This window comes from Proteus sp. TSJ240517 (assembly GCF_047921575.1).
Classification (GTDB): domain Bacteria; phylum Pseudomonadota; class Gammaproteobacteria; order Enterobacterales; family Enterobacteriaceae; genus Proteus.
Genome location: NZ_JBLRMH010000001.1, coordinates 115344 through 230686, shown reverse-complemented (window position 1 = coordinate 230686; position 115343 = coordinate 115344). Strand labels below are relative to the sequence as shown.

The 115343-nt window shown below is 37.2% G+C and carries 110 protein-coding genes, 2 tRNA genes and 2 pseudogenes; 62 read left to right on the top strand and 52 right to left on the bottom strand.

The annotated features are described in order from the left end of the window. Positions 1-107: 107 nt before the first annotated feature. From ACNARN_RS01130 to tus, 3 genes are all read left to right on the top strand, one after another. Entirely contained in the window at positions 108-1391 is a 1284-nt protein-coding gene (locus ACNARN_RS01130; protein WP_198625601.1) for an MFS transporter, read from the top strand. Between the two features lie 109 nt (positions 1392-1500). Then, complete coding sequence (locus ACNARN_RS01125) at positions 1501-1671, top strand: hypothetical protein (protein WP_198625600.1); 171 nt, start codon at positions 1501-1503, stop codon at positions 1669-1671. Positions 1672-1847: 176 nt separating this feature from the next. Further along, a complete protein-coding gene (gene tus, locus ACNARN_RS01120) occupies positions 1848-2777 on the top strand; it encodes a DNA replication terminus site-binding protein (protein ID WP_109374005.1) in 930 nt (309 codons plus the stop codon). An 8-nt stretch (positions 2778-2785) separates the two neighbouring features. Here the strand turns inward: tus and ACNARN_RS01115 are convergent, their stop codons facing one another. Both ACNARN_RS01115 and fumC read right to left on the bottom strand, forming a co-directional pair. After that, positions 2786-3145, bottom strand: coding sequence for a hypothetical protein (locus tag ACNARN_RS01115; RefSeq protein ID WP_198625598.1), 360 nt, complete (start codon positions 3143-3145; stop codon positions 2786-2788). Between the two features lie 75 nt (positions 3146-3220). Further along, positions 3221-4618, bottom strand: a complete 1398-nt coding sequence (gene fumC, locus ACNARN_RS01110) for a class II fumarate hydratase (RefSeq protein ID WP_198619545.1) — start codon at positions 4616-4618, stop codon at positions 3221-3223. 580 nt (positions 4619-5198) lie between these two features. Here fumC and ACNARN_RS01105 point away from each other — a divergent pair. Beyond that, the gene (locus tag ACNARN_RS01105; protein ID WP_198619546.1) at positions 5199-6884 is read left to right on the top strand and encodes a YdgA family protein; all 1686 of its coding nucleotides are present in this window, start codon (positions 5199-5201) and stop codon (positions 6882-6884) included. 127 nt (positions 6885-7011) lie between these two features. Here ACNARN_RS01105 and ACNARN_RS01100 read toward each other — a convergent pair whose 3' ends face one another. Beyond that, the gene (locus ACNARN_RS01100) at positions 7012-7980 is read right to left on the bottom strand and encodes a VWA domain-containing protein (protein WP_198629890.1); all 969 of its coding nucleotides are present in this window, start codon (positions 7978-7980) and stop codon (positions 7012-7014) included. Between the two features lie 664 nt (positions 7981-8644). Here ACNARN_RS01100 and add point away from each other — a divergent pair. Then, positions 8645-9646 carry an adenosine deaminase gene (gene add, locus ACNARN_RS01095; RefSeq protein WP_416304023.1) on the top strand — a complete coding sequence of 334 codons (1002 nt, stop codon included), beginning with the start codon at positions 8645-8647 and terminating at the stop codon, positions 9644-9646. Positions 9647-9780: 134 nt separating this feature from the next. Then, a complete protein-coding gene (locus tag ACNARN_RS01090; protein ID WP_198619549.1) occupies positions 9781-10212 on the top strand; it encodes a hypothetical protein in 432 nt (143 codons plus the stop codon). 101 nt (positions 10213-10313) lie between these two features. On the opposite strand, the gene ACNARN_RS01085 is transcribed toward ACNARN_RS01090, so the two are convergent. Further along, complete coding sequence (locus ACNARN_RS01085; RefSeq protein ID WP_198619550.1) at positions 10314-11303, bottom strand: bile acid:sodium symporter family protein; 990 nt, start codon at positions 11301-11303, stop codon at positions 10314-10316. 22 nt (positions 11304-11325) lie between these two features. Next, positions 11326-12369 (bottom strand): oxidoreductase, encoded by a 1044-nt coding sequence (locus ACNARN_RS01080; protein WP_198629889.1) that lies wholly within the window; start codon positions 12367-12369, stop codon positions 11326-11328. 129 nt (positions 12370-12498) lie between these two features. On the opposite strand from ACNARN_RS01080, the gene ACNARN_RS01075 reads away from it, so the two are divergent. The 9 genes from ACNARN_RS01075 (at position 12499) to ACNARN_RS01035 (ending at position 21562) form a co-directional block, all read left to right on the top strand. Beyond that, complete coding sequence (locus ACNARN_RS01075; RefSeq protein WP_196533218.1) at positions 12499-12966, top strand: DUF2569 domain-containing protein; 468 nt, start codon at positions 12499-12501, stop codon at positions 12964-12966. 94 nt (positions 12967-13060) lie between these two features. Next, a complete protein-coding gene (gene rsxA / locus ACNARN_RS01070) occupies positions 13061-13642 on the top strand; it encodes an electron transport complex subunit RsxA (protein WP_006536930.1) in 582 nt (193 codons plus the stop codon). Continuing rightward, positions 13642-14268 carry an electron transport complex subunit RsxB gene (gene rsxB / locus ACNARN_RS01065; RefSeq protein ID WP_198619553.1) on the top strand — a complete coding sequence of 209 codons (627 nt, stop codon included), beginning with the start codon at positions 13642-13644 and terminating at the stop codon, positions 14266-14268. The genes rsxA and rsxB overlap by 1 nt, the downstream gene beginning before the upstream one ends. Beyond that, a complete protein-coding gene (gene rsxC, locus ACNARN_RS01060) occupies positions 14261-16420 on the top strand; it encodes an electron transport complex subunit RsxC (protein ID WP_416304022.1) in 2160 nt (719 codons plus the stop codon). Before rsxB ends, rsxC begins: the two co-directional genes overlap by 8 nt. 6 nt (positions 16421-16426) lie before the next feature. Then, entirely contained in the window at positions 16427-17503 is a 1077-nt protein-coding gene (gene rsxD, locus ACNARN_RS01055) for an electron transport complex subunit RsxD (RefSeq protein WP_416304021.1), read from the top strand. A gap of 15 nt (positions 17504-17518) precedes the next feature. Next, positions 17519-18145, top strand: a complete 627-nt coding sequence (rsxG, locus tag ACNARN_RS01050) for an electron transport complex subunit RsxG (RefSeq protein WP_109372350.1) — start codon at positions 17519-17521, stop codon at positions 18143-18145. Between the two features lies 1 nt (position 18146). Next, on the top strand, positions 18147-18851 hold the full coding sequence (locus tag ACNARN_RS01045; RefSeq protein ID WP_198619555.1) for an electron transport complex subunit E: 705 nt from the start codon (positions 18147-18149) through the stop codon (positions 18849-18851). Between the two features lie 12 nt (positions 18852-18863). Beyond that, positions 18864-19502 carry an endonuclease III gene (gene nth / locus ACNARN_RS01040; protein ID WP_109372352.1) on the top strand — a complete coding sequence of 213 codons (639 nt, stop codon included), beginning with the start codon at positions 18864-18866 and terminating at the stop codon, positions 19500-19502. 113 nt (positions 19503-19615) lie between these two features. Continuing rightward, positions 19616-21562, top strand: a complete 1947-nt coding sequence (locus ACNARN_RS01035; protein WP_198619556.1) for an exoribonuclease II — start codon at positions 19616-19618, stop codon at positions 21560-21562. A 156-nt stretch (positions 21563-21718) separates the two neighbouring features. Here the strand turns inward: ACNARN_RS01035 and ACNARN_RS01030 are convergent, their stop codons facing one another. From ACNARN_RS01030 to pgpB, 6 genes are all read right to left on the bottom strand, one after another. Then, entirely contained in the window at positions 21719-22129 is a 411-nt protein-coding gene (locus ACNARN_RS01030) for a hypothetical protein (RefSeq protein ID WP_198632631.1), read from the bottom strand. A gap of 106 nt (positions 22130-22235) precedes the next feature. Beyond that, complete coding sequence (gene yciH / locus ACNARN_RS01025; RefSeq protein WP_006536941.1) at positions 22236-22559, bottom strand: stress response translation initiation inhibitor YciH; 324 nt, start codon at positions 22557-22559, stop codon at positions 22236-22238. After that, positions 22560-23294 carry an orotidine-5'-phosphate decarboxylase gene (gene pyrF / locus ACNARN_RS01020; RefSeq protein ID WP_416304020.1) on the bottom strand — a complete coding sequence of 245 codons (735 nt, stop codon included), beginning with the start codon at positions 23292-23294 and terminating at the stop codon, positions 22560-22562. It abuts the gene before it with no gap. Between the two features lie 45 nt (positions 23295-23339). Then, a complete protein-coding gene (lapB, locus tag ACNARN_RS01015) occupies positions 23340-24512 on the bottom strand; it encodes a lipopolysaccharide assembly protein LapB (RefSeq protein ID WP_109372357.1) in 1173 nt (390 codons plus the stop codon). Positions 24513-24524: 12 nt separating this feature from the next. Continuing rightward, the gene (locus ACNARN_RS01010) at positions 24525-24782 is read right to left on the bottom strand and encodes a LapA family protein (RefSeq protein WP_232797478.1); all 258 of its coding nucleotides are present in this window, start codon (positions 24780-24782) and stop codon (positions 24525-24527) included. Positions 24783-24997: 215 nt separating this feature from the next. Beyond that, the gene (pgpB, locus tag ACNARN_RS01005; protein ID WP_416304019.1) at positions 24998-25717 is read right to left on the bottom strand and encodes a phosphatidylglycerophosphatase B; all 720 of its coding nucleotides are present in this window, start codon (positions 25715-25717) and stop codon (positions 24998-25000) included. A gap of 265 nt (positions 25718-25982) precedes the next feature. Here pgpB and ribA point away from each other — a divergent pair, with 265 nt between their 5' ends. Both ribA and ACNARN_RS00995 read left to right on the top strand, forming a co-directional pair. Then, positions 25983-26582 (top strand): GTP cyclohydrolase II, encoded by a 600-nt coding sequence (gene ribA, locus ACNARN_RS01000; RefSeq protein WP_109372360.1) that lies wholly within the window; start codon positions 25983-25985, stop codon positions 26580-26582. 247 nt (positions 26583-26829) lie between these two features. After that, positions 26830-27645 (top strand): MetQ/NlpA family lipoprotein, encoded by an 816-nt coding sequence (locus ACNARN_RS00995; RefSeq protein WP_198619561.1) that lies wholly within the window; start codon positions 26830-26832, stop codon positions 27643-27645. An 83-nt stretch (positions 27646-27728) separates the two neighbouring features. On the opposite strand, the gene acnA is transcribed toward ACNARN_RS00995, so the two are convergent. Next, positions 27729-30401 (bottom strand): aconitate hydratase AcnA, encoded by a 2673-nt coding sequence (gene acnA, locus ACNARN_RS00990; RefSeq protein ID WP_416304018.1) that lies wholly within the window; start codon positions 30399-30401, stop codon positions 27729-27731. A 219-nt stretch (positions 30402-30620) separates the two neighbouring features. Between acnA and ACNARN_RS00985 the strand changes: the two genes are divergently transcribed. Continuing rightward, positions 30621-31451 carry a hypothetical protein gene (locus tag ACNARN_RS00985; RefSeq protein ID WP_198619563.1) on the top strand — a complete coding sequence of 277 codons (831 nt, stop codon included), beginning with the start codon at positions 30621-30623 and terminating at the stop codon, positions 31449-31451. A 61-nt stretch (positions 31452-31512) separates the two neighbouring features. Here the strand turns inward: ACNARN_RS00985 and cysB are convergent, their stop codons facing one another. Both cysB and topA read right to left on the bottom strand, forming a co-directional pair. After that, positions 31513-32487 (bottom strand): HTH-type transcriptional regulator CysB, encoded by a 975-nt coding sequence (gene cysB / locus ACNARN_RS00980; protein ID WP_416304017.1) that lies wholly within the window; start codon positions 32485-32487, stop codon positions 31513-31515. Between the two features lie 364 nt (positions 32488-32851). Beyond that, on the bottom strand, positions 32852-35449 hold the full coding sequence (gene topA / locus ACNARN_RS00975; RefSeq protein ID WP_198619564.1) for a type I DNA topoisomerase: 2598 nt from the start codon (positions 35447-35449) through the stop codon (positions 32852-32854). Between the two features lie 307 nt (positions 35450-35756). On the opposite strand from topA, the gene ACNARN_RS00970 reads away from it, so the two are divergent. Further along, positions 35757-36005, top strand: coding sequence for a YciN family protein (locus ACNARN_RS00970; RefSeq protein ID WP_069369238.1), 249 nt, complete (start codon positions 35757-35759; stop codon positions 36003-36005). Between the two features lie 489 nt (positions 36006-36494). Here the strand turns inward: ACNARN_RS00970 and sohB are convergent, their stop codons facing one another. Then, positions 36495-37541 (bottom strand): protease SohB, encoded by a 1047-nt coding sequence (gene sohB, locus ACNARN_RS00965; protein WP_100158176.1) that lies wholly within the window; start codon positions 37539-37541, stop codon positions 36495-36497. A 213-nt stretch (positions 37542-37754) separates the two neighbouring features. On the opposite strand from sohB, the gene ACNARN_RS00960 reads away from it, so the two are divergent. Together ACNARN_RS00960 and cobO are read left to right on the top strand one after the other, a co-directional pair. Beyond that, complete coding sequence (locus tag ACNARN_RS00960; protein WP_416304160.1) at positions 37755-38516, top strand: YciK family oxidoreductase; 762 nt, start codon at positions 37755-37757, stop codon at positions 38514-38516. A 19-nt stretch (positions 38517-38535) separates the two neighbouring features. Next, positions 38536-39126: a cob(I)yrinic acid a,c-diamide adenosyltransferase gene (gene cobO / locus ACNARN_RS00955; RefSeq protein ID WP_109372368.1), complete on the top strand. Its 591-nt coding sequence runs from the start codon at positions 38536-38538 to the stop codon at positions 39124-39126. Between the two features lie 33 nt (positions 39127-39159). Here cobO and ACNARN_RS00950 read toward each other — a convergent pair whose 3' ends face one another. The 4 genes from ACNARN_RS00950 to rnm form a co-directional block, all read right to left on the bottom strand. Continuing rightward, a complete protein-coding gene (locus ACNARN_RS00950) occupies positions 39160-40071 on the bottom strand; it encodes a hypothetical protein (protein ID WP_232799477.1) in 912 nt (303 codons plus the stop codon). Between the two features lie 219 nt (positions 40072-40290). After that, a complete protein-coding gene (gene rluB / locus ACNARN_RS00945) occupies positions 40291-41214 on the bottom strand; it encodes a 23S rRNA pseudouridine(2605) synthase RluB (RefSeq protein ID WP_088495702.1) in 924 nt (307 codons plus the stop codon). A gap of 434 nt (positions 41215-41648) precedes the next feature. After that, positions 41649-42269: an L-threonylcarbamoyladenylate synthase gene (locus ACNARN_RS00940; protein WP_023582284.1), complete on the bottom strand. Its 621-nt coding sequence runs from the start codon at positions 42267-42269 to the stop codon at positions 41649-41651. 24 nt (positions 42270-42293) lie between these two features. After that, a complete protein-coding gene (gene rnm / locus ACNARN_RS00935; RefSeq protein WP_198619566.1) occupies positions 42294-43154 on the bottom strand; it encodes an RNase RNM in 861 nt (286 codons plus the stop codon). Positions 43155-43460: 306 nt separating this feature from the next. On the opposite strand from rnm, the gene ACNARN_RS00930 reads away from it, so the two are divergent. The 6 genes and pseudogenes from ACNARN_RS00930 to ACNARN_RS00905 all read left to right on the top strand — a co-directional run bounded on the left by ACNARN_RS00930 (position 43461) and on the right by ACNARN_RS00905 (position 50616). Continuing rightward, positions 43461-45038, top strand: coding sequence for an anthranilate synthase component 1 (locus ACNARN_RS00930; RefSeq protein WP_198625589.1), 1578 nt, complete (start codon positions 43461-43463; stop codon positions 45036-45038). Beyond that, positions 45038-46631: pseudogene (gene trpD / locus ACNARN_RS00925) on the top strand (bifunctional anthranilate synthase glutamate amidotransferase component TrpG/anthranilate phosphoribosyltransferase TrpD). Before ACNARN_RS00930 ends, trpD begins: the two are co-directional and overlap by 1 nt. Positions 46632-46635: 4 nt before the next feature. Then, complete coding sequence (gene trpCF, locus ACNARN_RS00920; protein ID WP_198619570.1) at positions 46636-47991, top strand: bifunctional indole-3-glycerol-phosphate synthase TrpC/phosphoribosylanthranilate isomerase TrpF; 1356 nt, start codon at positions 46636-46638, stop codon at positions 47989-47991. Positions 47992-48030: 39 nt separating this feature from the next. Continuing rightward, entirely contained in the window at positions 48031-49221 is a 1191-nt protein-coding gene (trpB, locus tag ACNARN_RS00915; RefSeq protein WP_036937130.1) for a tryptophan synthase subunit beta, read from the top strand. Next, positions 49221-50027 carry a tryptophan synthase subunit alpha gene (trpA, locus tag ACNARN_RS00910; RefSeq protein WP_198619571.1) on the top strand — a complete coding sequence of 269 codons (807 nt, stop codon included), beginning with the start codon at positions 49221-49223 and terminating at the stop codon, positions 50025-50027. Before trpB ends, trpA begins: the two co-directional genes overlap by 1 nt. 274 nt (positions 50028-50301) lie before the next feature. Beyond that, entirely contained in the window at positions 50302-50616 is a 315-nt protein-coding gene (locus tag ACNARN_RS00905) for a BON domain-containing protein (protein WP_109372376.1), read from the top strand. A gap of 672 nt (positions 50617-51288) precedes the next feature. Here ACNARN_RS00905 and ompW read toward each other — a convergent pair. Beyond that, a complete protein-coding gene (gene ompW, locus ACNARN_RS00900; protein ID WP_196571173.1) occupies positions 51289-51936 on the bottom strand; it encodes an outer membrane protein OmpW in 648 nt (215 codons plus the stop codon). 433 nt (positions 51937-52369) lie between these two features. Between ompW and ACNARN_RS00895 the strand changes: the two genes are divergently transcribed. Next, positions 52370-53140: a YciC family protein gene (locus tag ACNARN_RS00895; RefSeq protein ID WP_198619572.1), complete on the top strand. Its 771-nt coding sequence runs from the start codon at positions 52370-52372 to the stop codon at positions 53138-53140. 115 nt (positions 53141-53255) lie between these two features. On the opposite strand, the gene ACNARN_RS00890 is transcribed toward ACNARN_RS00895, so the two are convergent. After that, on the bottom strand, positions 53256-55061 hold the full coding sequence (locus ACNARN_RS00890; RefSeq protein WP_198619573.1) for a SulP family inorganic anion transporter: 1806 nt from the start codon (positions 55059-55061) through the stop codon (positions 53256-53258). 309 nt (positions 55062-55370) lie between these two features. Between ACNARN_RS00890 and ACNARN_RS00885 the strand changes: the two are divergent. Together ACNARN_RS00885 and yciA are read left to right on the top strand one after the other, a co-directional pair. Then, positions 55371-55919: pseudogene (locus ACNARN_RS00885) on the top strand (septation protein A); the annotation flags it as partial. A gap of 490 nt (positions 55920-56409) precedes the next feature. Beyond that, the gene (yciA, locus tag ACNARN_RS00880) at positions 56410-56841 is read left to right on the top strand and encodes an acyl-CoA thioester hydrolase YciA (RefSeq protein ID WP_006536988.1); all 432 of its coding nucleotides are present in this window, start codon (positions 56410-56412) and stop codon (positions 56839-56841) included. A 146-nt stretch (positions 56842-56987) separates the two neighbouring features. Here yciA and tonB read toward each other — a convergent pair whose 3' ends face one another. Further along, a complete protein-coding gene (gene tonB / locus ACNARN_RS00875; protein WP_160230327.1) occupies positions 56988-57701 on the bottom strand; it encodes a TonB system transport protein TonB in 714 nt (237 codons plus the stop codon). 112 nt (positions 57702-57813) lie between these two features. Further along, complete coding sequence (locus tag ACNARN_RS00870) at positions 57814-57996, bottom strand: YciY family protein (RefSeq protein ID WP_036913581.1); 183 nt, start codon at positions 57994-57996, stop codon at positions 57814-57816. A 305-nt stretch (positions 57997-58301) separates the two neighbouring features. On the opposite strand from ACNARN_RS00870, the gene cls reads away from it, so the two are divergent. The 3 genes from cls (at position 58302) to ACNARN_RS00855 (ending at position 60446) form a co-directional block, all read left to right on the top strand. Next, entirely contained in the window at positions 58302-59762 is a 1461-nt protein-coding gene (gene cls / locus ACNARN_RS00865; RefSeq protein ID WP_109372382.1) for a cardiolipin synthase, read from the top strand. Positions 59763-59857: 95 nt separating this feature from the next. After that, entirely contained in the window at positions 59858-60187 is a 330-nt protein-coding gene (locus ACNARN_RS00860) for an HI1450 family dsDNA-mimic protein (RefSeq protein WP_375165166.1), read from the top strand. 61 nt (positions 60188-60248) lie between these two features. Next, complete coding sequence (locus tag ACNARN_RS00855; protein WP_198625586.1) at positions 60249-60446, top strand: hypothetical protein; 198 nt, start codon at positions 60249-60251, stop codon at positions 60444-60446. Between the two features lie 88 nt (positions 60447-60534). Here the strand turns inward: ACNARN_RS00855 and ACNARN_RS00850 are convergent, their stop codons facing one another. From ACNARN_RS00850 to ACNARN_RS00825, 6 genes are all read right to left on the bottom strand, one after another. Then, positions 60535-60966, bottom strand: coding sequence for a carboxymuconolactone decarboxylase family protein (locus tag ACNARN_RS00850; protein ID WP_198629879.1), 432 nt, complete (start codon positions 60964-60966; stop codon positions 60535-60537). Positions 60967-61152: 186 nt separating this feature from the next. Further along, on the bottom strand, positions 61153-61434 hold the full coding sequence (locus ACNARN_RS00845) for a hypothetical protein (RefSeq protein WP_198619577.1): 282 nt from the start codon (positions 61432-61434) through the stop codon (positions 61153-61155). A gap of 171 nt (positions 61435-61605) precedes the next feature. Beyond that, positions 61606-62061, bottom strand: coding sequence for a GNAT family N-acetyltransferase (locus ACNARN_RS00840; RefSeq protein ID WP_198629878.1), 456 nt, complete (start codon positions 62059-62061; stop codon positions 61606-61608). A gap of 198 nt (positions 62062-62259) precedes the next feature. Continuing rightward, positions 62260-62796, bottom strand: a complete 537-nt coding sequence (locus tag ACNARN_RS00835; protein ID WP_198619579.1) for an Ail/Lom family outer membrane beta-barrel protein — start codon at positions 62794-62796, stop codon at positions 62260-62262. Between the two features lie 483 nt (positions 62797-63279). Next, the gene (locus ACNARN_RS00830) at positions 63280-63597 is read right to left on the bottom strand and encodes a hypothetical protein (protein WP_109372388.1); all 318 of its coding nucleotides are present in this window, start codon (positions 63595-63597) and stop codon (positions 63280-63282) included. A gap of 68 nt (positions 63598-63665) precedes the next feature. Further along, a complete protein-coding gene (locus ACNARN_RS00825) occupies positions 63666-63962 on the bottom strand; it encodes a putative quinol monooxygenase (RefSeq protein ID WP_416304016.1) in 297 nt (98 codons plus the stop codon). A gap of 297 nt (positions 63963-64259) precedes the next feature. Here ACNARN_RS00825 and leuE point away from each other — a divergent pair, with 297 nt between their 5' ends. From leuE to ttcA, 3 genes are all read left to right on the top strand, one after another. Then, the gene (gene leuE, locus ACNARN_RS00820; RefSeq protein ID WP_198625583.1) at positions 64260-64901 is read left to right on the top strand and encodes a leucine efflux protein LeuE; all 642 of its coding nucleotides are present in this window, start codon (positions 64260-64262) and stop codon (positions 64899-64901) included. 271 nt (positions 64902-65172) lie between these two features. Next, the gene (locus tag ACNARN_RS00815) at positions 65173-65721 is read left to right on the top strand and encodes a 4Fe-4S dicluster domain-containing protein (RefSeq protein ID WP_109372391.1); all 549 of its coding nucleotides are present in this window, start codon (positions 65173-65175) and stop codon (positions 65719-65721) included. A gap of 324 nt (positions 65722-66045) precedes the next feature. Next, positions 66046-66969: a tRNA 2-thiocytidine(32) synthetase TtcA gene (gene ttcA, locus ACNARN_RS00810; RefSeq protein WP_196533251.1), complete on the top strand. Its 924-nt coding sequence runs from the start codon at positions 66046-66048 to the stop codon at positions 66967-66969. 307 nt (positions 66970-67276) lie between these two features. Here the strand turns inward: ttcA and zntB are convergent, their stop codons facing one another. Continuing rightward, positions 67277-68260, bottom strand: a complete 984-nt coding sequence (gene zntB / locus ACNARN_RS00805; protein ID WP_109372393.1) for a zinc transporter ZntB — start codon at positions 68258-68260, stop codon at positions 67277-67279. A 378-nt stretch (positions 68261-68638) separates the two neighbouring features. Here zntB and ACNARN_RS00800 point away from each other — a divergent pair, with 378 nt between their 5' ends. Together ACNARN_RS00800 and ACNARN_RS00795 are read left to right on the top strand one after the other, a co-directional pair. Further along, positions 68639-68980 (top strand): DUF4377 domain-containing protein, encoded by a 342-nt coding sequence (locus ACNARN_RS00800; RefSeq protein ID WP_109372394.1) that lies wholly within the window; start codon positions 68639-68641, stop codon positions 68978-68980. Positions 68981-69284: 304 nt separating this feature from the next. Beyond that, entirely contained in the window at positions 69285-69845 is a 561-nt protein-coding gene (locus ACNARN_RS00795; RefSeq protein WP_198619584.1) for an Ail/Lom family outer membrane beta-barrel protein, read from the top strand. A 479-nt stretch (positions 69846-70324) separates the two neighbouring features. Here the strand turns inward: ACNARN_RS00795 and ACNARN_RS00790 are convergent, their stop codons facing one another. Continuing rightward, positions 70325-71944, bottom strand: a complete 1620-nt coding sequence (locus ACNARN_RS00790; protein WP_196533253.1) for a peptide ABC transporter substrate-binding protein — start codon at positions 71942-71944, stop codon at positions 70325-70327. A 223-nt stretch (positions 71945-72167) separates the two neighbouring features. Between ACNARN_RS00790 and tpx the strand changes: the two genes are divergently transcribed. After that, the gene (gene tpx, locus ACNARN_RS00785) at positions 72168-72671 is read left to right on the top strand and encodes a thiol peroxidase (RefSeq protein ID WP_416304015.1); all 504 of its coding nucleotides are present in this window, start codon (positions 72168-72170) and stop codon (positions 72669-72671) included. 71 nt (positions 72672-72742) lie between these two features. Here tpx and tyrR read toward each other — a convergent pair whose 3' ends face one another. The 8 genes from tyrR to pspA all read right to left on the bottom strand — a co-directional run bounded on the left by tyrR (position 72743) and on the right by pspA (position 79501). Next, positions 72743-74308, bottom strand: a complete 1566-nt coding sequence (gene tyrR, locus ACNARN_RS00780; RefSeq protein WP_416304014.1) for a transcriptional regulator TyrR — start codon at positions 74306-74308, stop codon at positions 72743-72745. A 153-nt stretch (positions 74309-74461) separates the two neighbouring features. After that, on the bottom strand, positions 74462-74881 hold the full coding sequence (locus ACNARN_RS00775; protein WP_232797443.1) for a hypothetical protein: 420 nt from the start codon (positions 74879-74881) through the stop codon (positions 74462-74464). 539 nt (positions 74882-75420) lie between these two features. Further along, positions 75421-76464: a YcjF family protein gene (locus ACNARN_RS00770; protein WP_416304013.1), complete on the bottom strand. Its 1044-nt coding sequence runs from the start codon at positions 76462-76464 to the stop codon at positions 75421-75423. Then, positions 76461-77855: a YcjX family protein gene (locus ACNARN_RS00765; protein WP_416304012.1), complete on the bottom strand. Its 1395-nt coding sequence runs from the start codon at positions 77853-77855 to the stop codon at positions 76461-76463. Before ACNARN_RS00765 ends, ACNARN_RS00770 begins: the two co-directional genes overlap by 4 nt. Beyond that, on the bottom strand, positions 77836-78090 hold the full coding sequence (locus tag ACNARN_RS00760) for a phage shock protein PspD (RefSeq protein WP_265576286.1): 255 nt from the start codon (positions 78088-78090) through the stop codon (positions 77836-77838). The genes ACNARN_RS00765 and ACNARN_RS00760 overlap by 20 nt, the downstream gene beginning before the upstream one ends. A gap of 119 nt (positions 78091-78209) precedes the next feature. Beyond that, the gene (gene pspC, locus ACNARN_RS00755; protein WP_416304011.1) at positions 78210-78566 is read right to left on the bottom strand and encodes an envelope stress response membrane protein PspC; all 357 of its coding nucleotides are present in this window, start codon (positions 78564-78566) and stop codon (positions 78210-78212) included. Then, entirely contained in the window at positions 78563-78796 is a 234-nt protein-coding gene (pspB, locus tag ACNARN_RS00750; RefSeq protein WP_023582319.1) for an envelope stress response membrane protein PspB, read from the bottom strand. Before pspB ends, pspC begins: the two co-directional genes overlap by 4 nt. 36 nt (positions 78797-78832) lie before the next feature. Continuing rightward, complete coding sequence (pspA, locus tag ACNARN_RS00745; RefSeq protein WP_072062534.1) at positions 78833-79501, bottom strand: phage shock protein PspA; 669 nt, start codon at positions 79499-79501, stop codon at positions 78833-78835. 214 nt (positions 79502-79715) lie between these two features. On the opposite strand from pspA, the gene pspF reads away from it, so the two are divergent. The 9 genes from pspF to gstA all read left to right on the top strand — a co-directional run bounded on the left by pspF (position 79716) and on the right by gstA (position 89044). Next, positions 79716-80711, top strand: coding sequence for a phage shock protein operon transcriptional activator (pspF, locus tag ACNARN_RS00740; RefSeq protein ID WP_198625580.1), 996 nt, complete (start codon positions 79716-79718; stop codon positions 80709-80711). A 292-nt stretch (positions 80712-81003) separates the two neighbouring features. Further along, the gene (gene sapA, locus ACNARN_RS00735; RefSeq protein WP_198632641.1) at positions 81004-82689 is read left to right on the top strand and encodes an ABC transporter substrate-binding protein SapA; all 1686 of its coding nucleotides are present in this window, start codon (positions 81004-81006) and stop codon (positions 82687-82689) included. 3 nt (positions 82690-82692) lie between these two features. Continuing rightward, positions 82693-83658 carry a putrescine export ABC transporter permease SapB gene (sapB, locus tag ACNARN_RS00730; RefSeq protein WP_088496042.1) on the top strand — a complete coding sequence of 322 codons (966 nt, stop codon included), beginning with the start codon at positions 82693-82695 and terminating at the stop codon, positions 83656-83658. After that, complete coding sequence (gene sapC / locus ACNARN_RS00725; RefSeq protein ID WP_023582324.1) at positions 83645-84538, top strand: putrescine export ABC transporter permease SapC; 894 nt, start codon at positions 83645-83647, stop codon at positions 84536-84538. Before sapB ends, sapC begins: the two co-directional genes overlap by 14 nt. Next, positions 84538-85539 carry a putrescine export ABC transporter ATP-binding protein SapD gene (gene sapD, locus ACNARN_RS00720; protein ID WP_198632642.1) on the top strand — a complete coding sequence of 334 codons (1002 nt, stop codon included), beginning with the start codon at positions 84538-84540 and terminating at the stop codon, positions 85537-85539. The genes sapC and sapD overlap by 1 nt, the downstream gene beginning before the upstream one ends. Then, positions 85529-86338 carry a putrescine export ABC transporter ATP-binding protein SapF gene (gene sapF, locus ACNARN_RS00715; protein WP_023582326.1) on the top strand — a complete coding sequence of 270 codons (810 nt, stop codon included), beginning with the start codon at positions 85529-85531 and terminating at the stop codon, positions 86336-86338. Before sapD ends, sapF begins: the two co-directional genes overlap by 11 nt. Positions 86339-86545: 207 nt before the next feature. Further along, entirely contained in the window at positions 86546-87334 is a 789-nt protein-coding gene (fabI, locus tag ACNARN_RS00710; RefSeq protein ID WP_072067955.1) for an enoyl-ACP reductase FabI, read from the top strand. 180 nt (positions 87335-87514) lie between these two features. Continuing rightward, the gene (locus ACNARN_RS00705) at positions 87515-88219 is read left to right on the top strand and encodes a DUF3592 domain-containing protein (protein WP_109372406.1); all 705 of its coding nucleotides are present in this window, start codon (positions 87515-87517) and stop codon (positions 88217-88219) included. A 213-nt stretch (positions 88220-88432) separates the two neighbouring features. Further along, positions 88433-89044 (top strand): glutathione transferase GstA, encoded by a 612-nt coding sequence (gene gstA / locus ACNARN_RS00700; protein ID WP_198619591.1) that lies wholly within the window; start codon positions 88433-88435, stop codon positions 89042-89044. A gap of 90 nt (positions 89045-89134) precedes the next feature. Here gstA and pdxY read toward each other — a convergent pair whose 3' ends face one another. The 4 genes from pdxY to anmK form a co-directional block, all read right to left on the bottom strand. Further along, the gene (gene pdxY, locus ACNARN_RS00695) at positions 89135-90004 is read right to left on the bottom strand and encodes a pyridoxal kinase PdxY (RefSeq protein WP_198619592.1); all 870 of its coding nucleotides are present in this window, start codon (positions 90002-90004) and stop codon (positions 89135-89137) included. 122 nt (positions 90005-90126) lie between these two features. Continuing rightward, complete coding sequence (gene tyrS / locus ACNARN_RS00690) at positions 90127-91401, bottom strand: tyrosine--tRNA ligase (RefSeq protein ID WP_036913193.1); 1275 nt, start codon at positions 91399-91401, stop codon at positions 90127-90129. 131 nt (positions 91402-91532) lie between these two features. Next, a complete protein-coding gene (gene pdxH, locus ACNARN_RS00685; RefSeq protein ID WP_109372409.1) occupies positions 91533-92186 on the bottom strand; it encodes a pyridoxamine 5'-phosphate oxidase in 654 nt (217 codons plus the stop codon). A gap of 43 nt (positions 92187-92229) precedes the next feature. Beyond that, positions 92230-93342, bottom strand: coding sequence for an anhydro-N-acetylmuramic acid kinase (gene anmK, locus ACNARN_RS00680; protein WP_416304010.1), 1113 nt, complete (start codon positions 93340-93342; stop codon positions 92230-92232). 221 nt (positions 93343-93563) lie between these two features. Here anmK and ACNARN_RS00675 point away from each other — a divergent pair, with 221 nt between their 5' ends. Next, positions 93564-94031: a glycine zipper 2TM domain-containing protein gene (locus ACNARN_RS00675; RefSeq protein ID WP_075672187.1), complete on the top strand. Its 468-nt coding sequence runs from the start codon at positions 93564-93566 to the stop codon at positions 94029-94031. Between the two features lie 310 nt (positions 94032-94341). Here the strand turns inward: ACNARN_RS00675 and slyA are convergent, their stop codons facing one another. Together slyA and ACNARN_RS00665 are read right to left on the bottom strand one after the other, a co-directional pair. Further along, a complete protein-coding gene (slyA, locus tag ACNARN_RS00670) occupies positions 94342-94770 on the bottom strand; it encodes a transcriptional regulator SlyA (protein WP_196533262.1) in 429 nt (142 codons plus the stop codon). A gap of 451 nt (positions 94771-95221) precedes the next feature. After that, positions 95222-95461, bottom strand: a complete 240-nt coding sequence (locus tag ACNARN_RS00665) for a DUF1289 domain-containing protein (RefSeq protein ID WP_198619594.1) — start codon at positions 95459-95461, stop codon at positions 95222-95224. 185 nt (positions 95462-95646) lie between these two features. On the opposite strand from ACNARN_RS00665, the gene gloA reads away from it, so the two are divergent. Together gloA and rnt are read left to right on the top strand one after the other, a co-directional pair. Beyond that, positions 95647-96054, top strand: coding sequence for a lactoylglutathione lyase (gene gloA, locus ACNARN_RS00660; RefSeq protein ID WP_198619595.1), 408 nt, complete (start codon positions 95647-95649; stop codon positions 96052-96054). A 95-nt stretch (positions 96055-96149) separates the two neighbouring features. Next, entirely contained in the window at positions 96150-96788 is a 639-nt protein-coding gene (gene rnt, locus ACNARN_RS00655; protein WP_198632645.1) for a ribonuclease T, read from the top strand. Between the two features lie 121 nt (positions 96789-96909). On the opposite strand, the gene ACNARN_RS00650 is transcribed toward rnt, so the two are convergent. Then, complete coding sequence (locus ACNARN_RS00650) at positions 96910-97251, bottom strand: Grx4 family monothiol glutaredoxin (RefSeq protein WP_006537039.1); 342 nt, start codon at positions 97249-97251, stop codon at positions 96910-96912. A gap of 458 nt (positions 97252-97709) precedes the next feature. On the opposite strand from ACNARN_RS00650, the gene ACNARN_RS00645 reads away from it, so the two are divergent. Together ACNARN_RS00645 and sodB are read left to right on the top strand one after the other, a co-directional pair. Beyond that, on the top strand, positions 97710-98525 hold the full coding sequence (locus ACNARN_RS00645; protein ID WP_109372413.1) for a sulfite exporter TauE/SafE family protein: 816 nt from the start codon (positions 97710-97712) through the stop codon (positions 98523-98525). A gap of 284 nt (positions 98526-98809) precedes the next feature. Then, positions 98810-99388 (top strand): superoxide dismutase [Fe], encoded by a 579-nt coding sequence (sodB, locus tag ACNARN_RS00640; protein ID WP_109372414.1) that lies wholly within the window; start codon positions 98810-98812, stop codon positions 99386-99388. A gap of 137 nt (positions 99389-99525) precedes the next feature. On the opposite strand, the gene ACNARN_RS00635 is transcribed toward sodB, so the two are convergent. Continuing rightward, complete coding sequence (locus tag ACNARN_RS00635) at positions 99526-99609, bottom strand: YnhF family membrane protein (protein WP_103004765.1); 84 nt, start codon at positions 99607-99609, stop codon at positions 99526-99528. Positions 99610-99877: 268 nt separating this feature from the next. On the opposite strand from ACNARN_RS00635, the gene purR reads away from it, so the two are divergent. Then, positions 99878-100903 carry an HTH-type transcriptional repressor PurR gene (gene purR / locus ACNARN_RS00630; protein WP_198619596.1) on the top strand — a complete coding sequence of 342 codons (1026 nt, stop codon included), beginning with the start codon at positions 99878-99880 and terminating at the stop codon, positions 100901-100903. Positions 100904-100929: 26 nt separating this feature from the next. Here the strand turns inward: purR and punR are convergent, their stop codons facing one another. Continuing rightward, complete coding sequence (gene punR, locus ACNARN_RS00625) at positions 100930-101832, bottom strand: DNA-binding transcriptional activator PunR (RefSeq protein WP_416304009.1); 903 nt, start codon at positions 101830-101832, stop codon at positions 100930-100932. 118 nt (positions 101833-101950) lie between these two features. Here punR and punC point away from each other — a divergent pair, with 118 nt between their 5' ends. Together punC and cfa are read left to right on the top strand one after the other, a co-directional pair. After that, positions 101951-103168 (top strand): purine nucleoside transporter PunC, encoded by a 1218-nt coding sequence (gene punC, locus ACNARN_RS00620; protein ID WP_198625577.1) that lies wholly within the window; start codon positions 101951-101953, stop codon positions 103166-103168. A gap of 303 nt (positions 103169-103471) precedes the next feature. Beyond that, a complete protein-coding gene (gene cfa, locus ACNARN_RS00615; protein WP_198629826.1) occupies positions 103472-104626 on the top strand; it encodes a cyclopropane fatty acyl phospholipid synthase in 1155 nt (384 codons plus the stop codon). A gap of 86 nt (positions 104627-104712) precedes the next feature. Here the strand turns inward: cfa and ACNARN_RS00610 are convergent, their stop codons facing one another. Beyond that, positions 104713-105384, bottom strand: a complete 672-nt coding sequence (locus ACNARN_RS00610; RefSeq protein WP_196533266.1) for a riboflavin synthase subunit alpha — start codon at positions 105382-105384, stop codon at positions 104713-104715. A 313-nt stretch (positions 105385-105697) separates the two neighbouring features. Between ACNARN_RS00610 and ACNARN_RS00605 the strand changes: the two genes are divergently transcribed. The 4 genes from ACNARN_RS00605 (at position 105698) to pykF (ending at position 109284) form a co-directional block, all read left to right on the top strand. Continuing rightward, on the top strand, positions 105698-107071 hold the full coding sequence (locus ACNARN_RS00605; RefSeq protein ID WP_160230322.1) for an MATE family efflux transporter: 1374 nt from the start codon (positions 105698-105700) through the stop codon (positions 107069-107071). 148 nt (positions 107072-107219) lie between these two features. Continuing rightward, positions 107220-107296, top strand: a tRNA-Val gene (locus ACNARN_RS00600). A gap of 29 nt (positions 107297-107325) precedes the next feature. Beyond that, positions 107326-107402 (top strand) — tRNA-Val (locus ACNARN_RS00595). Between the two features lie 469 nt (positions 107403-107871). Then, positions 107872-109284 carry a pyruvate kinase PykF gene (gene pykF / locus ACNARN_RS00590; RefSeq protein WP_109372420.1) on the top strand — a complete coding sequence of 471 codons (1413 nt, stop codon included), beginning with the start codon at positions 107872-107874 and terminating at the stop codon, positions 109282-109284. A gap of 114 nt (positions 109285-109398) precedes the next feature. Here pykF and gadC read toward each other — a convergent pair whose 3' ends face one another. Together gadC and ACNARN_RS00580 are read right to left on the bottom strand one after the other, a co-directional pair. Continuing rightward, entirely contained in the window at positions 109399-110955 is a 1557-nt protein-coding gene (gadC, locus tag ACNARN_RS00585) for a glutamate:gamma-aminobutyrate antiporter (RefSeq protein WP_198625575.1), read from the bottom strand. 103 nt (positions 110956-111058) lie between these two features. After that, positions 111059-112450 carry a glutamate decarboxylase gene (locus ACNARN_RS00580; protein ID WP_198619602.1) on the bottom strand — a complete coding sequence of 464 codons (1392 nt, stop codon included), beginning with the start codon at positions 112448-112450 and terminating at the stop codon, positions 111059-111061. Positions 112451-112877: 427 nt separating this feature from the next. Here ACNARN_RS00580 and ACNARN_RS00575 point away from each other — a divergent pair, with 427 nt between their 5' ends. Together ACNARN_RS00575 and ACNARN_RS00570 are read left to right on the top strand one after the other, a co-directional pair. Beyond that, positions 112878-113936, top strand: a complete 1059-nt coding sequence (locus ACNARN_RS00575) for a linear amide C-N hydrolase (RefSeq protein WP_198619603.1) — start codon at positions 112878-112880, stop codon at positions 113934-113936. A 266-nt stretch (positions 113937-114202) separates the two neighbouring features. Then, positions 114203-114442, top strand: a complete 240-nt coding sequence (locus ACNARN_RS00570) for an Lpp/OprI family alanine-zipper lipoprotein (protein WP_036913221.1) — start codon at positions 114203-114205, stop codon at positions 114440-114442. Between the two features lie 103 nt (positions 114443-114545). Here the strand turns inward: ACNARN_RS00570 and ACNARN_RS00565 are convergent, their stop codons facing one another. Next, positions 114546-115241 carry a hypothetical protein gene (locus tag ACNARN_RS00565; protein ID WP_416304008.1) on the bottom strand — a complete coding sequence of 232 codons (696 nt, stop codon included), beginning with the start codon at positions 115239-115241 and terminating at the stop codon, positions 114546-114548. Positions 115242-115343: the final 102 nt, after the last annotated feature.

Below are 115343 nucleotides of genomic sequence, written 5' to 3'. Positions count from 1 at the left end.
TTGATACTTTAAAAGTCTTATTTCTAATGATTAATATATTAGACAAAAAAATCAAATATTTCTAACATTGACATAAATCAAATTTAAGTAATGGAAGTTTAATCAATATGGATACTCACGAAATAGACAGTAAAAGTATGAGCTTAGGCACTGATATTTCAGACAATACACCAAGTATAGAAAAGCCTGCTCAACACCAATCTAACCCTAAACACTATATTCAACGTGATGATGCACTGTATATAAAAGTGACAGTGTCATTTTTTATGGTCGGTTTAGCGACATTCGCCTTACTCTATTTTGTGCAACCCATATTACCGGTGTTATCTAACGAATTTTCCGTCAGCCCAGCAACCAGTAGTTTAGCTCTCTCACTTTCAACCGCTTTAATGGCATGTGGATTATTAATCACTGGCCCACTTTCAGACGCCTTTGGTCGTAAGAATGTCATGGTTATCGCACTGTTTTGCGCCGCATTTTTTACATTATTAAGTGCGACAATGAATAGCTGGACAGGTATTTTAATTACGCGAGCTTTAGTTGGACTTTCATTAAGTGGCGTTGCAGCAGTAGCAATGACGTATTTAAGTGAAGAAATTCACCCTGCTTATCTCGCATTATCAATGGGGTTATATATTAGCGGAAACTCTATTGGAGGAATGAGCGGGCGCGTTATTACAGGGGTACTAAGTGATTATTATTCTTGGCGTTTATCCGTTGTTATTCTCGGTATTTTTGCCCTTTTTGCTGCAATTACTTTCTGGAAGATATTACCAGCTTCACAGCACTTTAGGCCGACAGCATTAAAACCTCGCAATCTTCTTATAACGACTAAATTGCATTTTAGAGATAAAGGGCTGCCTTTGTTATTTATTGAAGGTGGTTTATTAATGGGTGGTTTTGTTACTTTATTTAACTATATCGGCTATCGTTTATTAGACGCACCCTATTCATTAAGTCAAACTACTGTGGGTCTGATTTCTATCGTCTATTTAAGTGGTACTTATAGCGCATCCAAAGCTGGCTTATTAACCACTAAATACGGTTTAGGCAAAGTCTTTATTGCTGGAATTTCAATGATGTTAATTGGCATATTGATTACTTTGATTGAATCACTGCCCGTTATCTTTATTGGGATGCTTATCTTAACGACAGGTTTCTTTGCTGCACATGCAGTCGCAAGTAGTTGGGTTGGCCGTCGCGCTAAACGAGGAAGAGCCCAAGCCTCTTCACTTTATCTTTTTACTTACTATGCGGGATCTAGCCTTGCAGGTACAGTGGGCGGATTATTCTGGGTGAGTTTTGGCTGGCTTGGTGTAGGGTTATTTATTGCCCTTTTAATGTTAACAGCCTTATTAATAGCATTACACTTAAACAAAGTTGCCCAGTAATTTATTGATAATTAACAAAGTTCAAAAGCAGGTTAACGCGGTTTAATGTTGTCGATTTTGCACTCCCTTCTTAAGGTATAAACTTATTCTTTAAGAAGGAATTACGATTATGGCTATTATAAAACTATCTATTACCCTGCTATTTCTCTTTTTTACATCTCTTACAAATGCATTTACAGAACAGTGCCCACCAACAAAACCAGATTGTAGTGTTATTGATGGAACGTTAATACAGTCGAATGAAAAACAAACTAGCTTTGATTTAAAAACCATCAAATAATCCCTTTTTAGGAAAAATATCATCCCAATATGCCCTTTTCACGATATACTGTATAAATAAACAGTGTATCGTGTTTTTGGAATTTATCGCTGTTAGGCGATGTACTTTTCACTGAAGCTAATGTATTGTTTTAAACAAAGGCTAGTTGTATGTTGTAACTAAATAAGGATGTTAAGATGAATCGATATGATTTAATTGAGCAATTCAATCTCTGTTTTCAGCAATTAGAAATTGAAATTAAAAAACTAACTGATGTGTTGAAAAATTTAACTTTATTACCATCAGCAGTATTTGAATTACCTGAAGTGAGTAAAGAAGAGGAACATGATGAGGTTGTTCGCGTTACGGTGTCACCTTGCTATAATGAGGAAGCTAGAGATCTCACTTTAAAGCTAATGGCGAATCTTTTTATTTATGACAATGCACCGCACATCAGTAGTAAGCGCGCTATTCGTTTACCCGGAGTGCTTTGCTTTAGTACAGATAATCAAACATTTAAGTCTGTAAAAAAACAAGTTGAGCAAATTAATTTATTAAAAAAACAGCTTTCCGATATTGTTACTAAAGAGTCTGGTATATCGAAGGAAGAGCGTTTTGATTTCGTCCATAATCAACTAAAAGGCTTAATTACGCTCAATGCTTATCGTACCCTCACCCTATTGTCTGATCCAGATACAGTGCGTTTTGGTTGGGCGAATAAGAATATTATTAAGAATTTAACGCGTAACGATGTTTTGACTCAATTAGAGAAAAGTCGCGAAGCCAATCGTGCAGTCCCCCCTTATACTAGTGAACAATGGGCAGAACGTCTGGATAAAGAGATCATCACTCTTTCTCAATTACCTGAAAATACAAAATTAAAAATAAAGCGACCTGTCAAAGTGCAACCTATTGCGCGGGTTTGGTATTCAGAACTTCAAAAACAAGTGCAATATGCGTGTCCTTTGCCTTTATTAGCTTTCTATATTGATAAAGAGAGCGACTTTAAACCCGTTATAGGCGAACTTCCTGATTATGATGCCGATAACATTCAAATTCGCCATCGCCCTAAAGCTAAAAAGCTGCAATTAATTATTCCAAGAATGCATTTGTATATTGAAAAATAGAGAATATCTTATTTTTCAATAAGTTTAATTGAGCTTCCTTGAAGGATTTGCTGAAGATAATCATTAAGCTGAACAAAATGATTGTCTTCAATATCTAAATGGATTGTTATCATCACATTGTTTTTTAATGCAAGGATAATATTTTTTCGATCAAGGGTAATTTTTTCGAGCGTATTAATGGCTTCAATATCAGATAAATGGGTCATTAAACCAATTGAGTTATCTATATCTTCATCTTCTTCATCAAATCTTGAAAGAATAATGAAATGATCAGGAGAAACAGCATCATCCCCTATTCCGATAATGGTGACATCATCTTCGACATAGCAATTAACTTCTGTCGCAGTAAACGTAATTTCTTCAGTCATTATTTTTCCTATAAGATCTAAAAATCCCGCCATTATAGCGGGATTTAATATCGGTTAAATAAGTGTATTTAACACTTATTTTTTCATGCTACCAACCATATCTTCTGGACGAACCCAGCTATCGAATTCTTCCGATGTCAGATAGTTCAGCTTCAATGCAGATTCTTTTAGCGTTAAGCCTTCTTTATGCGCTTTCTTAGCAATTTCAGCGGCTTTATCGTAACCGATATGAGTATTTAACGCAGTAACTAGCATCAATGATTCATGCAGTAGTTTATTAATACGTTCACGGTTTGGCTCAATACCAATTGCACAGTGCTCATTGAAACTACGCATACCATCAGCCAATAAACGGACTGATTGTAAGAAGTTATCAATGATCATTGGGCGATAAACGTTCAGTTCAAAGTTACCTGATGCGCCACCAATATTAATAGCAACGTCATTACCCATAACTTGAGCACATAACATTGTTAATGCTTCACATTGTGTTGGGTTAACTTTACCTGGCATGATTGAACTACCTGGTTCGTTTTCAGGGATAGCGATTTCGCCAATACCACAACGAGGGCCAGAAGCTAACCAACGCACGTCGTTAGCAATCTTCATTAATGATGCAGCTAAACCTTTCAATGCACCGTGTGAATGAACTAATGCATCACAAGTTGCTAATGCTTCAAATTTATTAGGAGCCGTTACAAAAGGCTGGCCAGATAATTCAGCGATACGCTTAGCAACGCGAACAGCATATTCTGGATGGGTATTTAACCCCGTACCCACTGCTGTACCACCGAGCGCTAATTCACAAACATGAGGAACGGAATCATTGATATGTTTGATGCTGTGCTCAAGCATAGCAGCCCAACCAGAGATCTCTTGACCTAATGTCAGTGGTGTCGCATCTTGCAGGTGAGTACGACCAATTTTAACGATATCATGGAAAGCTTCTGCTTTCTCTTTGAATACTTTCAGCAGTGATTTTAATTCTGGCAGTAAATCCTGACGTAATGCAATAACAGCAGCGACATGCATGGCAGTTGGGAACACATCATTTGAACTTTGACTTTTGTTAACATCATCATTCGGATGGATTTTGCGTTCCATGCCACGGATACCACCAAGTATCTCACTACCACGGTTAGCTAACACTTCATTCATATTCATGTTTGATTGAGTGCCAGAACCGGTCTGCCAGATTGCTAATGGGAATTCAGTTGGGTGTTTACCTGCAAGCACTTCATCTGCAGCGGCGATAATTGCATCAGCGCGCTCTTTTGGTAATAAACCTAAATCCATGTTAACACCAGCGGCTGCTTTCTTCGTGATAGCAAGCGCATGGATAAGTGCAACAGGCATTTTTTCAACTGAAATACGGAAGTGTTCAAGAGAACGCTGCGTTTGAGCTCCCCATAACTGGTCAGCAGGTACTTCGATTTGCCCCATTGAGTCTTTTTCAATGCGAGTGGCTGCCATTTCAATCTCCTTAAGTACACAGAATAATTGATTAATTCCGAATCACTTTCTAGTAAATAACTCGGATACCAGTATCATGCCATAAACAGAATAATAAATATGAGAGCTAAAGCGAGCTTATGAAATTTATAACAGAATGAAATCTGTTGATTTTTTTAGAAAAATACGGTTGGCGACCTTATTTCATTGCCAACATTATTATTTAAGCTTTCATATTTATATCCATACTTATTATGAGCCTTTATTATTCATCATAAATAGAATTACATCACAATTAAATATTGTCTAAATTGAAAAAAGAGTAAAAAAAGATGTTTTTAATGCTTATTTTATTTACCTTATAAATCATATTCATTTTGCTTTAAACTCATTATGTTAGCGAGTAACTAAGTAAGTTCTGATTGCGATTTTATTCCACTAAATCTATATTTACGGTTAATATAGATGGCGATGTACATATGTGGATTATCTATATTTAAATTTAGTAAAATTTATCACCAATTTATCGGGTTGTTTAAGGGTTACAAAACAACCTTTATAACGTACATCGCCGGATGTACACAGAGGATGGACTAGAATTATGAAGAAATCGCTTGTCGCTGTTGGTGTTATCGTCGCACTGGGTGTTGTTTGGACTGGTGCGTCGTGGTACATGGGCAGCAAAATTGAAAGTCGCTTACAGGAAGAAACGAAACTAGCTAATGTCCAATTAGCGCAACTTGCTAAAAATGCACAATTTGGCGCTGATGTTAAACTTGAAATTCGTGACTATAAGAAAGGGGTTTTTACCTCTAATGCAGACTTTGCTGTCGTGATTTCAAAAGATGCTAGTGATGCAGACCAAGAGAAAAAAGTAGAAGAAGTTATCTTCACTACCGATATTGATCATGGTCCATTCCCTCTTTCTGATCTGGCTAAGTTTAATTTAGCACCCAAATTAGCAGCAATGAATAATACGTTAGTCAACAATGATACAACGAAAGAATTATTCAAACTGACTAAAGAGAAATCTATTTTTGATATCCATACTTCTTTAGCATTCGATGGTGGAGTTTCAGGTGAAGCGAAACTAAATCCTATCGATTTTACTGAAAATGGTGACACCGTTAAAACGACGCCTCTAACGGTTGAATTCTCATCAGATAAAGATGCAACAAACTTCACAACCAAAGTTAAAGGTGACCAAGTTGTTGTGACTAAAGAAGGTGAAGAAACTTTCACAATTAAAAATATCGCGGGTTCTGTTGCAGGAACAAAAGTTAATAACGATCAATACTTATTTAATGAGCAGTTATTAAGTTTTGCTGAAATTGCACATACCAGTAAAGACAAAGCGTCTGATTTCTCGCTGAAAGATTTTTCTCTGACAACCAAAAGTGATATCAAAGATAAGCTCTTTAACATCTCTCAAACTTATTACTTTAAGTCACTAAATGTTGCAGGATTCGAATTTGGTGCAGGTAAATTTGGCTATTCAATTGATAAAGCTGATCCAGATGCTATGTTGTTATTAACCAAAGTTTATAACAACTCATTGTTACCGTGGAATAAAAATCATTTCGATAGTTCAGAAATGGTTGAACAAGCCGTTCGTGATGTTCTGGAAAAAGGCTTAGTTTTCCGTATCGATGAAGCCTCTTTAACAAATAAAAGCGGTGCAAGTAAGTTAGCCTTTAACTTAGACTTAAATGCTTTTAACGTTAAAGTATTAGAAAGCCAAGAGAAATCACCAGCAGAGTTATTTAACTATCTGTTTAAAAACATTGATTTCAATGTTGATTTATCTCTTCCAATGTTAGCTGAATTCCGTAACACCACTCAATATCTTGATGCGGCTCGTTACCAAGAAACCGCATTAACAGATGAAGATAAAAAAGAGATCGAAGCAACAACAGCGGCTGATATTGAACAGTTAAAAACTGAGCTACAGCAAAATATCAACCAAATTTCTCAAGACGAGAAAGATGCATTACCACTGATGTTACTGGCTCAAGATGGTAACGCATTAAACATGAAACTGAACTATGCTGCTGATAAATTTACCATGAATGGTAAAACTTATACTTTTGATGAATTTATGGAAGTGACCCAAGCTCCTCAAATGTTAGGTTTAGCAGCAATGTTATTCGGTATGGGCGCATCATCTTATGATTACGATGATTCTGATTATTCAGAAGAAGGTTATCAAGAAGAAATCACTGAAGATCCAGCTATTATCGAAGAACAAGAAATCTTAATTCCTGAGCAACCAGCACAAGCTCAATAATTAACTTTTTGTTAGAACGGTACGTTGTTAAAATAATCATCGGTTAAAACAATAATCTGGTAAAAAATAAATAAACACCCCATTTGTGAATAACATAATGGGGTGTTTTTTTAGCATCGTATTTTAATTAACAATCGCGATCTCTAACCAGAATATGGTGATTGTTCCATTCCTCTTTGCAACAAGAATCAATGGCTTTATTAACTATTCCAGCAAGCGTATTTACTGTTGACATAATAGACGTGAATTGTGCGCAGACCTGACTACAGCTAGATGTTTTTTCATTCGGCTTAGGAATGTTCGGTAGTGTCAAACTATCACAGAGAATTTCTTGTAATACTAAAGAGAAATTCGCAATGCCTGTGGTGTAAATATACGAGCGTCCCCCTGTTTGCTCCGCTAAACGTATATACTCTTTTGTTACGCGATCTCTATCAGCCACACTTGGGAAACGATCGAGGTTCGTTGCACTATCGTCTGGCGTTCCTTGGTAGGTATATACTTTGACTTTTTCTTGTTGGGCAACAGCAATCGCTTCGTCATTTTTTATCTTTGCCGCGTTGGTCAATATACCTCCGCCACCTTCCATACCTTCATCACCCAAAACAAAAACAGCACGACGAGCACCATCACGCCAATCAAAATGCTTACTTAAATCAATCACTGCACGACATAAATCTTCTTTATTACCCGCGTGATCACGCCCATCAGCCTCTTTAAAAGGCTTTCTTGCCTGTAAGCGACTTTCAGGTACGCCTAGCGCTTTTAAATAGTCACTAGCTGATTGATCAAATTTAGTATCATCCCATGTACCTTCAATACCTAAAAAAGTCACCCGAAGTTTTGATGGGCAATTTTCCAGTGCTTTTTGTATTGCAATATCAATATCTTTACTTAAATCTGACGACTCATCAGACATAGAACCACTGGTATCAATCACGACAACTAAATCTAACGCAATCGTGCCATCACCCGTAACGACTTGTGAGCCATAACTAAGATTATTTGCGGATGAAGGCGGAAGTATTTTGGACATTAATTGGTGTTGTATATTATCATTTTTCTTTTCAAAACTAAAATCAGAATTCTCATTCATATTATATGCCTTAATTTAAAATAATTAGGTTTCTATTAAAAAATCATTGTGGAAATAATTACATTCAGTTGAATATATTTATTTAACAGCAATCTATTATGGCGTTAATTCCCTATTCTTTACCCCTTATTTAATAAAAGAGATATTTTATTTTTTAGTTCTATTTTATTTATATAAATTCAAGAAAAAACAAACTTTGTTATTTTTATAAAAATAATCTTTTCATTCTTTATTCAATTGCTTTAACCCGTGACAAACAAGCCACCTATTAAAGCAAACCATAACAAAATGATATTTCAGTTATTTTTTTATTCATTTCCCCCTTTCAAACCTATCAAAATAACTGATAAGACATTTCAATTATAATGATAAATATTTTTAAACTTAATTTTTAATGTATCAATTAACCTGATAATACACGTCAATTACATTGAATATTGTAGCTAATAAATAAACACGTCTTTTTCCCATTTTTTATTTTTTAACTTAAAATTGAGAAAAAACTGCATTTTCAGTTTTAAAAATAGCCAATTTAAGTTTATTTATTAGTGAATAAAATAAAAATCAGTCATAATTATCTGCAACTCATTTATATTTACCCGATTATAAGAAAATCACTATAAACGATAGATTTTCATTATTTCTATTAAAAGGAAAATAACGCGTGATTGACACACAGTTGCCTTTAACCGATTTACATCGCCATTTAGATGGTAATATCCGCCCTCAAACTATTTTAGAGTTAGCAAAACAACATAATATTGCGCTACCAGCTTATGAATTAGAAGCATTGCGCCCTCATGTACAAATTACAAAAAATGAGCCAAGCCTTGTTAGCTTTTTACAAAAATTAGATTGGGGTGTGGCGGTTTTAGCTGATTTAGACGCATGTCATCGTGTTGCTTATGAAAACGTAGTAGATGTGGTTAATGCTGGTATCGATTACGCTGAGCTGCGATTCTCACCTTATTATATGGCAATGAAACATCAATTACCGGTTGAAGGTGTCGTGGAAGCCATTGTTGATGGTGTACAAAGCGCACGACAATCACACGATGTAGATGTTCGTTTAATCGGTATTTTAAGCCGTACCTTTGGTGAAAACGCCTGCCAACAAGAATTAAATGGCTTACTAAAACATCAAGATAAAATTACAGCGCTTGATTTAGCCGGTGATGAATTAGGTTTTCCTGGTCATTTATTCCAACCTCATTTTAATCGTGCTCGTGATACTGGCTGGAATATTACGGTTCATGCTGGTGAAGCGGCGGGTGCAGAAAGTATCTGGCATGCCATTAAAGAATTGGGTGCAAGTCGTATTGGTCATGGTGTTAAAGCGATTGAAGATCCACGCTTAATGGATTACCTTGCCGAGCATCAAATTGGTATTGAGTCTTGCTTAACGTCAAATATTCAAACTAGTACTATCAATTCGTTAGCAGAGCATCCTTTAAAAACATTTTTAGAGCATGGCATTATTGCCTCTCTTAATACCGATGATCCTGCGGTTGAGGGTATTGAGCTAAAACACGAATATACCGTTGCGGCGCCTGCTGCTGGATTAACGCCAGAGCAAATCCGCCAAACACAGATTAATGGCTTAAGAATGGCATTTATTAGCCAAGCAGAACGTGACGCATTAATTAAGAAAGTAAGCTCACGTTAATATTTGATCGCTTTTTGATTAAAACCACCTGTTTATCAGGTGGTTTTTTATATTTATTGAAAATGGATGGAATGATTAATGGCTCTTAGGCTAGAATTAATTTTCAAGGGGCTATTAATCATTAAGGAAAAGCTATGTGGAATATTCATCCGACAAGAGGTCAATATAAATTATTAGCACAATATCTATCACCAATTGATGCTTCTATTGAAGCAGGTTTTCTTCAATCAGAAGGCATTGATGCGATCCTTTTAGATGAAAATATTGTTTGGAATAACCAAGTTTATGCTCAAGCGACTGGGGGGGTAAAATTACTCGTCAACTATAAAGAATTTGAGCAAGCACAGACAATGCTTAATGAACTTTACCAAGGCAAATATAATATCAACGATCAGTTAGAACCCATCGATTGTGAATTAAAGGTTGATGTGAAAAATAATAAATCTGACTATTTAAATATGGGGCTTGTATTTTTAGTCTTTTTTACACTGGGTTTAGCCCTTCCGTTTAAATCAAAATATCAATCGCTATCAGACAAAAAAGAGAATAAAGAAAAAGCTCAATAAATAAAAAAGCACCGATTAATTGTTAAATCGATGCCGTTTTTCCTAATGAACCCAATAATCAATATTCACTTAACGTTATTGTATCCACCAGCTTAAATTCATTATTTTTTCTCTGCTCTTTTACCTTGATTGGCATAGCGCTGCGCTAACACAGCACAAACCATTAATTGGATCTGATGGAATATCATTAATGGCAATAACATTACCCCAACAGTTGCTGCTGGAAATAACACATTCGCCATAGGCACACCATTTGCTAAGCTCTTTTTAGATCCACAAAAAACAATAGTGATTTCATCTTCTTTATTAAAACCAAGCAATCTTGCACTGTACACGTTCACAAAAATAACAATCGCTAACAGAATACAACTCACTCCTGCAATCGTTAATAGTGACCAACCGTCAATTTTATGCCAGATCCCTTCAACAACCGCCTCACTAAACGCCACATAAACCACCAGCAAAATAGAAGAACGATCCGTTCTATTAACTAATTTCTTATGCTTATCAACCCAACGACCAATTAAAGGGCGTGATAAGTGACCAATAATAAAAGGCACCATCAATTGCAGTAAGATCGATTGAATCGCCCCAGCAGTATCAAAATCATTCGCAGAGCCTTGCGTTTGCATTAAAAAACCGACTAATACGGGTGAAAGAAAAACACCCAGAATACTAGATGCAGATGCACTACAAATAGCAGCTGCGACATTTCCCCCTGCCACAGAAGTAAAGGCAATGGCAGATTGAACCGTCGCTGGTAACGCACAAAGATATAAAAAACCCATATAGACAGTGGGTGACATCCATTCGGGCACAATAACTTGTAATCCGAGCCCCAAAATAGGGAAAAGAATAAAGGTACTGGTAAATACAGTAAGATGTAAACGCCAATGTCCAAGTCCTGCTAATATCGCCTCTCTAGAAAGCTTCGCACCATGCAAGAAGAACAGCAATGCTATCGCACCGGTCGTAAGATATTGGAACAAGACTTTAATATCACCTTGTGCGGGTAGTAGCGTTGCTAGCGTCACCACACAAATCATTATCATGAGAAAAGGATCGAGTTTTAATTTTTGCCACCAAGACATTAGATTTAGCGCTCCCTTTGGCTTATAGCGTAATAGTTTGTTTTAAACGATTAGAAATTTCGCCAGCTTCAATCAAACGCATAATGGCTGTTGCTTGTATTGGCGTAACAGGGTTTTCTTCACCCAATGTAATTGCACGATAAATTTGTTGGTAATAAGCGGGGTAATCACCAGAGAGTGTTGCCAGTGTTGTTGTCTCTAACTCTCCAGAATCTGACAGTGTTGTTAATTCACCATCACTATTATCCATTCCCCAATTATATGTTTGGTTAGGAAGATAACCTGCTTTTAAGGCATCTTCTTGGGTATCTAAACCATACTTAACATAACTTCCTTTTGTCCCATGAATAGCAAAAATAGGTGTTGGAGACGCAACTAACATAGAAGCATGAAGAACAACTCTAAGATTTTCATATTCTAGTAATGCATGAAAGTAATCGGCATTTTTTGCATTAGGGCGTAACTGAGCAATATCAGCAGTAATCGCTTTAGGTTCACCAAATAAACAAATCGCTTGGTCAAGAACATGAGGAGCGAGATCGTACCAAAGCCCGCCTCCAATTCCGGCATCTTCTCGCCAACGTTGACGTACAGTTGGGCGAAAACGATCAAAATGCGCTTCGTATGCACTAACTTCACCGAGTGTTTTATCAGCTAAAAGCTTTTTAACGGTTAAAAAGCCTGAATCCCAACGACGATTATGAAAGACGGAAAGAAGTTTACCAGCATCTGTTGCTTGCTGAGTTAATTTTTCAGCTTCTTCCAGTGTCAGTGTAAACGGTTTATCAACAATAACATGTTTACCTTTTGCCAGAGCCTGTGAAGCCAGTGAATAGTGAGTATTATTTGGCGTTGGAATAATGATTAAGTCTATTGAGGGATCATTAATAAGTGCTTGAGGATCTGCATAAACCGTAATGTGAGGAAAATCTTGTTTAACTTTATTTTCATCAGAGCTTGAAATTGCACTAAGATTTAAGCCTTCGGTTGTTGTTATTAGCGGAGCATGAAAGGTTTTACTTGCATAGCCATATCCGATAATTCCAACATTGAGTTTAATTGTCATCACCCTATCCTATTTTTATATGTTTTTTTATTAACAAAAATCACTTTCACTTTTGTAGCTAAATAAATAATAACAAAGTTTGTGATAATATCTCGTTTAGTTCTGTACACAGGTAGGAATAATTAATTAATGAAATTTGATCTCAAAGCAAACACGTCGAATAACCATTCAGGCAAAGCGCCGATTACAGGATGGTTGCTTGCGCCATTGGCGTATATGATTTTGTCGATTATTGGCTCTGGATTGATGTCAGTTCTCTATGTTATTAAATATTTTTCAGATTTTTCGATCCTCCACCAGCTTCCTTTTCATTTGATCTCTAGTTGGTATCTTTCTGCATTAACAACATGGGTGATGTTTGCCTTTACGTTATATCTGTTAAGACAATTTTTTTATCGCGCTCAAAATTTTCCACGACTATTTATTTTGTGGTTATTGATTAACTTACTCTTAGCCATTAAAAGCTTTGGTTTTGCTCCTGTTGACGATCAAACAGCGTTAAAATCCCTTCTATGGTCGGTCTTCTCGACAGTCTGTTTTGTGCCTTATATCAAGTATGCTAAGCGTGTTCGTGAAACTTTCACACAACTTCGATAACTTCACACCTTTACCCTTGATATTATATACGCTTGTTTAGCCTCTTTATTTCTGGAGGCTTTTTGTTTCTCTGTTTAACAATTTTGGCATAACAATGACTGATTACTTGCTTCTATTCGTCGGCACCGTATTGGTGAATAACTTTGTACTCGTCAAATTCCTGGGTTTATGCCCATTTATGGGTGTATCAAAAAAATTAGAAACCGCGATTGGTATGGGATTTGCGACGACCTTTGTTATGACACTCGCCTCGATTAGTTCTTGGCTGATGGATAATTTTATTTTAGTCCCTTTGGACTTACTTTATTTACGCACACTGAGCTTTATCTTAGTTATTGCAGTAGTTGTACAATTCACTGAAATGGTCGTAAGAAAAACAAGCCCGACACTCTATCGTTTGTTAGGGATCTTCTTACCTTTAATTACCACAAACTGTGCCGTCTTAGGTGTTGCGTTATTAAATATCAATCAAGCCCACACCTTTATGCAATCTGCCGTTTATGGTTTTGGTGCAGCCGTCGGTTTCTCTCTTGTAATGGTATTATTTGCCGCCATTAGAGAACGATTAGCGGTCGCCAATGTACCCGCGCCATTTAAAGGTGCTTCAATCGGTTTAATTACCGCAGGTTTAATGTCTCTTGCCTTTATGGGTTTTAGTGGTTTGGTGAAACTGTAATGAATTCTTTATGGATAGCAATTGGCGTACTGGGTGCGCTAGGTCTTATCTTTGGGCTAATTTTGGGCTATTCCGCACGTCGTTTTAAAGTGGAAGAAGATCCTATTGTCGAAAAAATTGACGCGATATTACCACAAAGCCAATGCGGACAATGTGGTCATCCTGGTTGTCGTCCTTATGCCGATGCAGTCGCAAACAATGGTGAAATGATTAACCGTTGTGCGCCGGGTGGCGAACAAGTGATGTTAAAAATCGCGGAGTTGATGGGTGTTGATCCTCAACCGCTTGATGGTGACGAAGAAGCATTAAATCCAATTAGAAAAGTCGCCTTAATCGATGAAGATAACTGCATAGGATGTACTAAGTGTATTCAAGCATGCCCTGTTGATGCCATTGTGGGCGCAACACGAGCTATGCACACCGTTATTGAAGACTTATGTACGGGCTGTGACTTATGTGTTCCTCCTTGCCCTACTGATTGTATAACCTTGATTCCTGTCAAAGTCACAACCTCGAACTGGAAATGGGATTTAAACACAATCCCTGTTAAAAACATTCCAGCAGAGCCTGAAGAAACACCTGAAGATGAACCGTCATTAAAGGCGGAGGATAGCGCTCATGTTTAATCTCTTTTCGTTATTTAAAAAAGATAAAATCTGGGATTTTAAAGGCGGTATTCATCCTCCTGAAATGAAATTACAGTCAAGTCGTACACCCATACGTATAGCGCAATTACCTGATGAAGTCATTATTCCTATTCATCAGCACTTAGGTGTACCGGGTCAACTTTGTGTCAGCGTAGGTGAGCATGTATTAAAAGGCCAACCCTTAACAAAAGGAGTTGGCAGAACATTACCTGTACATGCATCTATCTCTGGTACCGTTACGGCAATAGAACCTTTTCCAAGTGCTCACCCTTCTGGCTTACCTGAAATTGCAGTAAGGATCCAATCTGATGGTAAAGATGAATGGAGAGAGAAATCACCTATCATTAATTACCAGTTAGAAAGCAGAGAAACATTACTTAGCCGTATTCATGAAGCTGGTATTGCAGGATTAGGCGGTGCGGGATTCCCAACGGCATCAAAATTAAAAGGTGGTGGCGATCTCGTTAAAACACTGATCATCAATGCAGCAGAATGTGAACCTTATATCACCGCTGACGATCGCTTAATGCAAGAACACGCTGATGAAGTAATTGCTGGATGTCAGGTATTAATTCACCTTCTCTCCCCTGATGAAGTATTAATTGGTATTGAAGATAACAAGCCTGAAGCCATTGAGGCATTAAAACAGGCATTAAACGCGATGCCCGATGAAAAACGTATTTTCATTCGTGTTATCCCAACAAAATACCCATCAGGTGGCGCTAAACAACTTACCAAGATCTTAACGGGTAAAGAAGTTCCATCGGGAGGTCGTTCATCTGACATTGGCGTTTTGATGCAAAACGTAGGTACTGTTGTCGCGATCAAACGCGCAATTATCGATGATGAACCTTTAATTGAGCGTGTCGTCACCGTTACAGGTAATGGCGCCAAAACACCGGGTAACTTCTGGGCACGTTTAGGTACACCGATTTACTCGTTATTAAAACAAGCGGGCTTTGTAGCAGGCTCTGAACAAATGGTGATTATGGGTGGGCCATTAATGGGCTTTACCTTACCAGACTTAAATGCCCCTGTTGTTAAGATAACGAACTGCCTACTTATCCCTTCAGCTGAAGAGATGGATACAGATAACCTTGAAGAAGCCTGTATCCGTTGTGGCCATTGTGTTGATGCTTGCCCTAGTGGTTTATTACCTCAACAACTTTACTGGTTTAGTAAAGGTAAAGAGCATGAGAAAGCGCAACAACATAATTTATTTGATTGTATTGAGTGTGGTGCATGTGCGTTTGTTTGCCCAAGTAATATTCCACTAGTTCAATACTACCGCCAAGAAAAAGCAGAAATACGTGAAATTGATGCGGAAGCAAAACGCGCGACTGAAGCCAAAGCACGTTTTGAAGCGAAAAAAATACGTATGGAGCGAGAAAAACTTGAACGTGAAGCAAGACATCAACGTGCCGCAGTTAAACTTGACGATGAAGAGCACAGTGAAGTTCAATCCGCACTTTCTCGCGTAAAAGCGAAACAAAGTATCGGCAAAATTATTTCTGTTAAAGCAGGTGAAGAGCCAGATAATGCAGCCGCTATTGCCGCACGTAAAAAACGTAAAGAAGAAGTCAGAGCAAAACAGGCTGCTAAATTAGCACAGCAAAAAACACTAGAAGCGTCAAGTGAAAATACAGCGAGTGAGAGCGAAGATGCTGACCCACGTAAAGCCGCTGTCGCTGCCGCATTGGCTCGTGTTAAAGCTAAGAAAGCTCAACAAGCTGCTGAAGCCATATCAACCGTAGAAACCCCAATTGAAAACATCGAGGCTGAAGAAGTTGATCCTCGTAAGGCTGCTGTCGCTGCCGCACTGGCTCGTGTTAAAGCTAAGAAAGCTCAACAAGCTTCTCAATCATCAACCGTAGAAGCGCCTGTTCAAAGTGCTGAAGCGGAAGATGTCGATCCGCGCAAAGCCGCTGTCGCTGCCGCATTGGCTCGTGTTAAAGCTAAGAAAGCTCAACAAGCTTCTCAATCATCAAGCGTAGAAGCGCCTGTTCAAAGTGCTGAAGCGGAAGATGTCGATCCGCGCAAAGCCGCTGTCGCTGCCGCAATTGCCAGAGTAAAAGCCAAAAAAGAAGCCGAACAACGTCGAGCTAATAAAGAAGAAGTTACCTTGGATTAATCACAGATGAAATTCAGACCAAAACAAAATAACAATAGTAAATTAAAAATTGCGAGTTCACCTTTTACGCATAATCAACAGTCCACCAGCCAAGTTATGCTATGGGTAACATTAGCGGCACTTCCGGGGATCTTAAGCCAGATCTATTTCTTTGGCTTAGGAACCATTTACCAAATTGTGTTAGCTATTATCGTGGCGCTTGTTACTGAAACACTTTGCGTAAAGCTCAAAAAAGAAGATCCCTTACTTTATCTGAAAGACAATTCAGCGCTGTTGACTGGTGTATTGCTCGCCATTAGTATTCCGCCTTTAGCGCCATGGTGGATCATTGTTTTAGGTACTTTTGTTGCTATTGTTATCGCAAAACATATTTATGGTGGCTTAGGACAAAATCCATTTAATCCCGCAATGGTGGGTTATGTGGTTTTGCTGATCTCATTCCCAGTACAAATGACATCTTGGATGCCTCCCGTTGAATTACAGGCTGTCTCTTACAATGTCATGGATAGTTTAAGCATCTTCTTTACAGGGCATACCTCTTCTGGCTTAACGCTTGAAGATTTAAGACGTTCTGTCGATGGCATTACACAAGCAACACCTCTTGATAGCTTTAAAACGGGTTTATTAACTCACCCTATTAATGAAGTCTTAGCGACACCTATTTTACAAGGTGAATTTGCAGGCATTGGCTGGCAATGGGTGAATGTCGCTTATTTAGTTGGCGGATTAATCCTGCTTTATAAACGCATTATTAGCTGGCATATCCCTGTTGCGATGATTTCTGTATTAGCACTATGTTCGGTTATTAGCTGGGGTATTGATCCTACGCGTTATTCACAACCGCTATTACAGCTCTTCTCTGGTGCAACAATGTTAGGAGCCTTCTTTATTGCGACTGATCCAGTTAGCGCCTCAACAACCCCTAAGGGGCGTTTAATTTATGCGGGCATGATTGGTTTATTAGTTTGGATTATCCGTGTCTATGGCGGATATCCAGATGCAGTCGCCTTCTCTGTATTGCTTGCCAATATTGCCGTACCGCTCATTGATAGCTATACACGCCCTCGTGTTTACGGACATTAATCCAAGGAGAAAATGATGATCGAAATATTAAAACGTCATGGGTTAACATTAGCTATCTTTGCTGCCTGTACGACAGGCTTAACTGCGGTGGTTTATCACTTAACCGCAGACACCATTGCAGAACAAGTCGCTTTAGAGAAACAAAAATTATTAGATCAGGTGATCCCACAATCAATGTATAACAACGATCTCTCTAAAGATTGTTATCTACTCACGGCACCTGAATTAGGGAATACAAAACCACATAAGCTTTATGTTGCTCGTTTAGACGGTAAACCTGTTGCAGCCGCATTAGAATCTACCGCTCCTGATGGATATTCAGGCGCAATTGAGCTTCTTGTAGGCGCCGACTTTAAAGCAAATGTTCTTGGTGTACGTGTTACTGCTCATAATGAAACACCAGGGTTAGGGGATAAAATTGAAACACGTATTTCTGATTGGATCACGACATTGAGCAATAGATTCATTTCCAGTGAAAACGATCCGCACTGGGCAGTAAAAAAAGATGGTGGCGATTTTGATCAATTCACGGGCGCGACGATCACCCCTCGCGCTGTTGTTAACTCATCAAAGCGCACTGCTTGGCTAATACAATCTTTACCAGAGAAGTTGGATACACTTCCTGTCTGTGAGGCGAATTAAGATGAACTCTATCAAAACGCTATTTTCACAAGGGTTATGGACCAATAACTCAGCTTTAGTTCAACTACTGGGTTTATGTCCTTTACTTGCTGTTTCTTCTACTGCCACTAACGCATTAGGCTTAGGGCTTGCAACAACATTAGTGCTCTTTTGTACTAATGTGGCGGTTTCAAGTTTACGTCGTTGGGTTCCTTCTGAAATTCGAATCCCAATTTATGTTATGATAATTGCGTCTGTCGTCAGTGCTGTGCAATTACTAATCAATGCGTATGCTTACGGCTTATATCAATCTTTAGGGATCTTTATTCCATTGATCGTCACTAACTGTATTGTTATTGGTCGTGCTGAAGCGTTTGCCGCTAAAAATGAAGTCTTTCCTTCCGCTATTGATGGTTTAGCAATGGGATTAGGCGCAACCGCGGCACTCTTTGTTTTAGGTGCAATACGTGAAATTTTAGGTAACGGCACATTATTTGATGGTGCAGATTTACTATTAGGTGAATGGGCGCAAGTATTAAGAATTGAGATAGTACATTTAGACTCACCCTTCTTACTTGCCATTTTGCCACCGGGTGCTTTTATCGGCTTAGGCTTTATGTTAGCAGCAAAATACCTGATCGATGAAAGACAGAAAAAGCGCAGCACTTTGACAACGAAAACTTACGAAAAAGAACAAGGCTGTGGTAGTCATATCGTCAAAAATTAATTTGTGAGCATAATGAATCAAGCAAAACGTATTGAAATTCTAACTCGGTTGCGTGATGACAATCCGCAACCTACGACAGAGCTAAAATTTGACTCTCCGTTTGAACTATTGATCTCCGTGTTACTCTCTGCACAAGCAACCGATGTGAGTGTAAATAAAGCAACAGCCAAGCTTTACCCCGTTGCCAATACACCACAGGCAATACTGAATTTAGGCGTTGATGGTCTTAAGAAATACATTAAAACCATCGGCCTCTATAATACTAAAGCTGAAAATGTGATTAAGACGTGTCAAATCTTAGTTGATAAACATAACAGTGAAGTACCTGAAAACAGAGAAGCCCTAGAAGCCTTACCCGGTGTCGGTCGTAAAACTGCCAATGTCGTTTTAAACACGGCATTTGGCTGGCCAACAATCGCTGTCGATACACATATCTTTAGAGTGAGTAATCGGACAGGTTTTGCCCCAGGTAAAAATGTCAATGAAGTCGAACAAAAACTGTTAAAGGTTGTTCCGGCAGAATTTAAGGTTGATTGTCACCATTGGCTTATTCTTCATGGTCGTTATACCTGCATTGCACGAAAACCACGGTGTGGCTCTTGTATTATCGAAGATCTTTGTGAATTTAAAGAAAAAACAGATCCCGAGTGAAAATTTGTCGATTTGTCTGTTTTTATGATGCGATATTACTTGCGTCACTACACACAATCGAATAAAACTATTGCCCACTTTTATTATTAAAACTGCCGACTTTCCGGAAAAATATGTTTCAAGACAATCCGCTGCTTGCACAGCTAAAACAGCAACTCCATGCCCAAACACCGCGCGTGGAAGGCCTTGTAAAGGGAACAGATAAAGGCTTTGGCTTCCTTGAAGTTGATGGTCAGAAAAGCTATTTTATTCCCCCTCCGCAAATGAAAAAAGTGATGCACGGCGACAGAGTTATTGCAGCCGTTCATACAAACGGCGATAAAGAGTCGGTTGAACCCGAAGAATTGGTCGAACCTTTCTTAACGCGTTTTGTTGGTCGTATTCAGAAAAAAGAAGGTGATAACCGTCTGTGGATAGTACCTGATCACCCTCTCTTAAAAGATGCTATTCCTTGCCGTCCTGCTCAAGGCTTAACACATAGCTTTGTTGATCAAGATTGGGCTGTTGCCGTAATGCGTCGTCACCCACTTAATAAAGGTGATAAAGGTTTTCAGGCTGAAATTACAGACTATATTACCGATAAAGACGATCACTTTGCGCCTTGGTGGGTAACCTTAATGCGTCATCAGCTTGAACGTGATGCGCCTGAAATGGGTGACGAAGCGCTCACATTACATGACACTTTACCTCGTGAAGATCTGACTTCTCTCTCCTTTGTCACTATTGATAGTGCATCAACAGAAGATATGGATGACGCCCTCTTTATTCGTAAAGAAGAGAACGGTCAACTCACACTCTTTATCGCTATTGCAGATCCAACCGCTTATATTCTGCCTAATAGTGAATTAGATAAAATTGCCGCACAACGTGCGCTAACTAACTATCTGCCAGGCTTTAATATCCCAATGTTGCCTCGCGAACTGTCAGACAATATTTGCTCATTACGTCCTAATGAGAAACGTCCTGCATTAGTTTGCCAAGTGAGTATTACCGAAGATGGCTCATTGCTTGAAGATATTCACTTCTATTCTGCGTGGGTAGAATCAAAAGCCAAGCTAGTTTATGACCATATTTCAGATTGGTTAGAAGGTGAAAATACCCAATGGCAACCTGAAAATGAGATTGTTCATGAGCAAGTGATGTTATTAAAAGAGATGTGTGAAAAACGTCATGAATGGCGTGAAAAACATGCTCTGGTCTTTAAAGAACGCCCTGATTACCGTTTTATTCTTGATGAAGGTGGCAATGTTTTAGATATCGTTGCAGAAAAACGCCGTATCGCAAACCGTATTGTTGAAGAAGCGATGATCACCGCCAATATCTGTGCGGCAAAAGTACTGGCGAAAAACTTAGGTTTTGGCGTTTACAACGTTCATACAGGCTTTGATCCACTTTATATCGATCAAGTTGTGCAGACATTAAAAGATAACGGTATTGAAACTACATCTGAAAGTTTATTAACGCTTGAAGGTTTCTGCCAATTGCGTCGTGAGCTTGATAATCAGCCAAATCAATTCCTTGATAGCCGTATTCGCCGCTTCCAAAACTTTGCTGAAATCAAAGCTGAGCCAGGTCCTCACTTTGGTTTAGGATTAGAAGCTTACGCAACATGGACTTCACCAATTCGTAAGTACAGTGATATTTTAAATCACCGTTTGCTTAAAGCGATTATCAGCAAAGAAAGTGCTGAAAAACCACAAGAAGAAGATGGTATTCGTATTGCAGAGCGTCGCCGCGCTAATCGTATGGCCGAACGCGATGTGGGTGATTGGTTATATGCGCGTTTCTTAAAACCTTTTGCTGGCACTGAAACACCATTTAATGCAGAAATTATCGATATTACTCGTGGTGGTGTTCGTGTTCGTCTAGTTGAAAATGGTGCTGTTGCCTTTATTCCTGCGCCATTCTTACATGCTGTACGTGATGAAATTCAATGTAGCCAAGAAACAGGCACCGTCATTGTGAAAGGTGAAACTGCTTATAAACTCAATGATATCATTCCTGTACGCATTGAAGATGTGAAGCTGGAAACACGCAATATCGTTGCTCGCCCTATCTAATAGGACTTAAATCGGTATACAATGAGGCTGATAGTTCACTTAGAGCTATCGGCTTTTTTTATATCTCTTATTTTTGTTAGTGATAATGAATGCAAAAAAAATAGGTGACATTGTCACCTATAATCGTACTTATGGATTTCGCTGTTTTCTTAATAATTAATCAGGGTGACCAGTGATCGTGATTTTAGTGCCTTTCTTATCTTCTTCTAACACAAACTCCGTAAAACCACCTGAAAACTGTTGCTCTATCATTAATTTCTTCGGATTTTCCCATTTATAATCAACAGAAACACCGTCTTTTGTATATTCTTTTTGGATGTTATTGTTCACTTTAATGGTTTTTACAAGATAATCTTCATCGTGTTCATTGACATATTTTTTATATGCATCTGCAATTGAAAGCCCAGCATAAACACAATGTGTTATTGCGCCATTCTCATAAACTTCATCCATGGTCTGTTTTGGTGAAGAACAATATTTGTTATGAACAATTATTTTATCCGCAGTCGTTTCTGCAAAAAGCGCAGAAGAATATAATAGTGCAACAATCATCAAGTACGCTTTCATAAAATACCTTTTAAAAGACATCTATTAGTGACAATAAAAAAATGCGCTAATCTCAATAGAAAATCAGCGCATTATCATTCATTTCATTGCTATCTAGCTAGTTAAATCAGCCACCAGCAAGTTTAACCTTCATTCCTTTAGCTTCTAATAGCGATTTAATTAAATCACGTTTATCACCTTGGATCTCAATTAAACCGTCTTTGACACTCCCACCACAGCCACATTTTTTCTTCAGTTCAGCCGCAAGTTTAGCTAACTCTGCATCATCCAGATCAATACCTGAAACAACGCATACACCTTTGCCTTTACGTCCACTAGTTTGGCGCTGAATACGCACAATACCATCACCAGCAGGACGTACTGGCTTTTGTTCTTCTTCTTTTATGCGACCCGTATCTGTGGAATAAACCAAACGAGAGTTATTATCCATTTACATACCTTGTATAGAACGATTAATTTGTTGCAATGTTTCATGAGGGTTATCGCTACGAGTAATAGGACGACCAATCACCATATAATCAACGCCTGCCGCAATGGCTTGCTCTGGTGTCATTACACGACGCTGATCGCCAACATCACTTCCTGCTGGACGAATACCCGGAGTGACTAATAAGAAATCATCACCACAAACTTGTTTAAAACGTGTTGCTTCATGTGCAGAGCAGACGACACCATCAAGACCACAAGATTTTGTCAGTAACGCTAAACGTTCTGCTTGTTCTGCGGGCGTCAATGTTATTCCCAATTCAATTAAATCAGATTGATCCATACTGGTAAGTACAGTCACTGCCGTTAAAAGTGGCGCGTCTTTACCAAAAGCAGCAAGACTCTCTTTAGCCGCACGCATCATACGACCGCCACCACTCGCGTGTACATTAACCATCCATACACCTAAATCAGCAGCGGCTGCAACGGCTCTTGCAACAGTATTGGGAATATCATGGAATTTTAAATCGAGGAAAATATCAAACCCTTCTTTTTGTAATTGAGTCACAAACTGAGATCCAAAACGGGTAAACATCTCCTTACCAATTTTTAAACGACAAGATAAGGGATCGATACGCTGTGCAAAGTCTAATGCACTTTTTTGGTCTTCATAGTCTAGTGCCACAATAACGGGCGCGCAGGTAAGCTCGGGCGATTTTTTATCACAATGAAATGACATTTTAGGGCCTTTATTTATAGAGAGACTATTAAAAAAGTGACATCGTCACTGACCATCTAAACCGCGAATAGGTTTAACGGTATCCCATGAACGACAGGATGGACAATGCCAATATAATGCATGAGAGGTAAAACCACATTTATGGCAACGATAATCTGGTTTCGTGCGAATTTGTTCACCAACCATATAGCGCAATAAGATAAGGCTCTCTTTAGCGCGTCCTTCTTCTGCTTCTGCTAAATGGTAACGCATTAAACGATAGAACAAGCGCATGGTTGGATGACGCTCTAATTGACGATTAATGTATAACTGAGCCGCTTCAATACCTTCTTTAGCTTCAATAATGTCAGCAAGGTAAAGCTCCGCAATCGCACCACAATTACTATCCACACATTGACGTAAATAAGTTTCCCAACGAGCATTATCGTCGCCTTGAGCTTGGAAACATTCAAAAAGCATAGGTAAGGTTTCACTGACCATCTCTTTATCTTGCTCAATAACTTTCATTAAAACATCGATAGCTTTTTGTTTATCATCACGAGCAATATAGATACGACCATACATAATTGAAACACGAGCGCAAAGCGGGTCTGTTTGCCCTGCTTTTTGTAAGAAATTGAGCGCGCTCTCAAGATTATCGCTACTCATTTCTTGTAACGCCAATTCACAATAGAAATGGGCGATTTGCTCTTTAAGCTCGCGTTGTCCCAATTTTACTAATTTTTCAGCCGTTTCTATGGCTTTTCCCCAATCACTGGTTAATTGGTAAATAGCTAACAGCGATTGCAACGCACTTTGGCGAAATTCATGCTCATCAATAAGTTGCTGAAACATATTTTCAGCGCGATCGTAAACACCCGCCGCCACATAGTCACGACCTAACTGTTGAACAGCAAGTAGGCGTTGCTCAAAGGAAAGCGCAGCACTTTCCATTAGCGATTGGTGGATACGAATAGCGCGTTCGACTTCGCCACGAGAGCGGAAAAGATTACCTAAAGTAAGATGAGCTTCAAAAGCAGAGCTATCTTCTTTAAGCATTTCGAGGAAAAGATCAACTGCTTTATCTTGTTGATCAGAAAGTAAAAAGTTAACACCCGCCACATACTCACGTGACAGGCGATCGGCGTTCTGCTGTTTGTCCTGTTGGGCGCCACGGCGCCCCATATACCAGCCGTAAGCCGCAGCGACAGGTAATAACAGAAACAGCAATTCTAGCATCAGCTATCGTCCTTATTTCGTAGCAGAAGCAACCGTTGGGCGACTTTCTTGGTTTTCTTGTTTTGTTTGGGCGCTTTCAAGACGTTTAATTTTACGTTTTGCTCGACCTAGTGATAAGCGTACACGTAGATAAAAAACACCACTTACAATCCAGCCAAGTACAAAACCCATACCAAACAGGGTAGCTAACAAGGTAGAAATACGATATTCACCTTGAGCGATAAGATAATTGAATGTGACTACCTGATCGTTATTTGTGCCTAAAGTCATGGCAATCACCACGATGGCAAGAACAAGAATAACCAAAATAAAAAGTAGGACTTTTTTCACATTATTTCCTTTTTTATTCTCTTTTCTTTAGTAGACAGATAAAGGTAGCATTTTCACTACGCACAAAGAAAGTCATTTCTTAGAATCATCTGATTTTCGTATATTTTTTCATATAAATACTGAAAAAGACATTCTCTCAAAAATAAGGGCTATTGTCAGGGTTTGAGTAATAAACGCCGCTCAATCACCTTAAATGCACACCAAACCAGCACGGTGCTGATAAGAATACCGACAATCACATCAGATGCCCAGTGCATTCCTAATACAATACGCCCTACCGTGACATCAATTCCCCATAATAACCCGAGTGACGCTAAAAAATAATGACGGCACAACATAAAAAGGACAAAAACAAATAATGCGAGTGTCGCTGAAAATAAACTATGACCAGACGGAAAAGCATAACCTGTTTCAGTTTTCCAATATTTAAGTTGCCATTCAGGGACCACAGGTGAGTTGGCTAATCCATTTTGGAGTAATTGTTCTCGCTCAGCTCTTGATACTTGATAAAAAGCTTCAGAGCTAATGTGCAAATTTTCACTAACCCAAACAACATAAGGGCGAGGCTCTTTTACTGTATTTTTAACCGCAACCTTAATTAATTGCCCAATAAATAATGTTGCAATAATTATCACGGCTAATTGAATAAAATGATTACGTTTTAATTTCAACACCATAAAAAGCAATGCTAACAAAACAATAATAGTCACAGCGCCCCAAGGTTTTGCTGCACTATCAGCTATCCATAATGTGCTTATCCCGCCTAAAGGGTGATCAGTAGGTTGCCACTTCCAACCCAATATCAACACAGCACTTGGTATGATTAAGAGCAACATACTACCTAACAGAATCAACTTTGTTACTTGCTTATTCAATATATTGCCTCTTCTTAAATACAAATGTTCTCATCCATTTACAGCTAAAGATTATCAGTATAAACGATGCAAGTTTAGCAATAAATCATTATGCACTCGGCATCAAAATCTGATAATTTGTTGAAGTGTGATTTAATAAGTGTGTGTTATTCATTTCCTTACCTATGAGGCCTGGAAATATTTCAGTGTATTATTTCTCTTTGTTCTCGTTATAAAGTGTATAATCTTGGACGAGAGTATCACCTGAAATTATGAGTCAAAAATAATGAAATTAAGACGTATCGCAGAAGCAAAACTACCGACTCCTTTTGGCGAGTTTTTAATGGTCGGTTTTGAAGAAATCGCAACAGGAAAAGATCATGTCGCTCTAGTTTATGGCGATATTTCAGGCTCAGAGCCCGTATTATCTCGTATTCATTCAGAGTGCCTAACGGGCGATGCCCTATTTAGTTTACGTTGTGATTGTGGTTTCCAACTTGAAGCCGCACTTTCACAAATAAGTAAAGTAGGTCGTGGCGTATTACTTTATCATCGCCAAGAAGGCAGAAATATTGGATTGCTAAATAAAATACGAGCCTATGCGTTACAAGATAAAGGTTTAGATACCGTTGAAGCGAACCTTGAGTTAGGTTTTAAAGCTGACGAACGCGATTTTACCCTTTGTGCTGACATGTATAACCTCTTAGGTGTTCATGAAGTTCGGTTATTAACCAATAATCCGAAGAAAATTGAAATCATGAAAGCCGCAGGAATTAATGTTATCGAGCGAGTTCCTTTGATTGTCGGGCGTAATCCAAGTAATGCACATTATCTTGATACTAAAGCCGATAAAATGGGACATCTTTTATTTAAGAAAGCGCAATAATAAAGTAATAACACAACATTAATTATTTTCAAATCCGAGCCTGAGTTGCTCGGATTTTTTATTTATTCCTTTTATTTTATTACCTTGTAAATTTATTCTTTATCTATTTTTCTTCTCTTACATCTTATTTTTATGTCTTTTTTATCATTAAATTATATCATGTGAAAATTTGTCATATGCGATTTCATTGACTATCTATCTGATTCTAAGTTATTTATTAATAAATAAATTTTGATAGGAATGCATTATGCCATTACATTTTTCTGGTAGGGTTTTCGGCGCGCTTTTATTAGCAGGAGCATTATTGACTGGTTGTGATAATAGCGATAAAAACAGCTATTCAATCAAGGTTGGTGTGATTAATGGTGCTGAACAAGATGTGGCTGAAATTGCCAAAAAAGTCGCAAAAGAAAAATATGGCTTAGAGGTTGAATTGGTAAGTTTCAGCGGTTCTTTATTGCCTAATGATCCCACTGCAAATAAAGAACTTGATGCCAATGTTTTTCAACATCGCCCTTTTCTTGCCCAAGATAATCAATCTCGTGGTTACAATTTAGTGGCTGTCGGTAATACCTTTGTTTTTCCTATGGCGGGCTATTCAACTAAAATCAAACACCCTTCGGAGTTAAAATCAGGCGATACCATTGCAGTTCCTAACGATCCCACCAATTTAGGTCGAGCATTACTGTTACTAGATAAAGAAAAGCTTATTACGCTAAAACCAAACAGTGGTTTATTGCCTACGGCTATCGACATTATTGATAATCCACTTAGGCTTAAAATTATGGAGCTAGAAGGTGCGCAATTACCACGGGTTTTAAACGATCCCAAAGTAACTGTCGCTATTATCAGTACAACTTATATCCAGCAAATTAATTTATCACCGACCAAAGACAGTATTTTTATTGAAGATAAAAACTCTCCTTACACCAATATTATTGTGACAAGAGAAGAGAACAAAGACGCTGATAATGTACGTGATTTTATCAAAGCATATCAATCTCCCGAAGTTGCCACCGCTGCCGAAACCATTTTTAACGGTGGTGCAATTCAAGGCTGGTGATTGTTATTACAAAAAGAAAAGATAAGACAATGCCCCATTATTTTTATAATGGGGCATTGTTATTAATTACGTTACAAAACTAATTAAAGCATATTACGAATAACATAATGCAATATGCCACCATGTTGGAAATAGGCTAATTCAGTTTGAGTATCAATACGGCAACGCGCCATAATAGTTTCAGTACGATTATCTGCAAAAGTAATATTAACCGCGACATCTTGGCTCGGTATTAATGCATTAAGCCCTGTGATCTCAATTTTCTCATCACCTTTTAAGCCCAATGTTTGACGAGATACCCCTTTAGGAAACTCTAAAGGTAAAACTCCCATACCGATTAAGTTAGAACGGTGAATACGCTCAAAAGAGCCTGCAATCACCACACGTACACCTAATAGACGTGTTCCTTTTGCCGCCCAGTCACGGCTAGAGCCTGAACCATATTCACTACCAGCAATAATTGCCAACGGCGTATTTTCTTGCTGATAACGCATTGAAGCATCATAAATAGCCAATATTTCACCAGTTGGAATATGCTTGGTAAAACCACCTTCGATTCCCGGCACCATTTCGTTACGAATACGAATATTGGCAAATGTGCCTCGCATCATGACTTCATGATTACCACGTCTTGAACCATAAGAGTTAAAATCTTTCGGCTCGACACCATGTTCACGCAAATAACGCCCTGCGGGACTATCCGCCTTAATATTACCTGCAGGTGAAATATGATCCGTTGTCACCGAATCACCTAAAATAGCCAAAATACTGGCTTGATGAATATCTTTAATCGGAGCCGGCGTTTTTGACATACCTTCAAAGAAAGGAGGATGTCGAATATAGGTAGAGTCTGGTTGCCAATCATAGACGGGTGTATCTTGTGTTTGCAGTGATTTCCATGTTTCATCGCCTTCAAACACGGCAGAGTACTCTTTATGGAACATCTCTGTTTTAACTTTCTCAACAGCATCTGCAATAGCTTTACTGTCAGGCCAAATATCTTTTAAATAAACGGGAGCACCCTGTTTATCTTTACCTAATGGCTCTTTAGTAAGATCGATATTCATATTTCCTGATAAAGCATAAGCAACCACTAAAGGCGGCGATGCTAACCAGTTGGTTTTCACTAAGGGATGAATTCGACCTTCAAAGTTACGGTTACCAGATAATACAGCCGCAATAGTTAAGTCATTATCTTTAATCGCACTTTCAATCGGTGCTAATAAAGGCCCAGAGTTGCCAATACATGTTGTGCAACCATATCCCACAAGATTAAACCCTAACTTATCCAGATAAGGCGTTAATCCTGCTAGATTAAGATAATCCGTGACGACTTTAGAGCCAGGAGCCAAAGAAGACTTAACCCAAGGTTTACGCTGCAATCCTTTTTCTACCGCATTTTTAGCGAGTAATCCTGCTGCCATTAAGACATTAGGGTTTGATGTGTTGGTACATGATGTGATCGCCGCAATAACGACGGCACCATCGGTTAACTCAAATACAGGATAATCATCAATTTTTACTTGAGGAAACTGCGCCAGTGGTTTCTTATTGGTTTCAAGATCTACAGCTGCTTTAAATGCCTTAGGTACACTCGGCAGATTAACTCTATCTTGAGGGCGTTTAGGCCCTGCAAGACTCGCTTCAACGGTTCCCATATCTAACGATAATGTTGACGTAAAGATAGGTTCATCACCTGTATGTCGCCATAAACCTTGCTCTTTGCTATAAGCTTCAACAAGTGCAATTTCTTGTTCTTCACGCCCTGTTAAACGCAAATAATCAAGGGTGATCTCATCTATTGGGAAGAATCCACAGGTCGCGCCATACTCTGGCGACATATTCGCTATTGTTGCACGATCAGCTAAAGGTAATGACGCTAAACCATCACCATAGAACTCCACAAATTTACCCACAACACCATGAGAACGTAACATCTGTGTGACGGTTAATACCAAATCAGTTGCCGTGATCCCTTCACGTAATTTTCCTGTCAATTTAAAGCCAACAACATCTGGAATTAGCATGGAGATAGGTTGTCCTAACATTGCAGCTTCTGCTTCAATGCCTCCTACACCCCAACCTAAAACACCAAGACCATTTATCATTGTGGTGTGAGAATCTGTGCCGACTAAGGTATCAGGATAAGCCACATGACGCCCATTTTGCACCTCAGACCAAATAGCTTTACCTAAGTACTCCAAGTTTACCTGATGGCAAATTCCTGTCCCTGGCGGCACGACACGAAAGCGTTCAAAGGATTGCTGCCCCCAACGTAAAAAAAGGTAGCGTTCATAGTTACGCTCCATTTCAATTTCCACGTTTTCAGCAAACGCATTTTTACTGGCATATTCATCAACCATAACAGAGTGGTCAATAACCAAATCTACGGGTGATAATGGATTAACTTTATCCACTTGCCCGCCCAAAGATTTCACAGCTTCACGCATAGCCGCTAAATCAACAACCGCAGGCACACCTGTAAAATCTTGCATAAGTACCCTTGTAGGTCGATATGCAATTTCTCGCGATGCATGTGCTGTTTTTTGCCACTCAACGAGTGCCTTAATATCCTCGTCAACAACAGTATCATTGTCGAGATAACGCACTAAGTTTTCTAGTAACACCTTCAGAGACTTAGGAAGACGGGTAATATCGCCTAATTGGCGGGCAACTTCTGAAAGACGGTAGTACTCATATTCTTGAGATCCGACTAAGAGCGTGGAATGGCTCTCTTTTTTCAAACGTAACGACATAGCTCCTCCTTCTTATTTTTATACTGACAGCATGTTTAAACCATCAAAATAGGTAAGGTTATTTATTAAACATATCATATAACGCCGAATTTCGCTTAAAGACCACACAATTTGTTAACGTAATGTTATGGGTGTCATAGTGTTAATAAATTTTAATCTCAGGATTTTCGCTTAATTAGGATTTAATGGTGGAGGTATGACTACGTAAGGATAACTTTTATGAGTAATAAACAATCTGATTTACTTAAAAATATTATGAATGCGGATCGCTATTTTGCAGAACCTATTACACCTCCTTTTCCGCAAACCTTATCGATGAATGCATTACATTCTCAAAATATAAAAGATACCGAAGGCTTAGTGCAATTTATCATCGCGTCACCAAAACCTTTTGAGCCTTCCGAAATAGAAAAAATGTCACAACTTAAAAATATCCAAATTGGACTCATTTCTATTATGGCAAACCATCTTGCCGCATTAAAAAAAGAGGATAATGAAGCCTATTATCGCCCCGAACATTGGTTAGATACGCTCAACCATTTACCCCTTCTAGGACACAATAAAATAGAAACAAAAAAACTTCATAAGCAAACCTTTGATTTTTCTGTTGCTCAAGCGTTTATTCAATTATTACTAGGAGCTGCAATCAATGCCACCTCTCCTGCACTTGGAGAATTTATTGATTTTTTACGTACCCAAGGACAAAAAATAGAAATCGGCTTACGAAACTCATTAGACAGCTATCAAACGATAACTATTGCGGGGATCACGGAGATACTCAATCATAATAATCATCTTATTTTTGTTCCAAAGCTGAAAATTTTGAGCCTACGTTTTTCTTATCAATCAGCAAAAATGCTACTCGCCAGTTGTATCGGTCGTAAATTTACCCTCTCTTTAGAGTACACCACCATTACCTCTGTATTTGATGCTAGTGCACTTGATGATCCACTGATTAATCAGCAGTTTTATGATTTTTTAAACAAGTATCGTCAGCTAAGCATTGCAAAATCAGATGCTTTTTTTAGTGGGGATTTTTATTTGAAATGAGTAATAACAGAAATTAGATTTATGAACACGCTTGAAGGCGGGAATGACCCGCCTTTCAGTATTACACTAATGGTAATTCGATATCTTTAAATAACTCTTCAATCTCTTCGTTAGTTCGCAACACAACAGCTTGCTCAATCAAATTACGCGTAAGATGGGGAGCAAAACGCCACATGAAATCATACATATAGCCACGTAAGAAACCACTACGGCGAAACGCAATTTTAGTGGTGCTATAACTAAACTTATCACGCATATCAATGGCAACTAAATCGCTATCGAGTACAGGATCAAATGCCATGCTGGCAATCACACCAATGCCTAAATGCAGTCTCACATAAGTTTTAATAACATCCGCATCGGTTGCAGTGAAAACAATTTTAGGTTTCAACCCTACTTTACCGAAGGCATCATCAAGATCTGAACGCCCAGTGAACCCCTGGGTATAAGTGACAATATCGTAGTTTGCGAGCTCTTTAAGAGTCACTTCTCGTTTTTGTGCCAGTGGATGATCTTTAGAAACCACCACAATGCGGTTCCAACGATAACAAGGTAGCATCACTAAATCGTTATAAAGATGCAGTGATTCTGTCGCTATTGCAAAATCACTTTTACCTCTGCATACATCTTCAGCAATTTGCGTTGGTGAACCTTGGTTCATATGTAATGAAACATCTGGATAACGCTCAATAAAACCTTTTATTACTGGAGGTAATACATAACGAGCTTGCGTATGCGTTGTTGCAATCGATAGTGAGCCTCTATCTGGATAAGTGTGTTCACCCGCCGCTGATCGAATAGCTTCTGTTTTTGACAAAATCTCTCTAGACAGCCTTACAATTTCTTCACCTGCTGGTGTCACATGCGTTAGATGCTTGCCACTGCGAGAAAATATTTGTATACCTAGCTCATCTTCTAACATGCGAATTTGTTTACTTATTCCCGGTTGAGATGTATACAAACGCTCTGCTGTGGTCGAAACATTTAAATCGTTATTCACCACTTCAACGATATAACGCAACTGTTGTAATTTCATGGAGAGGCTATCCCTTCAACAAAAGACTTATTATTCCGTTATTCTATTTATATTCATATAACTAAAAAGAATAATAAAGATGTAATATATAACCACTATATCACTTATTTCATTTCGGTCTAACGTAATTAATAGTGTTATTTAGGTTTTGTTATATCGAATAGTTATAAGCTATAAATAAGCATAAAAAAAGCCAACCTTATCTGTCAGCTTCTATTTCATAATATTAGTGCCACTAAATTATTTAATCACACTACATACCATTCTTGCACCGTCGTCACTAAGAGCTTGGATCATCAGTCTTAATACAAAAAAGCGACTAACTCTCATTAGTCGCTTTTTTATTTATCACGTAATGCCAATGTTATTTGGTTTTTTCAACCCATTTGCCATCGACATAAAACGCAGACCAACCTGTAGCCTTGCCATCTTTCTCTGAAGAAACATACTGCTGTTTTGTTTTACGACTAAAACGCACAATAGTTGGATTTCCTTCAGGATCAGCCACCGGAGCTTCTGCTAAATAGCGCATTTTCTCTGCTAAACGGTCTTTAAAGCGAACCAGTTCTTCTACTTTTGGTGCACGTGTTTCTCTTGATTTAGGGAACGTGTTTGCGGCCAAGAAGACACCAGCAGCACCGTCTCGTAAGACAAAGTAAGCATCTGATTTTTCGCATAGCAATTCAGGAAGTGGAACAGGATCTTCCTTCGGTGGTGCAATTTCACCGCTTTTTAAGATTTTACGGGTATTTTTACAATCATCATTAGTACAACCCATGTATTTACCAAAACGCCCCATTTTTAGGTGCATTTCAGAACCACATTTATCGCACTCAATAACTGGGCCTTCATAACCTTTTAAGCGGAATTCACCTTCTTCAACTTCATAACCATCACATGCAGGGTTATTACCACAAACATGTAATTTACGATGAGTATCAATCAAGTAACTGTCCATTGCAGTACCACATTTCGGGCAACGGCGACGTGCACGTAATGCGTTAGTTTCTGCATCTTCCCCTTCAAGAATATTTAATAATTCATCTTCAGGGATAAGGTTGATGGTTTGCTTACAACGCTCTTTAGGCGGTAAAGCATAGCCCGAACATCCTAAAAATACGCCTGTTGTCGCCGTTCTAATTCCCATATGACGAGAACAAGTTGGACATTCAATCGACGTGATCACCATTGGATTTGGTCGCATTCCACCTTCTTCAGGATCTTTTTCAGCAACTTCTAATTGCTGACTAAAATCGGTGAAGAATGCATCTAATACCGCTTTCCAGTTTTCTTCATTATTAGCAACATGGTCGAGGTGATCTTCCATTTGCGCAGTAAAATCGTAATTCATTAAATCGCTAAAATTCTCTTCTAAACGATCCGTTACAATCTCACCCATTTTTTCTGCATAAAAACGACGGTTTTCAACTTTCACATAACCACGATCTTGAATAGTGGAAATGATAGAAGCATACGTTGAAGGGCGACCAATACCGCGCTTTTCTAACTCTTTAACTAAAGTCGCTTCGCTAAAACGTGCTGGTGGCTTAGTAAAGTGCTGAGTAGGTTCTAATTCAGCTAAAGCCAGTTTAGCCCCTACATCAACTGCAGGTAAGGTTTTGTCTTCATCTTTGTTACGCATCGCTGGCATGACTTTCGTCCAACCGGCAAAACGTAAAGTACGACCTTTAGCTCGTAGTTTATAATCACCTGATTCAACTGTTAATGTGGTTGAATCGTATTTTGCTGGTGTCATTTGACAAGCAACAAATTGATTCCAAATCAGTTGATATAAACGTTTGGCATCGTTATCCATATCTTTTAAAGATTCTGCGATAACGTTGATATCTGAAGGACGAATAGCTTCGTGCGCTTCTTGAGAATTTTCTTTGCTCGAATAAACATTTGGCTCTTTCGGCAAATATTTAGCGCCAAAATTCTCATTGATATAATCACGCGCCATTTGAATTGCATCCTGACTTAAGTTAGTTGAGTCAGTACGCATATAGGTTATATAACCAGCTTCATAAAGGCGCTGAGCTAGCATCATCGTCTTTTTCACACCAAAGCTTAAACGCGTACTTGCCGCTTGCTGTAAGGTTGATGTGATAAGTGGTGCGCTTGGTTTGCTTGATGTTGGTCTATCTTCACGATCTTTTACCGTGAAGGTTGCATTTTGTAATGCTTTAACCGCCACCTGTGTTTCATCGGATGAAACAGGGTTGAAGGCTTTATCATTATAATGCGTGACTTCCATACGCAACGGTTGCTCGTCAGGCGTTAATAATGACGCGTGCAATTGCCAATATTCTTCAGGAACAAAGGCTTTAATTTCACGCTCACGTTCAACTAAAAGACGCACAGCAACAGATTGCACTCGACCCGCAGATAATCCACGAGCAACTTTTTTCCAAAGTAAAGGTGAAACCATATAACCCACAACACGATCCATAAAGCGACGAGCTTGTTGTGCGTTAACGCGATCTATATTTAACTCACCCGGAGTTTGGAAAGCTTGTGTAATGGCATTTTTAGTGATTTCGTTAAAAACCACTCGACTAAATCGTTCATCATCACCGCCGATAACTTCACGTAAATGCCACGCGATAGCTTCTCCTTCGCGGTCAAGGTCCGTTGCGAGATAGACATGATCAGCTTTCTCAGCCAATGCTTTTAGTTCAGCCACGACTTTCTCTTTGCCGGGTAGAATTTGATAGTTCGCATTCCATCCATTATAGGGATCAATTCCCATACGGCTGACTAAGGCTGATTTCTCATCCTTTTTAACTTTTTTCACGCCTTTCGTGGCGGATGAGTTTTCGCTCTTCTGGCTGCCAGAACCACTCTTTGGCAAATCACGAATGTGACCCACGCTAGATTTAACTACGTAGTCATTGCCAAGATATTTATTGATCGTTTTGGCTTTAGCCGGGGACTCCACGATAACAAGAGCTTTACCCATAATTACCTTTACCTAATTAAACTTTGTTATGACGGTATCGTTTAATACCCTCAACTAAAAAAATGTTTAAAATCTCTTTTTTATATTGCGTTAGTTTTGCAATATATCAACCTGTTTTTATTCAAAGCTTTTGTTTAAGCTCAAAACTCATCACTTTTTTTGAGGTATTTTAATCACCTCACTACTTTGACCGAGTACAGGCAAATCATTGTTTGCTACATATAGAGTAGCTAAGCTTTTAAAAATGCCACACTCTACCTGATAAAAAGTGAGGCGCAACAAATTATTTTTCTAAGGAGCACATATTATGTCAACACAAACTACACCGATTACAACAGAGATGCTACTTGAAAAAGCGAATAAAATCATATGTGAACATGAAGATTATTTACAAGGTATGCGTGCTGATTCGGTTGAACAGAAAGGTAATGTCCTCGTATTTAAAGGCGAATTTTTTTTAGATGAACAAGGTTTACCTACTGCAAAAAGCACAGCAGCATTCAATATGTTTAAGCATTTAGCTCATGTGTTATCTGATAAATACCATTTAGAATAAGTCATCTTCGTGATTATTTTTATTTAATCACTGAAGTAAATTAATTTACTCTTTCTCGATAACAAAAAAGAGACTTTGCTTGCCAGTTATTGCATTCATTCAGATGCCAATAACTGGCATAATCAAACAAAAATAAAGAATAATAATTCAGTTTGATTATAATGCAGATTTTCTGTCACATCTCAACTCAAGATTACACTTACCTATCAATACAATCAGTAATATCAATTATTTTTATTTTCTATTTACAGCTATATTGAAACCTCCTAGAAAGAGGAAATATTTACCCTGTTGTTATAAGCAATATCAATTATTTCTTTGATTGCCAGTGAAATTTTCACTGGCTTTTTTTATTTTATGGAAATAAAAGCTTTTAAAATAGAGAGTTAGAATATTTTTTGAGAAGATTTAGGAAAAGTGACTGAGTAAGGAAGGATGATATCAGCGATAATCCATATCACTGATATCATTTATTGCGTACTTATTGGCTTATAGCAGCGGTTTTTTACTTCTTTGTACCCAACGCATCATCAGTTTATCAATACTTTCCATTGCGCCACCTGTAACTCGCTCAACCATTTTCTTTTTGGTAACATATTGGACAGAAAGAACTTCAAAGTCATTAATATGATTGATTAGCCAATCATCACTGACACCAACTTCATCAATTAAGCCTCTGTTTAGTGCTTCTGAACCGTACCAATACTCACCCGTTGCAACGCTATCGATATCAAGTTGAGGGCGATATTTATGCACAAATGATTTAAACAATAGATGCGTTTCATTTAAATCTTGTTTAAATTTCTCACGACCTTCTTCAGTATTTTCGCCTAACAAGGTCAATGTACGTTTATATTCGCCAGCGGTATGCAACTCAACATCAATATCGTTTTTCTTGAGCAAACGATGAATGTTAGGGATCTGAGCCACAACACCAATCGAGCCAATAATCGCAAATGGTGCAGCAACAATTTTATCTGCCACACATGCCATCATATATCCCCCGCTAGCAGCCACTTTATCGACAACCGCCGTCAGTTTAATACCCTTTTCTTTTAAGCGTGTTAATTGAGCTGCGGCTAATCCATATCCGTGAACCATACCGCCTGGGCTTTCTAAGCGCAGTAATACTTCATCACCTGCTTGTGCAACAGAAAGAATGGCGCTGATTTCTTCACGTAATGCACCCACTTCATGTGCATCCATACTACCGTTAAAATCAAGCACATATAAACAAGGTTTTACAACGCCTTTTTTACCTTCTTTTGCATTGTTTTTACTCTGTTTATTCTCTTTTTTTTGCTGCTTTTTAAACGCTTTATACCAGACTTTTAATTCAGCATCGTCCATTTTTGCTTGTTGCATAACGCGCTGTTTTTCTTCGTAAGCTTCAGCAAGATCTGTGACTCTTAACGTCCCTTTACGATTTTGCTTTTTATTTCCAATTACAACGAAAAACAACACGATAGCGATAATCGCCACAACAACAGTGACAATTTCTGCTAAAAACAGCCCATATTGCAAAATATACTCCACAAAGACCTCTTTTTAAGGTTAATAACACTGACTAAAACCAATATGCCTAGTTTAACGAAATTCTGCTTTAGCGCCAGCAACAAAGGCATGATTATGTTTAATACCATAAAGAAAATAGCCATAAATTGTAAACAAAAAATCAGACTAAACTGGTCGCTAGACAAATAAGACGTTACACTTTATTTACTTTTTACTAGACAGGATATCAATATGTTGCAATATCAACCCGATCATAGCGTGCTAAAAGATAAAATTATTCTAGTAACGGGTGCTGGTGATGGCATAGGAAAAGAAGCCGCACTAACTTATGCGCAATATGGCGCAACACTTATCTTATTAGGCCGTACTTTATCAAAACTTGAAGATGTTCAAGAAAAAATAATCACATCAGGTGGCCAACAGCCCATGTTATATCCACTTGATCTACTTACAGCGACAGAGAACGATTTTCAGCAATTTGCTGATACTCTCGTTAAACGCTTCCCTCATCTTGATGGTGTATTACAAAATGCTGGTTTATTAGGTGTTGTTGAACCTATCATTAATCAACCGAGTAATCTTTGGTATGACGTTATGCAAGTCAACGTTAATGCGACATTTATGCTCACAAAAGCACTACTACCATTGATGCTCAAAGCGCCTCATGCAAGCCTTATCCTCACCACATCTAGTGTAGGTCGCCAAGGTCGTTATGGTTGGGGAGCTTATTCTGTCTCTAAATTCGCAACAGAAGGCTTTATGCAAGTACTTAATGAAGAATATAACGAAAGTACTTTGCGTATTAACTGCATTAATCCTGGTGGCACTCGTACCGCAATGCGAGCAAGTGCATTTCCAGATGAAGATGCACAGAAATTAAAAACACCTAAAGATTTGATGCCGTTATATCTCTACCTTATGAGTGATGACAGTATTGATGTGAAAGGACAATCTTTAGATGCACAACCTGGCCGTAAAGCAGGTCCCGCTGAATAACATAATTTAAGGTAACAAAATGAATGATGCACAACACCAAAAACGCCAACAACGTTTAAAAGAGAAAGTAGATACTCGAATTGAGCAAGCTCAACACGAGCAAGGTATTTTGATAATTTTTACTGGCAATGGTAAAGGCAAAACAACAGCGGCGATGGGAACCGCAACGCGTGCTGTTGGTCATCAAAAAAAAGTCGGTGTTGTGCAGTTTATAAAAGGTACATGGGAAAACGGTGAACGAAACCTATTAGAACAATTCGGTGTACCATTTTATGTAATGGAAACGGGCTTTACTTGGGAAACACAAGATAAAACGGCAGATACCGCTGCCTGTTTGAATACTTGGCAATATGCACTGAAACTACTTAACGATCCAGAGTACGATCTGGTCATTCTTGATGAAATTACCTATATGATTAGCTTTAACTATTTACCATTAGATGAAGTTATTTCAGCTATTAGCTCTCGCCCACCTCACCAAAATGTCATTATTACAGGAAGAGGCTGCCATCGAAAATTAATTGAGTTAGCCGATACGGTGACAGAAATGCGTCCTATAAAACATGCTTTTGACAGCGGAATAAAAGCACAAAAAGGTATAGATTGGTGACCTATAATGATTATCATAAAATGAATATTTTTCTTAAATAAGAATTGGCTCGCCTAAAATGCCAGCACCAAATATTCTCCCATTTTTTTTCATAAATTCAAAATAGGCATCTCTATCTACAAAAATATTATTTTGTATTTGTTGATTGTAAATCATTGCCATTCTTACTAAATATTTATGATATTCATCATAAAATATTTGTTTTTCTTTAGGATCTCTTGACGCTAAATATTTCTTCATTATTTCATAAATACTATTTGCTTCTTTGGTTAATTTTTCATTACTAAATTTAACATTATATTCTAGTGGAGTTAAATTATCTGTTCGTGTGTTCCCTCCATCTATCCAATTAAACTTATCTGTTGCTAAATATTCAGTTAACAAATCACGTTCAGAATAAAAGTGAATACCATAAGGATATTTAGCGATATATTGATAAAAATCCTCTCTTGAAAAACATTTTGTCAATACATTCACTTTTTCATTATCGTCCCAATCAGATAAGTAAGTAGGTAATGATTCATCTAATGGAATATCGCAATTAAAAATATTATTATCAATAAAAAGAGAGTCAGAGCTATTAATGGCGCCGCGTACAAGTATGCCGTTAATCCATACAGTGCGCTCATCTATATGAAGATCATCAAGTGTATCATCTGGTTTAAATACCGAAGTGAAACTATAATATATTTCTCTATTTGGATTAATTATTCCGCCTCGATTGCCTGGATAAATCATAAATTCACTCTGTTCACCATGACTATCAACTAACAGATGTTTTCCGTTATTAAGTTTTATTTTTTTAACTTCACCTTTACCCATTACGAAATAAGAATTATCAACTTTAAACTCTAAAGGTTCTAATCGGTTATTGCTGATATAAAAAATACCGTTCTGCTTTTCTCGTTTTGCGGGGTTGTCGCACCCTACTATCAGAAAAGTCATATATAACACTGTTGTTAAATAAAAATAACGATACATATTATTTTGAATACCTTATCGTTAAATAAAAAATTATTAATATTTCTACCGTAATAATGTAATTATCATAGATATATTTATTATAAAAATAAAGCCATCAAAAAAAGAAGCACTCATAAAAACATGAGTGCTTCTTTTTAAAAATGAAAATTTAATTTGAAATAATAAATAATTATTCGCTAATTACTTTTTATTTCCTGCTGATTGGCGACGACTTGACGCTCTTTTAGCTGGTGATGTTGAAGTGCGAGCAGATACTTTCGTATGACGCTTAACTGCACGACGGATCTGATTCGCTTTGATACGACGTTGATCTTTTTCTACTGCAACTTTTGTTACTGTTTCGTCGTTTAATTCAACTAATTGACGTAAATAGTTGATTTGATCTAATCCAAGTTCAACCCAACCACCACGCGGTAAACCTTTTGGTAAATCGATGTCACCGTAACGAACACGAATAAGACGGCTGACTTGGACACCAACAGCTTCCCACATACGGCGAACTTCACGATTACGCCCTTCAGTAAGTGAAACGTTGTACCATTGGTTAATCCCTTCACCACCACGATAAGAAACAGAGCGGAATGAAGCAGGACCATCTTCTAATTGTACACCACGCGTTAATTGACGAATTTTCGCATCATCAATTTCACCAAAAACACGGACAGCGTATTCACGCTCAACTTCACGGCTAGGATGCATTAAACGGTTGGCTAATTCACCATCAGTTGTAAATAACAGTAATCCACTGGTATTCACATCAAGACGACCTACGGCAATCCAGCGAGCACTGTTAAGGCGAGGAAGACGTTGGAAAACGGTTGGACGACCTTGCGGATCACTGCGAGTACACAGTTCACCTTCAGGTTTGTAATAAGCAAGCACACGGCAAACATCTTTTTGTGCTTCACGAATATTTAGAATACGGCCATCTAAGCGGATTTTTGCTGTAGTGGTGACATCAATACGATCACCTAATTTCGCTTTTGTACCATCAATGCTGATACGCCCTTCTTGAAGATAGCCTTCAATTTCACGGCGAGAACCGTGACCAGAACGAGCAAGGATTTTTTGTAATTTTTCAGTGCGTTGCGATTTATCGCTCATGAAACAACCTCATGTGTCGCCTTCACAGGCGTCATAAAAATAGAATTAATTTTTAAAAATCAATTAAATAAAAATAACCCATGTTTATTAAAATAAGAAATAAACACAGGTTTATTGATTCAATAGTGAACAATGTTGATGATTTTTCACATCAACATTGTGATAAATAGTGGCGATAAAATGACGTTAGCAAAACCTTAACGATAGCTTAGCCGTTTGTTCGCAGATCAAGTTATAGTGTTTAACGTTTAAAATACGCGTTGATATAACCGATTTCAAAAACAGACACCGTGATTTTTATCGCAATGTATAAATTTAACACAAGCGATAAATCCCTTCACCTTTTATCTCTTTATCTCGTGATAAATTTCTTCACTATCGAGTCATTACTATCGAGTCATTGACTCCCAATTCAGTTTAATCAGCTAAATGACTTACTGAAATGGCGTAATATCACCCGTACCTTCACGCACGATAACTGGGGTATCTTCTGTTAAATCAATTACCGTTGTCGGTTTTTGTCCTAAATAACCACCGTGGATCACCAAATCAACTTGTTTGCTTAATAAATCTTCGATTTCTTCCGGATCAGATTCAGCAAAATCGTTGCCTGGTAAAATCAGGCTTGTTGACATTAATGGCTCACCAATATTTTCTAACAATGCCAATGCAATAGGGTTAGAAGGAACACGCAAACCTATGGTTTTACGTTTATCATTCATCAAACGTTTTGGTACATCTTTAGTTGCTTTTAAGATAAAGGTGTAATTACCTGGAGTGTTATTTTTTATTAAACGAAACACCACATTATCAACATAAGCGTAATTGGCGATTTCTGATAAATCACGGCACATCAGTGTGAAATTGTGGTTTTTATCTAATTGGCGAATACGACAAATTCGCGTCATTGCATCTTTGTTTTCTAAACAACAGCCAATAGCATAGCCAGAGTCTGTTGGATAAATCACCACACCGCCTTTGCGTAAAATATCAGCACTTTGTTCAATTAAACGAGCCTGCGGATTATCAGGGTGAATATAAAAAAGTTGGCTCATACATCCCTCAATGAATTTCTAATGTTACTCTTGCCATAGCGACCAAACTGGTTCTACACCACTGGGTAACCATAAATTACGCCCCAATTCTATCCACGAGCAAGGGCGATGAAAATCAGAACCTAACGAAGCTTTTAGCCCATAAAGTTGCGCTAATGCTGCGTGCTGTTCTCGTTCTTGTGGTGGTTGTTGGCATTGTGCCACTTCGATTGCATCACCACCAAGTTGTTTAAAATAAAGCGTTAAGCGTTTTAACCACTTAGAGGATAGACCATATCGTCCCGGATGCGCTAATACTGCAACGCCACCAGCCTCATGAATCGCTGTGACAGCGTCACCTATTGAGCACCACTGTGGGGGGACATAACCCGTTTTACCTTTCGCTAAATAACGCTTAAACACTTTATTAACCGAGGCAACATGCCCTTCATTCACGAGAAAACGGGCAAAGTGTCCTCTTGTAACTTGTCCACCATGTGCTAAGGCTTTTGCCCCTTCAAATGCATTTGCAATACCCGCTTTTTCTAATCGCTCACCTATCATTATCGCGCGTGTTTCACGACATTGGCTTTGTGACGAAAGGAGTGCTTTCATTGCATTATGGTTGATATCAATATTCAATCCAACAATATGGATTTCTATATTCTCCCATAAAGTCGATATTTCGACACCTGATATCAGGGTAAGAGGCAGATTTTTTTCTGCAATATAATCATTAGCAGGAGTAATCGCCGCTGTTGTATCGTGATCTGTAATCGCTAAGACATTAATTTGACGCTCTATCGCTCTCTCAACCAATTCTTTTGGTGAAAGCTCGCCATCTGACGCGGTAGTGTGGCTGTGCAAATCATAAATCACTCTTAAATCAGATAGCACTTCTGTCATCGCTTCTCCCTTTTCATCTTAGCAAGGTAATAATTTTTAAAGAGTATGCCATAAAGTACTTGACGAACCCAACGCAATCCAGTTTACTAGTACACAACACGAGCTAGTCTATTAACTTATTGTCTGTCGTTAGCTGTAAGGAGATCTTATGAATATTAATCAACGTCTTATCGCTCTTTGGTGGCGCAATACTCTTTTATGGGCGGTTTGATCTCCTGCTTCACGTCAGTGATATCTAAAACCCGCCTACGCGGGTTTTTTTATGCATTAAAAACAGTTAGTAAAAAATAATATAGAGCGATAATAATGAATACATCACTTGCATTCTCATTTAATACCAAGGCAACGCCACTGCCTTACCACAGCGAACCTGCTTTACTTTTCAATACATTATGTGAAAACAAACATCACACATTATTATTAGAATCTGCACAAGTTGACACTAAAGCAAACTTAAAAAGTTTGTTAATTGTTGATAGCGCATTACGTATCAGCGCAGTAAAAAATCAAGTCACTATTGATGCATTAAGCGTTAATGGACAAGGTTTATTACCTGCATTAAAAATCGCACTAAAAGAAAAAGCGGTCTTAATGCAAGAGAGCGATAAACAGTGTGTTTTTACTTTTTCTTCACCTGCACAAGATATTGATGAAGAGAGCAAATTAAAATCAGCCAGCGTATTTGATGCTTTACGTTTCTTTCTTGCTAATAAAGACACTAAAGATGCTAATGCTATTTTTGTCGGCGGTTTATTTGCTTATGATTTAGTCAGTGGATTTGAACCCATTCCTGAATTAGACACCGTTTTTTCATGCCCTGACTACTGCTTTTATTTAGCAGAACAGTTAATTGTGATCGACCATCAGAATAAAGATAGTCAGTTAATTTCCATTGCTTTTACTGATGATAAAACAGAGTGTCAGCGCCTCACTTTACGCCAATCTGAGTTAATTTCACTGGCTAAACAACCTTTAAAACATCCTATCCGCCGCGCTTTAACAGCAGCAGAATCAACAATACAAGGCAATATGGATGATAAAGGTTATGGCGATATTGTTGAGGCAATGAAAACCTATATTCGTCGAGGTGACATTTTCCAAGTTGTTCCATCACGTCGCTTTCAAGTTGCTTGCCCTTCACCACTTGCCGCTTATCAAGTGTTGAAAGAGAAAAATCCAAGCCCTTATTTATTCTATATGCAAGATGCTTTGTTCACGGTATTTGGAGCATCACCAGAAAGTGCATTGAAATATCAAACAAGTGATCGCCAAATTGAAATCTATCCAATTGCAGGAACTCGCCCAAGAGGACGCAACACAGATGGTTCAATCAATGCAGATTTAGACAGTCGAATTGAACTTGAAATGCGCACTGATACGAAAGAGCTTTCTGAACATTTAATGTTAGTTGATTTGGCACGTAATGATTTAGCGCGTATTTGCCAAGCAGGTAGCCGTTATGTCGCTGAATTAACAAAAGTTGATCGTTATGCTTTCGTCATGCACTTAGTCTCAAGAGTTGTGGGTAAATTACGTGATGATTTAGATATTTTCCATGCGTATCAAGCTTGTATGAATATGGGAACACTATCTGGAGCGCCGAAAGTCAGTGCAATGCAATTGATTGCTCGTTATGAAAAAACGAAACGTGGCAGTTATGGTGGTGCTATCGGCTATTTTACTGGCGCAGGAGATTTTGATACTTGCATAGTTATTCGTTCCGCTTATGTTGAAAATAATATTGCAACTATTCAAGTTGGTGCTGGAATTGTGCTCGATTCAGATCCAAAAATGGAAGCAGAAGAGACACGCAATAAATCACAAGCTGTTATCAATGCCATTTTACAAGCTCACACCAATACTCAAATGCAGGAGGCTTGCTAATGGCGACTATCTTACTGCTCGATAATATCGACTCATTTACTTATAACCTTGTCGATCAATTACGTAGCCTTGGCAATAATGTTGTGATTTATCGCAATAGCGTCGCAGCCGATGTTATTGAACAAAAATTACATGAGCTCGATAACCCGATTTTACTGTTATCGCCGGGGCCAGGAGCACCTTCACAAGCTGGTTGCATGCCTGAACTGTTAAAACGTGTATTAGGCACATTGCCTGTAATTGGTATTTGCTTAGGTCATCAAGCCATTATTGAGGCTTACGGTGGCAAAGTTTCTTCATGTGGAGAGATCTTACATGGCAAAGCGACATTAGCTGAACACGATAACAGCGAAATGTTTGTGAATTTACCTAACCCTTTACCCGTAGCTCGTTATCATTCGCTTTCAGGAGAACAAGTTCCAGAACAACTCATTATTAATGCTTGGTGCGATAACACTGTTATGGCGGTGCGTCACCGTCAACATAAAACCTGTGGTTTTCAGTTTCACCCAGAATCAATTTTAACCACAAAAGGCGCACAACTTTTAGAGCAAACAATCGCATGGGCATTAACTCCTAAAGGAGACGCATAAAATGGAAACTATCTTCAACAAATTATTTAGCGCACAACAATTGACGTTAGAAGAAAGCCAAACACTGTTTAGCGCCATTATTCGCGGTGAGTTAACAGAATCACAATTAGCGGCAGTATTAATCAGCATGAAAATGCGCGGTGAACATCCTCAAGAAATCGCAGGAGCAGCACGCGCATTACTCGAAAATGCACTGCCATTTCCTCGTCCTGATTATACCTTTTGCGATATCGTAGGCACTGGCGGTGATGGTGCAAATAGTATCAATATTTCAACAGCAAGCGCCTTTGTTGCAGCTGAAGTAGGTATCAAAGTTGCGAAACACGGTAATCGTAGCGTATCCAGCCGCTCTGGATCTTCCGACTTATTAGCAGCATTTGGTATCCCTTTAGACAGAAGTGCTGATGATGCGCGCCAATTACTGGATGAAGTGGGTTTATGCTTTTTATTTGCACCTCAATATCACAGTGGTTTTCGTTTTGCAGCACCCGTTCGCCAACAATTGAAAACACGCACGTTATTTAATGTATTAGGTCCATTGATCAACCCAGCGCGTCCGCCATTAGCATTAATTGGTGTGTATAGCCCAGAGTTATTGATGCCTATCGCAGATACATTAAAAGTTTTAGGTTATGAGCGTGCTGCTGTTGTTCATAGTGGTGGAATGGATGAAGTTTCACTACATGCACCTACTCAAGTCGCTGAATTACGCAATGGTGAAATTACACGTTATCAACTGACACCTAGTGATTTTGGTCTTCGCCCTTGTGCCATTACTGATTTAGAAGGTGGTACACCTGAAATAAACCGTCAATTATTAGCAGATTTATTACAAGGAGAAGGAAAAAGAGCACATACCGAATCTGTTGCAGCTAATGTCGCTTTATTAATGCGTTTACATGGGCAAGAAGATTTAAAAATGAATACTGAAGTTGCTATGCACGCCATTTATAGCGGTAAAGCAATAAATCGTGTAACTGCATTAGCAGCGAGAGGATAAGAGCATGACTGTATTAAACGCCATTGTAAAAGATAAAGCTGAATATCTAATTGCACGTAAAGCAAGCCAACCATTATCAGAATTTGTGCACCAAATAGAGCCATCAACACGCTCGTTTTATCAGGCATTAACTCAGCCCAATACTGTTTTTATTTTAGAGTGTAAAAAAGCATCACCCTCAAAAGGTCTAATTCGTGCTGATTTTGATCCCGCTACGATTGCAAAAATTTATCAGCCTTATGCTGCTGCAATTTCGGTATTAACGGATGAGAAATATTTTCAAGGGAGCTTTGATTATTTACGTCAAGTTAGCCAAGCCGTGCATCAACCCGTTTTGTGCAAAGATTTTATTATTGATGAATACCAAATCTATTTAGCTCGTTTTTATCAAGCAGATGCCATTTTATTAATGCTCTCTGTCTTAGATGATGAGCAATATCGTGCACTATCAGCCGTTGCTCATCAATTAAACATGGGTGTATTAACGGAAGTAAGCACTGAAGAAGAACGTCAACGTGCCATTAATCTCAATGCCAAAGTTATCGGTATTAACAATCGTGATTTGCGTGATCTCTCTATCGATTTAGCGCGTACCCAGCAGTTAAGCCAAGGATTGCCTAAAGATGCAATCGTGATCAGTGAGTCAGGTATTCACACCCACCAGCAAGTTCAAGCGTTAAGCCAATATGCTAATGGGTTTCTAGTTGGTAGCGCCTTAATGTCACAAGAAAATATTGACCAAGCAGTGAGAGCGCTCGTTTTGGGAAAGCATAAAGTGTGCGGGTTAACTCGCACACAAGATGTAAAAGCGGTTTATCAAGCTGGTGCTTATTATGCAGGGTTGATTTTCGCAGAAAAATCCCCTCGAAAAGTGACGTTGTCACAAGCACAAGAGTTGATAGCGCAAGCTCCCTTAGCCTTTGTGGGAGTTTTTCAAAACCAACCCATTACGCTTATTTGTGACTATGCTGAAAAACTTAATTTATCTGCCATTCAATTACACGGACAAGAAGATGCTCAGTTTATTGAGCAACTTAGACAAAGAATTCAACCTAGCTGTGAGATTTGGCAAGCAATAAATATGGCAATTCACGCAGATATTTCTCCGGTTTCACACGTTAATAAATATGTACTTGATAACGGCACTGGTGGCACAGGAACAACGTTTAATTGGCAAAAAATTCCTAATACATTACGTGAAAAAGCGTTACTTGCAGGTGGTCTTAACAGTGAAAACTGTTTGGATGCAGTTAAAACAGGCTGTATCGGGCTTGATTTTAACTCTGGAGTAGAGTCGGCTCCCGGCATAAAAGATGCGCAACGTCTGAACCAAGTATTTGCACAATTACAGCTAAACTAAATTTCACAAAAATAAAATTTCAAACAGGATGACATCACAATGAGAAAACTTAACCCCTACTTTGGCGAATTTGGTGGCCAATATGTACCTGAAATCTTAATTCCTGCATTGGATCAACTCGAACAAGCTTTTATTGATGCGCAAAACGATCCCTCTTTTCAGCAAGAATTCCAAGATTTATTAAAAAATTATGCAGGCAGACCAACGGCACTAACCCTTTGTCGTAATTTAACAGAAGGCACGCGAACTCGTTTATATCTAAAACGTGAAGATTTACTGCATGGTGGCGCCCATAAAACTAACCAAGTATTGGGTCAAGCCTTGTTAGCAAAACGTATGGGTAAAACCGAAATTATTGCAGAAACAGGTGCGGGTCAACATGGTGTTGCAACTGCTTTAGCCTGCGCACTGCTTAATATGAAATGTCGTATCTATATGGGTGCTAAAGACGTCGAACGCCAATCGCCTAACGTATTTCGTATGCGCTTAATGGGTGCCGAAGTGATCCCCGTTCACAGTGGTTCATCTACCTTAAAAGATGCGTGTAATGAGGCATTACGTGACTGGTCTGGTTGTTACGACCGCGCACATTACTTATTAGGAACGGCGGCAGGCCCTCATCCTTATCCAACCATTGTCCGTGAATTTCAACGCATGATTGGTGATGAAGCCAAAGCACAAATTCTAGAGCGTGAAGGTCGTCTACCTGATGCTGCTATCGCTTGTATTGGCGGTGGTTCTAATGCTATCGGTTTATTTGCATCCTTTATCCCAGAAACTTCGGTGCAACTAATTGGTGTTGAACCTGCGGGTAAAGGTATTGAAACGGGTGAACACGGCGCACCACTGAAGCATGGAAAATTAGGGATCTATTTTGGTATGAAGTCCCCAATTATGCAGACTGATGAAGGACAAATTGAAGAGTCATATTCAATTTCAGCAGGTCTTGATTTCCCATCTGTCGGGCCTCAACACGCACACTTAAATAGCATTGGTCGTGCTGATTATGTTTCTGTTACCGATGATGAAGCCATAGAAGCATTTAAAGCACTTTCTCGCCGTGAAGGGATTATTCCAGCCTTAGAATCTTCTCATGCATTGGCTTATGCATTGAAATTAATTGCACAAAATCCTGACAAAGAGCAGCTATTAATTGTGAACTTATCAGGCCGTGGTGATAAAGATATTTTTACTGTAAACGATATTTTAGCAGCAAGAGGAGAAATCTAATGAGCCGTTATCAAGTATGCTTTGAAGCATTGGCACAAAAACAGCAAGGCGCATTCGTTCCTTTTGTCACATTAGGTGATCCTTCTCCTGAGCTGTCATTACAAATTATTGATGCGTTAATTGAAGGTGGCGCAGATGCATTAGAGATTGGTATTCCCTTCTCCGATCCTCTTGCAGATGGTCCTACAATCCAAGGGGCTAATTTACGTGCGCTTAATGTCGGTGTAACGCCAACAGATTGCTTTGCGCTCTTAACTAAAATTCGTGCAAAACATCCTAATATTCCTATTGGCCTATTAGTTTATGCCAACCTTGTTTTTAGTAATGGCATTGATAATTTTTATAGTAAATGTGAGCAAGCAGGCGTGGATTCTGTCTTGATTGGTGATGTACCTTTACGTGAATCAAAAGAGTTCCGTGAAGCAGCACAACGCGCAAATATCAGTCCTATTTTTATTTGTCCACCTAATGCTGATGATGAACTTTTACAAGAGTTGGCAGCATCAGGTAAAGGCTATACCTATTTATTATCAAGAGCAGGTGTAACGGGTACAGATAAACGTGCAGAACAATCACTAACACATCTTACTGACAAACTAAAAACCTATAATGCCCCTCCCGCATTACAAGGTTTTGGCATTTCTGAGCCTAAGCAAGTTAAAGAAGCGATTGCCAATGGTGCCACAGGCGCAATTTCAGGCTCGGCAGTGGTTCAAATTATTGAGAAAAATCTTCATCAACCCGATGTGATGTTAAAAGCACTGACGACATTTGTGAAAGAGATGAAGGCAGCTACCCTCGCCTAATTGCTTTAAATACGCTTAGTGAGATCCGCTTTAGAGAAATAATTTGCTATTTTTCTAAGCGGATTACTCTTAATTTATTGTCTATTCAATCCCACTCATTGACTGCTGAAACCGCGATAAACCGCGTTCTCATTCCCTCGTTCATATTCTGAATCAAATAATCTTTTTATCTAAAGTTGGGCGAAATTTTATTTTTTGGTCATACTTTATAAGGTACTTTATATTTTCTTTTCGGAAATACTCAACCAATAATGTAATTACAAGGAGTTTGATGATGAAACTATGGGCAAAAATCTCCGCTGTTATGGCAGCATTACTGATGGCATTAACTTTATCTGCATGTTCTCCAACTGCAACATCAGAGGGTACTGGGGGATATTTTGATGACTCCGTGATCACCACTAAAGTGAAAACAGCGCTAATTGGTGAAAAAAATCTTAATTCAACACAAATCAGCGTTGAAACATTTAAAGGTAAAGTTCAACTAAGTGGTTTCGTCTCTTCTCAAGCAGATGCCAATCGTGCCATTGAAACAACACGTAAAGTAACAGGTGTAAAAGGGGTTATAAACTCAATGGTTATTCGCTGATCCGCTTTTATTCTCGTCTTCCTTTAGTCCTAATTTTCTAGACCACTTCGGTGGTCTTTTTTTGTCCAAGACTTTTGTCTTAATCATTTAATCTTTCATAAAGTAGATCAATTTTTGCAAAAAAAACAAATAAGCTAAAAAGTGTCTATTTTTATTCCACGCCAGAATTAGCTCACAAAAAGAACAAATCAGAAATATTACTAATCATTTTGAGATTATAAATTACCCACCTTATTACTCTGAATATCTCCTATGTTGATATCATTTTATTCTTTTTCTATTTTCTTCTATCTATTGATAGATAAAGCCGTTTTACTCAATTTAAATATAAAAATGCATTTTAAATACATCAATAAAATACACTCTTTTACTCATTAAAATGCCAGCAACTCTTAATAAATAAAACTACACTTTTTTATTTTGATAATATCAATAAACAAAAGATGTATATTAAATGCATTTTAATGAATATTAAAATGCTAAATGTCTTATTTTAGATGTATATTTACCTATTTAACGCTGCTTTTAATAACTCATAATGTAGGTATTAAGAATAAAAAAGAAGCTGTATATAATCTAGAAATGAAAGATTTTTAGCAAATTAAAAAGATAAAAAAAGCGAAGAGAAACTTCGCTTTTTCATTATGAGATATTCTTTTAAAGAAAGAATAATTAGAAACGGTAACCCACACCAAACATAAATACGAATGGGTCTAAACGTGTTTTAACGTCAAAATCTTTATCAGCAACAGTGCTATTAAATCTTGCTTTTGTTTCGATGTTCATCCACCAAACAGAAGCATTCAGCATCCAGTTTTTATCAAGGTTATAATCTAAACCTGCTTGTGCCGCAAAGCCCCATGAATCCTTAAGATCAAGACCATTTAAGCCTAAACCATCTACAGCAGGGTTATTATTAAATTTCTCATCAAAGAAAGTGGTAAAGTTAAGACCTGCACCTAAATAAGGACGTAATTTATCTTCGCCATTACCGAAGTAATATTGTGCCATTAATGTTGGTGGCAAATGTTTAACTTTTGCAATCTCACCTACACCTGTCAATGAAATTTTATGTTCAAAAGGCGTAGCTGCTAATAACTCAACACCGATATTATCAGTGATCATATACCCGAAAGTTAAACCTAATTGGGTATTATTATTTACTTCAAAATGGTCGCCACCTAATATTGCATCAGAACCCGCATTAGGACGAACTGTTGCAGTACCTGCACGGAATAAAAAATCACCTGCTTGGTGAGCAAAAGAAATAGAAGGCGCAAGAGTTGCAGCCGCTAAAATAAGCGCAGAAAGTTTTTTCATTATTTAACCCATTCCTGTAATAAGTAAAATCTCCGCTAAAAATATAACCATTTATTGGTAATTATGATCTAATGCCGATCACAACTTTGGAATTATTTTTGCAGAAAGTGTTATTTCTCTTTTTATTATTTATCAATACTATTATTTATAATTGATCCACATCAAATTTCCCATTAATACCATTTTTTCTTATAATTAAATTTATTATTACTATTATTTTTTGAATAAAAAATACCCTAACAAGCCTTATTTGAAAATAAAGTTATCTTTGTGTTAAAAATATGTTTTATTTAATTTAAATGATAAGTGTAATTCGATTATTCGCATCTAGAAAAACGTGAAATAAGAGGATCGAGATAAAATATCCCTTTTTGCTGTTGTAAAAGGTACAATAGCGCGCATTGACACAGTCTATTTTTATAGGAGCAGTTTCATGCCTACCACGGCACGCACAATCTACCGAGACAGTCTTAATTTTTATAAGAATGAACGACGTAGCATTGTTACTCTTTCCGCTATTCTTGCCATTATTTTAGCGATCATTCATGTCTTCATTGGCCCTAATCCTCAAGAGTACCAATTGATGATTGAATTTGTGGCTAATTTTAAAAATACACAGCTTTCTTCAGCCTCTCCTGCTGAGTTAGAAGCAATGTCAAACAGTGTCGTGGGTATTGCCAAAAAAGTGTTATCACTGTATGCATTTGAAACATTACAGCAAAGCATCTTGGTTCTAACCTTATTGATGTTCGCTACGGCGATTTCCACAGGTCATAACGTCACCTTAGGTCAAACATTTAATGCGGCTCTACCTCGCTTACCTAAAATGTTCCTATTGATTGTGCTGTGCTCTATTTTGATTAGCGCTGGTTTTATGGTGATGATTATTCCTGGCATCATTTTATTAATTGGTTTTGCATTAGCGCCCGTTGTTTTAGTACGTCAACAAAATATGGGAAGTGCAATACGTTTGGGTTGGAAAGTTGGATTTAGTGAATCGGCTGCGCTTATTCCTGCTTTAGGTATTTGGATCTTATTGCAGTTCGGCATTGGTTTTGTGAGTAATCTTACAATTCAACTACCTGATGTTATCCATAACTTCTTATTCTACTTCCTAAAAAATATGGCTTCGGCTTGGATGATTATTTATCTACTCCGTTTGTTTATGTTGGTTGAAAACAAATACACAACGCAACAGCGTTAATCTATTCAAAGATTCAAAGCATTATCATTACCTATAAAAAATCCCGTGTATAAGCTAATCACTTATCACGGGATTTTGTTATTTATTATGCACCAATGAAGTTTAGCCAATACACTTAGAGAGTAGATGTATGACTCGTTGTTGGCGCATCTACTGTATTCTCATCATTATTTTCAGAGTCTTGTTTTAGCGCCTCTTTTCTTGCTTCTTTCTGTTTTTCTTTGATCTGCTGTCGGCTTTGATACAGGCGGATCACAAAATAGAGATCTGGGGCAATAATCAAATCATCTTCATTGAGCGAAATTTTATTCCGTTCTATCCAACGATTTAATTCCGTTCTGCGCCCCGCTAGAACCAATTTAACGCCTTTTATTCGTAATTCTCTTATTAACTCATCAATGGCAGCAAATACGCTAACATCATCATAAGTAAAGCTTACAGCAGCATCTACCGCTAACCATGCTGGTCTTTGAGGTGCGTTATCAACCAGTTGTAGTACTCGTTTTTTAAAATAACCTACATTAAAATAAGTCAGGGGTGAATTAAAACGGTACATCATTAAACCATCAATAGGCTCAATGCCATTATCCTTATTCATTGAATGAACCATTCCTTGTTCATCAACACCCAATAACTGATCGCTAGGTCTAAAAACAATACGTAAGAATTGTAATAGGCCTAATAAAACCGCAAAACCAATACCATTAATAAGACCTGCCAATAACACAGCTAATAATGTAAATGATGCCAATGTAAATGCTTGTTTATTACGCTTACGATAAGACCAAATATGACGAATACTAAGCAGTGACCAAGAAGAAACTATCAACACTATCCCTAACGAAGACAGTGGAATATAAGCAAGAAAATCGGTCATAAATAGCAACACGAGCAAAATCATCAATGCGGCAATAATAGAAACTAACTGCGTTTTCCCCCCAACGGAGTCATTGACCGCTGTACGACTACTTGCCGCACTTACAGCGAACCCTTGAGACAATGCGGCGGCAATATTGGCAATACCTAATGCTTTTAATTCTTGGTCTGCATCGACATCATAACCATTTTTGCTGGCAAAACTGCGGGCTGTCATCATAAAACTCACAAAGCTAATGACAGCCAAGTTTATGGATGGAACTAATAATTCTCGTAATACACCAGGATGAAATCCACTCATCGAGACTACTGGCAGAAATAGATCAGCATTCCCAGCCTCTTTATTCACGATAGCAATACCAAAGCTTGCCAAATCAAATTGCCAACTCAAATATGTCATCATAACCATGGCAATTAACGGTGCAGGCCATCGGCTACGAAAATAACGAATCCCTAATAATAAGGCTAATGTTACAGCTGACATTAATACTGTGGGCAAATGAGCATCCATTAATCGAAAAGGAACTTCAATGAGTTTTTCGATTAAGTGATCTGGGGAAGTATCAAAGCCAAAGACTTTGCTAATTTGCCCGACCATAATGGTGATCGCAACACCATTTAAAAGCCCTTGAAGAATGGGACGAGAAAGAAAATCAGTAAAAGCCCCTAATCTAAAATGGCTGGCTAAAATACACCAAAACCCCGTCATCGCTGTCATGATAATCGCAAGTTGCCATCGAGTATTTTCATCACCAGCAGATAGTGGAATGACGACCGCAGCAATAACGGCACAAGTTGCAGCATCTGGCCCCGTAATTAACTGGCGAGAAGTACCAAATAACGCATAAATAATCATGGGGAAAATACAGGCATATAACCCAACAATAGCGTTAATACCCAATAATTCGGTATAAGCAATGGCGACAGGTAATGCCACGGCAGCAACAGAAAGGCCCGCTTTTAAATCATAGCCAAAATATTCACGCTTATAGTTAAACAATAAGCCTAATCCTGGCATCCATTTTATTAGTCTTTTTCCGATCATTGATTTCCTCTTATCAGAAATACTTTTTTATTTATGCATTCATCAAAAAGTAGCGGATGAAAATGATGAGTATATGAATCATATACTAGTGTAATATTTAAATCCTCCTTCATAATTCAAGCTTGAGTTTTAATTTTACATAAATGCAATTGCGTTGATTTTTCATTGAGTTATTTCAGATAAAACTAGGTTTTTTTGTACAAATTAACACTCTGTCGTTAAAGATATGCAATTGTTTACCCATTTTCTGTCGCTTTGCATTAGAATAGCCAAGTTTATGAATTTAATTACCATAGGTTCCTATCTGTTATGAAAAATGGCTGGCTTAAGCAATTACTTGATTTTGCTCCACTATTAGTTTTTTTTATCTTCTATAAATGGCAAGATATTTTCTATGCTTCAGGTGCATTAATTATCGCGACGTGGATCTCAGTCGGTTTAACATGGCTTATTTTCCATAAAGTAGAGAAAGCGCCGCTCATTACCGCTGTGGTTGTCACTATTTTTGGTTCATTAACCCTATTTTTCCATTCTGCTGATTTTATTAAATGGAAAGTGACGGCTATTTATGCCATTTTTGCTATCGTTTTAATTGGTATGCAGTTATTTACGCCAAAAACGTTAATGGAAAGAATGTTAGGCAAAGAACTCGCTATGCCGCCTGCAAATTGGAAGAAACTCAATATTGCATGGGTGGTTTTCTTTTTTGCTTGTGCACTTGGTAATATTTATGTGGCATTTTCTTTGGCGGAAGAGACTTGGGTTAATTTTAAAGTCTTTGGCTTAACTATTTTAACCTTTATCTTTACTATCGCCAGTGTGGTTTATATCTGGAATAACCGTTTACCAGAAGAACAAACTGAAAATGAAGCTACAGAAAATAGTGAACACAAATTATCAGATAATATGACAAAGCAAGCATCTAAACCGACATCACACGATGCCCATTCAAAATCTGAATAATTATTTTTATTTTATTGGGAGATATGTGCTCTAAATAATTTAAGTTGTAGCTATTAGAGTATAGCCTGCTGATACTCTAAATAATTTAAGATGTAGCTAGGCGACAAGTGAATGAGACGCTAGGAGCATACATTAGTATGTGACTAGTGCGAATGAACGAAGTCAACAACGCTACAACTTGAAGTATGACGAGACTCTTACTCTAGATAATTCGAGGTGTAGCTAGGCGGCAAGTGAATGAGACGCTAGGAGCATACATTAGTATGTGACTAGTGCGAATGAACGAAGTCAACAACGCTACAACTTGAAGTATGACGAGTAAACTTGATGTATACGAGTAAATATCTCCTTGGTTTCAACATTATTTTACAGATACTTTATTTCCATGACTGAACAACAATCTTTGCCTAATGGTGAGCTCGTTTTACGCACCCTTGCCATGCCTGCTGATACTAACGCTAATGGTGATATTTTCGGTGGCTGGTTAATGTCTCAAATGGACATCGGTGGTGCAATTTTAGCAAAAGAAATTGCGTTAGGTCGTGTCGTTACTGTAAGTGTAACAGGCATTACCTTTCTTAAACCTGTTGCTGTTGGTGATGTCGTTTGTTGCTATGCGCGTTGCTTAAAAACGGGTAACTCTTCAATTACTGTTAATATTGAAGTATGGGTTAAAAAAGTCGCCACAGAACCTGTCGGCCAACGCTATCGTGCAACAGAGGCTGTGTTTACCTACGTTGCCGTTGACGAGAACAATTCTGCTCGTCGCTTACCTGAGGGTAAAGCTCACTTCACGCTAACAAGTACTATGGAATAAAACGCCATTACGACAATTCGATTACGACGCTAATAGCGTGAAAGCATTAAAAATTGAATACTAAAAAAGGCACTTATTAAAGTGCCTTTTATTTATCTGGTATCAAATAGGGATATCGCTTTGTTTAACGGCTAACTTTATAAAAATTAGCTTGCTGACACCCCTGTCATTTTGAACTCAATGAGAACCACTTTTCCTTTATAAGGAATTTTTTCATAACGCCATTGACGCATCGCTCTTTTAACATCTCTTTCAAATACATTCTTAGGATCAGCAGAAAGTATTTCTACATTATCTACTCGCCCATCAGCATCAACATCAAAACGTACTTTTATAGATCCTTCAATACCCACGGCTTTTGCTCTCTGAGGATATTCAGGTAAACCTTGGCGTACTGCATTGGGTACTTTGCCTTCACCACTGCTTGCCACGGCAACCGGTTTTTCATCGCCTTTATCACTTGGCTTTGCCGTCGGGTTAAGATTTTTGAGATCATTACCTTTATTAACAACTAAAGGTTGTGGTCGCTCAACAGGCGGTTTCGGTTTATCCACAGGTTTTGGTTTAGGCTTAGGTTTTGGTTCTGGTTTTTTCTCTATTGGTTTTTCGATAATAGGTTTTACATCAGGAATAGGTTCTGGCTCGGGTTCTGGCTCAACAACTGGCTCAGGTTCTGGAGGAGTGACTTCTTCAACCACAGGCTCTGGTTCGCCTGCTGGCTCATCTGCCGCAAATGCCAACATCTGTATAGAGATAGGCTCAGGTGTAACTGGCTTATCTTCTACAACATATAACATCGCAGCCGCAACAAGTGAGGCATGTAGACAAAGTGATATGAGTACCCAAAGCTTCCAACGCATAACTGATCTTATTTCACCTAAAGAAAAAATATGCCCCTAGTTTAAATGCAAATAGCAATCATATTCAATAACGTTTAACAAAATGATTGATATTAACTGTTAAAAAGTGAAATTATGAGTTCCATTCTATGTGTTGTACAAATAAAAGTGCTCTATGTTTTCTAGAAGTATCAAGTTTACGCAGTTTATAAATTCGGAAATTACGACGAGATTGCCCTTCTAACCATCGACGACGTTTACGTATAGCTTGTCTCATCATCCGCCAACGAGCTACTTCAGTCCTACTGTGTCTCATGCTATCAGCACCTATTTTTTCGAATAAGTGGACTATTATAAGACGTTCATTTTGTGATCCAAGGGGTGATTTATGATTTGCTTGAATTTCATCCATTATTTAAGCATTTCTCACAAAGAAAAAATGAATAAAGAGTTGTATCTTATTGCTTATTTGATGCTTATCTCTTAAGAAAGAGATTTGACAGAGATAATAATCCTGATTTAATAGCAACATTCGGCAAATAACAAAAATAATGAACTATTTTTAGTAAATTGCCTTCAGCTTATCCATGCAATTCATTTTCAACGGAAAATAGCTCTACTATGACAACATTTTATACTGTATTAAGTTGGCTAACCTTTTTCTTCTATTGGCTATTAATTGCGGGGGTCACATTTCGTGTCCTAATGCATCGACGACCAGTTACATCAACAATGACATGGTTATTGATCATCTATATTCTGCCATTAGTCGGGGTTATTGCGTATTTTGCTTTTGGTGAATTACACCTAGGAAAACGACGCGTTGAACATGCTAAACAGATGTGGCCTTCTGTTGTTGCGTGGCTTGAAGACTTGAGGAAATGTAAGCATATTTTTGCTACAAGTACGAGCGATATTGCGACTCCTCTTTTCCAATTAACCGCTAAACGCCAAGGTATTAAAGGTGTTAAAGGTAACAAAATTGAACTTTTAACCACCTGTGAAGATTCACTAAATTCAATTACACGCGATATTAATAACGCTCGTGATAACATTGAAATGGTCTTCTATATTTGGCAATCAGGTGGTTTAGTCGATGAAGTAACCGACGCCTTAATCAGAGCCGCTAAACGCGGTGTAAAATGTCGAGTTATGGTTGACTCAGCTGGAAGCTGGAACTTCTTTCGTACCAAAGGCCCAGACGCAATGAGAGCCGCGGGTATTGAATTTGTTGAATCACTGCATGTTAATTTATTCCGTTTCTTCTTGCGCCGCATGGATTTGCGTCAACATCGAAAAATCGTATTGATTGATAATTATATTTCCTACACAGGGAGTATGAATATGGTCGACCCTCGTTATTTCAAACAAGATTCCGGTGTCGGTCAATGGATTGATATTATGGTAAGAATGGAAGGTCCAGTTTCTACCACATTAGGGATGATTTATGCCTTTGACTGGGAAATGGAAACAGGTGAACGCCATTTACCACCTCCTCCTGATGACAATATTATGCCTTGTGAGCAAGAAAGTGGCCATACAACACAAGTTATCGCATCAGGCCCTGGCTTTCCTGACGAGCTTATTCAGCAATCCTTAATTACAGCCATTTATTCCGCAAGAAAAGAATTAGTGCTCACAACACCTTATTTTGTACCTAGCGATGATCTTGCCCATGCAATCTCAACCGCGGCGATGCGAGGTGTTAATGTGAGTATTATTGTTCCTCGCAGTAATGACTCTTTCCTAGTGCGTTGGGCAAGCCGTTCATTCTTTACAGAAATGCTGGAATCTGGTGTAAAAATATTCCAATTTGAAGATGGTTTATTACATACAAAAAGCGTGATGGTTGATGGACAACTTAGTATGGTAGGTTCAGTTAACCTTGATATGCGTAGCTTATGGTTAAACTTTGAAATCACTGTTGTCATTGATGATGAAGGCTTCGGAAGTGATTTAAGCATTGTGCAATATGATTATATTGCTCGCTCTACAGAATTGACACTAGACGAATGGGAAAAGCGCCCTTTCTTAAATCGTGTATTAGAGCGCATCTGCTATTTCTTTAGCCCTCTGTTATAATCAAGAAGGTAATAAAAATAGGCAATAGAATATTTTGCTAAATGAGCAAAAATGCTATACAAACAACGCGATAATTATTGGAATAATAGACAGGCATTACCATGAATGAACCAACCTTAATCAGTGAAGACGATGCTTTAGAACAAGCTTATGATCTATTTTTAGCTCAAGCAGCTGATAATTTAGATGTTGCAGACCAATTACTCTTTAACCTGCAATTTGAAGAAAGAGGCGCAGCTGAAGTGGTTCCATTAGGTAATGATTGGCAATTTATTGTTGGCCAGCCTGTCACATCAGCCCGTTTTAGCGAAGTGATTATTGGCCTTGCTCCAGACGATGATTCCGATATTGATGATATTTTTGGTCGAGTCCTGATTAGTCGCGATCCATTACAGCCTATGTTCCATATTATTTGGAAATCATAATCACTTTATCTTCACCTGCTTATATTTTAGCAGGTGATTTTTTATTTCAGAGAGAAATAAAATGAGTGAAAGTCACTTTATTATTGATACTATTTTTACCTTAGCTTTCTTTGGTGCCTTTTACTGGTATATCTGCGTAGCTATTATTATCGTCATGCTCTATACCACAATAAAAACAAAAAAAACGTTATTTCGTATCTTATTTATACTCATTGCTTTATTTTTTGCTTATTTACCTTTCATGCAATACCTCTGGTAAAAATTAAGCAAATAAAATCAAAAGCGCCCTATCAGCGCTTTTCTCTTGATCATTATTTGGGGCATATGATTTGCGTAGATAATACTAATTACTGACGCAAACTCACAGCGATACGATTAAAGGCATTCATTAATCCAATTGCCAATGTCAGATCACTCATTTCTGTATCTGTAAAATACGCTTTAACCTGCTGATAAATATTATCCTCCGTACTTTTTGCTGAAATATTACTGACCACCTCTGCCCATAGCAATGCAGCTCGCTCTTTATCAGTAAAACGTTCACTCACTTGCCAACCATTTAGTGCATCTAACTTATTTTGAGCAACACCATGATTACGCAACGAATTATTGTGCATCTCTAAACAAAAAGCACAGCCATTGATTTGAGACACTCTTAAATAAACAAGCTCGATTAACGTTATATCCAGTGAACTACCTTCTAGTGCAGTTTTACATTGAATTAAGCCAGCATAAGCTTTAGGACTGAGCTTTGGGTAAGATAAGCGAAGCTTTGACATAATTTCCTCTCGATTCATAATAAAGATAAACCCACAACTAACTGTATATAAAAACAGTAATAATATATTCAATTTATAGCGATGGGTTTATCAATTTTGTGGTATTTGCGTTTAGAGGCGATGATCTTCAGTATAAGTAACTTAATTTACGACTTATTCTTTATTAATTATTGCGTGTAATATCTGTTACTCAAAGCATTTAGATGAATGAGCAATAGTTAAAAACATTGTGCCCTCTCTTGTAAGTGTACTGTCTTGTTTTATTGGTGGTGATTTGACCATTCTATCTATTTCAGTTGAAGAAAATTTATTACTTGCTTCATTATAAAAACACAAACATTGATCTTTACTCACATTACTATAGACACTTAATGTATCCATACAATATTCAATAAATTTATTTTCTCTTGATTCAGAGCAAGCGGGTAGTAAAAATAAAGATAAAATAACAATTAAGGCTTTTTTCATAACTATTCCAATGTTGTGTTAGATCTATTTAATTATGAAAAAATTATTTCATTAAAGCAGAAGGTTTATCACGATATAAATCAAACTTGGGTGGATAATTATTATTTGAACAAGATAAAAAGAGAGAACTTTCACTTTTCTCCTTATTTTTTATCTTTAATATTCCTTTATTTAGTATTTATACTTATTTTTATTTAATCTTAAATGTAACAATGGAAAAGGATTGCCTTGTCCATCTAATTCTGAACGCCCTATTTGCTCAAATCCAATATAAAGATAAAAGCCAATTGCTTGAGGATTTTGCTCATTTACATCTAACTCATCAATATGCAGTGTATTTATCGCGAAAGTTGTAAGTAATTTACCACAACCATGCCCTCTAGAATTCGCATCGACAAAAAGCATTTCTAACTTATTTTCTGCTGTGCCTAAGATCCCATGAATAACATTATTATTGTCTATCGCGATATAGGTATTAAGCATAGGAAAATACTGTTCTACAATATCTTTTTTAAGCGAAAAGATAATATCTTCAGATAGAAATGCATGCGTAGCTCTAACTGAAGATTCCCAAACTGCTATCATTTCATCATAGTGTGAAGGTTCTGCTTTTATTACAGTTAACATAATTCTCTCTCCATAAAATATGGCATCTTAAAGCTCCTTTATTGACAGTCAAGCACCCCGAATAAAAAACACACATTTAATGTATATTTAATGTGCTTTGATAAGTGAATATCCTACATATAGTGATGCATTTACACTTGTATTCACAAAAAGGCCACATAACGTGACCTTTTAAAAAAATTATTTATTAGCTTAAAATTAGAAACGGTAACCAACACCTAATACCCAAGTACCAAATTTTGCATTATCTAATTTAGAATATTCATAAGATGCATCAATTGCTACGTTTGGGATTGGATTAATTTGTAAGCCTACCCCATAAGCCATAGACGTTTTGCTGTATTCGTCATTAACATAATAATATTTATCTTCTTGGCTAACGTGACCAAGCCCAATTAAACCATATGCACTAAAGTGATCATTAAAACGATAGCTAGGCCCAGCCGTTAATGAAACATAATCAATTTCAGTTGAACCAATTTTTCCCCAGCGGCTATAATAATTATAAGTTAATTTTGTGTACGTCAGTGATCCAATAAAACCCCAATCATTATCAAACTCGTGATTGTATTTAAAGTTAATTCCTTTAGGTTTATCATCGATTTTATAATCACCCAATTTAATTGAGCTCTGAGCATAACCTACGGATAAAGTATTATCTAACGCTGCTTGTGCATTAAAAGAAAGTGTAGAAATAGCTAACAGTGAAGTAGAAAGAAATAAATTACGACTCATCTTTATTCTCTATATAAAAAAGGATAGACAAATGGAACTAAATTAAAATTTAGCTCTCTTATTAAATTGAGTGCAATACTCAATAAAAATTATTGATAAATAATACGTTATTTATAATATTTTATAAAGAAAATCTTATGATTAGAGCTACAATTAAAACACCATTCGCCTCAACAATAAACTTACCTTATTTTTTGCTATTATTAATAGAATATTAAGATCATAACGTTATGAAAAAAGACTAATTTTGATTTATCATTAACTTCAATCGCAGTTTAAATATGATTTAAACCACGATTGATAATCTATTTTTAGAGATAAAAAAATAAAAAACACTCGCTAAGTGAAATTAATTTACTTTAACCTCTGGAGCATTGATTAATATTTAATTAAAAGCTTAAAGTGGTATTTAAAATAAATTATTTTATTAATTTTAATAGGTATAAAAAAGCCACTTATAAAGTAGCTTTTTTATACGACTAATCATACATTATTAGCAAGTTGCATTTTTAACCAAAAACTTTGCTGGCATAAATTAAAAAATTCTTTTCTACAAGGAGAAATCGGTTTGTTATTCGACTCTACAATTTCCCAAGTTATCCAATGTTCAGGACATTGAGCATCATTATCATAGTGTTCTGTTTCTATCTCTTCTGTGCATTTCAAGATGACACCATCAGAAAATAACCAAGTATGAGTTGCCCTGGTTATTTCTGTTAAGTTATCCAAAAAATTCTGAGTACTTAAAATTTGATAGCTATCTTCTTGGTTTACAATTTGAGATATATACTTCGCTAACATCACCTTCTCTCTTGCCTTACTTCTTATTATTTAGTGTACCCATTATAAATGAGTCTAGTTTTATTACTTTATTTTTCATCAAAAGCATCCGCCATAAGTAAAAATTTAGGCTCAGCTTTTTTATATGCATTAATCATAGGGACTAATCGCTGAAAATGTTCACTAGCACAATGCACATCAAGCGCAGCATGATCTGGCCATTGTTCAATAAAGACAAAGTGACCAAGATCTTTCTCATCAACATATAAATTGTAGCTAATACACAGAGGCTCTTTCTTAGTCGCCTCAACAAGTTCTCGATAAAGAGGTAAAACAATTTCTATCGCTTCTGTTTTAATAAAATCTTCAGCAATTACTTTTAACATCACATTTCCCTTAGCGTAATTGATCAATACAGAATACTGTATAAAAACACAGATAAATATAATCGAGTTAACTTAAGAGATCTACTCTCTTTACATAAGAAAATTGCATCTTTTTTAAATGCTAACAATAGAGTGTAATCCATTGAAGTGATAACAGGTGCTGTTTCAAACAGAAAGCAGTAAGCATCAAACATTTATCTTCTATATGAGTGAAAATATGCATTTAAATAAGGTGGATTCTCTTTATATAATAGCAATTCATTAAGTAATACAGAGAAAGTAGGATTGGGGGTTAACGTGTGGCTTGAACAATTTGGTGTACTCAATATCTGGACATACCTCGCAGGCATGTTTTTTATTATCCTCGTTCCTGGCCCTAATACACTCTATGTGCTAAAAACAAGCGCATCAGGTGGCGTCAGTGATGGTTATCGTGCTGCATTTGGTGTCTTTTTAGGTGATGCCATTTTGATTTTTCTCGCCTTTATTGGTGTCGCATCTGTTATAAAAGCCTCTCCAGTACTCTTTACTATTGTCCGTTTTTTAGGTGCTTTTTATCTCCTGTATTTAGGAATAAAGATTATCCATGCGACTTTTTTCTCCAAAAAAGTACATTCAGAACAAACAACAACGGTACAGAAACACATTTTCAGAAAAGCGCTTACATTAAGTATGACCAATCCTAAGGCGATCCTATTTTATATTTCATTTTTTGTTCAGTTTATCGATTTTAATTATGCACATACCGGATTATCTTATTTAATTCTCGCGTCCATGCTTGAAGCGTTTAGTTTTATCTATCTCTCTTTTCTAATATTTGGTGGTGTAGCCCTTGCTCGTTTCTTTGGCTCACGTAAAAATATCGCTAAACTGGGTAATGGTGTTATCGGGCTTTTCTTTATGGGATTCGCAACTAAATTAGCAACATTATCATCATAGTTTTTAATAACAGATATCCATTAAAGAAACGGCAATCTTATTTCGATTGCCGTTTTTTCATCTACGATTATTTACGTATATTATAAAGTCTTATTCCTATTATTTTATTAAATACTATTCATTCTCATTTGATTTTAAGTTTAAAAACCCCTTTTTTATTTAGTTGTTATTATTTGACCTTATTTATTAGAGATAATCTTGATTAATATTACTAAAATAAATCATCAAACATTATATTATAAGTTATATAACCCTATAAATAGGTATTGAGATGAATAGCCAAATTGTTATTGACTCTAAAAAATGTATTGGCTGTAAAACATGTGAAGTTGTTTGTTCAGTCGGTCATACATCAGAAAAGGATGGAAATGATTTTCTCAATAAAAAGAATTTTCATCCAAGGATCCGCATTATTAAATTAATGCATCAATTTACAGCTTCTGTTTGCCATCAATGTGAAGATGCACCCTGTGCCCAAGCTTGTCAGACAAAAGCATTAGTGCGTGGTGAAAATTTTGTCGAAACACACCCTGAAAATTGCATTGGATGTAGAGCTTGTCTTTTAGCTTGCCCATTTGGCGCCATTGAACTTGAGAAAAAGGCGCATTCGGTACCTACTTATTGTTTAGATCTTGGTCAACAATTTCAAATTGATATCGTTAAATGTGATTTATGTAATCATAGAGAACAAGGCCCTGCTTGTGTTGAGTTTTGTCCTCAAGATGCCTTAATTTTTGTCTCTGATAATGAATTGTCACAATTGACTGCTGAACGTAGAAAAAACTCTATTTTACGAGAACTACCAACGATACCTTATTAAAGTCTATGCTTATTTAATAATCACCACGTGATACAAAAAGTTTATAGCCTTATTCAGTTTATATAAGGCTATTACTTCTTACTTTTTACCGCCTTGAAATCGCTTAACTATAGTTATCTATATCGAAACCACCCTACCATCTGGTATCATTGGCGACTTATCAATTTTCTTGCCATAAATAACTTTGTTTTTCACACAACTTATTACTTGAGCCTATAAGATATTTTATATATTTATCATATTGTTAAGGCATCAAAACAGCGAAGAACAAAGCCTTGGTTAGCAAGTTACAGAATAATCAGCAACGATATAGAACCGTAAAAAATGAGCATCCCAAAAGAACAGTATAATTTCAACAAACTACAAAAACGCTTACGCCGTGATGTTGGGCAAGCTATCGCTGACTTTAATATGATAGAAGACGGCGACAAAATCATGGTCTGCCTCTCTGGTGGTAAAGATAGCTACACGCTACTTTCTATCTTAATGAATCTGCAAAAAAGTGCGCCAATTAATTTTTCACTTGTTGCAGTCAATTTAGACCAAAAACAACCCGGATTCCCTGAGCATATTTTACCTGAGTATTTAAATGAACTTGGTGTGGAATATAAAATTGTTGAAGAGAATACCTATGGGATCGTTAAAGATATTATTCCTGAAGGTAAAACAACCTGCTCTTTATGCTCACGTTTACGTCGTGGTATTTTATATCGCACAGCGACAGAACTTGGTGCAACTAAAATTGCTTTAGGCCACCATCGTGATGATATTTTAGAAACATTATTCTTAAATATGTTTTATGGTGGAAAACTTAAAGGTATGCCACCTAAATTAATGAGTGACGATGGCAAACAAATCGTTATTCGCCCTCTTGCTTACGCTCGTGAAAAAGATATTGAGCGTTTTGCACAAGCAAAACAGTTTCCAATTATCCCTTGCAATCTTTGTGGCTCACAACCGAATCTCCAACGTCAGGTTATTAAAGAGATGCTAAGAGATTGGGATAAGCGTTACCCTGGTCGTATTGAAACCATGTTTAGAGCAACACAAAATATTGTCCCATCACACTTATGTGATACTCAATTATTTGATTTTGTGAATATCAAGCATGGTGATGAAGTCATTAATGGTGGCGACTTAGCTTTTGATAAAGACGATATTCCAGCCGTTCCAGTCATGTTCCAAGAAGAAGATGATGAACGCCCTGACTTTAGCCAAAACAAACTCGATATTGTTGAAGTGAAATAATGCACTATCTCCTAAGCCTTGCATTCAGGGCTTAGGATTTTTATGGCTAAATAATCGCCAATAATAAATTTAAGCAAAAAAAAACCGATGTTAATAAACATCGGTGTAATAATGGTCAATTATTCTGTATTAAGAACTCAATATGAGAAAAACTACAATTATGGAGCACAACGTTCATCGCTCAACGTTGTATTCACCTGCGAGAGTTATAATGCCAGATGTTCTATTTTAAAAAATTGATATATCTCAAACAGGGTTAGAGAATTCTTTTTTAAATCCATTTAGTTACGATTAATTTGCTGAAATTTTACAACCATCTACTACGCTTTAACCACCAAGTAACAATCACAATCAAAACAAAGAGAGATAAACAAAAAATGGTAAAACCATAAGGAAATTCATTTCCAGGTATGCCACCTAAATTGACACCAAATAGCCCTGTTAGAAACGTTGTTGGTAAAAATAACATCGCCATTAGAGACATAGTATAAGTACGTCTATTCATCGCATCAGCCATCATTGATGTTATTTCATCTGCAATTACCGCCGTACGAGAAATACTACTGTCCAAATCTTCTAAACGTCGAGAAAGTCTTTCTGAGATTTCTAACATCGTGACTCTATCGCTATCACTCATCCACGGTAATTTTTCAATAGAGAGTCTTGAAAATACATCTCGTTGAGGTGCCATATAACGACGTAAAACAATTAACTGCTTTCTTAATAATGCAAGTTCACCTCTTGCTGGTATTTGTTGATCGAGGATCATATCTTCCAATTCAATTAATTGGTCATGAAGCGTCTCAACAAATTCGCCTATTTCATCAGTCACTGCATCAGCCATTGTAATTAGCCAATCACCGCTATTTTCAGGGCCATTACCAAGTTCTAATGTATGAATAACAGAATCTACAGAATTAACTCGGCGATGGCGACTTGAAACAATTGTTTGGCTGTTAATATAAATTCTAAAAGCGACAAGCTCATCGGGCCGATCATTAGGATTATTATTAATTGTTTGCAAATTGATGACGATACCTTCACCAATGCGTTGTGCTTTTGGTCTGACGTTCTCTGCAAGTAATATATCTTTAGCAATAGGTGGAAGTAATTCTGTCTCTTGTATCCATTGAGCACTTTGTGGCTTGCGGTAATCTAAGTGCACCCAATATGGATTTTCATTTGTTGCAACAGTTTCGGCCGTGATTTCTGCTGCTCCTCCATGCCCATTAAGTTGTGCTGTATAAATAGCATCTGAATCTTGTATAACAGAGTCATTAATTGTTTTCACTTAACTTCCTCCATAACTTTTGCTTTAAAAGTAATATTTGAATTAAATACTCAACTGTCAAATATGATTAATCTACCTTCATTTTATAACGCTATGTTTTGAACCGTTATTCTATACTTTTTTTCTAGTTAACTGTATATCAGCACTATTTTTGTTTCATTCATCTAAAATATCTAATTATCTTTATTACTTTAGGATTATTACACTAAATCAAATACTGATAGTTGCGTTAGTATATTAATACTTAGAACAACCGCAGGTAACTTATTTTATTTTCAGGAGAAAAGTTACCTACTGTAATTTATAATAACTATCTAACTGGTGTATACTAAATATTCTTTAATGCATTTGTTGCACCCTAAAAATAAGGTCATCAATATGAAAAAATTTATCGCTATTCCTTTATTTTTGCTTTTGGCTGGATGCAATGACGCAACTTCAACTGAAAGTGCAAATACAACATCATCTACGGGAACGACAAAAACGCTTCTAGTGGACTCACAACTGTATGATTGTGTGGGTGTCGCGCCAATGAAGTGTATGAAGGTGAAAGAGCTGCCTTCTGGAGAATGGTCCCTGTTCTATCAAAATATTGATGGTTTTGAATATAAAGCAGGCACTGAATATACATTAAAAGTTAATGTTACAGATATTCCTAACCCACCAGCAGATGCATCAAGTGTAAAATATACACTGATTGAAGTTGTAGATAAAAAATAGAACATCGCACTAAAATCTGGCTCACAATAGGTATTAAAGCTTATTGTGAGTATTTTACCTATTACGCTCAATTACTACTCCCTTCTATTTAAGTAATTTCTTATCATTTCATTGCACTATCATTAAGATAATTAATAAATCTTATGCTGTTTAATAATTAGCTATTTATAATAGTTTGATTTTTTATTGAGTTTAAAAATAAGCATTCAAACTTTTTTTAAGAGTAATTTCAATCAATTAATATTGAAATCAACATTTATTTTACTAAAAATGGTGTTCTACACATCAACATAGAAACTCCATAATGAATAAATTAGTCCTTATTTTAATTAGTTTAGCTTTATCTTATTCCTCTACATTACATGCCTATGATAAGACGCATACCCTCTCTGGTGGCTATATTTATGGCAAAATAAAAGGTGACACAGCAAAAGGTGAAATAATCAGTTATCGTTATGAAACAGAAAATGCTTGGGGAATATTAATTTCTCTACTACGTTTAAATGCCAACCATAAAGAACATTTTATTGATCCTCGTTTTACCATACCTTCAACAATAAAATACCGAACTAAAACCACAGGACTATTAATCGGCCCAACTTATAGAATAACACCTGAAATTTCTGTTTATGCTCAAATGGGGCCTAATAAATTAAAGCATCAGGAAGATAAATATCACCCTAAAATAAATACAACAGATTCCCATATAATTAATACAACAAGTGTAATTGGTCAAATTGGCATCGATTATAATCCTGTTAAGGATATCTCATTTAGCTTGGGCTATCTTTATTCTGATACCACAGCCAATAAACGTCATATTGAATTAAATGCCTTACAACTCTCTTTGGGATATCGTTTTTAAATCGTGTTGACAATCTGTAGTGTCATTTAACACTTACAAAAAGAAAAACAGATAGATTCATTTATAAAACCATCAAACACCATAACAAAAGCATTAATTATTGTTATAATTAAGAGTTTACAACTATAAATAAACAAAAATACAATATTTAACATCACGCACATTGCACGATTAGTCAAAACAATGTCGCAAAAATGTATTAACATCCTACTTGCAATGTTTATTCCTTTTGAGTCTCCTTCTGTTTTCATAACAGAGGGATTTTTTTTGTTATAAATATTTTATTAATCACTGTAACAGTTAGATACAATAAAAGGCGTGCAAAGAAAGTATTAACAATATAATTTATATCTAGATAATAAGTTACCCTGCTTTATTTTGCTACGCCCCTTTCTAAAAGGGGTTCTTTTTTATTTTTCTATAAAAAAACACTCAATTAAATTGAGTGTTTTCTGTTTATGTTAAAATAAAGAATTGAATCAATGTTTCAATATATAAAGTGTATGGCTATAAGCAACATCTTCTGGGTTCTCAATGGGATAACCTTTTAACCACGGCTTTATCAAGCGTCCATTTGTGTATTGATAAATAGGTGCGATTGGTGCATCTTCAGCAATTATTTGCTCAGCGCGGTTATACAGACTATTTCTTTCGTTTGTATCAATAGTCATACCAGACAATGTTAATATTTCATCATATTGCTTATTCTGATATTTAGGGATATTACCAGCGTGTTTAGAGCCTAATAAGCTTAAAAAAGTAGAAGGCTCGTTATAATCGCCAACCCATGATGCTCTTATAACATCAAAATCCCCAGAATTTCGGCTATCAATATATGTTTTCCATTCCTGATTACGTAATTCGACTTTCACGCCTAACTTTTTCTTCCACATAGAAGCAACTGCAATAGCAATTTTCTGATGATTCTCTGAATTATTGTATAGCAATGAGAGTGTTAATGGATTATGAGGGCCATATCCCGCAGCCGCTAATAAGATCTTAGCTTGACTATCTAATTCATCTTGATTGTATTCATCATAAATTGTAGGTTCTGGGGTAAAGCCTGCCGTTACATCAGGTGTAAAACGGTTTGCTGATTTCTCCCCTGTTCCTAATACTTTATCAGTGATAATTTTTCTATCTATTGCCATCGCTAACGCTTTACGTACACGAATATCTTTTGTTGGCCCTGATTGGGTATTAAAAGCATAATAATAAGTTCCTAACTGGTCAGGAATATAAACCTCATTAGGAATATCTTTCATTAATTTATGATATAAATTTTTCGGGAACGACTCTGTAATATCAATATCACCCGCTAAATAACGCTTAGTCGCATGTGATTCATGATTAATCGGCACAAAAGTGACTTTGGTTAATACTGTATTTTTATGATCCCAATAATAAGGATTTGGCGTTAATACGATCTTCTCATTAACGACTCTATCTTTTAAAACAAAAGCTCCATTTCCGACTAAATTGCCAACCTTAACCCATTCAGTGCCATATTTTTCAATGCTATGATGAGGTACAGGATATAACGAAAAATTAGTCGTTAAACTTGGAAAATACGAGACTGGTCGCTCTAATGTCACTTTTAGCGTTTTTTCATCAAGTGCTTCCACGCCTAATGATGTTGGTTTTAATTTTCCATCAATAATCTTTTGTGCATTTTCAATAGATGCAAGTGATGCATACCATGCAAAAGGTGAAAGATTCTTAGGGTCAACTAACCTTTGCCAGCTATAGACAAAATCTGTTGCGGTTACTTTTTCACCATTAGACCATTTGGCATTATCGCGTAAAGTGAAGATCCACACACGATTATCTTCTGTACGCCAACTTTGAGCAACACCTGGAATGGGACGTCCATGCTCATCTTCTATCGTCAACCCTTCAAATAAATCACGTTGCACTTGAGCTTCTGTTAATCCTACTGCATTAATGGGATCAAGTGATGCAGGCTCATCTTTTAAATGTCGAACTACTTCTTGCTTTTTATCGAGTATCGTTCCTGCGGGGACTACTGCCGCATTTATCTGCGATGTGAGTAATCCTTGAACGACAAGTGCACATGAGATGACGAATATTTTGCGCATGTCTGTTTCGTCCTGTAATCTGTATGAGAATAAACTGCACAATTATAAGAGCCTGATAAAAAGGCACAATCACTGATTACAAATATTTTATAAATTTTTATGTTTTTAGTGATGACTACGCCAATAGTGGCAAATTTTAATAATGGTTAAGCATTAACGAAAATTATCGTTAATACTGAGTATTAATAACAGTTAGTCTGACAACTAATAAAGGAGAACAACAATGGCACATCAAGTTACTTTACAAGGAAATGCAGTGGCACTATCGGGTAATTTCCCAACAGTCGGTCAAAAAGCAGCTGATTTTTCTCTTGTTGGTAAAGATCTTAATGATGTTTCTTTAGCGAATTTTGCAGGTAAACGTAAAGTTCTAAACATTTTTCCAAGTGTAGATACTGGTGTTTGTGCTGCAAGTGTTCGCCAATTTAACAAAGTTGCAAATGAATTAAATAACACGGTTGTTTTATGTATTTCAGCTGATTTACCTTTTGCTCAAGCGCGTTTTTGTGGCGCGGAAGGCTTAGATAACGTTGTGACATTATCTACAATGCGTGGTGCTGAATTTAAAGAAAACTACGGTGTTGCAATTACATCAGGTCCATTAGCTGGCTTAACAAGCCGAGCAGTGATTGTTTTAGATGAAAATAACATGGTTATCTACACCCAGTTGGTTGACGAAATTACAACTGAACCCAATTATGATGATGCGTTAAAAACACTGAAATAATACTGATAAAAAAATAGACGAGTATTATGCTCGTCTATTTTTATTATGCACAAAATCTTACTACTCAATTATTATTCTTCAGACTTATCACTCTTTTTATTCGTAAGATTGTATTCTCTTAGCTTATTCGCAATAGCGGTATGAGAAATACCTAAGCGTTTCGCTAATTTACGTGTACTTGGATAATCACGGTATAAACGCGTTAAAATCGAAGCTTCAAAGCGTTTTGTCATTTCATCTAACGAGCCTTCTAATAGATTCTCATCAAATAATGTTTCATCCGTGTGCTCAGGTAACGTAATATCTTGAACACGCAATGTATTTCCGACTAACTGTGCCATTGCTTGATAAACAGTATTCCGTAATTGGCGAATATTACCCGCCCAAGAATATTGCATTAAATAATTTGAGAAATCAGTAGAAATGGACGGTACACCCACTTTTTGTTCTTGACAGTACTGATTAATAAAATGAGTTGCCAACGGAATGATATCGTCCTTTCTTTCCCTTAATGGCGGTAATGTTAATGTTAATACGTTCAAGCGATAATAGAGATCTTCTCTAAACAATCCCTTTTGTACTAATTCCCACAAATTTTTCTGAGTAGCACAAATAATGCGCACATCTACATTAACTTCTTCTTCTTCACCCACTCGGCGGAACGTTCCATCATTTAAAAAGCGTAGAAGTTTGATCTGCATTTGCGGGGACATTTCACCGATTTCATCAAGTAAAACAGTACCGCCATTGGCTTGCTCAAAAAAGCCCTTTTTTCCTTCAATGGCATTAGGATAAGCACCCGCTGCATAGCCAAATAACTCACTTTCAACAACATCATCAGGCATTGAAGCGCAATTTAAGCCAAGAAATGGATATCTTAAACGGCTACTTAGTAAATGGCAGGCTTTTGCTAATAAATCTTTTCCTGTACCTGTTTCACCCACTAATAACAATGGATCATTCATTATTGCCATTTTCTTTGCTCGAGTAATAAGCTGCTTCATTTTAGGTGTTACGGCAATAATTTGGTCAAACCCACTTTGATCATTAGTCACTAATCTAGGGTAATTATAAATAATTTCATTATATTTCAGTAAAACAAAAGCCCCAACGCAATGATTATATTGGTTATCGTCTGTCAGTTTAATTGGGACTATTTCCATTTCAAAATTCTGTTTTTTCACAGTAATAGGCACCTTTTGAATAAAGTGCTCTTTTTGTTCTAAAAAACGATGAATATTAAAATTTGGGATAAATTGGTTAAATGTTTTCTCAGCATGATCATCTGGAGATAAACCAAAAAGCTGTCTTGTTGCAGGGTTAAGTAATTTTACCTTACCCTTGGTATCAATAGAAAAAACAGGAACAGGAACAGATTCTAATAATGTCCAAATTGCACGATGTTCTTGCTCTGACGGCATAAATGCAACAGTACGTACATCAATAACACCATTTATTCGACGTATCTCCGCCATAAGAGGTTGAAATATATTAAAATCTATCTGTGAGAAATTCAGGTAAATAAGACCAATTGGGAATATTTCAATTCCACGCAAATCGATATTTTTTAATACGAGCAGATCTAATAATTCACGGGTTAACCCGATGCGATCTTCACAAGTGACCTCTAAACGCATTATAAACCTTCTTAATACTGAGTGACCCTGAACTAATTCTAGATATTATACATAAATATCAACGAAATAAAGAGGATTGTCAGCAAAGGTTGACACCACTAGCATTTATTTTTACACAACTAAATCAATCTCCTAATTTTTAAGCAAGATTATTTATGCTTTAAAAAAACCGAATAACGAAAATGAAGAGGTTTTTATTATTTTTTTTAGTTCAAAATCGATAAGATATTCGACATCCTTTACCAAAGGGCTTAATTCTCGACGGATCACCTTTTTGATAGTTTTACATCCATTATCAAAACAAAAGAGGAGATACTCTAATGCGTTTATTGCCTTTTCTTTCTTATCCGATTCAGTCAGATATTCAAAAAATTGGGATATCTCTTTTATTTGAAATGACTTAGGTTGCTTTTGATATTGTCTTTTTTTAATCTCACTGATCGTCTCATCAAGAATAGGGATTAAAATACTTAATTGGTTGTCAATGTTTGAAACATTAAATTCTGAACTTAGGTAGAGTTGACGTCTTGCTTTAGAGAGTTTTTTTATTACTGAAATTTGTATTTCTTTCATTTTTTTACCCTTCTTAGAATAATTATTTATTAACTATTTTCTATTTTTTACAAATAAAAAAACCGCCTCTGTTTACTAAATAACGAATAACTTACAAATTAGATGTTTGAAAATATATTGATAGAATAGGTCTTGCGATACATTTTTGCGGTAACATTTAACGCTATTTATTAAACCAAACTCAAGACTATTTTTCTTTCAAAAAAGGAATATTTTGATTGAAATTACAAACATTTCACCAGAGGGAAGTAAATTATTCTTTATATACAAATAGTTATAACCATCTCAAATTTTGTGAAAATTGACTCTTTTTAAAATTTTTTATCACGATAGTTTCCATTTAAAACAATAACATTATTGGTAGTAAAACTATAAAAACACTTTATAGCATTCAGTGACTTATTTTAAAATAATATTTTATCATCTTTATTATTATGGCTATTTTATATAAATAACACCTTGCCAATCTTTATACAAAAAAAACGCAGAATGGCTTCTGCGGTTTTTATTTAAAATTATTAAAAGGTGAAAATAATAAGTTATTCTTTTTTCTTACTACCAATGGTATTTTTTAATTTTCCAATTAGCTCTTTTCTAAAATCGCCTAGCTTAGGTTTATTATCATCAATCCAAGGTAAAGGACGGCATAATTCCATTGCTTTTATTCCTAAGCGTGCCGTTAATAAGCCTGCTCCAATACCTTGAGCGGCTCTTGTTGATAATCGTGCTGCAAGATCTTGTGAAAGCCAGTCCATTCCAACTTCTCTAACCAGTTCTGTCGCACCCGCAAATGCAATATTGACTAGAACAAGGCGAAAGAGTTTTAGACGACTATAGTAGCCTAATTCGATACCGTAAATTTCTGCAATACGATTAATTAAACGAATATTACGCCAACCAATAAAGGCCATATCAACCATTGCCAGCGGACTAACAGCGATCATTAAGGTTGACTCTGCTGCAGAACGACTAATTTCAGCTCTAGCTTGTTTATCCAAAATAGGTTGAACAAGTTGACTATAAAGTTCTAATACTTCTTTGTCGTTATGGGTGTCATGTAATGCACTTTGCCAACGAATTAATGCAGGGTGTTGTGAGCTAATACCCGCTTGTTTAGCAAGTTTTTCACAAAATGATCGACCATTCCCCATCGCATGGCTATAAAGTAACTCTTTTGCTTTATCTCTTTCATCTGCCCGTTGACGTAAACGATAAATACGGCGCCACTCTGTTATAACTGATCCAATCCCAGCGACAACAATTAACCCACCCGCACTGGCTGCACCCAACGCAATCCAGTCAGAATTTACCCATGAGTCATAAATCCATTGTCCCGTTTGTGCAATAACACTAATCCCTAAAATGGTACTCGCAATCGTTAATAAACGTTTCCAGATACTTTTTTTCGGTTTTAAAATTGATTGAACATCACCTTCTAATTGCCCTTCATTCACTTCATCCAATTGTGGATCAATAGGCAAAAATTGCTCATTTTCATTAAAGCCAACACCTTTTTTCAAGATGACTTCTTCGTGAAGTATGGGCTCTTTAAAATCAATTCGCGATTTTAATGGCTCATTCATTTTAATTTATCCCCTAACAAAAACTCCATTGCACTATCCATACGAATATGAGGAACCGCACTATCTCTTGATATTTGTTGCGGCCTAAAAGATTCGAAACTAAACCCTTGTTTTTCCCAAAATGTTTTTTCAGGTAATCGCTTAGGAACCTCACCGGGAAAATATACTAATGGTGTGTTATCGCTTAAACGAAAACCTTTTAAGGCTGGTATTTTTTCGCCATGATGATCAACAATCCCACTTTCAGTTGCCGCAATAGAAGCTAGTCCCATGCAATCTATACTGATCCCCTCAAAAATAGCATTTTGTTTAGCATCTTGAATAAGCTGTTGAAGCAATGACACTAAGTTTTCGTGTTGATCAACCGTGATATGGTCGGCTTTTGTGGCTGCAAACAGAAGTTTATCGATACAAGGTGAAAATAAGCGTCTAAGTAAAGTTCTTTTTCCATAATGAAAACTGCGCATTAATTGTGTTAATGCTTGGCGCATATCATTAAAAACATCTGCACCTTGATTTAAAGGTTGTAGGCAATCAACCAAAACAATTTGTCTATCAAATCCTTGGAAATGATCGCGATAAAAACCTTTTACAACATGCTGTCCATAATATTCATAACGCTGTTTTAGCATACCAATATTAGTGCGTTTATCTGCATTCTTTAATTTAGCAATATCATATTGTTGCAAATCAGCCCAAGGGAAAAACTGTAAAACAGGTGCTCCTGCTAATTCACCGGGTAATACAAAACGTCCAGGTTGAATAAAGTGAAGCCCTTCTTCCTTGCACGATAATAAATAGTCAGTGTAAGCGGAGGCAATATCAGCTAATAACGTTTCATCAGCTGGCGCAAAAGGATCACATTTTTTAAGGAGTAATTGCCAATGCTGTTCTGGTGATGTTCTTTGGCGATTGACCTTATTCATTTGCTCTGACCATTCAAAATAGTCTTGCTCAAGCATAGGTAAATCTAATAGCCATTCGCCGGGGTAATCAACAATTTCTAAATAAAGAGAAGATGTTTCTTTTATAAAACGTGTTAAAGATTCATTCGAGCGATAACGTAGTTGTAAACGAATTTCGCTGACCCCTTTTGTAGGAACGGGCCAACTTGGCGGTGTATGATAAAGAGATTCCATTCCCTCATCATAAGTAAAACGAGGAATATTTAAATTATGTTGAGGAATGCGTTTTACACCTAGTAGTTGTTTATTTCGTGCAGCCGAAAATAGTGGTAAACGCGCGCCTGTATGCACATTAATAAGTTGATTAACTAAAGAGGTAATAAATGCTGTTTTACCACTTCGACTTAATCCAGTTACGGCCAAACGAAGATGTCTATCAACACCACGATTAAGAAAAGCGGTAAGTTCATTTTGTAGGCGTTTCATGTTTCTCCCAAGACATTTGACGCGATAGCTTATTAAAACCTGCTTTGATAATAGGTTCAGCTATCAATAGAACCAGCCAACGTAACGGTTTGCTACTTACTCGTTTTAATATACCGCCTGTGATTGCAGCTGGCCCAAATAAAGTGAATAACATTAACCCAAATGTTAACCCTTTTTTGGCTAATTGGGCGAGTTTATTTGTTTTTAAAGAAACGAATACTTGATTGGAATTCATAATAGGCTCCTCAATCAGAAATTTTATTCTCTCACAATACAAGCGTTGAAAAAGATAAACGGACTGAAAGAAAGACGCTCCTAAAATGGAGCGTCTTATCAGATTAAATGGCAAAAATATTACAAATCTCGAAAACGTTTATTTAACTGATAAGTAGAAGAGGTAATATAACGTTCCATTTGTTGTAAACGTTTTTCACCTTGCATCAATTGATTATCTACCTCGCTTAAAATGTCTTTTAAGCTCTCTTGCTGATTTTCACCTTGCTGGTAATTAGCAGGAGCTGGCTCCATAAAGAAACTTAAAACAAAATAAGCAACAATAGTTAAACCGAAAAAACCAGCAAACAGCGCAATCACCGCAATAACCCTGATAAGTAAAACAGGAATATTAAAATAATGGGCAAGCCCAGCACATACACCACGGATCATGCCCTCTTGTGGCAAGCGATACAATTGCTTGCTTTGCATCGTCATTGTGATTGCCTCCAGTTAGGATGTTCTGCATCAAGTATTTGTTCTAACGTCTTAATGCGTTCCTGCATTTGCTGAGCTTTATCCACCAGCGCGCTCAGTCGCTGCATTTCTTGATGGGTTAACTGAACATTACCTCCACCTTTCTGACTGTTGTAGTGCAACCACAACCAAATAGGGAGAATAAATAAAACGAAAATTGTCAGTGGTATTCCCAGAAATATATAGCCCATTACATATCCTTTATAAGATGGTTATTACGCTTGCTGTTACTCTTTATTGATATTGATTTTAGCTTTTAATGCCGCTAATTGCGCGCTAATTTCATCATCAGCTTTTAATTCAGCAAACTGTTGGTCTAAAGATTTTTCCTTTCCTAAACCATAACTTTGAGCTTCACCTTCCATATGGTCAATACGGCGTTCAAATTGTTCAAAACGCGCCATTGCTGCATCCATTTTACCACTGTCTAATTGGCGACGAACTTGGCGAGATGAATTTGCTGCTTGATGACGCACAACTAAAGACTGCTGTTTTGCGCGTGTTTCAGTTAGCTTGTTTTCTAATTCACTAATTTCGCCTTTTAAACGAGTTAGCGTTTCATCAATAATAATCAGTTCGTGTTTCAATGTGTCATTAACTGATGCTACACGTTGTTTTTCGATTAATGCTGCACGAGCTAAATCTTCCTTTTCCTTGATAAGAGCTAACTCTGCTTTATCCTGCCAATCTTTCATCTGTTTTTCAGCTTGTTCGATACGGCGCTCTAATCCTTTCTTTTCAGCTAAAGTGCGTGCAGAAGTTGTACGGATCTCAACTAACATATCTTCCATTTCTTGGATCATTAGGCGGATCATTTTTTCAGGATCTTCCGCTTTATCTAATAAAGAAGCGATATTGGCATTAATAATGTCAGCAAAACGTGAAAATATACCCATGATGTTATCCTTAATAGCTATGCTAATTAGTGACGTTAAATTATTTCAGTAATGGCGCACTGTCGTAACGCCGGCATACTTTAGTTAATACAATTTGCGTGCCAACTTTTAAAATTCACTTAAACTATTAATAATAGGTAATTTATATTGTTCGCCTATTTTTCGAACACCTGATAGACTGGTAAAAAATACCTCAATATGGTGAATTTAACCAATGAATGAGAATTTAGAGACAATAATCGGCGTTGACAGTCAATTTATTGATGTATTAGAACAAACCTCAGCACTCGCTCAATTAAAAAAGCCTGTATTAATTATTGGTGAACGAGGTACAGGCAAAGAGTTGATCGCTCATCGCTTACACTATCTTGCTCCTTGGTGGCAAGGACCTTTTATTTCAATCAACTGTTCTGCGCTCAATGACAATTTACTTGATTCTGAGCTTTTTGGTCATGAAGCAGGCGCTTTTACTGGTGCTAGAAATCGTCATCAAGGGCGTTTTGAACGTGCGGATGGAGGTTCTCTTTTTCTTGATGAACTGGCGACTGCTCCCATGCTTGTGCAAGAAAAGCTTCTGCGCGTCATTGAGTATGGTCATTTAGAGCGCGTTGGGGGCAGTCAATCTCTGCATGTTGATGTTAGGCTTATTTGCGCGACAAATGCAGATTTACCCGCAATGGCAGAAGAAGGTAAATTTCGTGCCGATTTACTCGATAGATTGGCGTTTGATGTTATTAGACTCCCGCCATTAAGAGAGCGACGTGCAGATATTATGTTGCTTGCTGAAAATTTCGCTATCTCAATGTGCCAAGAGTTAGGTTTACCTTTTTTTCCTGGTTTTAGTGATAGTGCGCGCCAAGTACTTTTAGATTATTCATGGCCAGGTAATATTCGTGAGCTAAAAAATGTTGTTGAACGCTCGGTTTATCGTCATGGAACCTGCGATAACGTACTCACCAATATTATTATTGATCCCTTTGCCGGTCTTCAGACGTCAAAAACACCCACATTAAAAAAATCACCTAAAGAAAATTTTTCACTACCTATATTACCGTTGGATTTACGCCAATGGCAAAATGATGTAGAAAAAAAATTAGTAAATAGTGCATTAAAAGAGAGCTTATATAACCAGAAAGAGGCGGCTGAAAAATTATCACTAAGTTACGATCAATTTAGAGGGCTAATTAAAAAACATCAAATAATAACTTAATTTATTGATAAATATAGTTTTTTAATTGCCAAGGGGGAGGCGTAAACAATAGGCAAAAAAAAAGCCAGCACCCGAGCTGGCTAGTAAAAAATACTGGAAGCAATGTGAGCAATGTCGTGCCCTCTGCGGAAAACCTCTTACCGCCGAAGGACAATACGGATGATAATCTTTATCATTAGCATTTGTAAAGCATTTTATTGAGAATTTTTCTCACTTTGTTTTTTTGACTATTTGGGGATAGAAAGTTTTTTAAGTTACAATAGCAAAATCGTTTCTCTAAAAGACATTATTTATGCGCCCTATTTTATTTATTGGTACTTTGCTACTCACCTTTACAAGCGTAACTTGTATTGCGGATGTAGCACCAAAAACACAAGCACCATCTATAACGCTTGAGCCAACTCCAATTAATCAAAATGGCTTTGTTTACTGTGTTGATGGCAGTGTAAATACCTTTAATCCACAACTATCAAGTAGTGGATTAATTATTGATCCTCTAGCTGCACAGCTTTATGACCGTCTTTTAGATGTCGACCCATACACTTATCGCCTGATCCCTGAAATTGCAGCTCGATGGGAAACATTAGATAACGGCGCGACATACCGCTTTTATTTACGTAAAAATGTCTCCTTTCAACAAACATCTTGGTTCACACCAACACGTAAACTTACCGCTGATGATGTTATTTTTAGTTTTGAAAGGATGATCAATCCACAAAATCCTTTCAATCAAATTAATGGCGGAAAATACCCCTATTTTGACAGCTTAAGTTTTGCCAATAATATCCAATCGATAAAAAGACTAGGTCAATACACGGTAGAATTTAGCTTAAAAGAGCCTGACGCCTCCTTTCTATGGCATTTAGCAACACATTACGCCCCTATTCTTTCTGCCGAATACGCCCAAAATTTAGAAAAATCAGGCGATCAAACACAGCTTGATTGGAAACCAGTAGGAACAGGCCCTTTCTTTTTAGATGAATATCAACCAGGGCAATTTGTTCGTTTATTTAGAAATAAAGATTACTGGAAAGGCCAACCCAAAATGCAACAGATTGTTATTGATATGGGTGCAGGTGGTACAGGCCGTATATCTAAATTACTCACTGGTGAATGTGATGTTTTAGCCTATCCTGCCGCAAGCCAATTAAAAGTCTTACGTGACGATCCACGACTAAGATTAACTTTGCGTTCTGGTATGAATATCGCTTATTTAGCCTTTAACACCAGCAAACCACCCCTAAATGATCTTAAAGTTCGTCAAGCTATTGCTTATGCCATTAACAACGAACGTTTAATGGAATCTATTTATTATGGTACGGCAGAAACGGCAGCATCAGTGCTTCCTCGCGCATCTTGGGCTTATGATAACCGAGCAAAAATTACAGAATATAATCCTGAGAAATCGAAACAAATTCTTAAAGAGCTAGGCCTTGATGGGCTGAAATTAAATCTTTGGGTACCTAGCGCCTCACAATCTTATAATCCAAGCCCATTAAAAATGGCGGAACTTATTCAAGCAGACTTAGCGCAAGTGGGTATTCAAATGAGCATTCGTCCTATTGAAGGACGATATCAAGAAACGAGTATGATGGATCGCACCCATGATATGACCTTATCTGGTTGGTCAACTGACAGTAACGATCCTGATAGTTTTTTCCGTCCTCTCTTTAGCTGTGCAGCCATTGGCTCACAAACTAACTTAAGTCATTGGTGTTTACCTAGCTTTGATGATATTTTGAAAAAAGCGCTTTATAGTCAGCAACTTGCTTCAAGAATGGATTATTATCATGAAGCTCAAGATATTCTTGCTCAAGAGTTACCAGTGTTGCCTTTAGCAAACTCTTTACGTATGCAAGCATATCGTTATGATATTAAAGGATTGGTATTGAGTACTTTTGGTAATGCGTCTTTTGCTGGTGTTTATCGAGAGGCAGAAGTAGACGAACAAAATCACAAGAAAGAGGCTGTAAAATAATCCATGATTATTTATTCAATACGTCGATTGCTTTTATTGCTTGTGACACTGTTCTTTTTGTCGCTAGTGAGCTTTAGCCTAAGTTATTACACACCAAATGCCCCGTTAAGTGGTGCATCACTCACCGATGCCTACTTTTTTTATGCCCATAATATGATCCATTTTGATTTTGGTATTTCCTCTATCAATGGTGAACCTATCAAAGCGCAATTGGTAGAGGCACTTCCAGCGACCATGGAGCTTTGTACATTAGCTTTTCTTTTTGCCCTTATTGTAGGTATTCCTGCTGGTATTATTGCGGGAGTTTGGCGTAATAAATCCGCCGATATTATTATCAGTAACTTCGCGCTTTTAGGTTTTTCTGTGCCAGTATTTGGACTTGCATTGCTGCTAACGCTTTTCTTCTCACTAAAATTGGGTTGGCTACCTGTTTCAGGCCGTATTGATTTGCTTTATAACTTACAACCTATTACAGGCATTGCATTAGTGGATGCGTGGTTATCTGATTCACCTTATCGTCAACAAATGATCATTAATGTATTACAGCATTTAATTTTACCTGTAATAACTCTGGCTATTGCACCAACAACCGAAGTTATTCGATTAATGCGAAACAGTACGGAAGAAATTATGTCAGAGAACTACGTGAAAGCAGCCGCAACTCGAGGTCTTTCACGTTTTACAATTATTCGTCGCCATATTCTTCATAATGCTTTACCCCCAATCATCCCTAAATTAGGCTTACAGTTCTCCACCATGCTTACGCTAACTATGGTAACAGAAATTGTATTTAACTGGCCGGGGCTTGGTCGTTGGTTGGTTACAGCAATCCGTCAACAAGATTACTCTGCTATTTCAGCTGGCGTAATGTTGGTGGGTTCAATGGTCATTATTGTCAACGTTTTATCAGATATTGTGGGCGCAATGAGCAACCCAATGAAACACAAGGTGGGATATGCCTTTAGATAGCCAATTTTATAAAGAGAAAAAAACACCCACACCCGCTGCGGTGATTTGGCAATGTTTTTCTAAAGACGTTATCTCAATGGTAGGGTTTTATGGCGTTCTTTTTCTCTTAGTGCTCAGTATTATAGGCCCTTATATTGCGCCTTATGCACTCGACCAACAATTTTTTGGCCATCAACTCACTCCGCCATCTTGGTATCAAAACGGCAATGTCTCTTATTTCTTTGGTACAGATGATTTAGGACGTGATGTATTCAGCCGAATTTTAATTGGTACAAGCATGACCTTTGGTGGTGCATTTATTGTTACTTTTGCAGCGACACTGATGGGATTAATTATCGGTTGTTTTGCAGGTATGACTCATGGCTTAAAATCCGCTATTCTCAATCATATATTAGATACCCTGTTATCAATTCCATCCCTACTGCTTGCTATTATTGTTGTAGCTTTTGTTGGAACAAGCCTTGGTCATGCGATGATAGCGATTTGGCTGGCGCTGTTACCTCGTTTAGTCAGAATGATTTATTCTGCGGTTAATGATGAATTAAACAAAGAGTATGTTATTGCTTCTCGACTTGATGGTGCATCGAACATTTCCATTTTATGGTATACCGTACTGCCTAATATTACGCCTGTATTAGTTTCTGAATTAACACGCGCTTTCTCAATTGCTATTCTTGATATTACAGCATTAGGTTTTCTCAATTTAGGTGCCCAACTTCCTTCACCAGAATGGGGAGCGATGTTAGGTGATTCGTTAGAGTTAATATATGTTGCTCCTTGGACAGTCTTAATTCCGGGCGCCACAATTATGATAAGCGTTTTACTGGTGAACCTTTTAGGTGATGGTTTACAGCGTGCAATAAATGAGGGAGTTGAATAATGCCTTTATTAGATATACGCAATTTAACCATTGAATTTATGACACCCGATGGCCCAGTAAAAGCGGTAGATCGTGTTTCTATAACCTTAAATGAAGGTGAAGTGAGAGGTCTTGTTGGTGAATCAGGGTCGGGTAAAAGCTTAATTGCAAAAGCGATTTGTGGCGTTACAAAAGATAATATCAGTGTGACAGCCGATCGCTTTCGTTTTGATGATATCGACTTACTTAAATTATCACCAAGAGCTAGACGCCGTGTCATTGGTCATAATGTCTCAATGATTTTCCAAGAGCCACAATCTTGTCTTGATCCTGCTACAAAAATTGAACAGCAACTTATACAGGCAATTCCTGGTTGGACTTTTAAAGGCCATTGGTGGCAACGCTTTCATTGGCGAAAACGTCGCGCAATTGAACTATTACACCGTGTAGGTATTAAAGATCACAAAGACATTATGCGCAGTTATCCTTATGAATTAACTGAGGGTGAATGCCAAAAGGTGATGATTGCCATTGCTATTGCAAATCAGCCTCGATTGCTGATTGCGGATGAACCGACTAACGCTATGGAGCCAGCAACACAAACCCAAATCTTTCGTTTACTGACTCGACTTAATCAAAATAACAATATGACCATTTTGTTGATTAGCCATGATTTGCAATGGATGAGCAAATTGGCGAATAAAATTACGGTTATGTATTGTGGTCAAACCGTTGAAACGGCATCCCCTGACGAGTTATTAGTGACACCTTATCATCCTTATACTCAGGCTTTGATCCGCTCTATTCCCGATTTTACCAACTCATTGGCACATAAGAGCCGTTTAAATACATTACCCGGCGCAATCCCCTCTCTTGAGCATTTACCTGTGGGATGTCGCTTAGGGCCTCGCTGCCCTTATGCGCAGCGACAATGTATTGAAGCACCTCGGTTACGTTTATTTAAAAACCATGCCGTGGCTTGTCATTTTCCGTTAAATGTGGAGCAAACTGATGTTCGATAAGCTGCTTGAGGTGAAAAATCTATCAAAAACATTTCGCTATCGTACCGGATTATTTCGGCGTCAGCAGTTAGAAGCCGTAAAACCTGTGAGTTTTACGCTAGAACCCAAGCAAACTTTAGCTATTATTGGTGCTAATGGTTCGGGAAAATCTACACTAGCGAGAATGTTATCAGGTGTGACAGAGCCTACGGGTGGCGATATTTTTATTAATGGGCATCAACTGACTTTTGGTGATTACCCTTATCGTAGTCAGCGAATTAGAATGATATTTCAAGATCCCACCAACTCATTAAACCCGCGCCAGCGTATTGGTCAAACATTAGAGATCCCTTTACGCCTGAATACAGACTTAAGTGCGATTGAGCGTGAAAAACGAATTTATCAAACATTACGCCAAGTGGGTCTTTTACCTGAACATGCAAACTATTATCCTCATATGTTTGCATCAGGTCAGCGTCAACGAATTGCGCTTGCACGAGCATTGATATTACAACCTCAAGTCATTATTGCCGATGAGGCAATAGCTTCGCTGGATATGTCTTTACGCTCACAAATAATAAACTTGATGTTAGAACTGCAAGAAACCCATGATATTGCCTATATTTATGTGACACAAAACTTAGGCATGACAAAACATATTAGCGATAAAATCATAGTGATGGATAATGGCGAAGTCGTTGAACGTGGTAATACAGCAGAAGTCCTTGCGTCACCATTACATGAAGTTACTCGAAGATTGGTAGCAAGTCACTTTGGTGAAGCCTTAACAGCAGAAGCTTGGCGTCAAGATTTGACTTAAGTGTAAACAATATAAGCATAATGTTGATTGTACATTATTTCACCCTTTTCCCTTAACTCCTCGGAGGTGCTAGGGAAATTAAACAAATTTACAAATGTCGTGGTAGAATCAGCCACGTTTATTAACAATAAGCGTGATAACCTAACAGATAAATAAAACTGTGAATGATGTTATTATCGCGATTTACGAAAAAACAAGGATACAGCTATGGGCTTTATGACCGGCAAACGCATTCTTATTACTGGTGTTGCTAGTAAATTATCAATTGCTTATGGTATTGCCAAAGCTATGCGTGACCAAGGTGCAGAACTTGCATTTACTTACCAAAATGAAAAACTGAAACCACGCGTTGAAGAATTTGCAGCATCATTAGACTCAAATATCGTATTAGAGTGTGATGTGTCAAAAGACGAAAGCATCGATACCATGTACGCAGAACTTGCAAAAGTTTGGCCAAAATACGATGGTTTTGTTCACTCTATCGGTTTTGCTCCTGCTGACCAATTAGATGGCGACTACGTTAATGCCGTAACTCGTGAAGGCTTTAAAATTGCTCACGACATCAGTGCATACAGCTTCGTTGCTATGGCGAAAGCAAGCCGTGAAATGCTAAATCCAAATTCAGCTCTATTAACTCTGACTTATTTAGGCGCTGAACGTGCAATCCCTAACTATAACGTTATGGGTCTGGCAAAAGCCTCTTTAGAAGCTAACGTTCGTTATATGGCAAATGCTATGGGTCCTGAAGGTATTCGTGTTAACGGTATCTCAGCAGGTCCGATCCGTACATTAGCGGCATCTGGTATCAAAGATTTCCGTAAAATGTTAAGCCATTGCGAGTCAGTAACTCCTCTGCGTCGTACTGTAACAACGGAAGATGTGGGTAATACAGCCGCATTCTTATGCTCTGACTTATCTGGTGGTATCACAGGTGAAATCATTCACGTAGATGGTGGTTTCAGCATCGCTGCAATGAATGAATTAGAATTAAAATAATTCTATTCTATAAATAAATAGAAGCCAGTCTTACTGTTAAGGCTGGCTTTTTTATTATAACAATGCTGCTATTTATCCTTACTTTTTAATTGATTTTTTTCTTCTATTTTTTAGCTTATTCCTATAATCTTTTTTATACTAGCGATAAAATAATCACCTATTAATAAAAGGACTTAATGTATGAAGAAATTTAGATTTCTGTTTTATATTTTTGCTCTTATTGGTGCAATTATTTTTGTTGTGGCGTTGTTTGTTATTAAATCTGAATTAAATGTAGTAAGAAATGGAATAGAGACAACAGGTGTTGTTATTGACCAAAGTGTGAGTAAATCTTCGGATGATAGAAGTATTTATCACCCTATTATTAGATTTAATACGGAAGATAATAGAGAAATAACGTTTCGCTCACCAGAAGGTGGCAATCAATCCCGCTTTTATCTTGGTGAAAAGATTAACGTTATTTATCTTCCAAGTGATCCACAAAGAGCAACAATAAACAATTTTTTAGGCTTATATGGCGCGGGTACTATATTAAGTATTTTTGGATTGGTATTTGCATCAACAGGGCTTATCCCTTTGTATTTTATCAGAAGAAGAGCAACAAGGGATCAACGACTAAAACGTGATGGGATGCCTATCAATGTAAAAATATCCGAAATTATTATTAATAGTCATATTCGTTTTAATCACCGTTCTCCCTATCAAATTATTGCTGATTATCATGATACATTAAACAATCGATTAATTCGTTATAAAAGTGGTTATATCTTTTTTGATCCCACACCTTATATTAATAAAGAGCTTGTTACAGTCTATGTTGATAAACGAAATCCAAAAATCTATTACCTTGATATTTCTTTTTTACCCTCCTTTGAAGAGTCATAATTGAAGACGTCTTATATCCTATTAATATAAGGAGCATTTGTTTTCGTGTATTTTCATCAATTAACTGCCTTGTTCACAGATTTACAAAAGCCTTTTTTATTCGCATCATTTGAGTTTGCTAATTTCTTAGAACCTCTTATCATCTTATATTAGTGAAGATATTCTGATATCTGTAAGTTAATTCACCACCTCATTGATAGGGAGCTATTCAATATGAAATTGTACTACACGCCAGGTAGTTGCTCGCTTTCCCCTCATATCGTTTTACGTGAAACCGGTTTAGACTTTTCAATAGAGCGCATCGACTTACGTGCTAAGAAAACAGAATCGGGGAAAGATTTTCTAACCATCAACCCAAAAGGCCAAGTCCCTGTTCTTCAATTAGATAATGGTGATATTTTGACTGAAGGTGTTGCAATTGTTCAATACCTTGCAGACTTAAAACCAGATAGGAATTTAATTGCACCGCCAAAATCGCTAGAACGTTACCATCAAATTGAGTGGTTAAACTTTCTTGCCAGTGAAGTACATAAAGGCTATAGCCCTCTATTTTCACCAGATACACCTGAAAGCTATGTACCTGTTATTAAAACTAAATTAAAAAGTAAATTTGCTTATATTAATGATGTATTAAGCAAGCAAAAATGTGCATGTGGTGAGCATTTTACGGTTATTGATGCCTATTTATTTACATTAAGCCAATGGGCACCGCATGTGGGTTTAGATTTAACTGACTTAACACATCTGCAAGATTACCTAAAACGCATTGCACAACGACCTAATGTGCATAGCGCACTGGTCACTGAAGGGTTAATTAAAGAGTGAGTTAAAACGTAATAAAAAATAAACTTAATACAATAAAAAAGCGGACGTAATATTCATATCCGCTTTTTCTTTTCTTAGGATTTGTGTGGTTTAATCTATCTGTGTTGCGCAGAATCTGTGTGTTGGATGCACCATTTGATCTTGAGCAGCAACGAGTTGCAGTTCGTACTCATTCATCTCTTTCGTTTTTAGCATCACTTCATAAACTGCCGCGGCAACGTGTTCTAATGCAGTTTGTAATTCAACACCTTTAAGTAAATCCACTAGCATTAAACCACTGGTTAAATCACCGACACCCACAGGTTGACGCTCACCAAAATCAACTAATGGACGGCTCACATGCCAACTATGTTCTGCGGTAACTAGCAGCATTTCAAAACGATCATGACGATATCCAGCGCGTGATAAGTGTTTTACTAATACAACCTTTGGACCTTGTTTACACAATTCACGGGCAGCATTGACACACTCATCAACATTATGAAGGGCTTTGCCACCACTTAATGTTTCAAGTTCTAACAAATTAGGCGCAATGATATCGCTGATAGGTAACGCTTCTTCACACAGTACACCAGATACTTCTGGCGGCACGATACACCCTTTTTCAGGATGTCCCATTACAGGATCACAAAAATACCATGCGTTAGGATTCGCTTGTTTTACTTTTTTAACGATATCAACAATGCGCAAACCTTGTTCAGCCGATCCCAAATAACCACTTAGTACTGCATCACATTGTGAAAGTTTACCAATTGCGGCAATACCATCAACAATCTCAGTAATATGTTCTGCTGACATGACGCAGCCAGTCCATTTTTCTGGATATTGTGTGTGATTTGAAAATTGCACTGTATTTAGAGGCCAAACATTTACCCCCATACGACGCATTGGAAACTCAGAGGCGCTGTTACCTGCATGACCGAAAACAACATGTGACTGAATAGAGAGTATATTTTTCATGACATAAACCGATTATTGTGAATACACACAACACCCAAGCTTTATCATCATAGGCGAGGTATATACGTTTATTTATTGTTATTAAGAAAAAGGGCAACTCATCGGCTGCCCTTTACTGTCAATTATTTCCAGATAACGAGGCAGTAATGTTTTTTACCGCGACGCAAAATAGAATAATGACCAAATAAGAAATCTTTTTCTTCAAAGACGTATTCAGGATTGTCTTGTTTTTCACCATTAATTGAAACTGCGTTAGAGCCAATCATTGTACGAGCCTGACCGCGAGAAGGAACTAATTCTGCGTTAACCAGTGCTTGTTGCAAATCACTGCCTTTTTCTAACTCAATTGTTGGCATACCATCTTGTGCTAATTGTTCAAGGTCAGCTTGTGTTAAGTCTGCAATTGCACCAGAGAATAAGCTTTCTGTAATACGTTTAGCAGCGATTAAACCTTCTTCACCATGAACTAAACCAGTGACTAGTTCTGCTAATACACGTTGAGCACGAGGCGCTTGACCGCTATTTTTATCTTCTTCTTCAAGTGCATTAATTTCTTCAATGCTCATAAATGTGAAGAATTTTAAGAAGCGATAAACGTCAGCATCTGCTGTATTGATCCAGAACTGGTAGAATTTGTATGGGCTTGTTTTCTTAGGATCTAACCAAACCGCACCGCCTTCTGTCTTACCGAATTTAGTTCCATCAGATTTAGTAATTAATGGTACAGTCATACCAAATACTTGTTTCTGATTGAAACGACGGGTTAAATCGATACCTGAAGTGATATTACCCCACTGATCAGAGCCACCGATTTGTAATTCAACACCTAAATGCGTATTTAATGACGCAAAGTCATAAGCTTGTAATAGGTTATAGGCGAATTCAGTAAAAGAGATACCCACGTCGTCACGGTTTAAACGTTGTTTAACCGCTTCTTTGTTGATCATTTGGTTCACAGAGAAGTGTTTACCGATATCACGCAGGAATGTCAGCACATCCATTTGACCAAACCAGTCATAGTTGTTTGCTAATTCCGCACTGTTTTCACCACTGTTGAAATCTAAGAAAGGTGACACTTGTTTACGAATTTTTTCTACCCATTCGTGAACAGTATCTTGGGTATTCAGTTTGCGCTCAGTGGCTTTAAAACTAGGATCACCAATTAGACCCGTTGCACCACCCACCAACGCCACAGGCTTATGCCCGGCTAGTTGGAATCGTTTTAAACACAGCAAAGGAACCAAATGCCCCAAGTGCAGGCTATCAGCGGTAGGATCGAAGCCACAATAGAGAGCGATAGGACCTTGCTCCAAACGCTCTACTAAAGCTGCCTCATCCGTGACCTGAGCGATTAGCCCACGCTCCTGCAATTGTGTGATTAGGTTCTTGCTAGACATCAATGACTCCATCGGTTTATTGTTTTTTGTCTATTAAAATATAAGTGAAACACAAGTGGTATAGCATAAAGCGCCACTACATTAAGTACCAGTAGAAAAAGACTTTTTGAGGCAAATTTATTAACACAGCATTAAGGTGCTAATCGCTCAATGTCCCATCCTTGTGGTGATTTTTGGTAGATAAAGCGATCGTGTAGACGATTTTCTCGTCCTTGCCAAAATTCAACAGAATCAAATGTCACACGATATCCACCCCAGAAACTCGGTAATGGCACTTCTCCATTTTGGAATTTCTGTTTTAATTCCAGAAATTTACTTTCTAATACGCCTCTTGCGGAAATGCGAGAAGACTGTTGAGAAGCCCACGCTGCAATTTGACTATCTTTAGGACGACTATGAAAATATTTAATCACTTCGAGTGAAGAGAGCCTCTCTGCTTTACCTAAAAAGCAAACTTGTCTTTCCAAGGGATACCAAGGAAACAACAGACTGATTTTTTGATTATGCTCTAAATGACTGGCTTTGCGGCTACCCAAATTGGTATAGAACACGAGCCCTTTTTCATCAAAGTGTTTTAATAACACGATACGTTGATAGGGTTGTCCATTTTCATCAACTGTGGCGACACACATGGCAGTAGGATCGCTTAAACGTGCTTCACAAGCCTGTTTTAGCCACTTTTCGAACAAGACTAATGGCTCTTCTGTTAATTCATGACGTCGTAATCCGCCTTTCATATATTCACGGCGTAAATCTGCAACATCAATAAAATCAAGTTCTGTCATTTTTCACTCTCTCTTTTGAGAAACTGCGTTCAGCATATCACGCTTAACGAGGATTTGTAGGGTAAATCGCCCCTAAAACGGTTTCTCTTGATGCCCCTGTTACAGAAGGCAAATTCCCTGATTCATTTGCGATAGTTCGAGCGGCTAACCAAGCAAATGCCAACGCTTCCATATCATCGCCACTTAAACCATATTTATCCGTTGTTGCGACTTCTGTACCTGGTAATAATGAAGCTAAACGATGCATAATTTGCCCATTTCTCGCCCCACCACCACAAACGAGTAAACGTTCACATCCACCGTTTAATTGGATCTGTTGCACAATACTTATCGCGGTTAATTCAACTAAAGTGGCTTGTACATCTTCAGGAAAAATATTCGGTACTCTTGCTAAATGGTAATTTAGCCATTGTGTATTAAAATATTCTCGCCCTGTACTTTTAGGTGCTGAACGCGAAAAATAAGGATCTGAAAGCATATCTTTCAATAAAGTTGCGTTTACAGTGCCAGTAGCAGCCCATTTACCATTATCATCATAGGGTGTTTGGTTATGGATCCAATTCCAGCTATCTAATAGCATATTTCCGAGTCCTGTATCGTAGCCTTTGACTGCAATACCAGGTAATAACAATGAGATATTGGCAATACCACCAATATTTAAAATAACACGTTTTTCAACAGAGTGTCCTAACACGGCAAGATGAAAAGCGGGTACTAAAGGTGCACCTTGTCCGCCATAAGCAATATCTCTGCGACGAAAATCACCAACTGTCGTAATTCCTGTTAGTGCAGCAACACGGTTGTTGTCACCAATTTGCATAGTAAATGGCATATCACTTTCTGGCTCATGCCAAACGGTTTGTCCATGACATCCTATCGCCGTAATATCACTCGCGCTAAGTTTTACTTTTGCGAGTAACTCTATAATTGCTTGCGCATAAAGTTCGCCCAGTTGGGCATCTAATAGGCCGATTTCATGCAAGGTAGTAGGTTGTCCTTGGCAAACAGCTAAAATTCGTTGGCGTAGTTTTTGTGGATAAGGCAGAAAGTGATTTTCTTGTTGTGCTACGAACTTATTATTGATTGCAGCTAATACAACATCAACACCATCTAAGCTTGTGCCAGACATCACGCCAATGTACCGCCCTGCTATCATGTTCTTTTCCTTATAATCAAGATGATGCAAATTTTTAACATATAATGTTATATTCTCTCTTTTCAGAAATCTCTTCTGTTTTTACGATCGGCCTTTACTATATAGTAAGCTATATATTATTAAAATCAGTGTCGACATACGCAAAAAACGAGCTATAACTGATACTAGATAACATTGGTATAATCTGAATAATTTACCTCAGATTTTCTTTAGGAGTGACTATGTTTAAGCATTTACTTATTGGTCTTTTTACAATGACTGTACTTACTGGTTGTGTGAATACAAATTCACTATCTGGTGACACTTATACCGCAAGCCAAGCAAAACAAGCTCAAAATATTACTTATGGTACAGTGGTTTCTGTGCGTGCAGTAAATATTCAAGCGGGTAGCGATGAGAATATTTTAGGCGCTATCGGTGGTGCCGTTCTTGGTGGTATGCTAGGTAACACTGTGGGGGGTGGTACAGGTCGTAATCTTGCAACAGCCGCGGGTGCAATAGCAGGTGGTATGGCAGGACAACAAGCACAAGGCGCTTTAAATACCACTAAGGGTGTTCAAATTGAAGTTCGTTTAGATAGTGGTAGAACTGTCGCTATCGTTCAAAAAGCAGATAATACTGTTTATAGCCAAGGTCAACGTGTTGCAGTTATTGGCAACGGAAATAACTTAACTGTTTCTCCTCGCTAATGAACAACAAAAAACAGGCAACATTAAAGTTGCCTGTTTTATTTTATGACTCAATAATAAGTAACCTAAAGAGAGAACGAATATATAATCTAGTTATGACAATTAGGATTATATAATGATTTTTGTTATATACTCGTCATATTTCAAATTTCAGTATTGTTGACATCGTTTACTCGCACCAGTGACATATTTTATATATCCCTAGTGACTCATTCACTTGTTATCTAGCTGAACATCAAATTATTTAGAGTATAGTTATCATCATGTCATTAATCTTATTTAAATAGAATATATATTAAATTTGAAATTATTAGTCATTTAACCTATTTATATTTTTTTCTAATTTTTGGATTGTACCTATTAGCCTTTCGATTTCGTCTAGTTGGATACCACCTAATATTTCTCGTCTCGTTTTTTCTATAACAGTATAAACCTCATTAATAAAAGGCTCAGATTCTTTTGTTAATTTTATACGTTTTGCTCTACGATCATTTGCACATGTATGCCGACATATCAGCTTTTTTTCTTCCAGTTGATCTAAGGTTCTCACTAAAGACGGTTGCTCGATCCCTATTGCTTTTGCCAATTGGATTTGTGACTGCTCTGGAGGTAATTGGCTGATATTGTACAAAGTAACCCAGTGGGTTTGGGTTAATTTTAATGGTTTGAGACGATGATCAATTAAAGCACGCCACAATCGAACTAAACGCGCTAAATCAGCTCCTAATGTTGATTCCACTTATCTCTCCTTAATTAGCATTTTCAGTCAACTTATTACAAAGTTTAGATATTCATTTTTAATACAATATTTACCTATTCTTTTTAATTAAAACATTACCTTTAATAACTAATATAGTTATAACCCTATTTATTAGATAAGTAATTATTTTCCAGATATAATTAAAGCTTTTCTTTCTAGCAAAGAAAGTTCATAAAGAATAACCTTGTTATAAAAACTAATCTATATTTTTTTACATAATAATTATTATTATTTTAAATCCAACACTAAAACCAAGAAAAAAACCATTCTTATCAATTGATTGCAAATAAAAATAGAGCAACAACACTTTAAAGTTATAACTTTATATTAATAAAGAAAAAATAATAAACCACATAACTACAATAAATAACAATAATGAATTAAAAAGATAGTTAATTATTATTTTAATATTAAAAAATAAGTAGCACATTTAAAATAAATTGAGTTGATCATTTTCTCTTTCAATTGAAGAACCCAGTTTTTTTAATGTTCTTAAATAACGTTGCTGACAAAGTCGTAATATATTTCTTTTCTCTTGTTGACTCATTATTGACCAATTAAACCGCTCTTGGCGACTGCGATAGCACCCAACGCAATATCCTTGCGCATTCATTTCACAACGCCCAATACAAGGACTAGGAATATCAAAAAATTCTAATTGTTCTTGCATTTGATTTTCCCTCCCTATTGTTTGTTACAATAGAGTATAGTTAATAGAGATATTATCTGCACAACATGATTTATTGAACTGTTAAAGGCGTAGTAAAATTGAACTTTAGGGCTTTAACGCGTTATAGTACTCCGCCATCAGTTTAACTGTAGGGTTTAATCATTAGAAAAACACAAGAGGTTTATATGCGAGTACTTCATACCATGATCCGTGTGGGCGATTTACAACGTTCTATCGACTTTTATACCAAGGTTTTAGGTATGCAACTTCTACGCACTAGCGAGAATGAGGAATATAAATACTCGTTAGCTTTTGTTGGTTATGGTGATGAAAGCACTGGTGCGGTTATCGAATTAACCTATAACTGGGGTGTAAACAGCTACGAAATGGGAACCGCTTTTGGGCATGTGGCATTAGGTGTTGATGATGTTTCCGCAACCTGTGAAGCCATTCGCCAAGCTGGCGGTAATGTTACCCGTGATGCGGGTCCAGTAAAAGGTGGCTCAACAATTATTGCTTTTGTTGAAGATCCTGATGGATATAAAATCGAGCTCATCGAAAACAAAAGTGCAAGTCACGCTCTAGGTAACTAATATTTATTAAAACCAGAAAGATAACATGTGTATCTTTCTGGCCTTACTGATTATCAATTTCCGATATTCTATTTTTATCGGATAAGTACAACTTAATGCCTGATATAAATAATCCCAATAAGCTTTGTAACCGTTTTCGGGGTTACTACCCTGTTGTCATTGATGTTGAAACAGGTGGATTTAATGCGAAAACAGACGGTTTACTTGAAATCGCCGCCATTACACTAAAAATGGATGAGCAAGGTTGGCTAAAACCTGATAACACATTACATTTTCATGTTGAACCCTTTGAAGGGGCTAATTTAGAGCCAGCAGCCTTAGAGTTTACAGGTATTGATCCAACTAATCCTTTACGTGGCGCAGTCAGTGAATATGAAGCCTTTCATGCCATTTTTAAAATGGTACGTAAAGGAATGAAGGATGCAGATTGTAATCGCGCTATTATTGTCGCTCATAATGCAAATTTTGATCACAGCTTTGTGATGGCTGCTGCTGAGCGTGCTGGATTAAAACGTAATCCTTTTCACCCTTTTGCCACCTTTGATACAGCGGCTTTAAGTGGATTGGTATTAGGGCAGACAATTTTGGCTAAAGCCTGCATCACTGCTGGCATTCCCTTTGATAGCAAATTAGCGCACGGTGCATTATACGATACTAATCGCACATCATTACTTTTTTGTGAATTAGTTAACCGTTGGAAAAAGCTTGGTGGATGGCCATTGCCTACATCTTGAAACTATGATTTCGCTGATACATTTATGAATAACAGAAAAAAGCCCGTTCATCATTGAACGGGCTTTTTTATCGAAGATCTCATTATTTTATGCGTTTCAATACCGACACAATAAAAATTAATTACTGTGCTTCTTCTTCACCACGGTATTTATCAGCAGTCTCTTTTAATAACTTCTGTAATTCACCGCGCTGATACATTTCTAAAATAATGTCACATCCACCGACTAATTCACCATCTACCCATAATTGTGGGAAGGTTGGCCAGTGTGCATATTTTGGTAGCTCTGCACGAATATCTGGGTTTTGCAAGATATCAACATACGCAAAACGCTCACCACAAGCAGAAATAGCTTGAACTGCCTGAGCAGAAAAACCACAACTTGGTAATTTTGGTGAACCTTTCATGTATAAAATAATTGGGTTTTCATTGATCTGGCGTTCAATTTTTTCAATAGTCGTCATTTGTAAGTCCTTACAGCCTTTTATATTCGATATGCTTTATAGGGGAAAACATGAAAGAAGAATACCACTTTATATTAGAAACCTCTATATAAGTTTAGTTCTCGATATAAAACAATAAGTTGGTATTAATCTATGAGATTATTGATGAGAAAAAATACAATAAAGCATAAAAAATAAATCAATACGTTACCGATGGTTATGAGTGTGTTTTATCCTATTAGCTCCCCTTTTATTTTTGCAGTTTTTCCTTTCTTAATTTTAAGAGCATTTTTTCTTCACTTGATTTTAAAGTATATGAAGCACTGCTTTATTATTAAATGAAATAACAACGGCTTTAGTTTTACATCAAAATCAATATATTAAATTTCATAATCTATACATTAAGATAAAACGCTACTTTATTAAAAGGATATAATGTATATAAATAAATTTGTTATAAACCTTGATGAGTATTAACTATGGATATGATTTTGCTGTTTCTTTTAGTGGGATGTATCACTGGCTTTTTTGCTGGACTACTTGGCATAGGAGGCGGTGCAATCATTGTTCCGGTAGTTATGTATGTAGTGAGTCAACAAGCTATCCCAACAGATATGGTGATGAAAATTGCCTTATCTACCTCGTTCTCTGTCATTATATTTTCCACAGCATCTTCAGCGTATTCCCATAACAAACATAAAGCCATTTTATGGCAGCAATTTCCTCTATTATCCATCGGCACTATCATTGGTATGCTTGTTGGGACATTTTTGGTACAAAAAATGTCAAACACGATATTGCAAATCGTGTTCTGTATTTTCATGGTATATACCATCTATGGATTATTAACTAAAAAGAAAGAAGCAGAACGCATAGAAAACGTGAAAGATCCTGTTGTTTCAAAACCAGCGTTAACCAGTGGTGGCTCTTTAATTGGCTTTATATCCAGCTTTATCGGTATTGCTGGTGGGACTATCACCATTCCTCTTTTAAGTCATTGGGGATTTAATACACGCAAATGTATTGCAACCTCTTCAATGATTGGTGTCATCATCGCTTCCATAGGCACAATCATGGGTATTATCTATGGTTGGAATCAAACAAATATTGATGACTATTATTTAGGCTTTGTTTACTTACCTGCCTTTATTGGAATAAGCATTACCAGCATTCTCTTCGCCCCTGTCGGTGTAAAAGTTGCTTATCGCCTACCTATTCCAAGAGTTCGCCAAATATTTGCATTATTCCTATTCTTAGTCGTAGTGAAAATGATGTATACACTGATGATAGAGTAAGCAAAAAATGCAACAATCAGAGGATATAGGCTCTGAACACAGTCAATATTTTACTGCTTTACGAGTTACTCTGTGGGATATACTCTTATGAGTATAATTAATCTATATGGCTTATAACTATAGATAAAAGATATTTAGCTGTTATTTCAACAGATTTTTGTTAAAATAATTAGCAAAATAGTAACAACTTAGTGATTCATTTGCCTCATTCTATCAATTCAAATGATTTTGATGGAATGATTTCAGGCACAAAACCCGAAATAGATAGTTTAAAGGAGTACGCAATGTCTTTCGAATTACCAAAATTACCTTATGCGTTAGATGCTCTTGAGCCACACATCTCTAAAGAAACTTTAGAATATCACTACGGCAAACACCACCAAACCTACGTAACCAATTTAAATAACCTGGTTAAAGGTACTGATTTAGAAAGCAAATCCTTAGAAGAAATCATCAAATCTACTGATGGTGGTATCTTTAACAATGCAGCTCAAGTATGGAACCACACTTTCTACTGGAACTGCTTAGCACCAAACGCAGGTGGCGCACCAACAGGTAAAGTTGCTGATGCTATCAACAAAGCATTCGGCTCTTTTGAAGAGTTCAAAAAGCAATTTAATGATGCGGCAGCTAAAAACTTCGGTTCAGGTTGGACTTGGTTAGTTAAAAAAGCAGACGGTTCAGTTGCAATTGTTAACACGTCTAATGCTGCTACTCCAGTTTCAGGCGCAGACAAACCACTGTTAACAGTAGACGTATGGGAACATGCTTACTACATCGACTACCGTAATGCGCGCGTTAAATATTTAGAAGAGTTCTGGGCACTGGTTAACTGGTCATTTGTTGAAGCTAACCTTGCTTAATTGAGCTTGATAATCAAAGGTGAGTGATTGAGATTCATTTTTGGTGACAAAATAACAAAGGGCCTTGAGCCCTTTGTTATATTCAGATATTCGATAATTTATTATTTAAATTGATCGGATATTCTATAAAGCAGTGATTAGAACAACATAGTCGAAAATAAAACAATCATAACAAGCGCTGCTACTGCTGTACTCAAACCAAATTTCAGATCCGTATCCATCTATTTCTCCCTCAAAATGATTATAATACACTTTTTTAACCATAACCTTGTCATGGTTAATTATTATCACATATCAAAATTTGCTAAAATAGCGACTAGTGCACAATTTATAACATTGATTAATACTTTCACTTTTGAGCTAGATCATACAAAATTCACAGCTAATCGCTAAATTATTGCCAGTGTTTGCCCTATGTATGACTATACTGGCAGTTAAACCATAAAATTAGATAAAAGAGACCAATGAAGGTCAGGAGTTTTCCACACCATGGCAACAATAAAAGACGTGGCAAAACGCGCAGGCGTATCAACCACGACTGTTTCTCATGTGATCAACAAAACACGTTTTGTTGCTGAGAACACACGGGCAGCAGTTTGGGCCGCTATAAAAGAATTAAATTATTCGCCTAGTGCCGTTGCGCGTAGTTTAAAAGTCAATCACACCAAATCTATTGGCCTGTTAGCCACGTCCAGTGAAGCTCCTTACTTTGCTGAAGTGATTGAAGCTGTTGAAAATAGTTGTTATAGCAAAGGCTACACACTGATTTTATGTAATTCACATAATAACCTCGATAAACAAAAAGCCTATTTAGCGATGCTGGCACAAAAACGTGTTGATGGGTTATTAGTCATGTGTTCTGAATACCCCGATCACCTTCTGTCACTGTTAGAAGGCTATCGTAATATTCCAATGGTTGTCATGGATTGGGGTAAGGCGCGTGGTGACTTTACCGATACGATTATCGATAATGCTTTTCATGGTGGTTATATTGCGGGTCGTTACCTTATTGAACGAGGTCATCGTGATATTGGTATTATCCCTGGTCCATTAGAACGTAATACCGGTGGTGGTCGCTTACAAGGTTTCTTAAAAGCCATGGAAGAAGCAAAAATCACAGTAAAAGATGAGTGGATTGTACAAGGCGACTTTGAGCCAGAATCTGGTTATAAAGCCATGTATCAGATGTTAAATCAAAAACATCGCCCTACTGCTGTTTTTTGTGGTGGTGATGTGATGGCAATGGGCGCAATTTGTGCCGCTGATGAGCTAGGTTTACGTGTTCCTTTCGATATTTCCATTGTGGGTTACGACAATATTCGTAATGCGCGTTATTTTACACCAGCATTAACCACAGTCCACCAGCCAAAAGAGCGTTTAGGTCAAATGGCTTTGTCAATGTTGCTTGATCGCATCGTCAATAAACGCGAAGACGCCCAAACAATCGAAGTTCATCCACGATTAGTTGAGCGCCGTTCAGTTGCTGACGGTCCTTTTATTGACTACCGTCGTTAATTCAGATTTATTCGGCTATCTGATTTCTAGCGAAGCCATTCCTCATTTAAGGTTTGGCTATCTCCAAGATAATCTAACAACCATGTCAAAGCGGGTGATTCACTTTTATCGACCCACGTCAGGCAGCATGGGCTGTCTGGCAATGGTTGTGCCAGTTGTAAAGTAACCAGCTTACCTTGTTCAATTAAAGGTTCAGCACGATGCCAAGGCACCATTCCTACGCATAATCCCGCTAACAAACATTCAAGCCCCATATCCCATGTCGGAACAACCATTCTACGCTGATTATTTAGCGCCCAAGTGTCACGCTTTGGTAAACTGCGTGAAGTATCTTCTAAGCATAAACTTGGATAAGGTCGCATCTCATCATCCATTAATGGATGTTGTGCTTTCGCTAAAGGGTGACCAACATGACAAACACAGCGCCAAGGCATAAATCCCATATCTCTAAAACTATAACGTTCACCAATTGGTGAGGCTCTTGTTGCACCAATCGCTAAATCAACACGACCATTAACTAAGGAGTCCCATACGCCATTAAACACTTCAGGGTAGACATACAGCTCAATATCAGGAAAATGGCGGTAGAAATCGAGAATAAGTTGTTGTGTTCTTTCAGGTTTAACAATGCCATCAACTGCTATACTAAATTGACCACGCCACCCATTAGAAACTTGTTGACAAAGATGTCTAGTGTCATTCATTTTTTTGATAACAGATCGTGCTTCTTTGATGAAAATTTTACCTGCATCGGTTAATTCTACATCACGGTGACGGCGCTCAAACAAAGGAACGGCAAGCCATTCCTCTAATTGCCGAACAGTGTAACTAACGGCGGATGGCACTCTGTGCAATTCTTGAGCAGCGGAGCTAAAACTTCCTGTTCTTGCAACTGCATCAACAACTTCTAAAGAGTATTCTGACCACATAGAGTTTATTCCTTTGAAAATTTTTCACAGCATTAACCAAATATTCCCGTTTCACAAGTAAAATAAGTCTTAGTTACAATACATAAAATGTTCTACATCACATAGCATAGAAAATAAAATGAATTCTAAAACTTCCACACAATCAAAAACACCTATGAGCTTTATGGTGTACCTAGCGGGTTTGAGTATGCTAGGTTACTTAGCTATTGATATGTACTTACCTGCATTTGGTATGATGCAGCGTGAGCTCTCTATCAGCGAAGGTGCTATTAGTAATAGCTTAAGTATCTTTTTATTTGGCTTTGCTGTTGCTCAATTACTTTGGGGACCACTTTCTGACAAAGTCGGTCGTAAACCTATTCTACTTATTGGTTTAAGCCTTTTCTCTTTAGGCTGTCTTGGTATGCTGTGGGTTGAGAGTGCAACTGGCTTACTTGCTATGCGCTTCCTACAAGCTTTCGGCGTCTGCTCTGCGGCTGTTATTTGGCAAGCTCTTGTCATCGACCGTTTTGATGAATCTCGCGCTCAGCACGTTTTTGCTTTAATTATGCCACTGGTTGCATTATCACCAGCACTTGCGCCTTTAATCGGTGCATCATTATTAGATCACGGTGGCTGGCGTATGATTTTCATGGTGTTAATGGCTGTAACATTAGTTCTAATGTTACCGACATTAATGCTAAAAAACATTAAACAAAAATCAGTCACTGATGAAAACCAATCTACCGCTTCATTTACGACTTTACTAAAATCCCCTCTCTACACAGGTAACGTATTAGTTTACGCTTCTTGTAGTGCAGGTTTCTTTGCTTGGTTAGCTGGCTCACCAATCATTCTTGAAAAGATGGGCTACTCTCCACAGGATATCGGTTTAAGTTATATTCCACAAACTGTTGCATTTATGGTGGGTGGTTATGGCTGTCGTATTTTACTGTCAAAAATGGCAGGTAAAACGCTACTGCCACTGTTGTTAATTGGTTATGCTGTCAGTATGACTGCGTTATACCTTGTTGCTAAATTTACTGAGCCAACATTAACGACTATTTTAATTCCATTCTGTATTATGGCTGCAATGAATGGTGCATCTTATCCAATCGCAGTATCTAATGCTTTATCCGCTTACCCTGAAATTAGTGGTAAAGCAGCTGCGTTACAAAATGCACTTCAACTGGGTCTTTGTAGCTTAGCGAGTTTTATTGTGTCCGCATTTATCAGCCAACAACCGCTGATTAACACCACGGCAATTATGGCGTTAACAGCAATTCCAATGGCGGTTGGCTACTTTATTCAGCACAATAAATCTGTTACCAAGCACACGGTTCAAACCGCAGAATAATCGCCCCCTTATTTTAAGAATCATCTTAAAAAGGCCATTTTATAAAAATGGCCTTTTTCTTTTCTAGAGAAAAACATTCTACGTCTCTATACTTACTCATACGCTGTAATAGCATTTTATTTATTTTTCTTTCGGATTTTGAGACATTAAACAGATTATTTGCTGATTATGTCAGATTAGTTGTTTTATTAATTCTATTCGTTCAATTCATACTGAACACAATACCATTTTAATACTATCAATCTGTACACATCCTTTCTTAGCTTTATGTTTCAAAACCCGCTTAGTTTACGCGGAGAGTATATGAGTACATCTTGTGTAGAAGAAGGCCGAAAGACCTCCAACGATCCTTATAAAAAGATCGCAACAGAACTGTTAGCTCACGCTGATATTCGAGTTAATGGCTCAGAACCTTATGATATTCAGGTTCATAATCAAAATTTTTATAAAAGAGTATTACAGCAAGGCTCATTAGGTCTCGGCGAAAGTTATATGGATGGTTGGTGGGATTGTGAGCGACTAGATATATTCTTTCATAAAGTTTTACGTGCTGGTCTTGAAAATAAGCTTCCACAAAATCTACGTGATCTTTTCAAGATTGCAACAGCCCGCCTTTTTAATCTGCAAACACAAAAACGCGCATGGATGGTAGGTAAAGAGCATTACGATCTTGGTAATGATCTATTTACCGCCATGCTTGATCCTAATATGCAATATTCCTGTGGTTACTGGAAAAATGCAGATAATTTAGCCCAAGCCCAAGAGCATAAATTAGATTTAATTTGCCGAAAATTAGATTTAAAGCCAGGTATGACCTTATTGGATATTGGTTGTGGCTGGGGTGGACTAGCAGGCTACGCAGCCAAATACTTTGGCGTATCTGTTACGGGTGTCACTATTTCTGTTGAGCAACAAAAACTGGCACAAGCTCGATGCCAAGGACTTGATGTTAATATTATTCTAGAAGACTATCGTGATTTACATGAAAAATTTGATCGCATAGTTTCAGTGGGGATGTTCGAACACGTTGGACCTAAAAATTATGCAACTTATTTTGATGTAGTTCGTCATAATTTAAAAGAAGATGGTCTGTTTTTATTGCACACCATTGGTTCTAACCGCGATAAAGTAAATGTAGATAGCTGGATAAGCAAATATATCTTTCCTAATGGGTGTTTACCGTCTATTCAAAAAATTGCTCATGCAATGGACAATAAATTTGTGATGGAAGATTGGCATAACTTTGGCGCTGATTACGATAAAACATTAATGGCATGGTATCAGCGTTTTTTAGCGTGTTGGCCAAGTATTGAATCTAACTACACACCGCGTTTTAAACGTATGTTTAGCTATTATCTTAATGCCTGTGCTGGCGCATTTCGTGCCAGAGATATTCAGTTATGGCAAATAGTGCTAAGCCCTAAAGGCCATATTGGCGGTTTACAGATCCCTCGTTAATTATTTTTTTCTAACAAGAGAAAAGCCAGTTTGATTGATAAACTGGCTTTTTCTTTGGTTCTCTTTAAGAACAACAACATTAATCATTAATTGTGTGAAGCTTGTTCTTCATTTTCAATTTGTTGTGTTGCGAATAAAGCTTGTTGCTGTGCTTGTTGTGCCATAACGCGCTCTACTGTATCGACAATCGCTTGAGTTTGAGGATCAAGCTCAATATTGACTTTATCACCAAGGCGCTTACGACCTAATGTCGTTCTATCTCGAGTTTCTGGAATTAAATGGACACAAAAACGGTTATTAACCACATCGCCCACAGTTAAGCTTATTCCATCAATACCAATAAAACCTTTGTGTAAAATATACTTCATTAATGCTTTATCAAAAATACGAAACCATATTTGTAGATTATTTTCTGAGGTAATAATTTTGGCAACTTCAGCCGTTGTTACAATATGACCAGACATCACATGCCCGCCAATTTCATCACCATACTTAGCCGCACGTTCAATATTTACTTCGGAGCCGACTTTTAATTCACCAAGGTTAGTTAAACGTAATGTCTCTTTCACCAAATCAAAGCTAATATGTGTACCTTCAATTTTAGTGACCGTTAAACAGCAACCATTATTTGCAACAGAAGCACCTGTTTCTAAATTGCCGACTAACTCGCTGGGTAATTCAATGATATGGGTACGAAAATCGCCTTTATCTTCGATAGCAATAACCCGCCCTTTTCCCTGAACAATACCTGTAAACATCTTACATCTCCTTGGATCGATAAACTGGTAAACTCAATTTAGGTTTATGCTATTAAGGATAACATAGCTCGTATTAATACAAAGGAACAATTATCGCATTTATTCCTTATCGATTATTGTCGTTAAATATAACGTAAAAACACCTAATAAATTATCAAAATTCTGTGCTTGAAAAGCTAAACTTCTTTCGTTGCTAATTAAACTTTTATCATTAGAATAGGCGGTCTTGAGGATCTCTTTACGTCATTTTAACAATACGACGTTTGTTCTCTTCCTTTCCTTTCGTTTTCTTATAATAAATAAAGGTGTATGCGTGCAGAAGTACATAAGAGAAGCGCGTAGCTTACTTGCTCTCGGTATCCCCGTTATCATCGCGCAATTTTCCCAGACAGCAATGGGTGTGGTTGATACTGTCATGGCGGGTGCTGTAAATGCCACAGAAATGTCGGCAGTGGCAGTAGGTACGTCTATTTGGTTACCAACGATTTTATTAGGCCAAGGCATATTAATGGCATTAACCCCAATCGTTGCACAATTAAATGGTTCAGGACAACGAAAACACATTGCTAATCGTACACAGCAAGGTTTTTGGCTCGCCACTTTCTTATCAATCATGGTAATTGCTATTCTTTATAACAGCCGTTTTATTATTGAAGCGCAACATGATATCGAACCGGAATTAGCCGAAAAGGCCATTGGATTTATTCACGCCATTATGTGGGGTGCGCCAGGTTGCCTTTACTATCAGGTACTAAGAAGCCAATGTGAGGGATTATCTAAAACAAAACCCGGCATGATAATTGGTTTTATTGGCTTATTAATTAATATCCCTGTTAACTATGCGTTTATTTACGGTAAATTTGGCGCACCACAATTAGGGGGTATTGGTTGCGGTGTTGCAACGGCCTCTGTTTTCTGGGCAATGTTCTTAATGATGCGTTATTACGTGCGTCGAGCACCGACACAACGTGATGTTATGCCAAAGAAACGTTTAGTAAGTCCTGATTTCCACACGATAAAACGTATTACATTTTTAGGATTACCCGTTGGTTTAGCCTTATTCTTTGAAGTAACACTCTTTGCTGTTGTTGCATTATTAGTTTCACCTTTAGGCGTTACTGCGGTTGCTAGTCATCAAATAGCACTTAACTTTAGTTCCCTGATGTTTATGTTCCCTCTGTCATTGGGAATAGCGGCAACAATCCGTGTTGGTCATAACTTAGGACAACGCTCCACAGAACAAGCCCGCACTTCAGCCATTACAGCACTTGCTGTTGGGCTAATGTTGGCAAGTTGTACTGCGATTTTCTCTATCATCTTTAGAGAAAAAATCGCATTAATGTATAACGATGATATTGAAGTGGTGACATTAGCATCTCATCTTATGTTATTCGCTGCGCTTTATCAGTTATCAGATTCTGTGCAAGTTATTGGCTCAGGTGTATTAAGAGGTTATAAAGATACCCGCTCTATCTTCTTTATTACCTTTATTGCCTACTGGGTAATTGGATTGCCTTCTGGTTATATCTTAGGGCGTACTAATTACGTTGTTGAAGCGATGGGACCTGCTGGTTTCTGGATTGGCTTTATTCTAGGTTTAACTGCCTCAGCAATTATGATGGGTTCCCGTATTTGGTGGATCCAACGCCAATCTGATGAAGTGGTGTTATTACGCTCAGAGCGTTAAAGATAAACAGTTATTTAGGCAAGGGAATGACACAAATATCAACAAATAGCTTTAAATACGAGCAGTTGAATATAAATTTGTGTTTTTCCTCTTGCCAGAATCGAATCATCTCGTTAATATTCGTCCCCGTTGTCACCCAATAGATAATGCGTCCATAGCTCAGTTGGTTAGAGCACCACCTTGACATGGTGGGGGTCGGTGGTTCGAGTCCACTTGGACGCACCATTTATTTTTCGGCAACATCTCAATACAGTGCGTCCATAGCTCAGTTGGTTAGAGCACCACCTTGACATGGTGGGGGTCGGTGGTTCGAGTCCACTTGGACGCACCATTTCTCTTTCTCTATATTTTCTTATTGTTGTTCATCTTACCTACCCTACAAAATAATTAATCTAGCTTGCAATATTTTATTGCGCAACAAATTGTTTAAAAAACAAGCAGTCAGCGCTGTATTTTGATCACATCACTTAAATTTACCTTTTTTCGATTTTCTTCATAGAAATTAACCTCTATAATACGAAACATAATTTTGTTGAAAGGTTTCAGCGTATTGATTTACGGGCATCTTTAGAAAACAGAACAAATGAATCGTGATAGACTATAATGTAAGATGTCTACCAACCCTTGAAACAAAATAGTGACAAGATTTTTATGATGTTGCTGAACCATTAACATGTTGCGCAACTTATCCATTAGAGGTGAGTTTGTACATCCTGTTTTGCACCGTTGATACAGTTAATAGAAAACGGCGACATTAATCCTTATTCATCCATTACAATACAACCATTAAATAGACTGCCATGAAAAAGACAAAAATTGTTTGCACCATCGGGCCAAAAACCGAATCTGAAGAAAAACTGAATCAATTACTAGACGCAGGCATGAACGTTATGCGTCTAAACTTCTCTCACGGTGACTATGAAGAGCATGGCAACCGTATCAAAAACCTACGTAACGTTTGCGCTAAAACAGGCAAAAAGGCCGCTATCTTATTAGATACTAAAGGCCCAGAAATCCGTACCATCAAATTAGAAGGTGGTAATGATGTTACTTTAGTTGCAGGTCAAACTTTCACTTTCACCACAGACAAAACTGTTGTGGGTAACAAAGACCGCGTTGCTGTGACTTACGAAGGTTTCGCTAAAGACTTAACTGTTGGTAACACCGTTTTAGTTGATGATGGTCTTATCGGCATGAAAGTAACGGCTGTAACTGATACAGAAGTTGTTTGTGAAGTTTTAAACAACGGTGACTTAGGTGAAAACAAAGGTGTTAACTTACCTGGCGTTTCTATCGGTTTACCTGCATTAGCTGAAAAAGATAAACAAGATCTTATCTTTGGTTGCGAGCAAGGCGTTGATTTCGTTGCTGCATCATTTATTCGTAAACGTTCTGACGTTGAAGAAATGCGTGCTCACTTAAATGCACACGGTGGCGAAAACATTATGATCATCTCAAAAATTGAAAACCAAGAAGGTTTAAACAATTTTGATGAGATCTTAGAAGCCTCTGACGGCATCATGGTTGCTCGTGGCGACTTAGGTGTTGAAATCCCAGTTGAAGAAGTTATCTTTGCACAAAAAATGATGATCGAAAAATGTAACGCTGCGCGTAAAGTGGTTATCACTGCAACGCAAATGTTAGATTCAATGATCAAAAACCCACGCCCTACTCGTGCTGAAGCGGGTGACGTTGCGAATGCTATCTTAGATGGTACTGATGCGGTTATGTTGTCAGGTGAAAGTGCTAAAGGTAAATACCCAGTAGAAGCTGTGACTATCATGGCAACTATCTGTGAGCGTACAGACCGTATCATGCAATCTCGCCTTGATTACAAACAAACAGCTGCGAAATTACGCGTAACTGAAGCAGTTTGTCGCGGTGCGGTAGAAATGGCTGAAAACTTAGATGCACCTCTGATTGTTGTTGCAACTTTCGGTGGTAAATCAGCTCGTTCTATCCGTAAATACTTCCCAACTGCACCAATCTTAGCATTAACAAACAACGAAGAAACAGCTCGTCAGTTACTGTTAGTTAAAGGTGTAACAACACAATTAGTTAACGAAATCTCTTCTACTGATGACTTCTACCGTATTGGTAAAGAAGCGGCATTAGCAAGTGGTTTAGCTCACTCAGGTGACCGTGTTGTTATGGTAACTGGCGCATTAGTTGATAGCGGTACAACAAATACTTCATCTGTTCACGTTCTGTAATTCTTTATTCATTTAGTCGCTTTACAATTTAAAACACCACTTCAATATTTGAAGTGGTGTTTTTTTAATGCTTTATTTATTAGTGACAATTTCCTTTACCTGTTCGTCTTTTTATTACACGTTATTCTTATTTGTCTCTTCTTTATTTTCTAATAACAGATAATGTGTTGCACGAGCACGAGGATGAATAAAAAAGTGCCCTGCTGGCGCATTATGGCTTTTAATGTGAATTAAGGAGACGTTGCTGAGTGTTTTACCTTGTTTAGAACGACACACGTAAACAATAAAGGGTAAAGCAAAGATAACAAAGAAGCCGACTATCAGTAAGGTCACATACGTTTTATCACTACTTGCGTTTGGCAAAGAGCTTGGTGGGAAAAAAGAAACCACAAACGCAATAATAGAGAGTAATAAACCAGCCATTGCAACAATAAGTTTAACATTTTTACCACCAGGAATACTAAATGCACGTTTTTTATCTACTTGCTTACAAGTAAGTTGCATATACCCTAAGAAAAGCATGAAATAACTACAAAGATAAATAACGACCGTTAAGGCTAAAGCAATCAAGAATGACATATTACCGCCACCGCCAGTGTTAGTCAGAATAATGATCGCAATACTTGTTATCAATAATTGAGAAATCACTAAAGCAACAGGTACTCCGTTTTTATTCACCTTCGCCAACGCTTTCGGTAAAATTCCTTTTTCAGCGGCAACATACATGCCACGAGAAGGTCCTACAATCCAAGAAGCTATCTCGGCTAAAACTCCTAGCAATAATAACGTAGCAATAATCCTAACCGTCCAATCAAGTGTACTACTGAAATGGGAGACTAAAACACTGAACGTTTGTACCACGCCTGCTGATAAATTAATTTCATTATTAGGTATCACTGCTGCAACAGATAATCCCCCAATAGAGCTTAAACAAATTGCCACTATCATGAGTAAAAACATGGCGATGGGGTAATCTCGTCCAGGGTTTTTCATCTCATTAACATGAGTTGCTGAAGCTTCTACGCCCATATAACTTAAAATGAATGCAACAAAAACCACTAATGTCCCAATTTGGGTAAAGTCAGGGAAAAAGGTTTTTGCGCTTATTTCAATCGCTAATGGTGCACCACTCATTAAATAGCTAACAGCTAAAATAATTAAAATTAAAGCTGGTAATAAAATACCTGCAAAAAAACCAAGTTTGGCAATAGATGCCGTATATTTTGTACCGCCAAATTGCGTAAATGCTAATACCCAAAGAATAATTAAAGCTGCGACTGTTTTAATTACTGGATCGGTATTTAATTCAGGCCAATTGAGAATATAAGAAAGCGCGCCTAAGACGAAGTAAAGCATAGGAATAAAACCAATAGCAATTTGTAGATAACCAAAAGAGATGGCGGCAAACCCCCAGCGTTCTCCTAATGTATTCGATACCCAAGCAAATATTCCCCCTTCTTGCCAGCCTTCTACGGTAGCCATTTCAGCTGCACATAATGCAACAGGAATAAACCACAATAATCCACCTAAAAGTAAGAAGAAAACAAGGCTAAAACCAGATGTGGCAAACGTCGGATATTCATATACCGCCATCACCATCGAAGCGGTAATAGCAAAAAAACCGACTAATGTAAGTTGTTTTGGTGCTGAATTTGTTGATGATGTAGTCATACAATCCTCCTGAACTTTATTCAGAAAAATAATTACGGTCGAGTTATTATCTAGAAAGAGGTTGAGAATAGATAAAGATCCTCAACCTCAAAACGAACAGAATTTAGCTATGGTTAAAACCTCTACCATCTTCTGCTGATAGAGGATTGCAGACAGGGTGCTTATCAAAATATTCTAGCGTACGTTTGAAATCATCAACTAATAATGAAGCAAGATCTAGACTTACACCATGACGAACTAAAATACGCTGGATCACTAAATCCTCCCGATTAGCTGGCATAGAGTAAGCGGGAACCTGCCAACCACGACTACGTAATTTATCTGCAACATCGTATAAAGAGTAAGTGACTTTAGCCCCTTTTTTTAGTTTCCATGCTAATGCGGGGATACCTTCTTTACAGTCACCACTAAATATCATTTCAAAAGGGCCTAACTTTTCAATTTCCCTTGCTAAATATTGTGCTGTTGAGTAGCAAGCATTATGAATTTTTGCATATCCTTCTCGGCCTAAGCGTAAGAAGTTATAATATTGAGCGATAATTTGACCACCAGGGCGTGAGAAATTCAGCGCAAAAGTAGGCATATTGCCGCCTAAATAGTTCACATTAAAAATAAGCTCTTCAGGAAGATCTTTTGCTTCACGCCAAATAACCCAACCCGCACCTAATGGTGCTAAACCAAATTTATGCCCCGAGGCATTAATAGATTTTACTCGTGGTAAACGGAAATCCCATTCAATATCAGGTGCGCAAAATGGTGCTAAAAAGCCCCCACTTGCACCATCAACGTGAATTGGAATATCTAATCCCGTTTCTTTTTGAAGTTTATCTAATGCGTCATGAACCGCTTTAACAGGCTCATAGGTACAGGTAAAAGTAACGCCTAATGTTGGAACAACCCCAATGGTATTTTCATCCACACGTTTAATGACTTCTTCTGGGCTCATCATTAAACGATCACCTTCTAAAGGGATCTCTCTTAATTCCACATCAAAATAACGAGCGAATTTATGCCAACAGATTTGAACAGGACCACAAATCAAGTTTGGTTTATCAGTCGGTTTTCCCTGTGCAATACGTTTTTTACGCCATTGCCATTTTAATGCTAACCCGCCTAACATTGCGGCTTCGGATGAACCGATAGTAGAACAACCTAATGTATTTAATGCATCAGGCGAACCCCACAAATCAGCCAACATATGAACACAACGATTTTCAATTTCAGCTGTTTGCGGATATTCATCTTTATCTATCATGTTCTTATCGATAGAAAGATCCATTAAATCGCGTATTTCATCATCAACCCAAGTTTGACAAAATGTCGCTAAATTTTGTCTTGAGTTTCCATCTAACATTAATTCATCACGAACAGCATCAAAAACATTACGTGGATTATTTTCTTTCTGTGGAATTTTTGTTTTAGGTAAGGATTGAGAGAGATCGAGAGATGCATATACATCATCTAGGTCATTATAATTTGATGATTTGTTTTTCATATTATTACCCTACAATAATAAATATTATAAGACATGGAATAAGCTTAATGCTTATTTATTAAAGATAGTCAACAATATAAAAAGTGAGAAATTAAATTCAAATTTAATTTTTGAACTTTACAATTAACGCGAGATTTTGTTTTGAAAAAAAATCAAACTTCAATGTAACACATTGAAATAATAAAAATTATAAGTGTAAATACCCATCATAAAAACAACATTAACATTATAAAAAAACAAGCGCCATTTTACTGAGTAAAATGGCCTCATCTAGTACTTATTAATATTTTTTTACCCTATGAGATTTATGTTTGGTCTAATACAAAAGTAACGCTATATTAAACAAATATAAAAAATATCTTATGTAAATGGTTGTATCCAATACTATGTATTACAAATACTGAATTAATTCTATTAGGAATAAACTATGCCAGAAAATAACATTGATAGTAGAGTATTCGCTTGTACTACCCTCGCAATTAAAGATAAGAAAAATCGTATTTATCATGGTAGAACAATGGAATTTTCAGTAGACAAGCCTGCTTCAATATTTGCATATTATCCTAAAGAACATACTTTCCAGCAAAAAGCCCCTGATGGCACCCTAGGATTAAAATATACTGTCAAATATCCTTTTATGGCGATCGTTGCGCCAATCAATTTAGAAGGCACAAAAGACGTACTTGAAGGTGTTAATTCTCAGGGACTCTCTTTTAGCTTAAATATGTTACCCGATTCAAATCTCGATGATATTAGTCCACAAGATTACGCAACGTCAGTGCCTATCGCGGCAATTGGTGAATGGGCGTTAGCACAATATAAAACCGTTGAAGAATTAAAACTCGCTATCCCTAAAACGGTATTTTGGTCACAAAAACTACTCCTTTTACGTAACTTACCCAGCCCTTTCCATTATGCATTTTATGACAAAACAGGAGCTTGTATTGTTATTGAAGTTTCTGATGGAAAATTACATATTTATGATAATCCTACTTATTGCATGACCAATGGTCCGTTATTTCCATGGCATTTAACCAATTTAAATAATTACACCCATCTTTCGAATGTTAATATTTCCACCAGCACATTAGGAAATATAAAAATAAAACAACCTGACAGTGGAATTGCTTTAGCCTCGTTGCCCAATTCTGATACTTCTGTAGATAGATTTATTCGTGCTGTTTACTACACAACCTACTATCACAAAGTGTCTGATCCAGATACACAGTTAGTTGAATTAGCACATATTATGAATAGATTCGATCGACCTAAAAACGCCACTATTGATCCCCTATTAGGTCACGATACGTTAAAAGCACTTCATACTAGTGAATTTTCAGTATGGACAACACTAACGGATTTAGAACGCGGAATACTTTTCTTTAGGGGATACAACGATCTCAACTTCCAAAAATTTACACTTGAATCGTTTAGAAATGAAGTAGAACCCATTTTCATAAAAGTAAATTTAGGTGGTGCTTTATAGCTATAAATATAAGTAACAATAGAACAATGTAGATAAAAATGTTTTTCTATCAGACTTTTATGAATAAAAATCTTTTGTGAAATAACACGCATTTTTTGTACTGAATATTTGCGTTTTAGGTGTTATTTTTTCTATTGTTCAACTAATGGTTCAGTAGAATGTGATAAATAAATCCAGCATTTTCCTATATATGTGCCATACTTATTAATGGTTTCATATAAATGCTACTTGTTCCTTTACACAAACTAATAATAGAGGTTGTAACTATGAAAGCGAAACTTGTACTAGGTGCAGTGATTCTGGCTTCAGGCTTATTAGCGGGTTGTTCTTCTAGTAATAATGCACAATTAGATCAAATCTCTTCTGATGTAAGCCGCCTGAATACTCAAGTTCAGCAACTAAGTGGTGATGTACAATCTGCTCGCGCTGAAGCTAAATCAGCTTACGACGAAGCAGCTCGCGCAAATCAGCGTTTAGATAACCAAGTCACTACTTATAAAAAGTAATTTGACTCACTGATAGGCTGAAAACAGCTTTAGAACAGTACTAATAGCAAATAGCAAAGCCCCAATCTACAATGATTGGGGCTTTATTTTTTGAAAAAATAAACTATAAATTAAGCTCCTCTAAATTCTGCTGTATTATCCTATTTTTCTCTAATTTATGATTAATTTTATCGGCCACATTTCTTTTTAATAGTTCAATCTCTCCTTGATATTTTTCATTTATATTTTTAAGTAATGCAATAATGTTATCGTTTTGAGTAGTTTCGCAATCACTTTTAATAGTAAAATTATTATTAATTAATTCAAATATCTGTGATTTTAATAAGTCGTTATGACCAGGATTAATATTCTTCTGAAAATGTTCATTCGCCTGTTGATAAACCTGATACAGTGTCGCCAGCATTATATTGACTGATTTATCGGAGTGACCTTCATTGGCTGATAAAGATTTTTTTGTTTGATTTAATAGTTCATTTTTGATGGAAGAGAATAATTTAGTCACATCATTAGTCAATGTTTTATGGGTTAGCTTAGTACTAATATATCCACTATCATTCAATTTTTTTTCGTCTAATCTTTCATATTCATCCTTTTTTGTTTTTGTTGAGATCCGCTGAATAAACTCACCGCATGTTTTATTAATATTCTGTTGTCTTTTCGCTTCACTTCCAACAAAAAGAGTTTCTGCACTATTTTTTATTGAAACGACTATATTTGCCAATTGACTAAATTTATTTTCAATACTGGAAGTAATACGTTCATAAATACCACGAGTAACATTTATTGAATTAATTTCCATATCTATAACTCACTTATTTTACAAAAAGAAGTTACTTATATTAAAGAATAAAACGTCAATTTAATGTTAAAAATATACCTTTATTAGATTAAACTGTTTTAT

What these genes read in the sequence shown, in the direction of transcription:
- ACNARN_RS00970 (WP_069369238.1), top strand. Translation starts at nt 35,757, where the DNA reads ATGTCAACACAAACTACACCGATTACAACAGAGATGCTACTTGAAAAA.
- ribA (WP_109372360.1), top strand. Translation starts at nt 25,983, where the DNA reads ATGAAATTAAGACGTATCGCAGAAGCAAAACTACCGACTCCTTTTGGC.
- rnt (WP_198632645.1), top strand. Translation starts at nt 96,150, where the DNA reads ATGCCTGATATAAATAATCCCAATAAGCTTTGTAACCGTTTTCGGGGT.
- ACNARN_RS00765 (WP_416304012.1), bottom strand. Translation starts at nt 77,855, where the DNA reads ATGAAACGCCTACAAAATGAACTTACCGCTTTTCTTAATCGTGGTGTT.
- gstA (WP_198619591.1), top strand. Translation starts at nt 88,433, where the DNA reads ATGAAATTGTACTACACGCCAGGTAGTTGCTCGCTTTCCCCTCATATC.
- ACNARN_RS00895 (WP_198619572.1), top strand. Translation starts at nt 52,370, where the DNA reads ATGCCTACCACGGCACGCACAATCTACCGAGACAGTCTTAATTTTTAT.
- ACNARN_RS00890 (WP_198619573.1), bottom strand. Translation starts at nt 55,061, where the DNA reads ATGATCGGAAAAAGACTAATAAAATGGATGCCAGGATTAGGCTTATTG.
- ACNARN_RS00815 (WP_109372391.1), top strand. Translation starts at nt 65,173, where the DNA reads ATGAATAGCCAAATTGTTATTGACTCTAAAAAATGTATTGGCTGTAAA.
- sapB (WP_088496042.1), top strand. Translation starts at nt 82,693, where the DNA reads ATGATTATTTATTCAATACGTCGATTGCTTTTATTGCTTGTGACACTG.
- pykF (WP_109372420.1), top strand. Translation starts at nt 107,872, where the DNA reads ATGAAAAAGACAAAAATTGTTTGCACCATCGGGCCAAAAACCGAATCT.
- ACNARN_RS00950 (WP_232799477.1), bottom strand. Translation starts at nt 40,071, where the DNA reads ATGACTTTTCTGATAGTAGGGTGCGACAACCCCGCAAAACGAGAAAAG.
- yciA (WP_006536988.1), top strand. Translation starts at nt 56,410, where the DNA reads ATGACTGAACAACAATCTTTGCCTAATGGTGAGCTCGTTTTACGCACC.
- tus (WP_109374005.1), top strand. Translation starts at nt 1,848, where the DNA reads ATGAATCGATATGATTTAATTGAGCAATTCAATCTCTGTTTTCAGCAA.
- ACNARN_RS00645 (WP_109372413.1), top strand. Translation starts at nt 97,710, where the DNA reads ATGGATATGATTTTGCTGTTTCTTTTAGTGGGATGTATCACTGGCTTT.
- rsxC (WP_416304022.1), top strand. Translation starts at nt 14,261, where the DNA reads ATGTTTAATCTCTTTTCGTTATTTAAAAAAGATAAAATCTGGGATTTT.
- ACNARN_RS00800 (WP_109372394.1), top strand. Translation starts at nt 68,639, where the DNA reads ATGAAAAAATTTATCGCTATTCCTTTATTTTTGCTTTTGGCTGGATGC.
- ACNARN_RS01045 (WP_198619555.1), top strand. Translation starts at nt 18,147, where the DNA reads ATGAACTCTATCAAAACGCTATTTTCACAAGGGTTATGGACCAATAAC.
- rsxD (WP_416304021.1), top strand. Translation starts at nt 16,427, where the DNA reads ATGAAATTCAGACCAAAACAAAATAACAATAGTAAATTAAAAATTGCG.
- anmK (WP_416304010.1), bottom strand. Translation starts at nt 93,342, where the DNA reads ATGATAGCAGGGCGGTACATTGGCGTGATGTCTGGCACAAGCTTAGAT.
- ACNARN_RS00795 (WP_198619584.1), top strand. Translation starts at nt 69,285, where the DNA reads ATGAATAAATTAGTCCTTATTTTAATTAGTTTAGCTTTATCTTATTCC.
- ACNARN_RS00665 (WP_198619594.1), bottom strand. Translation starts at nt 95,461, where the DNA reads ATGCAAGAACAATTAGAATTTTTTGATATTCCTAGTCCTTGTATTGGG.
- tpx (WP_416304015.1), top strand. Translation starts at nt 72,168, where the DNA reads ATGGCACATCAAGTTACTTTACAAGGAAATGCAGTGGCACTATCGGGT.
- ACNARN_RS00985 (WP_198619563.1), top strand. Translation starts at nt 30,621, where the DNA reads ATGAGTAATAAACAATCTGATTTACTTAAAAATATTATGAATGCGGAT.
- ACNARN_RS00675 (WP_075672187.1), top strand. Translation starts at nt 93,564, where the DNA reads ATGTTTAAGCATTTACTTATTGGTCTTTTTACAATGACTGTACTTACT.
- ACNARN_RS00835 (WP_198619579.1), bottom strand. Translation starts at nt 62,796, where the DNA reads ATGAGTCGTAATTTATTTCTTTCTACTTCACTGTTAGCTATTTCTACA.
- ACNARN_RS01105 (WP_198619546.1), top strand. Translation starts at nt 5,199, where the DNA reads ATGAAGAAATCGCTTGTCGCTGTTGGTGTTATCGTCGCACTGGGTGTT.
- ACNARN_RS01080 (WP_198629889.1), bottom strand. Translation starts at nt 12,369, where the DNA reads ATGACAATTAAACTCAATGTTGGAATTATCGGATATGGCTATGCAAGT.
- ACNARN_RS00760 (WP_265576286.1), bottom strand. Translation starts at nt 78,090, where the DNA reads ATGAATTCCAATCAAGTATTCGTTTCTTTAAAAACAAATAAACTCGCC.
- ACNARN_RS00855 (WP_198625586.1), top strand. Translation starts at nt 60,249, where the DNA reads ATGAGTGAAAGTCACTTTATTATTGATACTATTTTTACCTTAGCTTTC.
- ACNARN_RS00650 (WP_006537039.1), bottom strand. Translation starts at nt 97,251, where the DNA reads ATGACGACTATTGAAAAAATTGAACGCCAGATCAATGAAAACCCAATT.
- ACNARN_RS00850 (WP_198629879.1), bottom strand. Translation starts at nt 60,966, where the DNA reads ATGTCAAAGCTTCGCTTATCTTACCCAAAGCTCAGTCCTAAAGCTTAT.
- ttcA (WP_196533251.1), top strand. Translation starts at nt 66,046, where the DNA reads ATGAGCATCCCAAAAGAACAGTATAATTTCAACAAACTACAAAAACGC.
- ACNARN_RS01100 (WP_198629890.1), bottom strand. Translation starts at nt 7,980, where the DNA reads ATGAATGAGAATTCTGATTTTAGTTTTGAAAAGAAAAATGATAATATA.
- ACNARN_RS00565 (WP_416304008.1), bottom strand. Translation starts at nt 115,241, where the DNA reads ATGGAAATTAATTCAATAAATGTTACTCGTGGTATTTATGAACGTATT.
- ACNARN_RS00570 (WP_036913221.1), top strand. Translation starts at nt 114,203, where the DNA reads ATGAAAGCGAAACTTGTACTAGGTGCAGTGATTCTGGCTTCAGGCTTA.
- ACNARN_RS00790 (WP_196533253.1), bottom strand. Translation starts at nt 71,944, where the DNA reads ATGCGCAAAATATTCGTCATCTCATGTGCACTTGTCGTTCAAGGATTA.
- pdxH (WP_109372409.1), bottom strand. Translation starts at nt 92,186, where the DNA reads ATGACAGAACTTGATTTTATTGATGTTGCAGATTTACGCCGTGAATAT.
- ompW (WP_196571173.1), bottom strand. Translation starts at nt 51,936, where the DNA reads ATGAAAAAACTTTCTGCGCTTATTTTAGCGGCTGCAACTCTTGCGCCT.
- trpB (WP_036937130.1), top strand. Translation starts at nt 48,031, where the DNA reads ATGAGAAAACTTAACCCCTACTTTGGCGAATTTGGTGGCCAATATGTA.
- yciH (WP_006536941.1), bottom strand. Translation starts at nt 22,559, where the DNA reads ATGGATAATAACTCTCGTTTGGTTTATTCCACAGATACGGGTCGCATA.
- rluB (WP_088495702.1), bottom strand. Translation starts at nt 41,214, where the DNA reads ATGAGCGATAAATCGCAACGCACTGAAAAATTACAAAAAATCCTTGCT.
- cfa (WP_198629826.1), top strand. Translation starts at nt 103,472, where the DNA reads ATGAGTACATCTTGTGTAGAAGAAGGCCGAAAGACCTCCAACGATCCT.
- rsxG (WP_109372350.1), top strand. Translation starts at nt 17,519, where the DNA reads ATGATCGAAATATTAAAACGTCATGGGTTAACATTAGCTATCTTTGCT.
- cysB (WP_416304017.1), bottom strand. Translation starts at nt 32,487, where the DNA reads ATGAAATTACAACAGTTGCGTTATATCGTTGAAGTGGTGAATAACGAT.
- sodB (WP_109372414.1), top strand. Translation starts at nt 98,810, where the DNA reads ATGTCTTTCGAATTACCAAAATTACCTTATGCGTTAGATGCTCTTGAG.
- sapC (WP_023582324.1), top strand. Translation starts at nt 83,645, where the DNA reads ATGCCTTTAGATAGCCAATTTTATAAAGAGAAAAAAACACCCACACCC.
- cls (WP_109372382.1), top strand. Translation starts at nt 58,302, where the DNA reads ATGACAACATTTTATACTGTATTAAGTTGGCTAACCTTTTTCTTCTAT.
- ACNARN_RS01125 (WP_198625600.1), top strand. Translation starts at nt 1,501, where the DNA reads ATGGCTATTATAAAACTATCTATTACCCTGCTATTTCTCTTTTTTACA.
- sapF (WP_023582326.1), top strand. Translation starts at nt 85,529, where the DNA reads ATGTTCGATAAGCTGCTTGAGGTGAAAAATCTATCAAAAACATTTCGC.
- trpCF (WP_198619570.1), top strand. Translation starts at nt 46,636, where the DNA reads ATGACTGTATTAAACGCCATTGTAAAAGATAAAGCTGAATATCTAATT.
- fumC (WP_198619545.1), bottom strand. Translation starts at nt 4,618, where the DNA reads ATGGCAGCCACTCGCATTGAAAAAGACTCAATGGGGCAAATCGAAGTA.
- rsxA (WP_006536930.1), top strand. Translation starts at nt 13,061, where the DNA reads ATGACTGATTACTTGCTTCTATTCGTCGGCACCGTATTGGTGAATAAC.
- sapD (WP_198632642.1), top strand. Translation starts at nt 84,538, where the DNA reads ATGCCTTTATTAGATATACGCAATTTAACCATTGAATTTATGACACCC.
- ACNARN_RS00870 (WP_036913581.1), bottom strand. Translation starts at nt 57,996, where the DNA reads ATGAGACACAGTAGGACTGAAGTAGCTCGTTGGCGGATGATGAGACAA.
- ACNARN_RS00845 (WP_198619577.1), bottom strand. Translation starts at nt 61,434, where the DNA reads ATGAAAAAAGCCTTAATTGTTATTTTATCTTTATTTTTACTACCCGCT.
- sapA (WP_198632641.1), top strand. Translation starts at nt 81,004, where the DNA reads ATGCGCCCTATTTTATTTATTGGTACTTTGCTACTCACCTTTACAAGC.
- pspC (WP_416304011.1), bottom strand. Translation starts at nt 78,566, where the DNA reads ATGACGATGCAAAGCAAGCAATTGTATCGCTTGCCACAAGAGGGCATG.
- gloA (WP_198619595.1), top strand. Translation starts at nt 95,647, where the DNA reads ATGCGAGTACTTCATACCATGATCCGTGTGGGCGATTTACAACGTTCT.
- nth (WP_109372352.1), top strand. Translation starts at nt 18,864, where the DNA reads ATGAATCAAGCAAAACGTATTGAAATTCTAACTCGGTTGCGTGATGAC.
- gadC (WP_198625575.1), bottom strand. Translation starts at nt 110,955, where the DNA reads ATGACTACATCATCAACAAATTCAGCACCAAAACAACTTACATTAGTC.
- acnA (WP_416304018.1), bottom strand. Translation starts at nt 30,401, where the DNA reads ATGTCGTTACGTTTGAAAAAAGAGAGCCATTCCACGCTCTTAGTCGGA.
- ACNARN_RS01115 (WP_198625598.1), bottom strand. Translation starts at nt 3,145, where the DNA reads ATGACTGAAGAAATTACGTTTACTGCGACAGAAGTTAATTGCTATGTC.
- ACNARN_RS00995 (WP_198619561.1), top strand. Translation starts at nt 26,830, where the DNA reads ATGCCATTACATTTTTCTGGTAGGGTTTTCGGCGCGCTTTTATTAGCA.
- ACNARN_RS01085 (WP_198619550.1), bottom strand. Translation starts at nt 11,303, where the DNA reads ATGTCTTGGTGGCAAAAATTAAAACTCGATCCTTTTCTCATGATAATG.
- rnm (WP_198619566.1), bottom strand. Translation starts at nt 43,154, where the DNA reads ATGACAGAAGTGCTATCTGATTTAAGAGTGATTTATGATTTGCACAGC.
- ACNARN_RS00705 (WP_109372406.1), top strand. Translation starts at nt 87,515, where the DNA reads ATGAAGAAATTTAGATTTCTGTTTTATATTTTTGCTCTTATTGGTGCA.
- ACNARN_RS01090 (WP_198619549.1), top strand. Translation starts at nt 9,781, where the DNA reads ATGTGGAATATTCATCCGACAAGAGGTCAATATAAATTATTAGCACAA.
- ACNARN_RS00940 (WP_023582284.1), bottom strand. Translation starts at nt 42,269, where the DNA reads ATGAGCCAACTTTTTTATATTCACCCTGATAATCCGCAGGCTCGTTTA.
- ACNARN_RS01010 (WP_232797478.1), bottom strand. Translation starts at nt 24,782, where the DNA reads ATGACTTTAGGCACAAATAACGATCAGGTAGTCACATTCAATTATCTT.
- cobO (WP_109372368.1), top strand. Translation starts at nt 38,536, where the DNA reads ATGAATGATGCACAACACCAAAAACGCCAACAACGTTTAAAAGAGAAA.
- pdxY (WP_198619592.1), bottom strand. Translation starts at nt 90,004, where the DNA reads ATGAAAAATATACTCTCTATTCAGTCACATGTTGTTTTCGGTCATGCA.
- ACNARN_RS00635 (WP_103004765.1), bottom strand. Translation starts at nt 99,609, where the DNA reads ATGGATACGGATCTGAAATTTGGTTTGAGTACAGCAGTAGCAGCGCTT.
- ACNARN_RS00840 (WP_198629878.1), bottom strand. Translation starts at nt 62,061, where the DNA reads ATGTTAACTGTAATAAAAGCAGAACCTTCACACTATGATGAAATGATA.
- tyrS (WP_036913193.1), bottom strand. Translation starts at nt 91,401, where the DNA reads ATGTCTAGCAAGAACCTAATCACACAATTGCAGGAGCGTGGGCTAATC.
- punC (WP_198625577.1), top strand. Translation starts at nt 101,951, where the DNA reads ATGAATTCTAAAACTTCCACACAATCAAAAACACCTATGAGCTTTATG.
- ACNARN_RS00770 (WP_416304013.1), bottom strand. Translation starts at nt 76,464, where the DNA reads ATGAATGAGCCATTAAAATCGCGAATTGATTTTAAAGAGCCCATACTT.
- pspB (WP_023582319.1), bottom strand. Translation starts at nt 78,796, where the DNA reads ATGGGCTATATATTTCTGGGAATACCACTGACAATTTTCGTTTTATTT.
- pyrF (WP_416304020.1), bottom strand. Translation starts at nt 23,294, where the DNA reads ATGTCATTTCATTGTGATAAAAAATCGCCCGAGCTTACCTGCGCGCCC.
- ACNARN_RS00905 (WP_109372376.1), top strand. Translation starts at nt 50,302, where the DNA reads ATGAAACTATGGGCAAAAATCTCCGCTGTTATGGCAGCATTACTGATG.
- ACNARN_RS01035 (WP_198619556.1), top strand. Translation starts at nt 19,616, where the DNA reads ATGTTTCAAGACAATCCGCTGCTTGCACAGCTAAAACAGCAACTCCAT.
- topA (WP_198619564.1), bottom strand. Translation starts at nt 35,449, where the DNA reads ATGGGTAAAGCTCTTGTTATCGTGGAGTCCCCGGCTAAAGCCAAAACG.
- ACNARN_RS00775 (WP_232797443.1), bottom strand. Translation starts at nt 74,881, where the DNA reads ATGAAAGAAATACAAATTTCAGTAATAAAAAAACTCTCTAAAGCAAGA.
- tyrR (WP_416304014.1), bottom strand. Translation starts at nt 74,308, where the DNA reads ATGCGTTTAGAGGTCACTTGTGAAGATCGCATCGGGTTAACCCGTGAA.
- punR (WP_416304009.1), bottom strand. Translation starts at nt 101,832, where the DNA reads ATGTGGTCAGAATACTCTTTAGAAGTTGTTGATGCAGTTGCAAGAACA.
- ACNARN_RS01130 (WP_198625601.1), top strand. Translation starts at nt 108, where the DNA reads ATGGATACTCACGAAATAGACAGTAAAAGTATGAGCTTAGGCACTGAT.
- fabI (WP_072067955.1), top strand. Translation starts at nt 86,546, where the DNA reads ATGGGCTTTATGACCGGCAAACGCATTCTTATTACTGGTGTTGCTAGT.
- ACNARN_RS00575 (WP_198619603.1), top strand. Translation starts at nt 112,878, where the DNA reads ATGCCAGAAAATAACATTGATAGTAGAGTATTCGCTTGTACTACCCTC.
- ACNARN_RS00930 (WP_198625589.1), top strand. Translation starts at nt 43,461, where the DNA reads ATGAATACATCACTTGCATTCTCATTTAATACCAAGGCAACGCCACTG.
- ACNARN_RS00830 (WP_109372388.1), bottom strand. Translation starts at nt 63,597, where the DNA reads ATGTTAGCGAAGTATATATCTCAAATTGTAAACCAAGAAGATAGCTAT.
- ACNARN_RS01075 (WP_196533218.1), top strand. Translation starts at nt 12,499, where the DNA reads ATGAAATTTGATCTCAAAGCAAACACGTCGAATAACCATTCAGGCAAA.
- lapB (WP_109372357.1), bottom strand. Translation starts at nt 24,512, where the DNA reads ATGCTAGAATTGCTGTTTCTGTTATTACCTGTCGCTGCGGCTTACGGC.
- ACNARN_RS01030 (WP_198632631.1), bottom strand. Translation starts at nt 22,129, where the DNA reads ATGAAAGCGTACTTGATGATTGTTGCACTATTATATTCTTCTGCGCTT.
- trpA (WP_198619571.1), top strand. Translation starts at nt 49,221, where the DNA reads ATGAGCCGTTATCAAGTATGCTTTGAAGCATTGGCACAAAAACAGCAA.
- ACNARN_RS00825 (WP_416304016.1), bottom strand. Translation starts at nt 63,962, where the DNA reads ATGTTAAAAGTAATTGCTGAAGATTTTATTAAAACAGAAGCGATAGAA.
- ACNARN_RS00580 (WP_198619602.1), bottom strand. Translation starts at nt 112,450, where the DNA reads ATGAAAAACAAATCATCAAATTATAATGACCTAGATGATGTATATGCA.
- tonB (WP_160230327.1), bottom strand. Translation starts at nt 57,701, where the DNA reads ATGCGTTGGAAGCTTTGGGTACTCATATCACTTTGTCTACATGCCTCA.
- ACNARN_RS00610 (WP_196533266.1), bottom strand. Translation starts at nt 105,384, where the DNA reads ATGTTTACAGGTATTGTTCAGGGAAAAGGGCGGGTTATTGCTATCGAA.
- rsxB (WP_198619553.1), top strand. Translation starts at nt 13,642, where the DNA reads ATGAATTCTTTATGGATAGCAATTGGCGTACTGGGTGCGCTAGGTCTT.
- pspF (WP_198625580.1), top strand. Translation starts at nt 79,716, where the DNA reads ATGAATGAGAATTTAGAGACAATAATCGGCGTTGACAGTCAATTTATT.
- pspA (WP_072062534.1), bottom strand. Translation starts at nt 79,501, where the DNA reads ATGGGTATATTTTCACGTTTTGCTGACATTATTAATGCCAATATCGCT.
- purR (WP_198619596.1), top strand. Translation starts at nt 99,878, where the DNA reads ATGGCAACAATAAAAGACGTGGCAAAACGCGCAGGCGTATCAACCACG.